Source organism: Chitinophagales bacterium, from assembly GCA_019638515.1.
GTDB lineage: Bacteria > Bacteroidota > Bacteroidia > Chitinophagales > LD1 > UBA7692.
Genome location: JAHBTS010000001.1, coordinates 230,685 through 346,027, shown reverse-complemented (window position 1 = coordinate 346,027; position 115,343 = coordinate 230,685). Strand labels below are relative to the sequence as shown.

At 41.0% G+C, this 115,343-nt stretch carries 91 protein-coding genes (2 of these 91 cut by a window edge); 41 read left to right on the top strand and 50 right to left on the bottom strand.

The features are described from left to right. Both KF872_01530 and KF872_01525 read right to left on the bottom strand, forming a co-directional pair. Nucleotides 1-1,472: the 5' portion of a DHA2 family efflux MFS transporter permease subunit gene (locus tag KF872_01530; protein ID MBX2902207.1), read on the bottom strand. The gene continues 94 nt to the left of window position 1, outside the view; 1,472 of the gene's 1,566 nt are visible here — the first part of the coding sequence; it begins with the start codon at nt 1,470-1,472; its stop codon lies beyond the left edge, outside the window. A gap of 19 nt (nt 1,473-1,491) precedes the next feature. Beyond that, nucleotides 1,492-2,517: an HlyD family secretion protein gene (locus KF872_01525; GenBank protein ID MBX2902206.1), complete on the bottom strand. Its 1,026-nt coding sequence runs from the start codon at nt 2,515-2,517 to the stop codon at nt 1,492-1,494. 85 nt (nt 2,518-2,602) lie between these two features. Between KF872_01525 and KF872_01520 the strand changes: the two genes are divergently transcribed. Continuing rightward, entirely contained in the window at nt 2,603-3,085 is a 483-nt protein-coding gene (locus KF872_01520) for a MarR family transcriptional regulator (protein ID MBX2902205.1), read from the top strand. 80 nt (nt 3,086-3,165) lie between these two features. On the opposite strand, the gene KF872_01515 is transcribed toward KF872_01520, so the two are convergent. From KF872_01515 to KF872_01505, 3 genes are read right to left on the bottom strand one after another with little or no spacing between them, the layout of a single operon-like run. Continuing rightward, complete coding sequence (locus tag KF872_01515; protein ID MBX2902204.1) at nt 3,166-4,902, bottom strand: PspC domain-containing protein; 1,737 nt, start codon at nt 4,900-4,902, stop codon at nt 3,166-3,168. A gap of 30 nt (nt 4,903-4,932) precedes the next feature. Then, nucleotides 4,933-5,259, bottom strand: a complete 327-nt coding sequence (locus KF872_01510) for a PadR family transcriptional regulator (GenBank protein ID MBX2902203.1) — start codon at nt 5,257-5,259, stop codon at nt 4,933-4,935. A gap of 20 nt (nt 5,260-5,279) precedes the next feature. Then, nucleotides 5,280-5,636 carry a hypothetical protein gene (locus KF872_01505; protein MBX2902202.1) on the bottom strand — a complete coding sequence of 119 codons (357 nt, stop codon included), beginning with the start codon at nt 5,634-5,636 and terminating at the stop codon, nt 5,280-5,282. A 192-nt stretch (nt 5,637-5,828) separates the two neighbouring features. Between KF872_01505 and KF872_01500 the strand changes: the two genes are divergently transcribed. The 3 genes from KF872_01500 to gyrB all read left to right on the top strand — a co-directional run bounded on the left by KF872_01500 (nt 5,829) and on the right by gyrB (nt 8,422). Continuing rightward, entirely contained in the window at nt 5,829-5,999 is a 171-nt protein-coding gene (locus KF872_01500) for a hypothetical protein (protein ID MBX2902201.1), read from the top strand. 89 nt (nt 6,000-6,088) lie between these two features. Continuing rightward, nucleotides 6,089-6,280, top strand: coding sequence for a hypothetical protein (locus KF872_01495; protein ID MBX2902200.1), 192 nt, complete (start codon nt 6,089-6,091; stop codon nt 6,278-6,280). Between the two features lie 165 nt (nt 6,281-6,445). After that, nucleotides 6,446-8,422, top strand: coding sequence for a DNA topoisomerase (ATP-hydrolyzing) subunit B (gyrB, locus tag KF872_01490; GenBank protein ID MBX2902199.1), 1,977 nt, complete (start codon nt 6,446-6,448; stop codon nt 8,420-8,422). Nucleotides 8,423-8,444: 22 nt separating this feature from the next. Here the strand turns inward: gyrB and KF872_01485 are convergent, their stop codons facing one another. Next, a complete protein-coding gene (locus KF872_01485; GenBank protein ID MBX2902198.1) occupies nt 8,445-9,056 on the bottom strand; it encodes an inorganic pyrophosphatase in 612 nt (203 codons plus the stop codon). A 131-nt stretch (nt 9,057-9,187) separates the two neighbouring features. On the opposite strand from KF872_01485, the gene KF872_01480 reads away from it, so the two are divergent. Beyond that, nucleotides 9,188-13,300 carry a T9SS type A sorting domain-containing protein gene (locus KF872_01480; protein MBX2902197.1) on the top strand — a complete coding sequence of 1,371 codons (4,113 nt, stop codon included), beginning with the start codon at nt 9,188-9,190 and terminating at the stop codon, nt 13,298-13,300. A 53-nt stretch (nt 13,301-13,353) separates the two neighbouring features. Continuing rightward, entirely contained in the window at nt 13,354-14,433 is a 1,080-nt protein-coding gene (gene aroC / locus KF872_01475) for a chorismate synthase (protein ID MBX2902196.1), read from the top strand. Here aroC and KF872_01470 read toward each other — a convergent pair. Continuing rightward, nucleotides 14,430-15,269, bottom strand: a complete 840-nt coding sequence (locus KF872_01470) for a phytanoyl-CoA dioxygenase family protein (GenBank protein ID MBX2902195.1) — start codon at nt 15,267-15,269, stop codon at nt 14,430-14,432. The two genes, aroC and KF872_01470, sit on opposite strands and share 4 nt — an antisense overlap. Before the next feature lie 97 nt (nt 15,270-15,366). Between KF872_01470 and KF872_01465 the strand changes: the two genes are divergently transcribed. Both KF872_01465 and KF872_01460 read left to right on the top strand, forming a co-directional pair. Beyond that, complete coding sequence (locus KF872_01465) at nt 15,367-16,761, top strand: arginine decarboxylase (protein ID MBX2902194.1); 1,395 nt, start codon at nt 15,367-15,369, stop codon at nt 16,759-16,761. A 23-nt stretch (nt 16,762-16,784) separates the two neighbouring features. Then, entirely contained in the window at nt 16,785-17,459 is a 675-nt protein-coding gene (locus tag KF872_01460) for an NAD(P)H-binding protein (protein MBX2902193.1), read from the top strand. Between the two features lie 5 nt (nt 17,460-17,464). On the opposite strand, the gene KF872_01455 is transcribed toward KF872_01460, so the two are convergent. The 6 genes from KF872_01455 to KF872_01430 form a co-directional block, all read right to left on the bottom strand. Then, nucleotides 17,465-17,818 (bottom strand): hypothetical protein, encoded by a 354-nt coding sequence (locus tag KF872_01455; GenBank protein MBX2902192.1) that lies wholly within the window; start codon nt 17,816-17,818, stop codon nt 17,465-17,467. 230 nt (nt 17,819-18,048) lie between these two features. Then, the gene (locus KF872_01450) at nt 18,049-23,481 is read right to left on the bottom strand and encodes a T9SS type A sorting domain-containing protein (GenBank protein MBX2902191.1); all 5,433 of its coding nucleotides are present in this window, start codon (nt 23,479-23,481) and stop codon (nt 18,049-18,051) included. A gap of 188 nt (nt 23,482-23,669) precedes the next feature. After that, complete coding sequence (locus KF872_01445) at nt 23,670-24,389, bottom strand: response regulator transcription factor (GenBank protein MBX2902190.1); 720 nt, start codon at nt 24,387-24,389, stop codon at nt 23,670-23,672. A gap of 101 nt (nt 24,390-24,490) precedes the next feature. Then, nucleotides 24,491-27,349: a histidine kinase gene (locus tag KF872_01440; protein MBX2902189.1), complete on the bottom strand. Its 2,859-nt coding sequence runs from the start codon at nt 27,347-27,349 to the stop codon at nt 24,491-24,493. 156 nt (nt 27,350-27,505) lie between these two features. After that, complete coding sequence (locus KF872_01435; protein MBX2902188.1) at nt 27,506-30,883, bottom strand: vitamin B12-dependent ribonucleotide reductase; 3,378 nt, start codon at nt 30,881-30,883, stop codon at nt 27,506-27,508. 299 nt (nt 30,884-31,182) lie between these two features. Continuing rightward, complete coding sequence (locus KF872_01430) at nt 31,183-31,806, bottom strand: class I SAM-dependent methyltransferase (GenBank protein MBX2902187.1); 624 nt, start codon at nt 31,804-31,806, stop codon at nt 31,183-31,185. 84 nt (nt 31,807-31,890) lie between these two features. On the opposite strand from KF872_01430, the gene polA reads away from it, so the two are divergent. Further along, complete coding sequence (gene polA / locus KF872_01425) at nt 31,891-34,758, top strand: DNA polymerase I (protein MBX2902186.1); 2,868 nt, start codon at nt 31,891-31,893, stop codon at nt 34,756-34,758. Between the two features lie 91 nt (nt 34,759-34,849). After that, nucleotides 34,850-35,080 carry a hypothetical protein gene (locus tag KF872_01420; GenBank protein ID MBX2902185.1) on the top strand — a complete coding sequence of 77 codons (231 nt, stop codon included), beginning with the start codon at nt 34,850-34,852 and terminating at the stop codon, nt 35,078-35,080. Between the two features lies 1 nt (nt 35,081). On the opposite strand, the gene pheT is transcribed toward KF872_01420, so the two are convergent. Further along, the gene (gene pheT, locus KF872_01415; protein MBX2902184.1) at nt 35,082-37,511 is read right to left on the bottom strand and encodes a phenylalanine--tRNA ligase subunit beta; all 2,430 of its coding nucleotides are present in this window, start codon (nt 37,509-37,511) and stop codon (nt 35,082-35,084) included. 134 nt (nt 37,512-37,645) lie between these two features. Here pheT and KF872_01410 point away from each other — a divergent pair, with 134 nt between their 5' ends. Genes KF872_01410 through KF872_01395 form a run of 4 tightly spaced genes read left to right on the top strand, consistent with a single transcriptional unit; the run spans nt 37,646 to nt 40,537 of the window. Further along, nucleotides 37,646-38,440, top strand: coding sequence for a DUF3822 family protein (locus tag KF872_01410; protein MBX2902183.1), 795 nt, complete (start codon nt 37,646-37,648; stop codon nt 38,438-38,440). A gap of 6 nt (nt 38,441-38,446) precedes the next feature. Further along, the gene (locus tag KF872_01405; GenBank protein MBX2902182.1) at nt 38,447-39,004 is read left to right on the top strand and encodes an RsmD family RNA methyltransferase; all 558 of its coding nucleotides are present in this window, start codon (nt 38,447-38,449) and stop codon (nt 39,002-39,004) included. A 40-nt stretch (nt 39,005-39,044) separates the two neighbouring features. After that, complete coding sequence (locus KF872_01400; protein MBX2902181.1) at nt 39,045-40,127, top strand: ABC transporter permease; 1,083 nt, start codon at nt 39,045-39,047, stop codon at nt 40,125-40,127. Nucleotides 40,128-40,132: 5 nt separating this feature from the next. Continuing rightward, nucleotides 40,133-40,537 (top strand): hypothetical protein, encoded by a 405-nt coding sequence (locus KF872_01395; protein ID MBX2902180.1) that lies wholly within the window; start codon nt 40,133-40,135, stop codon nt 40,535-40,537. A 64-nt stretch (nt 40,538-40,601) separates the two neighbouring features. Here KF872_01395 and KF872_01390 read toward each other — a convergent pair whose 3' ends face one another. Continuing rightward, nucleotides 40,602-41,009: a CBS domain-containing protein gene (locus KF872_01390; protein MBX2902179.1), complete on the bottom strand. Its 408-nt coding sequence runs from the start codon at nt 41,007-41,009 to the stop codon at nt 40,602-40,604. Between the two features lie 127 nt (nt 41,010-41,136). On the opposite strand from KF872_01390, the gene KF872_01385 reads away from it, so the two are divergent. Together KF872_01385 and KF872_01380 are read left to right on the top strand one after the other, a co-directional pair. Beyond that, nucleotides 41,137-42,357 carry a DUF1343 domain-containing protein gene (locus tag KF872_01385; GenBank protein MBX2902178.1) on the top strand — a complete coding sequence of 407 codons (1,221 nt, stop codon included), beginning with the start codon at nt 41,137-41,139 and terminating at the stop codon, nt 42,355-42,357. 29 nt (nt 42,358-42,386) lie between these two features. Further along, nucleotides 42,387-44,129, top strand: coding sequence for a tail fiber domain-containing protein (locus KF872_01380; protein MBX2902177.1), 1,743 nt, complete (start codon nt 42,387-42,389; stop codon nt 44,127-44,129). Between the two features lie 236 nt (nt 44,130-44,365). Here the strand turns inward: KF872_01380 and rplV are convergent, their stop codons facing one another. The 6 genes from rplV to KF872_01350 form a co-directional block, all read right to left on the bottom strand. Continuing rightward, nucleotides 44,366-44,749 carry a 50S ribosomal protein L22 gene (gene rplV / locus KF872_01375; protein ID MBX2902176.1) on the bottom strand — a complete coding sequence of 128 codons (384 nt, stop codon included), beginning with the start codon at nt 44,747-44,749 and terminating at the stop codon, nt 44,366-44,368. 25 nt (nt 44,750-44,774) lie between these two features. After that, a complete protein-coding gene (rpsS, locus tag KF872_01370; protein ID MBX2902175.1) occupies nt 44,775-45,044 on the bottom strand; it encodes a 30S ribosomal protein S19 in 270 nt (89 codons plus the stop codon). Nucleotides 45,045-45,070: 26 nt separating this feature from the next. Beyond that, entirely contained in the window at nt 45,071-45,904 is an 834-nt protein-coding gene (gene rplB / locus KF872_01365) for a 50S ribosomal protein L2 (GenBank protein MBX2902174.1), read from the bottom strand. Nucleotides 45,905-45,975: 71 nt separating this feature from the next. Beyond that, nucleotides 45,976-46,272 (bottom strand): 50S ribosomal protein L23, encoded by a 297-nt coding sequence (gene rplW / locus KF872_01360; GenBank protein MBX2902173.1) that lies wholly within the window; start codon nt 46,270-46,272, stop codon nt 45,976-45,978. A gap of 11 nt (nt 46,273-46,283) precedes the next feature. Next, nucleotides 46,284-46,916 (bottom strand): 50S ribosomal protein L4, encoded by a 633-nt coding sequence (gene rplD / locus KF872_01355; GenBank protein ID MBX2902172.1) that lies wholly within the window; start codon nt 46,914-46,916, stop codon nt 46,284-46,286. 109 nt (nt 46,917-47,025) lie between these two features. Continuing rightward, complete coding sequence (locus tag KF872_01350; GenBank protein MBX2902171.1) at nt 47,026-47,484, bottom strand: hypothetical protein; 459 nt, start codon at nt 47,482-47,484, stop codon at nt 47,026-47,028. 154 nt (nt 47,485-47,638) lie between these two features. On the opposite strand from KF872_01350, the gene hisC reads away from it, so the two are divergent. The 3 genes from hisC to KF872_01335 are packed head-to-tail and all read left to right on the top strand — an operon-like array spanning nt 47,639 to nt 49,842. Beyond that, nucleotides 47,639-48,682: a histidinol-phosphate transaminase gene (gene hisC, locus KF872_01345; GenBank protein MBX2902170.1), complete on the top strand. Its 1,044-nt coding sequence runs from the start codon at nt 47,639-47,641 to the stop codon at nt 48,680-48,682. Next, entirely contained in the window at nt 48,679-49,248 is a 570-nt protein-coding gene (locus KF872_01340; protein MBX2902169.1) for an HAD-IIIA family hydrolase, read from the top strand. Before hisC ends, KF872_01340 begins: the two co-directional genes overlap by 4 nt. A 33-nt stretch (nt 49,249-49,281) precedes the next feature. Next, complete coding sequence (locus KF872_01335) at nt 49,282-49,842, top strand: PhnA domain-containing protein (protein MBX2902168.1); 561 nt, start codon at nt 49,282-49,284, stop codon at nt 49,840-49,842. Here the strand turns inward: KF872_01335 and galE are convergent. From galE to KF872_01310, 5 genes are all read right to left on the bottom strand, one after another. Continuing rightward, entirely contained in the window at nt 49,837-50,856 is a 1,020-nt protein-coding gene (gene galE / locus KF872_01330) for a UDP-glucose 4-epimerase GalE (GenBank protein ID MBX2902167.1), read from the bottom strand. The genes KF872_01335 and galE overlap by 6 nt on opposite strands. Before the next feature lie 6 nt (nt 50,857-50,862). Further along, nucleotides 50,863-52,200 (bottom strand): dihydroorotase, encoded by a 1,338-nt coding sequence (locus KF872_01325; protein MBX2902166.1) that lies wholly within the window; start codon nt 52,198-52,200, stop codon nt 50,863-50,865. Continuing rightward, nucleotides 52,197-52,775 (bottom strand): septum formation protein Maf, encoded by a 579-nt coding sequence (gene maf, locus KF872_01320; protein ID MBX2902165.1) that lies wholly within the window; start codon nt 52,773-52,775, stop codon nt 52,197-52,199. The genes KF872_01325 and maf overlap by 4 nt, the downstream gene beginning before the upstream one ends. A 3-nt stretch (nt 52,776-52,778) precedes the next feature. Continuing rightward, nucleotides 52,779-53,711, bottom strand: a complete 933-nt coding sequence (locus KF872_01315) for a geranylgeranylglycerol-phosphate geranylgeranyltransferase (GenBank protein MBX2902164.1) — start codon at nt 53,709-53,711, stop codon at nt 52,779-52,781. A gap of 115 nt (nt 53,712-53,826) precedes the next feature. Continuing rightward, nucleotides 53,827-54,612 (bottom strand): (Fe-S)-binding protein, encoded by a 786-nt coding sequence (locus KF872_01310; GenBank protein MBX2902163.1) that lies wholly within the window; start codon nt 54,610-54,612, stop codon nt 53,827-53,829. A 326-nt stretch (nt 54,613-54,938) separates the two neighbouring features. Here KF872_01310 and dnaB point away from each other — a divergent pair, with 326 nt between their 5' ends. After that, nucleotides 54,939-56,534 (top strand): replicative DNA helicase, encoded by a 1,596-nt coding sequence (gene dnaB / locus KF872_01305; protein ID MBX2902162.1) that lies wholly within the window; start codon nt 54,939-54,941, stop codon nt 56,532-56,534. 35 nt (nt 56,535-56,569) lie between these two features. Here the strand turns inward: dnaB and KF872_01300 are convergent, their stop codons facing one another. Further along, nucleotides 56,570-57,736: a phosphoribosylformylglycinamidine cyclo-ligase gene (locus tag KF872_01300; GenBank protein MBX2902161.1), complete on the bottom strand. Its 1,167-nt coding sequence runs from the start codon at nt 57,734-57,736 to the stop codon at nt 56,570-56,572. Between the two features lie 252 nt (nt 57,737-57,988). On the opposite strand from KF872_01300, the gene KF872_01295 reads away from it, so the two are divergent. Together KF872_01295 and KF872_01290 are read left to right on the top strand one after the other, a co-directional pair. Next, the gene (locus tag KF872_01295; GenBank protein MBX2902160.1) at nt 57,989-59,971 is read left to right on the top strand and encodes a TonB-dependent receptor; all 1,983 of its coding nucleotides are present in this window, start codon (nt 57,989-57,991) and stop codon (nt 59,969-59,971) included. 39 nt (nt 59,972-60,010) lie between these two features. Next, a complete protein-coding gene (locus tag KF872_01290; protein ID MBX2902159.1) occupies nt 60,011-60,529 on the top strand; it encodes a hypothetical protein in 519 nt (172 codons plus the stop codon). Nucleotides 60,530-60,550: 21 nt separating this feature from the next. On the opposite strand, the gene KF872_01285 is transcribed toward KF872_01290, so the two are convergent. After that, a complete protein-coding gene (locus tag KF872_01285; protein ID MBX2902158.1) occupies nt 60,551-62,236 on the bottom strand; it encodes a M1 family metallopeptidase in 1,686 nt (561 codons plus the stop codon). A 95-nt stretch (nt 62,237-62,331) separates the two neighbouring features. Between KF872_01285 and KF872_01280 the strand changes: the two genes are divergently transcribed. Continuing rightward, nucleotides 62,332-63,558 carry a metallophosphoesterase gene (locus tag KF872_01280; protein MBX2902157.1) on the top strand — a complete coding sequence of 409 codons (1,227 nt, stop codon included), beginning with the start codon at nt 62,332-62,334 and terminating at the stop codon, nt 63,556-63,558. Between the two features lie 36 nt (nt 63,559-63,594). On the opposite strand, the gene KF872_01275 is transcribed toward KF872_01280, so the two are convergent. From KF872_01275 to KF872_01245, 7 genes are all read right to left on the bottom strand, one after another. Then, complete coding sequence (locus KF872_01275) at nt 63,595-67,002, bottom strand: hypothetical protein (protein MBX2902156.1); 3,408 nt, start codon at nt 67,000-67,002, stop codon at nt 63,595-63,597. A 149-nt stretch (nt 67,003-67,151) separates the two neighbouring features. After that, nucleotides 67,152-69,575, bottom strand: a complete 2,424-nt coding sequence (locus KF872_01270) for a TonB-dependent receptor (protein ID MBX2902155.1) — start codon at nt 69,573-69,575, stop codon at nt 67,152-67,154. A gap of 71 nt (nt 69,576-69,646) precedes the next feature. Beyond that, nucleotides 69,647-71,038 carry an HTTM domain-containing protein gene (locus KF872_01265; GenBank protein MBX2902154.1) on the bottom strand — a complete coding sequence of 464 codons (1,392 nt, stop codon included), beginning with the start codon at nt 71,036-71,038 and terminating at the stop codon, nt 69,647-69,649. Then, nucleotides 71,028-72,119, bottom strand: a complete 1,092-nt coding sequence (locus KF872_01260; GenBank protein ID MBX2902153.1) for an imelysin family protein — start codon at nt 72,117-72,119, stop codon at nt 71,028-71,030. Before KF872_01260 ends, KF872_01265 begins: the two co-directional genes overlap by 11 nt. Then, complete coding sequence (locus tag KF872_01255) at nt 72,116-73,549, bottom strand: c-type cytochrome (GenBank protein MBX2902152.1); 1,434 nt, start codon at nt 73,547-73,549, stop codon at nt 72,116-72,118. Before KF872_01255 ends, KF872_01260 begins: the two co-directional genes overlap by 4 nt. Nucleotides 73,550-73,553: 4 nt before the next feature. Beyond that, nucleotides 73,554-74,720 (bottom strand): hypothetical protein, encoded by a 1,167-nt coding sequence (locus KF872_01250; protein MBX2902151.1) that lies wholly within the window; start codon nt 74,718-74,720, stop codon nt 73,554-73,556. 200 nt (nt 74,721-74,920) lie between these two features. Then, nucleotides 74,921-75,133: a hypothetical protein gene (locus tag KF872_01245; GenBank protein MBX2902150.1), complete on the bottom strand. Its 213-nt coding sequence runs from the start codon at nt 75,131-75,133 to the stop codon at nt 74,921-74,923. A gap of 139 nt (nt 75,134-75,272) precedes the next feature. Here KF872_01245 and pth point away from each other — a divergent pair, with 139 nt between their 5' ends. From pth to KF872_01230, 3 genes are all read left to right on the top strand, one after another. Beyond that, a complete protein-coding gene (gene pth, locus KF872_01240; GenBank protein MBX2902149.1) occupies nt 75,273-75,836 on the top strand; it encodes an aminoacyl-tRNA hydrolase in 564 nt (187 codons plus the stop codon). 88 nt (nt 75,837-75,924) lie between these two features. Next, complete coding sequence (fabD, locus tag KF872_01235) at nt 75,925-76,812, top strand: ACP S-malonyltransferase (protein MBX2902148.1); 888 nt, start codon at nt 75,925-75,927, stop codon at nt 76,810-76,812. 33 nt (nt 76,813-76,845) lie between these two features. After that, nucleotides 76,846-77,580, top strand: a complete 735-nt coding sequence (locus tag KF872_01230) for a type III pantothenate kinase (GenBank protein ID MBX2902147.1) — start codon at nt 76,846-76,848, stop codon at nt 77,578-77,580. Here KF872_01230 and KF872_01225 read toward each other — a convergent pair. After that, nucleotides 77,577-79,259 carry a hypothetical protein gene (locus KF872_01225; protein MBX2902146.1) on the bottom strand — a complete coding sequence of 561 codons (1,683 nt, stop codon included), beginning with the start codon at nt 79,257-79,259 and terminating at the stop codon, nt 77,577-77,579. The genes KF872_01230 and KF872_01225 overlap by 4 nt on opposite strands. 191 nt (nt 79,260-79,450) lie before the next feature. On the opposite strand from KF872_01225, the gene KF872_01220 reads away from it, so the two are divergent. The 3 genes from KF872_01220 (at nt 79,451) to nuoF (ending at nt 83,367) form a co-directional block, all read left to right on the top strand. Continuing rightward, nucleotides 79,451-79,636 (top strand): PspC family transcriptional regulator, encoded by a 186-nt coding sequence (locus KF872_01220; protein MBX2902145.1) that lies wholly within the window; start codon nt 79,451-79,453, stop codon nt 79,634-79,636. 57 nt (nt 79,637-79,693) lie between these two features. Beyond that, a complete protein-coding gene (locus KF872_01215; GenBank protein ID MBX2902144.1) occupies nt 79,694-81,910 on the top strand; it encodes a tetratricopeptide repeat protein in 2,217 nt (738 codons plus the stop codon). An 86-nt stretch (nt 81,911-81,996) separates the two neighbouring features. After that, complete coding sequence (nuoF, locus tag KF872_01210) at nt 81,997-83,367, top strand: NADH-quinone oxidoreductase subunit NuoF (GenBank protein MBX2902143.1); 1,371 nt, start codon at nt 81,997-81,999, stop codon at nt 83,365-83,367. An 81-nt stretch (nt 83,368-83,448) separates the two neighbouring features. Here the strand turns inward: nuoF and KF872_01205 are convergent, their stop codons facing one another. Both KF872_01205 and KF872_01200 read right to left on the bottom strand, forming a co-directional pair. Further along, nucleotides 83,449-83,889, bottom strand: coding sequence for a hypothetical protein (locus KF872_01205; protein ID MBX2902142.1), 441 nt, complete (start codon nt 83,887-83,889; stop codon nt 83,449-83,451). 51 nt (nt 83,890-83,940) lie between these two features. Beyond that, a complete protein-coding gene (locus KF872_01200; GenBank protein MBX2902141.1) occupies nt 83,941-84,429 on the bottom strand; it encodes a hypothetical protein in 489 nt (162 codons plus the stop codon). Nucleotides 84,430-84,652: 223 nt separating this feature from the next. On the opposite strand from KF872_01200, the gene KF872_01195 reads away from it, so the two are divergent. After that, entirely contained in the window at nt 84,653-84,886 is a 234-nt protein-coding gene (locus KF872_01195; protein ID MBX2902140.1) for a hypothetical protein, read from the top strand. 57 nt (nt 84,887-84,943) lie between these two features. Continuing rightward, nucleotides 84,944-85,567, top strand: coding sequence for a heme-copper oxidase subunit III (locus tag KF872_01190; GenBank protein ID MBX2902139.1), 624 nt, complete (start codon nt 84,944-84,946; stop codon nt 85,565-85,567). A gap of 4 nt (nt 85,568-85,571) precedes the next feature. Here the strand turns inward: KF872_01190 and KF872_01185 are convergent, their stop codons facing one another. From KF872_01185 to mce, 5 genes are all read right to left on the bottom strand, one after another. After that, complete coding sequence (locus tag KF872_01185) at nt 85,572-87,674, bottom strand: DUF1736 domain-containing protein (GenBank protein ID MBX2902138.1); 2,103 nt, start codon at nt 87,672-87,674, stop codon at nt 85,572-85,574. An 84-nt stretch (nt 87,675-87,758) separates the two neighbouring features. After that, nucleotides 87,759-88,763: a hypothetical protein gene (locus tag KF872_01180; protein ID MBX2902137.1), complete on the bottom strand. Its 1,005-nt coding sequence runs from the start codon at nt 88,761-88,763 to the stop codon at nt 87,759-87,761. 3 nt (nt 88,764-88,766) lie between these two features. Continuing rightward, nucleotides 88,767-90,137: a dipeptidase gene (locus KF872_01175; GenBank protein ID MBX2902136.1), complete on the bottom strand. Its 1,371-nt coding sequence runs from the start codon at nt 90,135-90,137 to the stop codon at nt 88,767-88,769. A gap of 81 nt (nt 90,138-90,218) precedes the next feature. Continuing rightward, the gene (gene mnmA / locus KF872_01170) at nt 90,219-91,328 is read right to left on the bottom strand and encodes a tRNA 2-thiouridine(34) synthase MnmA (protein MBX2902135.1); all 1,110 of its coding nucleotides are present in this window, start codon (nt 91,326-91,328) and stop codon (nt 90,219-90,221) included. Nucleotides 91,329-91,401: 73 nt separating this feature from the next. Continuing rightward, nucleotides 91,402-91,803, bottom strand: coding sequence for a methylmalonyl-CoA epimerase (gene mce / locus KF872_01165; GenBank protein ID MBX2902134.1), 402 nt, complete (start codon nt 91,801-91,803; stop codon nt 91,402-91,404). Nucleotides 91,804-91,871: 68 nt separating this feature from the next. Here mce and KF872_01160 point away from each other — a divergent pair, with 68 nt between their 5' ends. Further along, a complete protein-coding gene (locus KF872_01160; GenBank protein ID MBX2902133.1) occupies nt 91,872-92,198 on the top strand; it encodes an iron-sulfur cluster assembly accessory protein in 327 nt (108 codons plus the stop codon). 74 nt (nt 92,199-92,272) lie between these two features. Next, nucleotides 92,273-93,037 carry a DUF2520 domain-containing protein gene (locus KF872_01155; GenBank protein MBX2902132.1) on the top strand — a complete coding sequence of 255 codons (765 nt, stop codon included), beginning with the start codon at nt 92,273-92,275 and terminating at the stop codon, nt 93,035-93,037. 2 nt (nt 93,038-93,039) lie between these two features. Here KF872_01155 and KF872_01150 read toward each other — a convergent pair whose 3' ends face one another. The 4 genes from KF872_01150 to rho form a co-directional block, all read right to left on the bottom strand. Beyond that, nucleotides 93,040-95,085: a TonB-dependent receptor gene (locus KF872_01150; protein ID MBX2902131.1), complete on the bottom strand. Its 2,046-nt coding sequence runs from the start codon at nt 95,083-95,085 to the stop codon at nt 93,040-93,042. Nucleotides 95,086-95,213: 128 nt separating this feature from the next. Next, entirely contained in the window at nt 95,214-97,541 is a 2,328-nt protein-coding gene (locus tag KF872_01145) for a choice-of-anchor J domain-containing protein (protein MBX2902130.1), read from the bottom strand. Nucleotides 97,542-97,588: 47 nt separating this feature from the next. Then, entirely contained in the window at nt 97,589-98,917 is a 1,329-nt protein-coding gene (locus KF872_01140) for a peptidoglycan DD-metalloendopeptidase family protein (protein ID MBX2902129.1), read from the bottom strand. A gap of 129 nt (nt 98,918-99,046) precedes the next feature. Then, nucleotides 99,047-100,651, bottom strand: a complete 1,605-nt coding sequence (rho, locus tag KF872_01135; protein ID MBX2902128.1) for a transcription termination factor Rho — start codon at nt 100,649-100,651, stop codon at nt 99,047-99,049. A gap of 211 nt (nt 100,652-100,862) precedes the next feature. Here rho and KF872_01130 point away from each other — a divergent pair, with 211 nt between their 5' ends. From KF872_01130 to KF872_01120, 3 genes are all read left to right on the top strand, one after another. After that, the gene (locus tag KF872_01130) at nt 100,863-101,957 is read left to right on the top strand and encodes a M48 family metallopeptidase (protein ID MBX2902127.1); all 1,095 of its coding nucleotides are present in this window, start codon (nt 100,863-100,865) and stop codon (nt 101,955-101,957) included. An 89-nt stretch (nt 101,958-102,046) separates the two neighbouring features. Beyond that, complete coding sequence (locus KF872_01125) at nt 102,047-102,919, top strand: hypothetical protein (protein ID MBX2902126.1); 873 nt, start codon at nt 102,047-102,049, stop codon at nt 102,917-102,919. 81 nt (nt 102,920-103,000) lie between these two features. Next, nucleotides 103,001-104,854 (top strand): alkaline phosphatase D family protein, encoded by a 1,854-nt coding sequence (locus KF872_01120; GenBank protein ID MBX2902125.1) that lies wholly within the window; start codon nt 103,001-103,003, stop codon nt 104,852-104,854. A gap of 5 nt (nt 104,855-104,859) precedes the next feature. On the opposite strand, the gene uvrA is transcribed toward KF872_01120, so the two are convergent. Next, nucleotides 104,860-107,718, bottom strand: a complete 2,859-nt coding sequence (gene uvrA, locus KF872_01115) for an excinuclease ABC subunit UvrA (protein MBX2902124.1) — start codon at nt 107,716-107,718, stop codon at nt 104,860-104,862. 167 nt (nt 107,719-107,885) lie between these two features. Here uvrA and KF872_01110 point away from each other — a divergent pair, with 167 nt between their 5' ends. Beyond that, nucleotides 107,886-108,878, top strand: coding sequence for an aspartate-semialdehyde dehydrogenase (locus tag KF872_01110; GenBank protein ID MBX2902123.1), 993 nt, complete (start codon nt 107,886-107,888; stop codon nt 108,876-108,878). Between the two features lie 6 nt (nt 108,879-108,884). On the opposite strand, the gene lon is transcribed toward KF872_01110, so the two are convergent. Both lon and trmB read right to left on the bottom strand, forming a co-directional pair. Then, the gene (gene lon / locus KF872_01105) at nt 108,885-111,341 is read right to left on the bottom strand and encodes an endopeptidase La (GenBank protein MBX2902122.1); all 2,457 of its coding nucleotides are present in this window, start codon (nt 111,339-111,341) and stop codon (nt 108,885-108,887) included. Nucleotides 111,342-111,457: 116 nt separating this feature from the next. Continuing rightward, on the bottom strand, nt 111,458-112,147 hold the full coding sequence (trmB, locus tag KF872_01100; GenBank protein MBX2902121.1) for a tRNA (guanosine(46)-N7)-methyltransferase TrmB: 690 nt from the start codon (nt 112,145-112,147) through the stop codon (nt 111,458-111,460). 66 nt (nt 112,148-112,213) lie between these two features. On the opposite strand from trmB, the gene KF872_01095 reads away from it, so the two are divergent. The 4 genes from KF872_01095 to KF872_01080 all read left to right on the top strand — a co-directional run. Continuing rightward, nucleotides 112,214-113,761, top strand: coding sequence for a DUF853 family protein (locus tag KF872_01095; protein MBX2902120.1), 1,548 nt, complete (start codon nt 112,214-112,216; stop codon nt 113,759-113,761). Between the two features lie 145 nt (nt 113,762-113,906). Next, a complete protein-coding gene (locus KF872_01090; GenBank protein ID MBX2902119.1) occupies nt 113,907-114,428 on the top strand; it encodes a CvpA family protein in 522 nt (173 codons plus the stop codon). Beyond that, nucleotides 114,429-115,016, top strand: a complete 588-nt coding sequence (locus KF872_01085; protein ID MBX2902118.1) for an aminodeoxychorismate/anthranilate synthase component II — start codon at nt 114,429-114,431, stop codon at nt 115,014-115,016. A 5-nt stretch (nt 115,017-115,021) separates the two neighbouring features. Next, nucleotides 115,022-115,343: the 5' portion of a hypothetical protein gene (locus tag KF872_01080; protein ID MBX2902117.1), read on the top strand. 29 nt of this gene lie beyond the right edge of the window; only the first 322 of its 351 coding nucleotides appear in the window; it begins with the start codon at nt 115,022-115,024; the stop codon falls past the right edge of the window.

The window sequence follows — 115,343 nt, the reverse complement described above, 5'->3', positions numbered from 1 at the left end:
ACGCCTACCAGAAAAAAGGTATCTAAATACGAAAGCAAATACGCCTGTTTAGTAACATTCATTTCTATCATTTTTAGTGCTGCACTTGGAGCATTCAACGCATTAACACCCTGCGAAAGCAAGTTTTTTGTAATGCCATCGGATATGGTATTATACACCGGATTATCGGTTGATATATTGGTAACCAAATCGTTTCGGTGCATGGCAAAGCGGTGCGCAATCCATGTATTGGTAATGGCTATACCTACCGATCCGCCAATTTGCCTAATCATATTTATCATAGAAATACCTGCCGGAAACTCCGATGGTTTTAAATCTACTACTGCCTGATTGGTAAGTGGAACCATCAACATAGACATGCCAACACCACGCAGCATAAGAATTATCATATACGAATAATAAGGCGTATCGGCAGATTGCAAACTCATGATAAAACTAAACAGCACATAAGCCATCATACCAATAAATACAAATAAACTTGGCGAAATGCCTTTGGTCATCATTCTACCCACCACCGGCATTATTACAATAGAAACAAGCGAGCCTGTAATAAGCGAAATACCTGTGAGCGTAGTGGTGTATCCGGCCACTCTTTGCACCATGAGCGGATATGCATAAACAGAGGTAAACAAGCCAAACCCAACAACAAACGTAAAGAAGGTTGTAACTGCAAGGTTTCTATTTTTAAGCACTCTTAAATCTACAATTGGGTGCTCTTGCTTCAATTCCCAAAAAACAAATGCAAGCAAGCCAATTGCCATTGTAAAAAACAAATACAGTATGGTTCTACTTTCGAACCAATCTTCTTCTTGCCCACGCTCCAATACATATTGCAAACTGCCAATACCAATACAGAGCAATACCAACCCAATATAATCTACGCTTATGGCTTTGCGATCTATATTCTTTTCCGACTCACTTTTTTCTAAGAAGAAAATAGAGAGCAATGCAGCTGCAATGCCAATTGGCACATTCACAAAAAATATCCAGCCCCAATGAAAATTATCTACAATTACTCCACCCAAAGTAGGGCCTAAGGTTGGCCCCATTACTATTCCCATTCCAAACAGTGCCGAGGCTATGGGTCGCTGCTCTACCGAAAATGTATCGAACAGTATTCCTTGCGAAACAGAAAGCAATGCGCCACCTCCAATTCCTTGCAGAAAACGAAAAAACACCAACTCCCATAAATTAGTACTGGTGCCGCAAAAAAATGAAGCCACCGTAAAAAGTATAATAGAGCCAACGAAATAGTTTTTTCGCCCAAAGTATTTTTGAAAAAATCCTGTAAGTGGAATTACAATTACATTGGCAATGGCGTAAGCCGTAATTACCCACGAAGCATCTTCTACAGAAGCACCCAAGCTACCACTTACATGGTACAATGCCACGTTTACAATAGTGGTGTCTATCATTTCCATGATAGCTGCCGTAATTACGGTAAGTACAATAATTATTTTCCCAAAACTCATACTGCTCACTAAAGGCTTGCTAATTCACTTTTACTTCAATTTCTGCACTCAATCCGGCTTTAAGGATTTCCTTTAGTGCATCTACATCTACAATGTTTATACGCACCGGCACGCGCTGTGTAACCTTTATGAAGTTACCCGAAGCATTATCGGGCGGCAATAAAGAAAACTTGGCTCCGGTGGCTTCGGAAAGCGATGCAATTTTTCCTGTAATTTTTTTGGAAGGATAGGCATCTAGCTTAATATCTACCTCCTGGCCAATTTGCATCTTTTCTATTTGGGTTTCCTTAAAATTGGCAATTACCCAAAAATCATGACTGTTTACAATGGAAAACAACGGCTGACCCGGCTGTATATATTGCCCGGGCTGCACATTGCATTTGCCTATTTTTCCACTTTCGGGCGCTGTAATAGAAGTGTACGACAAACGCAACTTTGCATTCTCTACTGCAGCTTCTTTCACCTTTAGTAAGGCTTCGGTTTTGCGAATTTGAGCTTCGTACACACGCAATGAAGAATTGGCAAGTTTTGCCTGCTCCACTGCAGTTGAAACCGATTTTTGCTGTATATCAAAGTTTGCCTTTGAATCGTCTATTTGCTTTTGGGTAATACTCTGGTCTTGAAATAATTTTTTGTCGCGCTCGTAATCGCTTGCTGCTTTATTGGCTCTTACTTTTGCTAACTCAATATTGGTATCGGCTACTTTTACATTTTGAAGTGCATTGCCATATCCGGCTTGTGCATTCTCGTAATCGGCCCGCGATTGCAGTAAATCTGCCTCTGCTTGTATTACCGCAATTTCGTATTCCCTTTTGTCTATAACTACCAGCCTTTCTCCCTTAGTTACAGTTGCATAATCATCTATAGCTACCGAATCTACATAGCCCGCAATTCTGGACAATACTGGCGTAACTTTTGTTTCTACTTGTGCATTATCGGTAGTTTCGTAGTGCAGATGGTGCATTACTTTTTGATAGCCCCACATGCCTCCTCCCAATACAATGGCACCCAATACAACGGTTTGAATAATTTTTTTCTTTTCCACTTTGTAAATTTTCGGGAGCAAATGTAAACTTAGTTGACAATAAAGTCAATCAAATTGACTAATAATATTTTTTTAACTTTGCAGCATGAGCAATCAGGATTCCATTCTATGCCATATTGAACCCAAGCCTGAACATTTTGGAAGGCTTGTGGGCATTACCTACCGTTTTATGGCGGAGCAGCTGCTGGAAGTGGTAAAAGAAAAGGGCTTCCCTAACTTTTCTATGCAGTATGTGGCAATTCTTATGAATGTTGGCGCTCAAGGCGTTACCATTAACCAACTGGCTGAAAAAATTCAAATTACCAAACAGGCTGTAAGCAAAATGGCTAAAGACTTAGAGAAGTTTGGCTATGTTGAACTTAAAAAGAACCCAAACGATAATCGCTCCGTGTTAATTACACTTTCTAAGCAAGGTGTTGCTTTAATTGAGTTGCTTAAAAAACAGCAAACTAAATTTATTGGTGAATTGATAAAAACTTGGGGCGAAACCAAAACACATACCTTCTTAGAAGATATGCACTTTATTATGCGTTTGCTCATTCAAAAGAAACAGCAAAAAGCAAAATAAAAGGCACCTTGCATTTGCAAAGTGCCCCGCTTTTGTAAACCTTCCAAAGATGAAGCTGGAAGTAGTTTAGAATAAGGTTGTTACTTTCGTTCGCGTACTTTAATTTCAACCTCCTTACCTTCTTTCCCATCAGTAGTTTGTACGGTAACTTCACCTTTTTCTGTAGTAATTTTTGTTTCCTTGCCCGATGCTTTAATGTGAACAGCTTCCGGGGTATGTGGCGGCAAAGGTGGAGGCGGAGCGAGTACAGCATCACCATCCTCATCTTCGCAATTTAAGCAAACTACTTTACCCGATTTTACAGTCCACAAAGTATTGGCGAAATAAGTATTGTCATACGTATCATCGCCTTTTACGGTAGCCGGAAGGTAATCTATGTTATTGGCAAAATGCACCAATTTTCCCTCAGGTATAGCCAAGTGAATAAATACATTTTGGTTGCGCCACTTGCTTCCCTTTTTCACCTCTGCGTATGTATTTAAATTGAGTATTGTATCTACTTGTGTAAAGTTGTAATTTACGGCACGGGCATTTCCAATGGCTGCGGCTTTGCTTTTTCCCTTTGCCACAATAAGTTTTTCAATATAAAATGAAGTATCTTTTGAAACCATCAACTTTAAATGAGGACGCCCTATTTTATATCCTGTGCGGGTTTCAGGCATTTCGCCATTTACAAAGATTTGGCTGTCGTAAGAATCTTCTGCTTCTTCATCAAATACCACACCGCTGGAGTCTGAAAGCTGAACAAATAAATTCCCCGCAGCGGGCTGCATTAAAGTATATTGCTCTTTTACATTTCCGGTGGCTCTGAAGTTTATTCCAAAATTGATGGCTGTAATTGCCAATAGCAGTAAGCCAATTAAAAAGCCTGTGCTGAATATCCATTTTAATCTTGAACTTCTGCCACCCGTGCCCACCAATACTCTTACTCCGCCATAAAGCATTCCGAGCAATGGCATCAATACTACTAATATAATACCAACAATACCGATAATTGCCATGGTACCGTTTTCGGCATAAACACTTGCTAATTTTTGAACCGATGGCAGCGATGCAAACGACAGTACACCCACAGATGCAGCAATAAAACCAAAGAGCATAAACAGTATCACTATTATCACAAATACCGCCACAATTTTCATGGCAATTTTAAACAAGGCAGCTATTAAAGCCACCAAGCGCTCGCCAACGCTTTCTTGCCTGCTCCAGTTATTTAGCCTACTGGCAGCTTCACTTACTTCTTTTTGAATATTATCTAAGGTAATTGGCTCACCTTTCATTTCTAACTTTTGCGAGGTAGTTTTGGCCTCGGGTATTATTATCCATAAAATAAGATACACCAATGCAGTAGTACCTAAACTGAAGAATATAAACACAATGGCTACCAACCTGAGCCAAATAGAATCTTCTATTCCCAAATAAGCGCTGATACCGGAAATTACGCCTCCCACTTTTTTATCGTCTGAGTTGCGGTACAGCTTGCGTGCAACGCGACCGGCTGTAGCATTGCCCGTAGGAGGTACGGCACTTGTCGACTCGCCTTTAACTTCAGTAGCTCCGGCAATATCTTCCGGCTTGCCCATTGCTGTAATGGCAGCTTCTACTTGCTGCAGGTTTATTACATCTTTTGCCGTATTTTTTCCGGTAGAAAACAGTTCTGCAAGGCGTGCTTCAATATCTTGAATTACCTCTTTAGTGGCATCGCTATTGCCCAAATGCCGACCAATAGATTCAATATATTCATGTAGCATTAAGTAAGCGTCTTCATCTATGGTAAAGGCAATTCCTCCTAAATTGATACTTATTGTTTTTTTCATTTTGTGTCTTTATTAGTAATTATTTAAAAGTTACTTCTCTACTATTTTACTTACAGCATCGTTCATTTCGCGCCAGGCATTTTTTAGTTGCTGTAAAAAGTTTTTACCATCGGCAGTAAGTGTAAAATACTTTCGGGGTGGTCCACCCGTAGATTCAACCCAACGGTAATTTAATAACCCTTCATTTTTTAAGCGGGTAAGCAAAGGGTAAATGGTTCCCTCTACCACCAGCAAATCGGCATTCTTCATTTGCTCCAAAATTTCGGTCGGGTAGTGCTCGCCTTCGTTGAGCACCGCAAGTATGCACAACTCCAGCACTCCCTTCCGCATTTGAGCTTTGCTGTTTTCTATATCCATAATTGCATTGTATTTTAATGTTATTGAACTTTAAAGCGTATCCTTACTTTGTATGTTTTTGCGGCATTATCGGCAAATTCACTTAGTTGAATGGATGAAAGTTGTGCGCTTACTTCTGCCTTGAGTGCTTCGCTGGCATTATCAATAGCTACTACTTCTACCTGTCCGTGCTCATTTAATCTAAATGAAACATCTGCCAACGCAGTATTGCTATGTTCTAACAATAAAAACTTAGGAAAAGTAAGTTTACTACCCAGCAAATTGGCAACTTCATGTTCTACATATTGTGTATTGGTATCTAACTCGGGGGCTACCGCAAAGGCACTACTGCTCGAAATCATTAGTGCCGCCATCATATTCATTGCTATAAATTTCATAATCACTGCTATTTTTTCGTTTACAGTGCAAATATATAATCATCGCAATGTACTATGCAATACAAAGTAGTATTTTTAACAAATATCTTTCCTACACAAAGTTCTTTGTTTAAACTTTCAATCACTCCAAAAAACTTTACTAACAATAATTTTTGTAGGTTTGGCGCAGTATTCACCTATATAAAAGGAAATATGAAGCACAGCTTAACCGAAGGACTCCTGATTCTGGCACTCATTATTCTCTTTTGGGGAATTGGCTTGCGCATGACCTCCGATGCTTACTTAGCATCGGGAAATATGATGATAGTTGCAGGCGCCCTACTTTTTGGCTTTTGCTATTACCGCAGATTTATTCAGAAATAAGACATTTTTGGCCAATTCTTACCTTGGGTTTTCTTCTTAACAAAAGTATTCCTAAAATTGCTCCATTCAATTAACCTAAACAATTAGTTATGAAAAAAGTATTATCAGTTTTGGCAGTAGTTGCCATTCTTGCAGGCGCACAATCTTGTAAAAAATGTGGCCAATGTTCTATAAACGGCAGTAAAACAGGTGTAAAGTACTGCGAAAAAGACAACCAAACCGTTTACGATGCAGCTAAACTTGGATGCGAAGCTGGCGGAGGCAAATGGGTAACAGAATAATTGAGTTAATTATTTTGCAAAGCCGCTCTTTTAGGGCGGCTTTTTTTGTTGGTTCTAGGGCAGTACAACACAACTTTTCAACAACTCTTTTCCCGCTGGCAATCGCACTCCAAAAAGCCGTTTTAAATACTTACTTTCGCCAAGTTATATCAGTGAAAATTAAATATGAGTACAGAATTAGAAACCACCGCAACCACCCCCACTCCAACTAAAGAATACTCTGCCAATAGTATTGAAGTACTGGAAGGCTTAGAAGCCGTGCGTAAACGCCCAGCCATGTATATTGGCGACACGGGTGTAAAAGGACTACACCACTTGGTTTACGAAGTGGTAGATAACTCTATAGACGAAGCCCTGGCCGGACACGCACAAAATATCTTTGTTACCATCCACGAAAACAACTCTATAACCGTAAAAGACGATGGCCGCGGTATTCCCGTAGATATGCACGAAAAAGAAGGGCGCAGTGCATTAGAAGTGGTAATGACCGTACTCCATGCCGGAGGTAAATTCAATAAAGATTCTTACAAAGTTTCGGGAGGTTTGCACGGTGTGGGCGTAAGTTGTGTAAACGCTCTTTCCACACACATGCAAGTAGAAGTACACCGCGGTGGCAAAAAATACATGCAAGAATACGGCATAGGCAAACCGCTTTATTCTGTAAAAGAAATTGGCACCACAGACTATCGCGGCACCATAGTAACCTTTAAACCCGATGAAACTATTTTCTCCGTTACTGTTTACAACTACGATACATTGCAAGCGCGTATTCGCGAACTTGCTTACTTAAACAAAGGCATTAAACTTACACTTACCGATGAGCGCGAAAAAGACGACAATGGAAATGCCCGCTCTAACTTCTTTTACAGCGAAGGCGGCTTGGTAGAGTTTGTAAAATTTTTGGATGGCACACGCGAACCACTTATACCTGAGCCAATTTATGTAGAAGGCGCACGCGATATGGTAGCCGTAGAAGTTTCTATGCAATACAATACTTCTTACAGCGAAAATATTTTCAGCTACGTAAACAATATCAACACCATAGAAGGCGGACAACACGTTGCCGGTTTCCGCAGAGCACTCACCAGAACTTTTAAGTCTTATGGCGATAAAAACAAACTGTTTGAAAAAGTAAAAATTGAAGTAAGCGGAGATGATTTTCGCGAAGGCTTAACGGCTATTATTTCAGTAAAAGTTCCCGAACCTCAGTTTGAAGGCCAAACCAAAACCAAATTAGGCAACAGCGAAGTAAGCGGTGTGGTAGATACCGTTTTTGGTGAAGTTTTAGAACACTTTTTAGAAGAGAATCCAAAGCTGGCAAAAATAATTTTCGACAAAGTAATTTTAGCAGCTACCGCACGCCACGCAGCGCGTAAAGCACGCGAAATGGTGCAACGTAAGGGCGCACTAAGCGGAGGCGGCCTACCCGGCAAGCTGGCCGATTGCAGCAGCAAAGACCCTTCTGCCTGCGAAATATATTTAGTAGAGGGCGACTCTGCGGGTGGTACCGCTAAGCAAGGTCGCGATCGCAATTTCCAAGCTATTTTACCATTAAAAGGTAAAATTTTAAACGTAGAAAAAGCCTTAGAACACAAGATTTACGATAACGATGAAATACGAAACATTTTTACAGCCTTAGGTGTGCGCATTGGCACTGCCGAAGACAGTAAAGCACTCAATACCGAAAAACTTCGCTATCATAAAATTATCATTATGTGTGATGCCGATGTGGACGGCTCGCACATTACAACACTTATTCTTACCTTCTTCTTCCGCTACATGAAAAGTTTAGTAGAGCAAGGCAGAATTTATATTGCCATGCCTCCACTTTACTTAGTAAAAAAGGGGAAAGAGCAAGAATATTGCTGGACAGAACCACAACGCTTAGCAGCCATTGAACGCCTCGCAAAAGGTGGAAATAGAGATACAGTACACACCCAGCGCTACAAAGGTTTGGGAGAAATGAATGCCGAACAACTTTGGGAAACAACCATGAACCCGGAAAGCCGCACACTTAAACTGGTAACCATAGAAAGTGCTGCCGAAGCCGACCGCATATTCAGCATGTTAATGGGTGATGAAGTGCCGCCTCGCAGAGAATTTATTGAGGCACATGCCAAGTATGCAAGAGTAGATGCTTAATACAAGCAAACCATAACTACAATTATGAACCGAAGTGCTTTTCGTAATCCGAAACACTTCGGTTTATTACTTCTATAGCCTCGTGTTTATCGTAGGTATGTGTAATCTCCACCTTTTTTTGAAAACCCGGCATATCCTTATATGTAAGGAAGTAATGTTTCATTCTGTTTATTACCAATTCATTGGCATCGGTCAACGATTTCCATGAACCATAGAGCGGATCGTCTTTCATTACGGCAATAATTTTATCGTCTGCCTCATTGCGGTCTATCATTCTAAAACCGCCAATTGGCACTGCCTTTACCAAAATATTACTGTGTGGAATATTCACAGAACTCAGCACACAAATATCTAAGGGATCGCCATCGCCTTTTATACCGCTTCTATCGGTTTGCTCCATACAAAAGGCAGCAACAGCTTCGGCACAATATGTTTGCGGCACAAAACCATACAATGCCGGAAACACATTCGAAAACTGCTGTGGCCTATCTACTTTTAAAATTCCACTTGCCTTATCTACCTCATACTTTACGGTATCGCTTGGTACAATTTCAATAAAAGCCGTTAGAATTTCGGGAGACTCTTCTCCTCTTTCAACTCCATGCCATGGATGCAACACAAATGAATGTTTCATATTTTTTATTCGTAAACGAACAGCCAAAATACTTATCCTGCCTTCATTTCCTTAACTTTAATAATAAAAAAATTTAACTTGAAGTGTTAAAAACGAAACAAGTTCTGCATATAGTCGTAACAGCGAGTTAGATGGATTTTCCTTCCAGTCCATCACCACCTGTTATGAAAACGTTTAGCAACTTTGGAATGCTATTTGCTGCACTGGTATTTGCAGCAAATTCTTTCGCAGATGTACCAAGCATAAGCTTTACTCCTGCGAACTGCACGGCAACAACACCTATTAGCATAAATGCTACCATTACAGACAGCAATGGCATAAATATTGCCACAGGCTTTAAGCCACGCCTTTACTATAAAAAGAAGAGTGAAAACAACTCGCTAGCCGCCACCAACGACAACCTGAGCAATGGTTGGAAGTATGTAGAGGCCACCAATAGTTCATCGCCATTTCAACTCGATTTTGATTTTGCAAAACTTACTTCGGCACCTACTGCTACCGATAGTATCGAGTATTTCATTATTGCAGAAGATAGTGTGGGCGAAGCCGGATGGAATACCGTTTCTTTTGCCATATCGCCAAGCAGTGTAGTGCTAACCGGAGCTCAATTTCCGGTTTCGGGCGTTACAAACTTTTTTAGAACAATTAAAACTTACAGCGGTAATTTAACTATAGACCCGCTGGGTGTTGCCAACGATACCAACTTCCTTTCGCTCACAAAAAGCAATGGATTGTTTGATGCCATAAACAATGGCGCACTAAAAGCAAATGTTACGGTTTCTATTCACCAATCGCTAGACAACGAAAATGGAGCCGTAGCCCTGAACGAATGGATAGAATACAACGGTTGCACCGTAAAAGACTCTGCCACCTACAGATTACGCATAAAACCATATACCACAGGTATTGAAATAAAAGGAAAAAGTGCCGGAGCTATCATTAAACTTAATGGGGCAGATCGCGTTACCATAGATGGCAGAACTGCTACCACCACATCGGAGCGCTCGTTTACCATTAAAAACGATTCTGCTGCCAACAATTCCGCAGTTATTCACTTAGCTTCAAACGGTACCAACAATGGTTGTCAATTCGATACTATACGCTATTGCAATATAAGCGGAGGTTCACCACAAAACACAACATCACACATCACTTTCGGAGTTTATTCTAATAAAGATTTAACCACTCCTGAAGCTAACCAAGGTTGGGGAAACCATCATAATTCATTTGAAAAAAATTATGTACAGCGTGTACGCTATGGCATTGTGCTTGCAGGTAGCAGCAGCTACTTAAACCAATCTAACTCTATACTTGCCAATACAATTGGACCCGATGTTGAAGGCATAAACGCTATTGGCGCAGCCGGCATTGTGCTTGCAAACCAACAAAACACCATTGTTAGAGCCAATGAAGTAAAATATGTAGGTGGCGACATTTTCAACATCTCCGATACTGCCGACCGTGCAGGAATTTACTTAGGAAGCATTCAAGAAAACTTATGGAATAGCCAAATGCAGAGAAGCGATTCTGCGGTAAAATTTATTGGCGTGCAAGTAGATGGCAACACAGTTCACCATATTACCAACCAAGCAGGACTTTCTGCCATTGGCATTGCATACCTAAACAGCATAGATACTACTGCTACCAACAACCAAATTTCGAACAACATGGTGTATGCAGTACTTGCCAACGGAAACTCTGCACAAGGCGACCATGCAGCAGGAATTGGAGTAATTGGCGGCCACACAGATTTTGTAGTATATAACTCCATACTCATGAATGGCGCTTACGATACCGATAGCTTAGCTGCCATGACCAACAGCCCTGCCGGTATTCGCATCAACTCTACCGACCTTACCAATCCAATGGTTTCTAACCTAACCGTTGTAAACAACATTGTGCAAATAGACACAGCTGCTGCAAAAGCGGGCACCGATATTTTTGCCATTACCACAGCTTCTGCAAGCGATATTTGGTCGGCTATTGGCTGCGATTTTAATAACTACTACACACCGGGCTACAAAGTTGGAGGCGTAGGAAATACAGCTTCATACAGCGCCTATTCCACACTCAGCAGCTGGGAAACGGTATTCTCACCTAATCAAGAACCCAACTCAATTGCAAGCAATCCATTATTCAAATCTGAAACCGATTTACACATTACCGCCAATTCACCTTGTATTGAAACAGGATTGGAGCTAGACGATTTACACCACGATTTCGATGGCGATATAAGACCAATAAAAGCAAACTCTACCATCGGTGCCGACCAATTTGGACAATACTACATTTGGGTTGGAAGAGAAAATAGCCACACCACTTCCGATTTAAACTGGCGCAACTATAAAGCACCGGGCGCTGCCGGCAGCGATAGCATTGATGTAGTTATAGCAACCGAAAACTATTCGTGGACACTCGGTGGCAACTTTACCTTACACAGCTTAGCTTTACTAAACAGCACTTACATTAACTTAGACTACAACAACATATATGCCACCGGAGATGTAAACATGCAAGGCTACAGCCTTATCTACAGCGGTGTGGGCACTTGTACGCAAAACTACAATGTAGAAGAGCAAGGCGCTTTAATACTAAGTGCAGTAGGCCACCAATCTTTTGCCATGGATTCAGGCGAATTGTGTAATCTATGGATTACAGCAGACTCTGTTACGCTCCAAAAAAACATCTCTATAAAAAACGATCTACTGGCAAAACTAACTAGTACCAGAATTTTACAGGGAAACAAAACTATTGACGTAAAAGGCGATATAAAAATTTGGAGCGAATTAGAATACGATAGCTGTACCACTCTCAACTGCGCCCTTATTAACATTAGTGGTCCCGTACAGCAGTTAGTTGATCTTCGCTTACCACTTACAACAATAGGTAAAATTGCTAGCCTTCAAGTAGATAAAAACAATACTGGCGACAACTCCAAAGCGATGCTTGGAGCCAACTTGGTAATAGACAATTTCTTAAACCTAAAAAAAGGAAAACTCATTAGCGAAGGAAGCGATGCCGAAAGTGGATTTAGATTTAAAACCGTTTACATCTATAATCCAGACAGCAATGCCGTAACCAGGGTAAACGGCAACACCAACGATGCATTCTTTCAAGGCATCTTATATAGAAAAATCGGAAATGCAGCTACTTACTTATTCCCTATCGGATTTGAAGATGTGGTTGGCAAACATGCCACTCCAAATGCCATGTATTATACTCCGGTAACATTAGATATTTTAGACAACTCCAGCAGCGGAAACTCTGTGATAGCAACATTTTACGATGCCGACCCCGACACTGCTAATGTGGGCTTAACTGGCAAACCTTATGGCGATCACAGTTCTGCCATAGAAGACGGAACAGGCAATTGGGTAGATGTAAAAGGCGATTACCTATGGCATGTTGAATACAGTGGCGATAGTTTACCATACAACATCCAGTTGGCAGCACCATTTATGAACGCCAGCAACCAAGATGAATTAGAAAGTACACCAAACGAATTGCGCATTATGAAACGCAGCTCATGGAACTCCGGCAACTGGGGATTCCAAGGCTCGCACGATATTGCAAGCACACATTTTGCCACACCCGATTTTGCACAGCAAAATTCTGCTCGCAGAACCAATCTCAAATTCTTTAGCGGATTTGGTGTGGGCGGCAACAGCGGAGCAGGACAACCGCTCCCTGTAAAATTAGTTTCGCTCGCAGCAAAACCAATTGACAATAAGTTTATCGAACTAAGCTGGACAACCGCTGTTGAAATAAACAATGCAGGATTTGAAGTGCAACGCAGTACAGACGGCAGCAACTTCGATGCCATTGGCTGGGTAGATGGTGCCGGCAATTCTACTGCAAGCAACAACTATATCTTCAACGATAAAAATGTACAAGCAGGAATAAGATACTACTACCGCCTATATCAAAAAGACTTTGATGGCAACAACGATATCAGCTCCGTAGTTACAGCACAACTTAAAGAAAGCAGTGCTGTAAAATGGATACAACTTATGCCAAATCCGGCTCTTAGCGTAAGCAGTTTGGTAGCCAATATTTCTACTCAAAGTGTAGCCACCATTTCTATTACCGATATAAAGGGAACTACCGTATGGAAACACAGCACCAATGTTTTTGCAGGTTTAAATACCATACCTTTAGATATTAGTGCCTTGGTAGCAGGTAATTACATAGTATCGCTTGCTACTGAAAACGAAACTACGAGCAAGCAATTGATAGTAAAATAAATCAGGCAATGCGAAGTTCAAAAGTAAGCATAATTTAGCCGAAAATATTTCAGTTGCAATCCAATTCATTTGGCAAACTTTTTTGCATAACCACTTTTGGCGAAAGCCATGGAAACGGCATTGGTGTGGTAATAGACGGCTGCCCTGCCGGCTTACATGTGGATGTAGCATACATTCAGCAAGAGCTTGATAGGCGAAAACCCGGACAGACATCTATTACCACACAGCGTAAAGAAAGCGACAGTATTCACATACTAAGCGGCATTTACGAAGGTATTACACTTGGTACGCCCATAGCATTACTTATTGCCAACAGCGATGCCAAACCGCAAGATTACGATTACTTAAAGCACTCCTTTCGACCATCACATGCCGATTTTACATGGCAACAAAAATTTGGCTACCGCGATCACCGAGGTGGCGGCAGAAGCAGCGCTCGCGAAACTGCTGCACGTGTAGCTGCCGGAGCCATTGCCAAATTGCTATTGCAACATTACGGCATTACCATTGCTGCCTATGTTTCGCAAATTGGCACTATAAAACTCACTCAAGATTACACCCAACTCAACCTTTCCGATATTGAAAAAAACATAGTGCGGTGTCCCGATGAAAATGTTGCTGCACAAATGATAGAAGCCATACAACAAGCGCGAAACCAAGGCGACACATTGGGCGGAATAGTGAGTTGTGTAATACAACACGTGCCTGCAGGAATTGGAGAACCCGTATTCGATAAATTGCAGGCAGAACTTGCCAAAGCTATGTTAAGCATCAATGCCGTAAAAGGCTTTGAATATGGCTCGGGCTTTGCCGCAGCCAGTATGAAAGGCAGCCAACACAACGATGTATTTATACAAACCGACAATGGCATAAAAACTGCCACTAATTTTTCGGGAGGCATACAAGGAGGCATTAGCAACGGTATGGATATTTATTTCAATGTTGCTTTTAAACCTGTGGCCACCATTATGCAAACACAACAAAGTATAGACCAAAATGGCAATACCGTTGAGTTAAAAAATTCGGGCAGGCACGATCCTTGTGTGGTGCCGCGTGCCGTACCTATTGTAGAAGCAATGGCTGCATTGGTATTGGCAGACGCTGTATTAAGAAGCAAAAGCAATCGGCTTTAATTCCAAATACGGCTCCACCACGATTTCTTTTTTGGATAAAACGTTTGCAAATCGGCAGTACTCAGCACCGGATTGGCATTTGCAAAAGTTGCCAATTGCTGTAGCCCTGCAGGCCCATTATTTATTTCCTGCGTAAAGTAAAACTCGGGAGAGCAACTATACACTTCTATACTTCCATTATTGCCAAAGTAATAACGCATTTCGGCATCTTTAGGCACAATGCCATATACCACTGTAAGCCTTGTTTCGCTGCTATTATTTAAACCCGAAGCATGCAGCAAGCGATGGTCGTACACCACAGCATTGCCCGCTTTTACATGTAAAGGAACCAACAACTTCCACACCTCATCAATTACATTTTCGTAGCTCGAAGGAATATTTAAACCCCGCACAGCATCTACAAACACATGACTTTTGGGCAGTATGAGCAGCGTACCATTTTCTTCACTTACATCTACCAGCGGCAACCAAATATTGTACGAATTAAATTTGCTTTCATCTACAATACTCCAATCTTGGTGCGGGCGCAAGCTGCCATTGGCGCCTTTACTTTTCACCATAAAAGTTGCACCCAAAGCAGTACAATTTTTAAAAGTAACATCAATGGCACGGGCACAATGTTGCTTGATGGCTTCGTTCATTTTACTGCGCAAATTAAAGTCGGCAGCGTGCGAAGAAGCATACATACCTTCCGGCAAACTAGGATGGTGCTCCTTAAAAATTTGGCGCAACACTTCCACTTCGCCCTCATTTAAAAAAGGAACAATGGCATAACCTTCGCTAACCAGTGCCTCGTTGTAAGAATGCTCCTTAAATATATTCACCACATTGCTCATTTTATAGAAATTTACTATTGGGTTTTAAAACTAAAAAGATTCAACATGCGGTTGCAAAATTCTTAATTTTACACGCGAAATATTTCAAGCATAAGAAATGAATAAAAACCCACGCTACCGCGAGTTAATTGAACAAACATTCGATTTCCCGCAACGCGAATTTGATATTAAAGACAACACACTCCGTTTCAACGAGTTGCCTTTAATGGAAATTATTGAAAAATATGGCTCTCCTCTACGCCTTACCTACTTACCTAAAATTGGGCAGCAAATTCAAAAAGCACGCAGGCTTTTTAATGCTTCGTTTGCTAACAACGACTATAAGGGAAACTACATTTATTGCTACTGCACCAAAAGCAACCACTTTTCTTTCGTGGTAGAAGAAGCACTTAAAAACAAAGTGCAGTTAGAAACTTCCAGTGCTTTCGATTTTGAAATAATAAAGCGCTTAGAAGAGAAAAAGAAGATAAGCAACGACATTACCATTGTTTGCAACGGCTTTAAAACCCAACGGTATATTGACAATATTACCGATTTCATAAAAGCTGGGTACTCCAATATTATTCCTGTAATGGATAATTTAGATGAATTAGAAAAATACAACCTGCCCGATGAACCCATGAATATCGGCATTCGTATTGCAGCCGAAGAAGAGCCTAAATACGAGTTTTACACCTCGCGTTTAGGAATTGGATACAAAGATATTTTACCTTTCTTTAAAGAAAAAATTCAACACAATCCCAAGTTGAAGCTAAAGATGCTTCACTTTTTTATAGACACCGGTATAAAAGACGTAAACTACTACTGGACCGAATTTCACAAAAGCCTGAAAGTATATTGCGAGCTAAAAAAACTATGCCCCGAACTTACCGCACTCAACTTAGGTGGCGGCATGCCCATTAAGCAATCTTTGGCATTCGATTTCGATTACGAATACATGATAAACGAAATTGTATCGCAAATAAAAAGTGTATGCACACAAGAAGGCGTAGATGAACCCGATATTTACACCGAATTTGGCAGCTATACCGTAGGCGAAAGCGGCTGCGTAATATTTAGCGTGCTAGGTCAAAAACAACAAAACGATCGCGAAACTTGGTATATGCTCGATGGCTCGCTTATGAACAACCTCCCCGATATTTGGGGGCTTTCGCAGCGCTTTATTATGTTGCCAATAAACCTATGGGACAATGAATACAAACGCGTAAACCTTGGCGGTATTACCTGCGATGTAGGCGATTATTACAACAGCGATTCTCATATAAACCAAGTGTATTTACCCAACGTAAAACCGGGAGAAAAACTATTTATAGGCTTCTTCAATACCGGAGCTTACCAAGATACGCTAAGCGGCTATGGCGGTATAAAACACTGCCTGCTTCCTTCGCCTCCGCACATTTTAATAGATGAAAAAAAGAAAGGAAAATTTGAATACCATGTTTTTGCCGAAGAGCAAACAGCCGAAAGCATGATGAAAATTTTAGGCTATTAAAAACCCCGCTGAAATTTACTTGCATGAAAAAAACAGCCTTAATATTTGGCGCAACCGGCTTGGTAGGCAATTTGTGCTTAGAACTGTTAGTAGCCTCACAATTGTATGAGAAAATAATAGTACTGTCGCGCAAGCGCATTACACCACCACTATTTGGAGTAGAAAATATTGTTACAGATTTCAGCAACCTACACGAACTTAAAAGCAGCCTAGTGGCTGATGATATTTTTTGTGCTATGGGAACCACCATTTCCAAAGCAGGCTCACAATCCAATTTCAAAAAAATAGACTTCGATATACCTTTACAAACAGCACAGTTTTGTAAAGAAAATGGAGCCTCCAAATTTATACTCGTATCCAGCATTGGTGCCAATAGCCAGTCTAAAATTTTCTATAGCCGCATAAAAGGGAAACTGGAAGAAGCATTAGAAAAATTAGATTACAACAGCTTAATTATACTTCAACCATCTTTTCTTTTAGGCGAACGCGAAGATTTTAGATTAGGCGAAGCCATCGGAAAGCAAATAGCCAAAACCTTTGCATTTGTATTCACCGGAAAACTAAAACCCTATAAAGGAATTGATGCCAAAAATGTGGCAAAAGCTATGATTGTAATGGCCAATAGCAGCACTCAAAAAGTAGAGCGTTTAACTTACACAGCCATGCGCTATGCCGCTGCCAAATTCGGTAAATGGTAATAAACCTAAAACTGTTTCAAAAACACATAATCGGAAATTAAAGCACCTTGCTCTCCGGTGGTGGTTGCACTCATAAGCAAATATCCTTTCTTCTTAATTTCATTGAGTGTGGCACCTATCTTTTTCAAATTTTCAATTTCGTTTTTTTCGTTAAACGGAAGTAACTCTATGGTTTCAAACTTGCCATCTTCGTAGGTAATAAATATCTTAGAATTGATGTAAATATTCCCCGATGCCACAAACTTGTTGGAATCGTAAACCCGCATCAGCAAATATCCCGTATTCTGTGCTTTCTGAGCAAAACCTTCTACCATCAACAGGCAGAAAAAAACTATAAAACCTATACCAAATTTGCGCATATTAAATGGAGGCTTTGTATTTAAACGGGCTTAGAAACACACAGCCGCATTCGCCTACCACGAAAATAAGAAAGAAGCATAAAGCTGCAAGTAGATACACCATACATACAACAAAACACATTTCGGTAAGCGCATATAAACCTCTAATTATTATACATTGAAAACCTTACACCAATTTCTAACAAAAAATGGTGTAAGGTTTTTAAGTTTCTCCTTTCTGTTAAGATTGGCTACTGCTTCACAAAACGAAGCACTTTTGTTCCTTTCATACTTTTTACTTGAACGAAATAAACGCCACTAGCCAAGTGCTGCACATTAAATGTGTTTTCAAACTCTCGTTGCACCAATCCACCTGATGTGCTGTAAATCGCAACCTCTTCAATCATAAAGTCTGATACAATGCTCACCTCATTCAACCCCGGATTTGGCTGTATAGAAACATGTGCCATGCTTTCCTCGTTTATTCCACTAATGAAAACTTGTACGCAAGCAGATGTATCAGCGCAAGTTCCTTTAGTAATGATAACCGCATAGCTTCCATTTGCACTCGGGGTAAATGATTGGGCATTTGCAGCACCTACACTATTACCCGTTGCACAATCTATCCAATTGTAACTTGCTCCGGCTTGTGTTGCCGTAAGCACATTGTTTGTGTTTGTAACGGTAAGGTCAGGCATCGAATCAACCCATACTATAGTGGTAGCACTTTGCAGTGATGTGCAGCCATTTGTATCAGTAACATTTACAGAAAACGAGCCGGCATGTGTAACAACTATTGATTGTGAAGTATCACCATTAGACCATGCGTATGCTGATGCCGAAGGCACTGAAAGCGTTACTGAATTTCCCTCACAAAAACTCAACGGTCCGCTCGCTGTAATTGTTGGCGCTGCAGGTGCATTAGGTGCCACCAAAGTATGAGAAAGATTGGCAGATGTACAACCATTACTGTCAACAAGTGAAAAAGTATAGTTGCCTGCCGCAAGATTAGAAACAGTGTAAGGCAATACTACAGAAGCCTGACTTCCGCTGCTTTGTCCCGTCCATGATAAATCGCCTGTTGACGAACCCACAATTTCCACTGAGCCATCATTCGCTAAGCATGTTGTTGGATTAGCACTTGAACCGATAGCGATAACAGGCGGATTGAAAACAGTTATCGTAGTAATATTGCTTGACGGTGAAGCACATCCTTGTGCATCTATAATACCTACCGAATAATTTCCTGAATTCATTACAGTAATAGAAGCTGTTGTATCGCCTGTTGACCATAGATATGATGCAGCATTTGAAGCAGTCAAGGTAACTGAACCGCCCGGGCAAAAACTTGTTGGGCCACCCGCAGTAATTGTAGGGGCAGGAGGTGCAGAAGGAGTCGTCAATGTAACATTGAGTGCGCTTGACACACATCCATTTCCATCGGTAAAGTAAATTGAATAATTACCATCGCCTAAATTGAAAACAGTGTCGGGGAAGTTTGAAACCACTTGAGATCCATTTGCCGCACCTGACCACGTCAATGTTCCGTTTCCTGAACCAACTATGGTAACCGATCCATTATCCACCGTACAAGAAGTAGGGTTAGAAACTGTTCCTAAACTAATAGTTGGCAAGGTATTTACCGTTACAGTAACGCTATCACTTGCTACGGATTGACATCCGGCTGCATTCGTAACCCGAACAGTATATGTTCCTGAAGTGGTTGGAGAAATAGAAGCCGTGGTTGCCCCACTCGACCACAAATAAGATGTTCCGGCAGATGATGTAAGCGTAACCGAACCGCCTGCACAGAATGTTGTTGGTCCTCCGGCAGTAACAGTAGGTTTTCCAGGTAATGAATTCACCGTTACTGTTTTACCTGCGCTTGCTACAGATTGGCAACCTGCTGCGTTAGTTACCTGAACAGTGTATGTGCCTGAAGTGGTGGGTGAAATGGATGCTGTGGTTGCTCCGTTCGACCACAAGTAAGTTGTTCCTGTAGAAGATGTAAGTGTAACAGAACCACCCGCGCAGAATGTTGTTGGCCCTCCGGCTGTAATGGTGGGTTGCGCAGGCAAGGAATTTACCGTTACTGTTGTTCCGGCACTTGCTACCGATTGGCAACCTGCTGCGTTAGTTACCTGAACAGTGTATGTTCCTGAAGTGGTTGGTGAAATTGATGCTGTTGTTGCCCCATTCGACCACAAGTAAGTTGTTCCTGCAGAAGATGTAAGCGTAACCGAACCGCCTGCACAGAATGTTGTTGGCCCTCCGGCTGTAATGGTGGGTTGTGCAGGCAAGGAATTTACCGTTACTGTTGTACCGGCACTTGCTACAGATTGACAACCTGCTGCGTTAGTAACCCGAACAGTGTATGTTCCTGAAGTGGTGGGTGAAATGGATGCTGTGGTTGCTCCGTTCGACCACAAGTAAGTAGTTCCTGCAGAAGAGGTAAGCGTAACCGAACCACCCGCGCAGAATGTTGTTGGCCCTCCGGCTGTAATGGTGGGTTGTGCCGGTAATGAATTCACCGTTACTGTTGTACCGGCACTTGCTACCGATTGGCAACCTGCTGCATTAGTTACCTGAACAGTGTATGTGCCTGAAGTGGTGGGTGAAATGGATGCTGTGGTTGCTCCGTTCGACCACAAGTAAGTTGTTCCGGCAGAAGAGGTAAGCGTAACCGAACCGCCTGCACAGAATGTTGTAGGCCCTCCGGCAGTAATGGTGGGTTGTGCAGGTAAGGAATTCACCGTTACCGTTGTACCGGCACTAGGCACTGACTGGCATCCGGATGCATTGGTAACTTGCACTGTATAAGTACCTGAATTGGTTACATTGATTGATGCTGTAGTTGCCCCATTCGACCACAAATAAGAGGTTCCTGCAGAAGAGGTAAGCGTAACCGAACCGCCCGCACAGAACGTTGTTGGCCCTCCTGCGGAGATAGTGGGTTGAGCCGGTGAAGAGCCGATGGTAACCGTTGTTCCTGCACTTGGCACTGATTGGCATCCGGCTGCATTGGTAACCTGAACTGAGTATGTACCCGCTGCTGAAACAGTAATTGAAGAGGTGGTTGCACCGGTTGACCATAAATATGTTGTTCCGGGAGAAGAAGTTAAAGTAACTGAACCTCCTGAACAAATGACGGTAGAGCCACTTGGTGTAATGGTAGGTTGCGCAGGAGCTGCAATGGTAGAAATGGTAACCGTGTTTGCCATTTGTAAATCACAACCTGACATACACACCGCATTGCTTCCGGAAATCCAACAAGCAGGAGCCGTCATATTCACCAAAGAACCGTTCAGGGCGCTACTCGACAAATCGTTAACAACAGTTCCTGTGCCTTCATTAAACTTAAAATATCCAACCAGGTTTGCCTCAGAGCCTGTTAAACATGCGAAGTTGTTAGCTGCAATGGTTGGTGTAGATAACGCTGTATTCCATATAGCTACATGATCTACATCCATTGTTGAATAATTTGGACTAAAGTAGCCAACAAGTAGTCCGGCAGTAGTAGCCAATCCTGCTGCGCCCAATGAGTAAGCACCGGAATTTTCCAATACTCCATCTACCCAAATTTCCCAACCGGTATTTCTCACAACACCTGTTACCTCATGCCATTGATTATCTGCTACAACAGTGGTAGAAACACCCGATGTTTTAGCTGCTCCGGCAGCATCTCTACCTTGAATTGCAGCCTTTCCGGTAGCATCAATATACAGATAGAATCCAAGTGAAGCGGCCACATATTTGCTGACTATAAATTGTGAAGCACCGGTAACAGCAGCCTTCACTTTAGCCGATACAGTTACGGTACTTGTAATTCCTCTATTGTTTGTGCCTAAGTCTATATAGTCATCCACACCATCTAAATCAAGTGCATAATTTGTAGGTTGTGATACAGCATACACATTGTATGTGGTAGTAGAATTTATAGCGCCTGTCGAGAAATTGAGTGCAGCACCTGTTCCGGCAATAGGACCATCAATTACAGCATTGTTTGAGTTATCACGTAAAGAATACACCTTATTCACCTCGCTACCGGATATGGAAACGGTTGCAGATTGACCCACACAGACACTTGATGGGGAAGAACTTACCGTTTGATTGGCGATAGATGACAGAACACTTACGTATATCCGTTTCCGAGGACCCGGTAAACAACTACTGTCTTGAACATAAAAACTAGTGTCGGAAGTTAAAACAGGTGTTGTAAAACTACTGCCACCGCCTAGATAGGTACCTCCGGTTGCCGATGAGTACCAACCAATTGTTCCCGTGCCACTTGCCGATAAAACAGTTGATTCCCCATTGCAAACCACTAAGTTATTTGCTGGAGTTGTATTAGTAGGGGCAGCCGGAATTATACAAGGTATCCACTTAACAACACAATAATCTGTTCCTCCTACTGCAACCAAGTTAGCAACACTTGCTGCCGGATCAACATCTACAGTGCCACTGAAATAACCTGCCAAATGAATATTCGCGGATTGTTCAATCCTTATTCCTTGAATTGCATCGTTGCCGGTTGAACCAATCTTTTGCGCCCATACATATTGACCACTCGCATTTAATTTGCACACCATGCCATCCGTTAAGCCTGATGACGATAAATTTGAAACCCCTGCTCCGGGATCAAAATCAACTGTGCTTCTAAAATATCCGGCTGTATAAACATTGCCATCGGGATCGGTATCAATTGTAACCCCTCGGTCATCCCCTGTTCCCGAAAATCCTACTGCCCAAACGTAGCTTCCATTTGTATCCAGTTTACTTACATAAATATCATTCGAACCACCACTTGTAATAGATACTACACCTGCATCGGGATCAAAATCAGCAGTACCACTAAAAAAACCGGTTGTGTAAACATTGCCTGTAACATCTGTTGCAATGCCATATCCACCATCACCGGATGCTCCTCCTAAATACTTAGTCCAAGTAACCGTTCCGGTTGGCCCAAATTTTTTTACAAACGCATCATTACTACCCGCATTAAATCCTACACCTGTTGTATAAATATTTCCCGAAACATCCATTTCAGAAGCATTCGCAGAAATCCCAAGTGTATGAGCAAAAGTATAAAAAACACCAGGTACATATCGCGCAATGAATCCTTGTGTAAGATTGATAATACCTATATTGGCAACTCCAGCCCCCGGATCAAAATCTACAACACCTGTGATTGTTCCGGTTAAAGCAAAAGCGCCTGCATTAGCACAAACCGACAATCCAACATCATCTCCGGTACTGCCAAAGCGAGTAGAATAACTCCATACAGCAGATGCACTTAGGCGAATTAAGAAAATATCAGTGCCCCCGGCAGATGTTAAAAGTGAAGTGCCGGCATTAGGGTCAGAATCCATATTGCCGGTAAATGAACCTGTAATGTATATGAAATTATTGGGATCAACGGTAACTCCATAGGCAACAGCATCGCCAGCGCCTCCAAATCTTCGAGCAAAAACAAATGCGCCTGCAGAATTTAATTTTTGAATATATGCATCTGTTGACCCTACTGCCGTTAAATTAGATACCCCTGATCCCGGATCGAAATCTACCGTTCCACTAAAGGATCCTACCGTGTAAACACTCCCTGCGCCATCCACAAAGATACTGCGCGCATACTCATTCCCTGTATTTCCTCCTGATTTTCCCCAAGAAAAATCTTGACAATACATATTGTGTAAGCTAAATAATAATGCAAAGGTTAGTAAGGCAATCTTTCTCATCGTCTTTTCAATATTTGTTTACTCAAACGTAGATAGAAAGAGGAAGCACTCTTATTGATACTTCATGAATAGCCAATTTAGTTCATGAATGGACAGGCTTTACCTCTGTGATAAAATTTTGAATAGAGAAATGATGGCTAACTGAGTAGAAATTCTTCAAACTCTACTTTTCTGTATTTGGATAATTTGGTCTCCATATTATTACTCAAATAAATATTTAAGTTGGTTTTCGAGTATTTCGAAATGTGCTTTTTATTCACTATCCACGAACGATGCGACCTAAAAAAATCGACATTGCCTTCTAAGGTTTTTTCAAAGTGAGAAAGATTCTTGCTTACAACAAATTGTTGATCGATACAATGAATAATGCAATATGATTCTTGTGCCTCAATGGCTATGATACTATCAAATTGCACTACATTTTGCTGTGCCTTATCGAAAACGAGCATGCTTTTAATTTCCTTACTTTCCATGGCTGTTTTCAATACACTTAGCTTTTGTTGCTGTCCTTCAAGGTTTTTTCGCTGGCGAACTCGCTCAACTGCCGCTTGCAACCTTTCAATCTTCACCGGTTTCAATAAATAATCAATGGCCGCTACTTCAAATGCTTTCACTGCATATTGGTCGTATGCGGTAACAAAAATCATCTGGAAATGTATGGCATCAAAAAAGTTTACAATCTCATATCCTGCATACTTGGGCATTTCTATATCCAGAAACACAAGGTCGGGTTCATGCTTTTTTATTTCTTCTACGGCCAAAGGAATGTTAGCACATTTGGCAAGCACCTCCACTTCTTCACAGAACAAGAGCAATAAATTTTCAAGCACATCTCTTGCGCTTTCTTCATCATCCACTATTACTGCTCTAATCTTGTGCATATAAGACAAAGAATTGCTTTTTGTCTATAATCAAGTTAGCGAATTTCACGAAACGTATAATTTCCTTTACGAATAGATTAGTATTTCCGTCTATAAGGAATTGTAAGAATTACCCGCGTGCCGGTAACCCTGCCATTTTCAAAAACATCTTCATAAACAAAACCAAAATCGCCTTTGAATACCTGACTTAAAATCTCGAAACGCTTGCGAATTGCCTCCGATGAAAATGATTGATGGTCGCCCCGTTGTCGCTCTCTGATTCTCATCGCTTCTTCTCTTCCTACTCCATTATCCTCTATTATACAAAGCAATCGTTCGTCAACCAACTCCAGATTAATCTTCAATATTTTTTGCCCCTCTTTGTGCAACAAACCATGCACCAACGAGTTTTCGATAAACGGTTGAATGAGCATAGGCGGCAACATAATATCTTCAATATGGTTGGTTGTAATTTCATAGCTCAACTCTTGTTTAAAACGCAATTGTTCGAGCGAAAGGTATAACTCCAGCAAGGATACTTCTTGCTCACAGGTAATGAAATCTTTTTCTGAATAACTCAACGTTCTACGGACTAAATCTGAAAACGTGCTGATATACGAGTAGGAATGTTTAACATCTTTCTTCAACACTAAATCTTGAATAGAGTTCAATGAATTGAAAATAAAATGGGGGTTCATCTGCGATTGTATGGCCGTAAGTTTTGAAGCATAGAGTTCATTTATCTGCGCTGATTTTTTTTGCTGAATGGATAACTGCCTTCGGTAAAACCAATATACGATACCTAAAAATGAACTTATTGTAATCAACAAAAACCACCACGTTAAATAAATAGGAGTAGGAATTACAAATGCATATTTAATGGTAGGGCTAAATTTTCCTCCAGACTCGGCCTTTACCTGAAATTCATACTTGCCTGACGATAAAGCATTAAATGTTACTTCATTTTGATCATACTGTAGTCGTGTCCAGTTAGTGTCGGCACCCGAAAGTTGGTAGTAATAATGAAGCATCTTCCTATTGCGCAAGGTAGGAACTGAAAACACAAATTTTATTCGATGTTGGTTTCTTTTCAAACGCCCCTTTTTATGAAGAAAATCCTCATTGCTTCCTACTAAAATTTTATCGAAACGAATACTCAAGGCGCTTTTATCATGATAACTTTTAGTTACATCAACCATCTGAAAGCCACCTGAATGACTCACCCATAAACGGTCATTGAAAATGGTAAAATCAATAATGCGCTTGGTTGAAAAACCTGAATGCGCATTGATAGCACGAATCAAACGCCCTTTAAAATCGAATTGAAACAATCCAAATGCCGTATTCCCTATTATTGTTTCCTTAAATAGCTGAATCTTTTTCAATGACACAACTTTTCCTTCTACCTTCGGAAGAATAACATCCACATTCCTTTCATTTTGATACACTAAAATTCCATCTTGTTTAGTGAGCATATACACCTTTCCATTTATCTGCTGGATGGCATTTGGATAAATAGTTTTTGAATGATAGTTTATCTTCTCTAGCTGACCATTTTTTCTGTAAACAAATACCCCTTCACTGGTGGATACATATAGCACTTCATGCTCCTTTTCGTATGCCATTTGATGTATCCTTAGTGCAAGTTGATTTATCAATTGCACTGTTGCTTTTCCCGAAGCATCTATTGTTAAGTAATAAACCCCACGATTGGTTCCTAAGTAAAACGTATTTTGATCTACCGGGCAAGCAGCCTTCAGCGAAGCAAGTAAAATCGGGATTGTCTTCCTCTTCTTAAAATCATAGGCTTGAATCATTCCATCATCAAAAAGCAAAAAGTTTTCACTGCACGCCATTGCTTCTATGGGCCTGTTTCCTGAGGAACTTAATGATGTAAACGAGCTATCAAAATGCAATAGCTTTCCACTTGATGTTCCTAGAATTAAACCATTGTAAGGACAAACCATTACACTACTCACAGGGTTGTTTTCAAATGCTGCCAATACATCGGGAACATCTAAAAAAGGAATAAGCAAAACGCCTCTATCAAAGGTTCCCAATAAAACATTGCCTTCCTCATCTTCAAACACATCAGAAATGAAAAAATCTTGATAGAATAGTGGTTCGGACTCTGCACCAAGCTTCCCATTCACCTTAAAAACACCCGGCAAAGTGCCTGCAAACCAAAGGTTATCCTTGGTTTGATACACCCTCAATGATTTACTTCTTGTAAGCATTGCATTTTCAAATGAAATGCCAAGCGAATTGGTTTTCGCATTAAATGGATAAACTATTTTTTCGTTTAAATCAATTGCAAAAATCTGCCCTTCAAACTCAACAAACTTCAATACTGAAGCCTGTTTATTCAGCTTAGCTTTAGTGAAATTCCCATCCTTGTATGATAAAATTTCATTTGAAAACCCTAAGTGAAAAATGACTCGGCCATCTTTTAACTGAAAGGGCGGACCAACATACTTTATACGATTTACATAGGTTTGAACAACTTTACCGGCTTCATTTATGGCAATTACATTGCGCGATGACACGAGTAATTCTTGATCGCTACCGATAGCCAATGAAATATCTGCACCAACTTCTTCTTTTTTCAACTCATAGAAAAGCTTCCATTGCTTATCCTTTATCTGAAAAACTTGATTATTAAGATTGTGGCAAAAAATATATCCCTTTTCATTCTTCACAAAGTTAAACACGGAACTGCTTTTCGCCTCATTGCACTCTACCTTTTCAAACGAAGAAAAATTGTAGTAAAAAAGTCCCTCATTTGTTGCAAACCAATAGTTCTGCTCATTGTCTTGAATGATGTCATAAATTTGAACACCTTTGAATTGATCTTCGCCAAGAATTGAAAATGCAGGCTGCTGCCCAACACACTCCCACGAAAGAAAAAAGACTGCGAAGACAACTATCTGATGACGAAGTGTACCCCAAAAATTCATTTATTAAAATAACATGCTATTACACGACACGATTCCATTCGAAAATACAAATACCATGTTTATTGCCAAATGAGCTACAGAAATGCAGCGCTGCTTTAAACTAAAAAAGCTGCCCTTTTGGAGCAGCTTTTTTAGATAAACAAGATAGCTGTTTTATTAACTGCAACCCATGCTGTTGCCACAGTTTAGGCATTTGTAGCAGGTGCCGCTTCTAATAGTTATATTACCGCAAACGCTGCATGCCGGAGCATCGCCCATTTGTCCTTTGGCTGCTTGGTTAAATGCTTCTAAGCTGCTTGGCTTTACAACTGTTACAGCACGTGCTGCCGTAGCCTTTGGCGCCTCTTTTTCTGCAGGAACGCTCATACTGGCAGATACTGGCTTGCTTACTTTAAACTCCTGAACACTGTGTTCGCGCTCGGCAACCGGTTCATCGCCAATGTCTGTAGTTAAATCTAAAGTACTGCGCTCACGCATGGCTATTTGCTCCGGAGTAACGTGTACTAAATCGGTACGGTTCAAGTACTCAAAGCCAAGCAAGCGGAATATATAATCTACTATGGAAGATGCATTTTTAATATTCGGATGATCTACCATGCCGCTTGGTTCAAAACGGGTGAATGTAAATTTGTTTACAAACTCATCTAAAGGCACTCCGTATTGCAAGCCAATGGAAACAGAAATGGCAAAGCAGTTCATTAGGCTGCGGAACGAAGCTCCTTCTTTGTGCATATCAATGAAAATTTCACCTACGGTTCCATCTTCGTACTCGCCTGTGCGTACAAATACTGTTTGTCCTCCAATTTTTGCTTTCTGCGTAAAACCATTGCGTTTGTGAGGTAAGCGTTTGCGCTCTACAATTCTAGCAAGTGCTGTTTTAAATTGAGTATCGCTGCTTTCTTGCATAAAGATGCGTGCTGCCTCTAAAACTTGCTCAGGAGTAAGTTTACTCATTTCTTGCTCAGGGGCTGCAGTAGAAGATGTTACTTCGGTAGCAGAGGTCGTTTCTTTCTCTTCGTCTTTTTTGTTTGAAAGCGGTTGAGAAAGTTTGCATCCATCGCGGTAAAGTGCGTTGGCTTTTAAGCCTAACTTCCAACTTAGTTCATAGCAACTTTGAATATCTTCAACGGTAGCTTCGTTGGGTAGGTTAATGGTTTTTGAAATGGCTCCGCTAATAAATGGTTGCACGGCTGCCATCATACGGATGTGGCCATGTGCATGAATAAAGCGTTGTCCTATTGTGCCACATTTGTTGGCGCAATCAAACACTGGCAAATGCTCTTCTTTCAAGAATGGAGCGCCTTCTACGGTCATAGTGCCGCATACATATTTGTTGGCTGCTTCAATTTCTGCTTTAGTAAAGCCAATGGTGCGCAGTAAGTTAAATGTGCTGTCGTTGTATTGCTCTTTGCTGATGCCGAGGCGTTGCATAGCATCTTCGCCCAATGTCCATACATTAAATGCAAAAGTAATATCGAAGGCCGAAGGCAAGTTAGCTTCTACTTTTTCAATATCTGCTGCTGTAAATCCTTTTGCTTTTAGGCTTTCGGGATTTACGCCCGGTGCGCCAAAGAGAGTGGCGTGTCCTTTAGCATAGTTTACAATAGCTTCAATTTCATTTTTAGCGTATCCTAAATTTTTAAGTGCGTAAGGCACAGATTCGTTTACTATTTTAAAATAACCTCCTCCTGATAGTTTTTTAAACTTCACCAATGCAAAATCGGGTTCAACTCCAGTTGTGTCGCAATCCATAAGTAAGCCAATGGTTCCGGTTGGAGCAATTACGGTGGCTTGAGCATTGCGGAAACCGTATTGTTCACCTAGTTTCAATGCATCGTCCCACGCATTGGTTGCAGATTGCAGTAAGTAATCTGGGCAAAATTGAGGGTCAATTCCTAAAGGTTTTATTTCTATGCCTTCATAAGTTTCCGGAGAAGCATTGTATGCGGCATAGCGGTGGTTGCGCATTACACGCAGCATATTTTCTTTATTGCGCTCGTAGCCGGCAAAAGTGCCTAAGTTGGCAGCCATTTCTGCCGATGTTTTATAGGCAACTCCGGTCATAATAGCTGTGATGGCTCCGCCAATGGCACGTGCTTTATCGCTATCGTAAGGAATGCCGCTTACCATAAGCACAGAGCCTAGATTGGCAAACCCTAAACCAAGTGTGCGGAATTCGTACGAAAGTTGTGCTACTTCTTTTGATGGGAATTGTGCCATAAGTACCGAAATTTCCAGTACCATAGTCCAAATGCGGCTTTGGTGTTCAAAGCCTTTTACATCAAACTCAAGTGTTTGGTCATTGAAAAATTTACGTAGGTTGAAAGAAGCAAGGTTGCATGCAGTGTTGTCTAAAAACATGTATTCGCTGCATGGATTGCTGGCGCGGATGGGGCCATCTGCCGGGCAGGTGTGCCATTCGTTGATAGTGGTATCGAACTGAACACCCGGATCGGCACAGCGCCATGCTGCCATTGCAATTTTATCCCACAACTCGGTAGATGAAATTTCTTTCATTGGCTTACCGTTGGTGCGTGCTCTCAGCGCCCATTTATCGCCTTTTTCTAAGGCGTGGAAGAAACTGTTTGGCACGCGCACAGAGTTGTTGGAATTTTGACCGCTTACAGTGCGATATGCTTCGCCTTCGTAGTGGTTATCGTAACCTGCTGCAATAAGCGCGGCTACTTTATCTTCTTCCTTCATTTTCCATTCAATGAAGTCGATAATTTCTGGGTGGTCTAAATCTAAGCATACCATCTTAGCAGCACGCCTGGTAGTACCTCCAGATTTAATAGCTCCTGCTGCACTATCGCCAATTTTAAGGAAACTCATTAAGCCGGAAGATGTGCCACCTCCGCTTAATTTTTCTCCTTCGCCACGAATACTGCTGAAGTTGGTTCCTACACCTGAACCGTATTTGAAAATACGTGCTTCGCGCACCCATAAATCCATAATGCCTCCTCCGCTTACTAAATCGTCATCTACAGAAAGAATAAAACAAGCGTGTGGTTGCGGGCGTTCGTATGCAGAGGTAGATTCTTTTAACTCTTCGGTTTGAGGATCTACATAATAGTGTCCTTGAGGCTTGCCAGTAATACCGTAAGAAGTGTGCAGCCCTGTATTGAACCACTGCGGGCTATTGGGCGCTGCCATCTGGCTTACTAAGGAGTACACTATTTCATCATAAAACACATCGGCATCTTTCTTAGAGGCAAAGTATCCGTACTTTTCACCCCAAAAACGCCAACAGTCTGCTAGGCGGTGTGCCGTTTGCTTTATAGAGGTTTCTCCGCCTAATGTGCCATCGGCTTGCGGAACACCTGCTTTGCGGAAATACTTTTGTGCTAAAATATCGGTAGCTACTTGGCTCCAAAATTTTGGCACTTCTACATTGTGCATTTCGAAAACAGCATCTCCCTTAGGATTGCGAATAACGCTACTGCGCAATTCATAGTCAAATAAATCGAAAGGGTTTTTGCCTTCCTTTGTAAAGTAGCGTTCTACTTTCAGTCCTTTGGTAAGTTTCTTTGCCATCGGCTAAATTATTTTGAGGTGTAGTAAATAAATTTGAAAATGCTGTTGAGCAATAACGAAATCAAAAAAGCAAAATCGCTATCGTGGAACGAATGTAAATTTCAAGGGAAAAATTTAGAAGGGTTGTTTTCAACAGGGGGTGTGTGCATCGGATTTTGAAAATTCATAACGCTGATTGGATGTAGCTTTCGTTTGTGGATAATGGTTTGAATGAATAATTTCCCACAGGGTGTGGACGAAAATACTTGCAAGTTGAGTGCGCCAATTATTAGACGTATTAAATCTTAAAATTTGCATACTTACTCCACTTTTTTAAAGCTGCAAAAGGTAAAACTCTGCATGGTGTTAAAAGGCGTTGGGTGATTGGTAGTAACACTTTGCAACTTGCGAAAGTAAGGGTGCCAAAGCTGTTCCATTTGCTCCTCCGAATATTGCTGAATGGGAATACCGCTGCATTTTTGCGGGCCTTGTTCCGAAAAGGTGCCTATAACTAAAAACCCTCCGGGCAAAATGTGCTGGCAAGCAGTTGCCTTGTATGCCGCAATTTCGTGCGGCTGGGTTAAAAAATGAAAAGCTGCACGATCGTGCCAAAGATGGTATTGCTGTTGTGGCTTAAATGCTGCAACATCGGCTGCTATCCAAGTAATTTTTTCGGCTTGAGCGCCTAATCGCATTTTAGCTCTTTCTATTGCTGCTTCAGAAATATCGAGTACCGAAATATTTTGAAATCCTAATCGCAGCAGGTTATCTACCAGAAAGCTATCGCCCCCGCCTACATCAATAATATGGGCAGCGGCAGGAAGTTGTAATTCTTCAATAAAATCTAATGAAGTTTGAGGTGTGGGCTGGTACCAACTTACTTCGTTTAGTTGTTTGGTTTGGTAAATATTTTCCCAATGGAGTTTACGGTTGAAATTTTCCATAAACAAACATGCATATTTCCATACCTTTTGTGTTCATTGTCTTTTTTAAATTTTCAAAAAACTTAAAAGAACTATGTTCGCCACATGGCTGCAACAAATACCGATTGGGCAGATAACAAGTTGTTTTTGTTAGATGCTTACGCATTGATTTACCGTGCATACTTTGCATTTATTGCCAACCCTTTGCGCAACAGCAAGGGAATGAATGTAAGCGCTGTTTCCGGCTTTACACAAACACTTGTGGATTTAATTCAAAAAGAAAAACCCTCTCATTTGGCAGTAGTCTTCGATAGTGCCGATGAAGAAACCACGCGAGCCGTTGAATATGCCTTTTACAAGGCAAACCGCGAGGCTATGCCCGAAGATATTGCACTTTCTATACCATGGATTAAACAAATTATTGCAGCCATGAAAATTCCGGTACTTGAAGTGCCGGGTTACGAAGCCGATGATATTATTGGTACGCTTGCCAAGCAAAAAGCCCGCGAAGGTCATTTGGTGTATATGGTTACGCCCGATAAAGATTATGCACAATTGGTAGAAGAAAACATTAAAATATATAAGCCCGGAAGACAAGGCAGTGATGTAGAAATTTTGGGCGTAAAGGAAATACTCGAAAAATGGGAAGTAGAACGCCCGGAGCAAGTAATAGATATTCTTGGTTTATGGGGCGATAGCGTAGATAATATTCCGGGCATACCGGGTGTGGGCGAAAAAACTGCCAAAAAACTATTGAAGGAATATGGCTCCATGGAGAATATAATTGCCAATGCCGCTAATATAAAAGGCAAGTTGGGCGAGAATATTAAAACCCATGCCGAGCAGGGTAAAATTTCTAAACATTTGGCAACTATAATTTTAGATGTACCCTTGAGTGTAACCGATGCCGATTTGCATTTAGATGAACCGGACAGAGAAGCGTTGGCAGCACTTTTTACCGAACTGGAGTTTAGAACATTAGGCAAAAAAGTTTTGGGCGAAAGTTTTGTAGTGAACAACAACACAACTGCTGCCGAACGAAAAGAACAAGCACTGCCACCATCTGCACAAGGCGATTTATTTGCAGCCGCAGTAGAAGTGCAAGCAGCACCACAGCCCGAAGAGCGCGGAAAAACAATAAAAAATACAGCACATCAATACATAATAGCAACCGATAATGCCGCATTGGCACAAGATGGCATACAAGTAATATCTATTCAGCAGTTGCTAGAGCAGTTAGAGCAAGCCGAAGAGTTTTGTTTCGACACCGAAACATCTTCGCTCGATTATTTTGATTTCAGTATCGTAGGGCTTTCTTTTAGCATAAAACCTACCGAAGCATTTTATGTGCCATGTCCACCCGATTTTGAAGCGGCAAAAGCCTTAATTCAGCGCTTTAAAACATTATTGGAGGATACATCCAAAACCAAAATCGGGCAAAATCTAAAATTTGATATGCACGTGCTGTATCACTATGGCATACAAGTAGCAGCGCCTATCTACGATACCATGTTAGCCCATTATCTTATTGAGCCCGACATGAAACACGGCATGGATTACCTAAGCGAAACTTATTTGGGTTATACGCCCGTTTCTATAGAAGCGCTTATTGGAAAGAAGGGCAAAAACCAAGGCAGTATGGCAGATGTGCCCTTGCCTCAAATAGCCGAATATGCTGCCGAAGATGCCGATATCACATTACAGTTAAAGCAAGTTTTTGCACCAATGGTGCAGCAGCGTGCAGTAGAAAATGTATTGAACCAAATTGAGCACCCGCTCATTCCCGTATTAGCAGCCATGGAGCGCGAAGGCGTAAATATAGACAGCCTATTTTTGAACGATTACAGCAAAGAACTGCAAGCAGATTTGCTGCAACTGCAAACAAAAATTTTTGAATTTGCCGGACGAGAGTTCAATATAGATTCACCTAAGCAACTGGGTGAAGTTTTATATAGCGAAATGAAACTACCGTTTGAAGGAAAAAAGACTTCTACCGGACAACTTTCTACAAACGAAGAGGCGCTGCAAGCATTGGTGAAGCATCACCCAATTGCCGAAGCACTGCTCAATTTCCGTGAAATCGGGAAATTAAAAAGTACTTATGTAGATACTTTGCCCCAATTGGTTCATCCTAAAACTGGCAGGGTGCATACCACTTTTAATCAAACCATTGCTGCCACCGGAAGGCTAAGTTCCGTAGCACCGAATTTGCAGAATATCCCTATCCGCACCGAGCGTGGGCAGCAAGTACGCAAAGCATTTATTGCCCGCAGCGAAGAATATGTGTTGCTCAGTGCCGATTATTCGCAAATAGAATTGCGCTTAGTGGCAGAAATAAGCAAAGATACCGCCATGCTCGAAGCCTTTGACAAAGGTATGGATATACATGCGGCTACCGCAGCTAAAGTATATGGCGTAGAGGTAAGTGCCGTAACTAAAACACAGCGCAGCAACGCCAAAATGGTAAACTTTGGTATTATTTATGCCATTTCTGCCTTTGGCTTAAGCCAACGCTTAGGTATTGCCAGAAAAGAGGCAGCCGAGCTAATAGAAAACTACTTTAAACAGTTTCCGGGAATAAAGCAGTATATGGACGACACCTTGCGCTTTGCCCGCGAACACGGCTATGTGCAAACCATTATGGGCAGAAAACGCTTTTTAAATGACATTAACAGCCGCAACTTTACCGTTCGCGGGTTTGCAGAGCGCGAAGCTATAAATGCTCCCGTGCAAGGTAGTGCTGCCGATCTTATTAAAATTGCCATGATAAACATTCACAACGAGTTTAACAGGCTGAATTTAAAAAGTAAAATGACACTGCAAGTCCACGATGAATTGGTGTTTGATGCACATCGAAGCGAGTTAGATATTATTCAACCTATTATTGAAAAACAGATGGCGCAAGCCATAAAAACAAATGTGCCAATAGTGGTTGAAATTGGCACCGGCTTAAACTGGCTAGAGGCCCATTAGCAATGGTGGTTGAAAATTTAAAAGGGTGAAAGGCATTTTCTAACACACTAAAAAAAATGCTTTTGCGTTCTATATGCAAAACAAAAAAATCATGAAACAGAACTTTACACCCAATCATTTATTATTAGCAGCTTATGGCGAATTGGCTCCGGCTGCCACCAGCGAATTGCAACAACAACTTTTTGCAGATGAATCGCTGGATAATACATTACAAGAGATAATAGACTTGCAAATTGCATTAGACGAAATGAGCTTAAAGCCCAGCCGCACCAGTATAGAAATTATTCTAGAACATAGCCGCGAAGCAGAAGTTGCCATGTAGGCTACTTCCTAATACCGGCTCCCAATTCGCGCTCAAACGATGTTACCAAACGGCTCATCGTTTTTTCAACTTCTTCATCGGTAAGTGTTTTCTCGGAATGCTGAAACACAAAACTTACGGCACAGGATTTTTTTCCTGCTTCTATTTTTTCGCCTTCATAAACATCAAACAGCGAAATTTCGGTAAGTAAGTTTTTTGATTCCTTTTTTGCCAGTGTTTCTATGGCGCTGAAGGTTACATCTTTTTCTACCACCAAAGCTAAATCGCGCTTTACCGATGGGTATTTGGGAAGCGGTTTAAAAGTAATTTTTGCCTGGGCGCTTTCTGTAAGTAATTTATTAAAATCCAAACAAGCAAAAAGCACATTACCTTTTATACCAAAGCGTTGTTTTACGGTGTGGCTTACTTCACCGCCAAAGCATATTTCTTTCCCTGTTTTTTGTATGGCAAAAGCATTTTGCAATGCAGCATTGTTGCCTATTGCGAAAGTAGTATTCTCTATTCCTAATTTTTGCAGTATGCCTTCTAGAGCCTGTTTTAAATGAAAAAAGTCTGCCTTTTCTGTTGGGGTAATCCAATTGGGCGATTGCCAATTTCCGGAAAGCAAGAGCGCTAAGTGTTTGTATTCCTTATAGCCCTTTTCGGTTTTGTGGTAGGTTTTCCCAAATTCAAAAAATGCTATATCAAAAGCCTTTCGGTTTTGGTTGTGCGCCACACTTTCTAACATGCCATAAAGCATGGATGTGCGTAGGCAATCCAGTTCCGATGTTTGGCTGTTGAGCAATTTTACTTGCTGTTGTTGCAATTGAGTGTCTTGCTCAAATGCCGATTGCGAAACCGAGTTGGTGGTAACTTCACTAAATCCCAAACCGGTAAGTAAATGGGCTAGCGTTTGCTCTAATTTGGTTTCATTTTTTTCACTGCTGAAAGAAATGCTCGTATTGAGTTTTGTGGGCAATTCAAAATTATTATAGCCATAAATGCGGAGAATTTCTTCTACAATATCTGCGGGTCGGGTAACATCGGGTTTAAACGTGGGAACAGAAAGCAGCAGCCCGGTTTGAGTGCTGGCAGATACTTCAATTCCTAACTCTTGAAGTATTGTTACAATAGTACTTTGCTCTATATGGAAGCCCGAAAGCTTTCGGATATAATCAAACTGTATGGTTACAGATGTTGGCTCTATTTTAGTAGGATAAACATCGGCAATAGCACCAACCACTTTGCCCCCCGCAAGTTCTAATATAAGCGAAACGGCACGTTGCAACGCAGTAATGGTAATGCTGGGGTCGGTTCCTTTTTCGTAGTGCATAGCAGCATCGGTACGCAAATTATGCCCATAGGAAGTTTTGCGTATGCCTGAAGGTGTAAAGTAGGCGCTTTCTATAAATATATTTTGTGTAGTGGCTGTAACTCCGCTTTTGGCACCTCCAAAAACTCCGGCAATGCACATGGGTTCTTCGGCATTGCAAATCATGAGTTCAAAACCTTTTAAGGTACGCTCTGTGCCATCGAGGGTTACAAATTTTTCTCCTTCGGAAGCATTGCGCACTATTACTTTATTTCCTTTAATGGTATCGGCATCAAAAACGTGTAGCGGCTGCCCATATTCGTGCAGCACAAAGTTGGTAATATCTACCACATTGTTTATGCTGCGGATGCCTATTGCTTTTAGTTTATTTTTTAGCCAATCGGGCGATTCTTTTACGGTAATGCCAGCAATGCTTATACCGCTGTATCGCGGGCAAGCTGTGGTATTTTGAATTTCGATAGCAATCGGATTTGGCTCACCGGAATTTTGCCAAGTATTGGTTGATGGCATTTGTAAGGTAAGCTGTTGTTGATGGCGCACATTGAGTACCGTTTTTAAATCGCGGGCTACGCCAATATGCGAAAAGGCATCGCTGCGGTTGGGTGTTAGCCCTATTTCAAACACATAATCGGTTTCTATATTAAAGTATTCGGCAGCAGGAGTTCCAGGTGCTGCATGTTGCGGCAACACTAAAATTCCTTCGTGCACATCGCGCAAACCCAGTTCTTTTTCGGAACAAATCATGCCCCTCGATTCTACGCCCCGTATTTTGGCTTTTTTTATCTGAAATTTTTCGGTAGCGCCCAGTGGCAAAAGGCTTGCACCTTCTAAGGCCACTACCACTTTTTGTCCGGCAGCTACATTGGGAGCTCCACATACAATTTGCAGCGGCTCTGCCGTGCCAATATTCACGGTGGTTACTTTTAGTTTATCGGCATCGGGGTGTTTTTCGCAGCTCAGCACTTCACCAATTACTACATTTTTCAAACCGCCTTCGATGGTTTCAAAAACGTGTACGTCTTCTACTTCTAAACCAATGGAGGTGAGCAGTGTAGATACTTCTTCAATATTATTTGAAATGGGTAAATAGCTTTTTAACCAGTTGTAAGATACTTTCATACAATAAAATTAGCAGCGCAAATAAAAGGATTAGCAGCATTGTAAGCAGCTAAAACTTTTGTTCTTACCAAATCTTATATTGCCGAAGGTGTAAAATGGTTTTCTTGTTTAACCGAATAGTGTAGGTTTGTAGCGTGATAGCAGTGCTTCCTTCGTATCAAAAAATAGAAACCGGAAAATTGCCCGAAGTGGCAAGCACTGAAGGTTTTATATTAAATGTGGAGGTTGGTGTTCACCAAATTGCTGCAGTGGTGGAGGTAGCGGCTTTTAAGCAGTTTCTTTATTTGCTGGAGTTTAATTTTAGCAAGCCTTTGCAGGTGGCGCAGCTACCCGAGGTTTGCAAACAGTTATTGGCAGACAACGCGGTGTTTGCTTTGGCTTTTAGCGAAGTGAATGTGGCTTTTAATCCCGATATTGATTTACTGCCAAACGGCTTTCAACAACATACCGGCTCTTGTTTTTTACAGCAAGTAAGCGAAGAGGTATTGGCAGCATTTACGGTAGAAAATGTATTGCAAGAAGTTTGGAAAGAAAAATTTCCATTAGCACAAATTACTGCTGTGTATGCCAATTTCTTAAAGCAGGTGCTTTTGTTGCCCAAAGGAGTTTATGTAATGGTAATGCACGAAGCTTTTGCTGTTGCCGTTTTAGAGGCTCCCGGCAAATTGCAATTGTTTAATTGTTTTGAATATAAAACGGCAGAAGATTTCTTGTATTTCTTAATGCTGGTATGCGATTCAACGCAAGTAAACCGAACTGAAACGCCTTTGGTTTTTTCCGGAAAAATTCAAAAAGAGTCGAAGATTTACGATGTGTGCTATCGCTACTTTTCAAACATTGTGTTTTTAAAGCCGGGCAACGGAAAGTTTTTTGCCAAGGCATTTAGCGATGCAGCAAAGTCTATTTATTTTTCATTGTTTTCATTGTAAAGAAGTATGCGCATTATTAGTGGAAAATATAAAGGTTATAGGCTTAACCAACCTCATTTCGACCCAACGCGTCCTACCACCGATTTTGCCAAAGAAGCATTGTTTAATGTTGTAAACAACTACTTCAATTTCGATAATATAAAAATGCTGGATCTCTTTGCCGGAACGGGAGCTATCAGCTATGAATTTTTATCGCGCGGATGCACAGATGTTACCAGCGTGGAATTGCACCGCAAGTGTGTAGATTTTATTAAAAAAACATCGGCACACTTAAATTTTGAAGGACATAAAGTATTGCAAACAGATGTGTTTCTATTTATAGAAACATGCAGTATTGCCTACGATGTAATTTTTGCGGGACCACCGTATCCGCTACCCAACCTTGCCGAAATTCCTGATTTAATATTTAAGCAAAAGATGGTGGAAGGCGAAGGCTGGTTTATATTGGAGCATAACCCTAAACATAATTTCGACAACCATCCGCATTTTTGGAATAAGCGCCAGTATGGCACCACCATATTTTCCATATTTGTAAACGAGCCAATTGGCTACGATGAGCGCTAATGTTTACCTTGTTTTTCTTAAAAAGTAGGATTGCGTAAAAATGAACTTCATTAAAATATTATTGAACCGCTTGAGTACGGGCATTTTAGTAATGGCCGGAGTAATTGTGGTTATCTTTCTGCTGTTTAATGTGTTGCCAATAAATAGCGCCCGCATGACTTTGGGGCAGCGTGCCGATGCAGCTTCTGTAAAGGCAATAGAAAAAGAGTTTAGATTAAATTATTCGTGGCAAAAAAGATTGCTGCTTTATTTCAATGATGTGTCGCCAATATCGCTTCATAATTTAGCAAACGAAGAGTCGCCAACGTATATCAATGAAGAAGACAGTAAGTTTATTTCGCTGTTTACCTTTGGCGAAACTAGTTTGGTACTAAAGGCTCCCTATCTCGGAAAAAGTTTCCAAACCCGCAGAAAAGTGAGCGAAATTTTAGGCGAGAAAATTTTCCCTACTGCAGTATTGGCTTTAAGTGCCATGCTGTTTGCTTCTATTATTGGTATTGTGTTGGGCGTGTTTGCCGCGGTAAAGCAGTATTCGTTTTGGGATAATGCTATTTTGGTGTTATCTACATTTGGCATTTCGCAGCCGGCATATTTTTCGGGTATTATTTTGGCCATGATTTTTGGCTACTATTTGAGCGATTACACGGGCTTGAATGTGCGCGGATCACTTACAGATGTAGATATTATGGGCGATACGGTTTATGTATGGAAAAACCTTTGGCTACCCATGATTGCTTTGGGCATTCGCCCTATTTCTATTATTGCTCAACTTACACGTAGCAGTATGTTGGAAGCTATGCAGCAAGATTTTGTGCGTACTGCCAAAGCAAAAGGATTGTCTAACGGTAAGGTTATTTTTAAACATGCACTGCGTAATGCCATGAATCCGGTGGTAACTTCAATAAGCGGCTGGTTAGCAGCATTGCTTACAGGTGCATTTTTTATTGAAAAGGTTTTTGACTACAAAGGTCTTGGATTGCAAACAATTGAATCGCTGCTGGTGTTTGATTTTCCGGTAGTAATGGGTTCGGTATTGTTTGTGGCGTTTGTATTTGTGGTAATGAATTTGGTTACCGATTTACTCTATGCTGTATTAGATCCTCGTGTTTCCATTAAATCGTAAAAGGTATGCTTAGAACTATTTTGGGGATTTTTATTGGATTAGTGTGTGGCGTGTTGGTAATTGTTGGTTGGGAGAGTTTTACTCATAAATTATACCCGCCTCCTCAGGGAATAAATTTTGCCGATAAAGAAGCTGTGCGTGCTATGATGGCACAAATGCCACTACTGGCATTCGTGCTTATTTTGGTAGGCTATGTATTGGCTGCCTTTGTGGGTGGAGCTGTTGCTACGGTTATAGATAAATCCAAGAAAATTTTGCCTGCTTTAATTGTAGCAGGTTTGCTTATGTTGGCAAATGCTGCCAATTTAATTATGCTGCCACACCCTGTTTGGTTTATAGGGGCAAGCATGATGGTATATCCTTTGTTTGCTGGCTTTGCAGCAGTGCTTATACTACGCGTGAAAAAGTAATGTGCACACACTAAAAAAGGCGCTGAGGTTAATTCAGCGCCTTTTTAGCTATTGATAAAGCAGTTTAGAAGCTAAGAACTTTCACCAAATCTTTATTAGTAACAATACCTACAATTTCACCTTCATCGCAAATAGGCAATGCTTGAAATTTTCCGGCAGCAAGAATTTCGTGCGCTTGTTCTATATCTGCAGTAGATGGCAGGCATACAGGATGGGCAGTCATAATATCGGCAGCAGTGTAGTTTATTTTTAATACACTTTCGTTTAAAACTTTTCCTTCGGTCATTATTTTGTAAAGGAAGTTTACCACATCGTTTACACTAATAATACCCACTAATTCGCTTCCATTGCGGCAAACAGGCAAGTGCTGGATTTTAAATTCTGTAAAAAACTCAACTACTTGTAGTAGGTTGTTTTCGGGTTTTGCCACTATTACATTTTTAGTCATAATGGCTGCTACTGTTGCTTTCATATTTTTTGATTTATACTACAAAGATAAACATAACTTTTCGCTCCTAAAAGATGCATTCCGTCATAATAAAAAATGATTTTTTGGAGGGATTAAACTTTATTCGCTTTGTAAATTCAACCTTCAATCTATGAAGTATCACATAGCCTTACTTTGGACATTTCTATTTGCTTGCACATCGTGCCAAGTATTCTCTCAAAAAGAAAAGAAGAACACAGGTGAAGACAAAACTCAGGAATATAAACCAATAGTTACCGGAGCCGAAAACACAGATGCCTACTTCGATATGCTGAAAGGTAAAAGAATAGCGCTGATGGTAAACCACACTTCGCTTATTGGAGATTTACATTTAGTAGATTCTTTGTTGAAGGCAAATATGAAAATTGAGAAAATATTTGCACCGGAGCATGGTTTCCGCGGCACTGCCGATGCCGGAGAAAAAGTAAAAAGCGGCATTGATGAGGCAACAGGCATTCCCATTATTTCGCTATACGGTTCTAAGGTAAAACCCGATAGTGCCGATTTACAAAATGTTGATGTAGTGGTGTACGATATTCAAGATGTGGGCGTGCGCTGTTTTACTTACATTTCTTCGTTGTATTACCTAATGGAAGCATGTGCCGATGCAGGTATTCCCATAGTAGTGTTAGACCGCCCCAATCCTAATATTCACCGTGTAGATGGACCAATGGTAAAGAAAGCATACCGTTCATTTGTGTCGCTGCTTCCCGTGCCGCTGGTATATGGGCTTACCGTTGGCGAATTGGCTCAAATGATAGTGGGCGAGCGTTGGATAGATAAACCCACCCAGCCTAAACTTACGGTAGTTCCATGCAAAAATTATACGCGCCACACACACTATTCGCTGCCTATAAAACCTTCACCCAATTTGCCCAACGATAGAGCCGTGTATTTATACCCATCTTTGGTATTTTTTGAAGGAACCAATGTAAGCGTAGGAAGAGGTACAGAATTTCCTTTTGAAGTATTTGGTGCACCGGAGTGGAAATCGTTGCAGTTCGAGTTTAAACCCAAGAGTATGCCGGGCGCAAAAAATCCTCCGTTTTTAAACACTACTTGCAAGGGCTACGACCTGCGTAAACCCACTAGCGAATTTGGCAGCGAAAATGAGCAAGTAAATTTTCTTTACTTGTTGAAAGCATACAGCAATGCACCCGACAAACAACAGTTTTTTCTAAAAAATGGTTTTGTAAATAAACTGGCAGGATACAACCTAACGGCACAAATAGAAAGCGAGCTTAGTGTTGAAGAAATTAGAGCATCGTGGGAGCGGGGAACTACAGCTTTTAAACTAAGTCGCAAAAAATATTTTCTTTATCCTGAAAATTAAAAGCTAATTCACGCTAGGTATTCCTATCTATGATAAAAAAGTTACTTGTTGTTGCAATGAGTATTGCCTTACCATGGGCAGTATTTGCCCAAAATAATATTGGAATTGGCACTCCCACACCAGATGCCTCGTCTGTATTAGAATTGAGTTCGAACTCAAAGGGAATCTTGGTGCCGCGTTTAACCGCAGTGCAGCGTATAGCCATTGCTAACCCGGCTAATGCGCTCATGGTTTTTGATACAGATAGTAACTGTTTCTTTTTCTACAAATCAAATGTAGCACAGTGGGTTTCGCTTTGTAATGCCGGAGCGCAAGGAGCAACTGGTGATACAGGATCTCCTGGAGCGCAAGGTATTCAAGGAGCAACTGGCGATACAGGACCTACCGGAGCGCAAGGTATTCAAGGAGCAACTGGTGATACAGGACCTACCGGAGCGCAAGGTATTCAAGGAGCAACTGGCGATACAGGACCTACCGGAGCGCAAGGTATTCAAGGAGCAACTGGTGATACAGGACCTACCGGAGCGCAAGGAGCAACCGGTGCTACCGGGCCGTTGGGAGCAGCCGGAGGCGACCTCTCAGGAAACTATCCCAATCCAACAACCATAGCACTGCAGGGGCGTCCGGTGAGCAATACTGCACCGCTTACAAACGATATATTGCAATGGAATGGCAGCAGTTGGATTCCTTCTGATGGTGCAAATGTATTTTGGCGAATTACAGGAAATGCCGGCACCAATGCCGCCAATAATTTTGTAGGTACTACCGACCCAACAGATTTAGTTTTTAGAACTCAGAATATTGAAAAGATGCGGATTACTGCCGGAGGCTTTGTGGGAATTGGCATTGCAGCTCCTGCTACACCACTTCAGGTTAAAATGGCAGGTGGCGGCATGGCTTCGGTGCAAGATTATGGCACTAACTACGCAGGTATAAGCTTTAACAACACCACAGCCATAGGCACGTACAACATTATGAGCAGCCCAACCGATGCCAATTTATATGTAAACCGCCCAAACGCTAACAGTATTTATTTTAGGATGAATAATAACGACCAAGTGCGCATTACACCAGATGGAAATTTGCGCATTAGCAATATGAGTTACAGTACTGTAAGTCCCGCTTATGCAGACGATGGCCGCATAAAATTGAGTACCACTTTAGGTTTTGTTTCGTTTGGGAACTATAACAACGATCCTTCTGTAAATGCAGCTCCTCCGGCTTCAAGCTGGATAAATGGCGTTGGCTCCTTGGTAATTGGCATCAACCGAACCGCAGGCACCAGCGGTGTAGATTTTTGGAATTCTACTTCACATAACCAAAATGCAGCTACGTCAAATACCGATCGGGGGTTTTATTTCAGGCGATTCAGCAATACAGGCGCAGAGCAATTATTAGGGCGCATTGAAGGCGATGGCAGATTTTATGGCACATCGTTTACCAATGTGAGCGACAGCAGAATGAAGAAAGATTTTTATCACTTGGAAAACACTTTACAAAAAGTAATGCAGGTAAAAACTTATAGCTACACTTTGCGCGACCAAAGTTTCGATACAAAAGGCAATTTAGTGTTTAGCGATGCTGCCAACAGTTCCGATATTGGCTTTTCTGCACAAGAGTTGTTTCAGTTATTTCCTGAAGTAGTACACAAACCTACCAACGAAGCTAAAGAGTTGTGGGGAATAGACTATGCCAAACTTTCAGTTATATTGTTGAAGGCAATGCAAGAGCAGCAGCAGCGCATAAATAAATTGGAGGAGCAACTTCATTAATAGATTAAACTTGGCAACATTGCAAGCAGCAGTAAAAAGCTGGTGCTTACTTGGCATATCATTAAACCCTGTTATTGGGTTGTCTTTATGTATACTTCATGGCATTTGCGAACCAGTATTGCCATTTTAAATTCTCGATGATGCCAATTTCATCTTCACTTAAACGTAGATCTGATAAACATAAAAAAAGCCCGTACCATTAGGTACAGGCTTGATACAAATTTCAATATAAATTATTAGGCTTCAGCTTCCACGGCAACCGGTGCTGCTGCACTTACTTTGCTATCTACCTTGATGGTAACATGGTTGCTGCGTTTGCGGATTCTATAAGCGCGTCCTTGCGGTGCAGGCAAAAAGCGTTTTAGAGAAGTACCTTGGTTTACAAAAATTTCTTTTACAAAAAGCTCGTTATCTTCAGGACGGGCATCATTTTTTTGTTGCCAGTTATTGATAGCGCTTTTTAGTAATTTTTCTAACTTTAAAGAAGCCTCTTGTTTGCTAAAACGCAAAATAGTAAGTGCCTCTTCTACTTTTTTTCCACGAATTAAATCGGCTACCAGTCTCATTTTTCTATCGCTGGTAGGGTTATTTCTTAAATGTGCAATTGCTTCCATTTCAATTTACTTTTATTCGGTTAGTCGAAAATTATTTCTTCTTATTGCCGGCATGTCCTTTAAACTGGCGGGTTGGGCTAAACTCACCCAAACGATGCCCTACCATGTTTTCGGTTACATACACAGGTATAAATTTATTTCCATTGTGAACCGCAAAAGTATGCCCCACCATATCGGGTAAAATCATTGAAGCACGGCTCCAAGTTTTGATTACGCCCTTTTTGCTGGCTTCATTCATTTTAGCTACTTTTTTAAGCAACTTGTAGGCTACATAAGGTCCTTTTTTAATACTGCGTCCCATTTCTTTCTCTTTTTATGGTTTAACTACTACCCTTTTTTAGCGTTTCTTCTTTGAATAATTAATCTGCTTGAAGCCTTTTTAGGAGCACGGGTTTTTAAGCCTTTAGCTTTTAAGCCTGTGCGGCTACGTGGGTGACCGCCCGAAGCGCGACCTTCACCACCACCCATTGGGTGATCTACCGGGTTCATTACTACACCACGGTTGCGAGGTCTGCGACCTAACCAACGGTTACGTCCTGCCTTTCCTAATGTTTGCTGATTGTTATCGCTATTAGAAAGCATACCTACGGTTGCCAAACATGTTCTCAAGATTCTTCTAGTTTCACCTGAAGGCATTTTCAATACTACATAGCGCTCTTCTTTAGCTTGCAACTGGGCAGATGAGCCTGCACTGCGAACCAATACTCCGCCTCTTCCAGGATGTAATTCAACATTGTGAACAATAGTACCCAAAGGCATTTCGCCCAATGGTAAAGTATTGCCAACTTCTGGAGCTACTTTGCTTCCAGAAACAATAGTTTGACCAACTTTTAATCCCTCAGGAGCAAGAATGTATCTTTTTTCACCATCAGGATAATTTACTAATGCAATAAAAGCTGTACGGTTTGGATCGTATTCTATTGTTGCAACTTTTCCAGGTATATCAAATTTGTCGCGTTTAAAATCAATGATACGGTAGCGCTTTTTGTGTCCTCCGCCAATATAGCGAACGGTTAAGTGCCCTGCACTGTTTCTACCACCGGAGCTCTTTTGAGGAGCCAACAAACTTTTTTCCGGTTTATTGGTAGTAATTTCTTTGAAGTTCACCAACTTGGTAAACCTCATACTGGGTGTGGTTGGTTTGTACTTTTTAATGCCCATGGCGTTAAATTTTATCCTTATTTTAATTTTCAGCAGTTAGGTTTCTGCTATAGTTAATAAATAAAGTACGATTAAATATTTCCGTAGAAGTCAATATTTTCACCATCTTTCAAGGTTACAAATGCCTTCTTGTAAGCTGGTTTCATACCTCTTGCTAATCCTTTTTTAGTATAGCGAGATTTTGCTTTTCCAGGAATTACAGCTGTGCTAACACCCGAAACTTGTACATTGTAGTACTGCTCTACTGCTTTTTTAATTTCCAGTTTATTAGCTCCGCGTGCTACTTTAAAAACGTAAGTATTTAGCTTGTCGCCAAGTTTGGTACTTTTTTCGGTAATCAATGGTTTGGTAAGAACTTCAGTTGCCATTTTCAATGAAATTAATTATTAGATAATGAAGCGGTAATAGCTTTTACTGCATTTTCGCTTAGTACTAATTTCTTAGCATTCATGATATCGAAAATGTTTAATGAAGCAGCTTGTACCAAATTTACAGTAGGGATATTTTTAGCGCTTTTATTCAAACCGTTTGAAACTTCGCTGAATACTATTGTACTTTTCACGCCATTCAAGCTAAGGTTTGCCAACACTTTTGCAAACTCTTTAGTTTTTGGTGTTTCGATGTTAAAATCCTCTACTACAATAATGTTGTTATCTTTTGCTTTGTAAGCAAGTGCACTCTTACGAGCCAACTCTTTTACTTTTTTATTCAGCTTAAAATCGTAACTGTGTGGCTTTGGACCAAAAGTACGACCCCCACCGCGTACCACGGGCGACTTCATATCGCCACGTCTTGCACCACCGGTTCCTTTTTGGCGGAATGCCTTTTTGGTAGTGCGGGAAATTTCCCAACGCTCTTTGGTTTTATGTGTTCCTTGGCGCTGTGCTGCCTGAAACTGGCGCACTGCTAACCAAACCACATGGTCATTCGGTTCAATCCCGAAAATATCGGCTGCCAACTCCAGTTCGCGACCGGTTTCTTTTCCTTCCTTATTAAGTACTTTAACCTTCATAATGCTGCAAAATTTAAGCGAATTTTCGCACACGTCCCAAAAAAGGGACGGCAAAAATAGAAAATTGAGGGATGTTTACAAATTTTGATTGAAAAAATAATGCACGACATCAAAAAACAGATGCCAAAGCCGCTTTTACATTGAATCCGAAGGCAAAATACGGCACAAAGAAAAGCAAACCCCAAAGCACACAAGAGGCTGTCATACCCCAAAAAACCTTTCTGCGATCGGAAGTAAACGACAGTGAAAACAAAACACCAACCGGAATTGAAAGTATTACCGGAGTAAGAAATGCTATACCACTTAAGCCAAACGAGCGCTTTACCTTTACCAATAAGCGGGTGCGCTTAGAAAATTTTCTGCCATACTTATGCGGATAGCGCGACACAACCCAACGGCTGATGGCACTGCCCAAATAGGTGAAAACTAAAATACCCGCAATACCGCCTGCCACATTTGCAATGGCACTTTCAATACCCATGCCGGCCGTAATTACAGCCAAAGAGGTAAAACTGAACTTTGCAGTACTAACTAAAAATATAGCGGCTTGAGCCAGTGTGTTTTCCATGGAAGTTTGCGAATGTAGCCTTTGAAATGGTTTTTGTTTGTTAAAAGTTTGATAGCTTACGAAATTTAGCAAAAAATGTTGCTGCTGCACCTGCACAATAGTTCTTCTCAAAAATTCTACTCTGCAATTGCAGTTCTAAGGTTATTCTTGCAGGGTGATTACGCATTTAGTAAGAAAAAGCATCCGGGAGTTGCAACCATATTCCTTTGCACATCAAGCATTACCAAAAGAAGGCACTACACGCTTAGATGACAACGAAAACGCATTTGGTTCACCCTTACTTAGCGAAGAAAAATTCAATCGCTATCCCGAACCATTTCAAACCACACTAAAAAACAGCATTAGCCGCATAAAGGGAGTTCCACCTCAAAACATGTTTATTGGAAACGGCAGTGGCGAAATTATTGATTCATTATTTAGAATCTTTTGCGAGCCTGCAACAGATGCCTGCATAATATGCCCGCCCACCGATAACCGATATGCGTTTATTGCCCAAGTAAACAACACCAACTGCCTCCACATACCACTACTCCCAAATCTGGAACTGGATGTAGAAAGCATACTTGAAAACAACACAGCTGCCAAGTTGCTGCTGCTGAGTTCTCCCAATAATCCTACCGGAAATTCTTTTCACAAAGAAGATATTGAACTTTTACTCGGAAAATTTGAAGGCATAGTGGTGATAGATGAAGCATACATCAACTATTCCCGCCAATCTTCGTGCATTACGCTGTTGCCTCACTTTTCTAATTTAGTAGTAGTGCAAACATTTTCGCATGCGTGGGGACTTGCAGGTTTGCGCCTCAGTATGGCGTTTGCTTCATCCGGCATTATTGAATTATTAGATAAAATTAAACTCCCACACCACATCAATAGCGCATCGCAGCAAATTGCCGTTGAGGCACTACACAACATTGCATGGGTAAACGAACACATACGCCAAACTGTGGCACTACGCGAGCAACTCTGCAACCAACTAAAAGAAATTCCATGCATAGAACACATCTATGCAAGTGATGCCAACTTTGTATTGATACGTGTAAAAGATGCCGACACCACCCATAAATTTTTACTCAAAAAAGGAATTGTTACCAGCAACGAAAACCACCAAACACTTTGCGAAAACTGCCTGCGAATTACCATTGGCACCGAAAAAGAGAACAATCTACTTGTTGAAAATTTAAAAGCGATAAAATGAAAAAAGCACTCTTTATTGACCGAGACGGCACCTTGATACTCGAAACAGACGATTACAAAATTGATTCCTTTGAAAAACTCATCTTTTATCCTGAAATTTTTCGATGGTTGGGAGCAATTGCACGACTAAACGAATACGAACTCGTAATGGTTACCAACCAAGACGGTTTGGGCTTGCCGGATTATTTTCCCGAAGATACTTTTTGGCCTGTACATAACTTTATTGAAAACACCTTTAAAGGCGAAGGCATACAATTTTCCGCCACGCATATTGACAAGAGTTTTCCGCACGAAAACCTTCCAACACGCAAGCCCAATACGGGCATGCTCACCCGGTATTTTTCTGCCGATTACGATTTAAAAAATTCATTTGTAATTGGCGATAGAATTACCGATGTACTCTTGGCCAAAAACCTAGGTTGCAAATGCTTTTGGCTCAACGATGGCAGAGGGCTCGGACTAAGCGAAATTGGAGGCGAAACAACCGAAACCTTACAGCCTCACATTGCACTGGAATCGCGCAATTGGCAAGATATTTTCAACTACTTGAATCAATCAACTAAGTAACTATTCAATATTTTCTAAAACACCATACAGTATATGTCTATTATTACCAATGCACTACAACAACGCTGCGAAGGCTTATGCGAATTATGCAGCTCCGAAGCTGCCGTAACCGCTTATGCCGTAAGTCCCAAAAACAACGACTCTATTGCCAACGAAGTGGCTTTATGCAACACCTGCCAACAAACATTAGCTAAAGAAAAAGACAACACACATTGGCAATGCCTTGCAGGCAGCATTTACAATCCCGAAAATAGTGTGCAAGCATTAACCTATAGAATCTTACACCTTCACCAAGACGAAGAATGGGCAAAAGACATTATGCAATCGGTGGAGTTAGATGAAGCAGTAATACATTGGGCACTTAGCGCATTTGAACAAAAAGAAGTTCACCGCGATGCCAATGGCAACCAACTACAAAGTGGAGATAATGTAGTGCTTACTCAAGTACTGAATGTAAAGGGCACTAGCTTTATGGCACCTAAAGGCACTATTGTAAAAAAGATTCGTTTAGTGCCGGATAACACTGAGCAAATTGAAGGAAAAATAAACGACCAAACGATTGTTATTCTTACAAAATACGTAAGAAAATCATAGTTGTAATTCCTTCGAACGTTGCTCCCAGCGCCAAGCTGTAAGCATCATATCGTCTAAGTTTCTGGCAGGTTCCCAACCTAAGAGTTGCTTAGCTTTATTATTGTTGGCATAGATAGAAACCACATCCCCTTCTCTGCGTGGTGCTTTGGTATAATTCAGTTGCAAGCCCGATACTTTTTCAAAAGATTGAATGGCTTCTAAAACAGTTACGCCATTGCCGGTGCCTAAATTAAACACATCGCACTGCTGCTGTTGCTTTCCGGCAACCAAGTATTGTATTGCCTTAGTGTGTGCATTAGCAATATCCATTACGTGAATATAATCGCGCACACAAGTGCCATCGCGCGTTGGGTAATCGCTGCCAAACACGCTAAACGATGAAAATTTTCCTGCTGCAAATCCTGTAATGCGCGGCACCACTGCCGTTACCACTACCGTTGGCAGCTCGCCTATTTGGGCGCTTTCATGCGCACCTACCGGATTAAAATAGCGCAGCAACACAAATTTTGAACGCCCTGCTTTGGCAACCTGCTCAATTATTTCTTCGCCCATTTGCTTTGTGTGTGCATAAGGGCTTTCGGCCTTTTCAAAAGGCGTGGCTTCGGTTACGGGCAACTGAGTGGTATTGCCATACACCGAACAAGAAGATGAAAACACAAAATGCTTTACATTAAATTCTTCGGTAAGCCTTAATAAATTGGTAAGCGACACTAGATTATTATGATAATACTTTAGCGGCTGCTCTACCGATTCGGGCACGCTTTTAAAAGCTGCAAAATGAATAATCCCATCAAACAGCTCGGCTTCAAAAATTTGCTTTACTGCCTCGTAATGGCACAAGTCCACCAAATAGTTTTTAACTGGTTTTCCTACAACTGCAGCAACCCTGCTTATGGTGCTTTCCAACGAATTGAAACAAGCATCAATGCTTACTACATCAAAACCGTGCTGCACCAAATCTACTATGGTGTGCGAACCAATATATCCGCAGCCTCCGGTAACTAATATCTTCATCCTTTTTTATTTATTGAACAACAATCTTTTCCCTTTTACGGCTTCATTGAAATTGCCGTTATTAAACACGCTATTCCCATTTACAAAAGTTTGCTCTACTGCTCCTCTAAATGTTTTGCCTTCAAACGGACTCCAAGCGCATTTGTAATAAATGTTATCCTTTTTCACCTGCCATTCTTTGTTTACATCTAGCAATACCACATCGGCAAAATAACCTTCGCGCAAGTAGCCGCGTTCTTTCACTTTAAAGCAAGTGGCTACTGCATGGCTTCCTTTTTCTACAATTTGCGGCAGCGAAATTTTCCCTTCGTGATAAAACTGCAACATTACATTTAGTGAATGCTGAACCAATGGCACACCTGCAGGTGCCGCATTGTAGTGTTGATTTTTTTCCTCTGTTGTGTGTGGTGCATGATCTGTGGCAAATACATCTATTCTTCCATCTAACAATGCTTTCAGCAATTCCGGACTGTGCCTCTTATCTTTAATGGCAGGATTGCATTTTATTTTATTTCCTAAACGCTCATAATCATCGGCTGTAAAAAGCAGGTGATGCACACAAACTTCAGCAGTAATTTTCTTTTGTGCCAATGGAATTTCGTTAGAAAAAAGTTCGAGCTCTTCGGCAGTGGTAATATGTAAAATATGTAAGCGCGTGTTGTGCTTTTTTGCCAATGCCACGGCAAAAGAAGAAGAACGAAAACATACTTCTTCGCTCCTAATTACCGGATGAAAAGAAGCATTCAACTTATCGCCATACTCAGCCTCAAAAGCGGCTTTGCGCTCTTTTACCAATGGTTCTAACTCGCAATGAACAGCAATTAAATGTGGTGTAGATGCATATATTTTTTCTAGAATTTGCGCATCATCTACCAGCATATTTCCGGTGCTGCTGCCCATGAAAATTTTCACTCCGCACACATTTTCTAAAGGTGTTTTCATTACCTCTTCGAAGTTGTTATTGCTCACACCCATGTAAAAAGAGTAATTGGCAAGCGCTGTTTGCGATGCTATGTGATACTTTTCCTCCAGCAACGCCTGCGTGAGTGTTGGCGGCTGCACATTGGGCATTTCCATAAACGAGGTTACCCCACCTGCTACGGCAGCCCGTGCTTCGGAGCCAATAGTAGCTTTATGCGTTAAACCCGGCTCTCGAAAATGTACTTGGTCGTCTATTAAACCCGGCATTAAATATTTACCCTCGGCATTTACCTCTGCTGCTTGAAATTTTACATCAAAACCACTGTCTATTCGTTCAAGTCTTTCGCCTTTTATCAATACATCGGCATTAAAAATCTTACCCTCGTTTACTAAAGTTGCGTTGCGAATAATAGTTGCCATCAGGAAATTATTTTATATCCAAAATCTTCTTTCAATACTTTATATACTTTGTTTATTGGCAAGCCCACCACATTAAAATAATCGCCTTCAAAACTGCGTATGCCAACTGCACCAATCCATTCTTGGCAGGCATAGCTGCCGGCTTTATCGAATGGGCTGTATTTTGCCACGTAAAATTCTATTTCCTCTTTAGATAGTTGATTGAAAGTAACTCTTGTAGTTTCAGAAAAACCAACTTGCTTTTCGTTTGAAAAAATAAAAACGCCTGTAACCACCTCGTGTGTGTGTCCGCTCAGCATTTGCAGCATTTCTACTGCTTCTTGCGGAGTATTGGGTTTTTCGAAAATTCGATTACCTAAAAGAACCACCGTATCGGCACCAATTACTATTTCGTTTGTAATATCCGGCTGCAATGCCATGGCCTTTTGCTTTGCTAAATGGAGTGGAATTTCTTGTAGTGGCACGCCTTCCGGGTGGGTTTCTGGTATGTTTTTAGAGCGTACTTCAAACAAAATATTGGCCATAGAAAGCAACTCTTTTCTGCGGGGCGAATTAGAAGCTAAAATGATACTGCGCATGGTTTATTTGTTGAACCAATAGAAAAGAGGGATACTCACCAAACCAAATACCATTGTGAGTTTCAGCATAACACTCTGCACCCTGAAATCGGTTTTGTTATATGCCACAAATAAAGGAATCACGTTTACCAAAATTGGAAATTGTATAAACAATACAGCATACCAAAAATGGTTTTTTAAGCCATTGTTCCAATACACATACATTACAAAAGCTACTGCAGCCATTAGCAGCACTTCGAGCAAGCCTGCCACTACTGCACTTACGCGCACGCCCAACCAAACCGGCAATGTGGTAAAGTTATAGGCCTTATCTGCTTCGACATCTTCTATATCTTTTACAATTTCCCGAGCCAGCGTAACCACAAATGCAAATACCGCATAACCCTGCATTTGCGTTAGAATATAATACTTAGAAGCAGGCAACATAAAACTTCCCGTAAGCTGTGTTTCAAACAAAACGGGCAATACAAATACTATGGCGCAAAGTCCGGCAACAATGGCGTTGCCAATAAGAGCATACTTCTTTAAGGTAGAAGAATACTGCCAAAGCAATAATGCACTCAGCAGAAATACATTCACCAATTTTAAGTTGCCAACTGAATACGCCAGCCAAGCAGCCAAACCAATACCTACAACATTAAGTGTTCCTATAATGTACGGCACTTCATCTAATGAAATTTCTCTTCCAAGCACCTGCTTTTGAGGCTTGAATTTTTTGTCTTGTGCATAATCAAAAAAATCGTTGATGGCATTGCCTGCTGCCATAATGCACATAACGCTTACTGCCAACAAAACAGCCTGCCACCAATGCAAGGTTGGCGTGAGCGCACCCAACGATGGAACTACAATAAAAAAATGAAAAAGTAAAAGCGAAGCTCCTGCAATTAGCAAGTTAAACCAACGTATTAAACGAAAAAAAGCAAGTATTTTCTGCATAGTTATTCAACTGTAGTGGCAATGCCGAACAATAGTGTAATCAAAACAAAACAGCAACTGTTTCTATTGGCTGTGTACGCATTGCAACCCTTCCATTTGCCATAGGTATTTGCCATTACAACAAGCCTTGCCCTGCGGCCAACAGTTCGGCAATATCAAGTACTTTCACCTGAGCCTGTTTGTCTTTAGCTTTTACGCCATCGGTCATCATGGTATTACAAAACGGACATGCGGCAGCCACAATTTCGGCATTAGTATCTAGTGCCTGCTCGGTGCGCTCCATGTTTATACGCTTGGTGCCATGTTCTTCTTCTTTAAACATTTGAGCACCGCCCGCTCCACAGCAAAGACCTTTACTTTTACACGATTTCATTTCTACCAAATCGGCATCCAATGCTTCTAAAACTGCCCGCGGGGCTTCGTAAATATCGTTGGCGCGACCTAAGTAGCAGCTATCGTGATACGTAATTTTTTTGCCTCGAAACTCATTGGCATCGGTAAGTTTTATCTTACCATCGTTGATGAGTTGCTGCAAATAAGTGCTGTGGTGTATTACATTAAAAGTTCCTCCCAACGAAGGATATTCATTCTTTAAGATATTGAAACAGTGAGGACAAGTAGTTACAATATTTTTAACTCCATAACCGTTTAGCACTTCAATATTTTGCAGTGCCAACATTTGAAAAACAAATTCATTACCGGCACGCTTTGCAGGATCTCCGGTGCAACTTTCCTCGGAACCTAAAACTGCAAATTTCACTTTAAGGTGATCTAAAATTTTCACAAAAGCGCGGGTTACTTTTTGTGCTCTTTGGTCGAAAGCGCCTGCACATCCCACCCAAAAAAGCACCTCGGGCATTTCGCCAGCTGCAGCATACTCTGCCATTGTTTTAACTTCCATTCTTGCAATATTGTTTTACGTTCTAATGAAATTCTATTTTACAAAAAATGTTTGATAGCGTGCAAGGTTACAACTTTTTAAAAAAATTACTCACGGCAATCCTTCATTATTTGCGCAAATACGCATCAATTTTATACAAACAACCATTCTTTAACAAGTTTCCACACCCCAAAGCCTTTATACATCAACGTTCCACAACAAACTGCTCCATTGCGTTGTGGATTAGGTGTTAAAACTCCGTGCGCAAATTTCTTAACACATTTATTTCTTAACTTCATTACGGTAATGCACATTCGCAGCCCTTTCTAAAAACTGAACTATATTACATGAGCGAACCACAAGATATATTAAAAGCCACCCGCGATTCATTACGCAGAACAAAATCGCTATCGGGCGATGCTCAAAACGTAATGGACTTCGGCAAACTTCCGCCACAAGCAGTGGATTTGGAAGAAGCCGTTTTAGGTGCTGTAATGATTGAAAAAGATGCCATAAACGAAGTAAGCGACCTACTAAAAGAAGAAAGCTTTTATGTAGATAAACACCAACGTATTTGGCGCGCCATAAGAACTTTAGACCAAAAGCAATCGCCCATAGATTTGCTTACTGTTACAGAGCAATTAAAAAAACAAGGCGATATAGATATGGTTGGCGGAGCATTTTATGTAGCACAACTTACCAATAAAGTAGCCTCTGCTGCCAACGTAAAACACCATGCACACATTATTGCCGAAAAACTTATTCAAAGGCAACTTATTTCTACCTCTACCGAGGTAATAAAAGATGCCTACTCCGACACCTCCGATGTTTTTGAATTGCTGGATAAAGCAGAGAAAAACCTATTTTCTATTGCAGAAAGCAATTTAAAACGCAGCTCCGAAAACATTGCAGATATTTTACTGCACGAACTGAAGGAGCTAGATATACGCATGAATAACAGCCAAGACCATTTGAATGGCGTACCATCGGGCTTTATAGATTTAGATAAAGCTACCGGAGGTTGGCAAAAGAGCGATTTTATTATTGTGGCAGCACGTCCTGCCATGGGAAAAACTGCCTTTACACTGGCACTTGCCCGCAATGCAGCAGTAGATCACAAAAAACCCGTAGCCATTTTTTCTTTAGAGATGAGCAATGTGCAATTAGTACAGCGTTTAATTTCTATGGAAACACATATTGCTGCAGATAAAATACGCAGAGGGAGTTTAGAAGAATACGAATACCAAATTCTTACTTCTAAAATAGATTCGTTGCGCAATGCACCTATTTTTATTGACGACACACCTGCCATTAACGTGTTTGAACTGCGCAGCAAATGCCGTAGGTTAAAACAACAACATGGTGTGGAAATGATAATTATAGATTACCTGCAACTTATGAGCGGCACCAACGAAGGAAAAGGAGGCGGCAACCGCGAGCAGGAAATAAGCCAGATATCGCGCTCGCTAAAAGGCATGGCAAAAGAATTAGACGTACCCGTAATTGCACTATCGCAGCTATCGCGCGCACCGGAAAAACGTGGCGGCCCTCCCAAGCCGGTATTGAGCGACTTGCGCGAGTCGGGAGCCATAGAGCAAGATGCCGATATTGTAATTTTCTTATACCGCCCCGAGTACTACAAAATTCCAAATTTTGACGATGGTACTCCTACCGATGGCATTGCCGAAGTGCTAATATCTAAACACAGAAATGGGCCTGTGGTAGATGTGCGCACACGCTTTATAAGCACCTTTGCAAAATTTGAAAACCTGAACACTTTTAGTGCCATAGATGAATATGGAGCTATTAGTAAAGAGAAACAAAAGCAGAATTTTGTAATTGCTCAATCAAAAATAAACAAGGGCGAAGAAGATGATTTTGAGTTTAAACGCCAGCACAAACCAGGCGATTTCAACAATAATGATGACAACGCGCCATTCTAAAGAACTGGCATCTACAAAACTACGGTAAACTCAGTTTATATATACTCAAAAGTGCCATGCTCGCTTTGCACTACCACTTTAGGTTGTGAGCCGGCTGCTACATAGCCTATTTTTTGTGCGGCAATATTGAATTTTGCTGCGGCATCTATTACCGTTTGCGCATCGCCTTCTTCTACATACACTTCCATTCTGGTTCCGCAGTTGAGTACTTTGTACATTTCCTTCCACTCGGTTTTGCTTTCTTCCTGAATAAGGTTAAAAAGAGGCGGCACGGGCAGTAAATTATCTTTTACAACAGTTAAACCTTGCGGCAAATAATGCAACACTTTGGTTTGTGCACCTCCGGTACAATTAATAAGCGCGGCAATTTTTCCGGGCAGCAATGCTTTTAATTCCTTCACCACCGGAGCAAATGTTCGAGTGGGCGAGAGCAATGCTTCACCAATAGAAAGTGGTGTTCCCGGTAGCGCATCTGTGAGCCTTTTAGTACCGCAATACACAATATCTTTTTGCAAACTCGGCTCAAAGGTTTCGGGAAAATTTTCGGCATAGAACTTACTCAACACATCGTGGCGAGCGCTGGTTAAACCATTACTGCTAATCCCGCTGTTATACTTAGTTTCGTAGCTGGCTTGCCCGTAAGAAGCCAAACCCACCACCACTAAACCCGGTCGGATATTATCGGTTAAAATCAATTCACTTTTAGGTAAGCGCGTAGTCATAGAAGCATCTACGGTAACGGTGCGTACCACATCGCCTAAATCGGCAGTTTCGCCACCCATAAAATGAATGTGGATACCCAAAGCTGCCATGCGCTTACAAAATTCGTTTGAACCTTGAATAATTTGCGCAATATCTTCTCCTGTAATTAAGTGCTTATTTCTATTTACGATAGAGGTAAACAAAAAGCTATCGGTAGCGCCAATGCAAACCAAATCGTCTAAATTCATTACCAATGCATCTTGTGCTATTCCTTGCCAAACAGAGGCATCGCCTGTTTCTTTCCGGTATAAATACGCCAATACCGATTTAGTGCCGCTGCCATCGCTGCTCATAGCATTTACATAGCTATCGTTGCCTCCAAGTATATCGGGAAAAACCTTGCAAAATGCTTTAGGGTACAATCCGTGATACAAGTTTGAAACTGCACTGTGCACTTCTTCTTTTCCTGCACTTACGCCTCGCTGAAGATACTTTTCCATTGGGCTTGCAATTTAGCCGAATGGAACAATTTGTTGCAATTAAATAGCTAAAACTTTACTACCGCTTACTCCAAAACAGTAAAAGAAGCCAATGCAAGCAGTTAATTTTGCTTGGTAAATCTTACAACACTTTTCCAAAAAACTGTAACCCGATTTTAAACATTATGGGACACTTTTGCCATCGTAATTCATACCAACTTCAATTTAGAAAAAATGTGGCAGCCACTTTTAAAATATAAAACACCTGTTGCGATGCGGAACCTAATTCTACCATTTCTATTGCTACTTGCAATTGTGGCAAATGCACAAGAAGACACTGTAAAACAGTATGAACTTAAAGAAGTAGAAATACGCACCAACCAAAGTTCGTTTAGCACCACCACACGTAAGGTTGAAATTATTACCGAAAGAGATTTGCAGAAAGATGCTTGCTGCAACTTAAGTGAAAGTTTTGAAAATACGGCAACCGTAGATGCAAACTATTCCGATGCAGTAAGTGGAGCACGGCACATCCGGCTTTTAGGATTAGATGGAAAATATGTTCAGTTTACCAACGAAAACATTCCCGGCATAAGAGGCCTGCAACAGACTTTAGGCTTAAGTTTTGTACCTGGCCCGTGGATGAGTTCTATTCAAATAAACAAAGGAGCCGGCAGTGTAGTAAACGGTTATGGAAGTATTGCGGGGCAAATAAACTTAGAGTTTAAAAAGCCTCAAAATTCGGAGCGGCTATATGCCAACTTATACATAAACCAAGATGCACGTACCGAAGTAAACCTACTGGGCGCACAGGTTTCTAAAAATGAAAAATGGAGTTTCATGAGTTTTGCGCACGGCTTAGTAAACTTAGTGCCTATGGATTTTAACCGCGATGAGTTTGTAGATAATCCACTCATTAAACAAGGAAATATCATGCAGCGGTTTACTTACCACAGCGGCAAAAAATTCAATTTTATAGGCGCGGTTTCAGCAACTTTCGAAGACCGCCAAAGCGGCCAATTAACCCACAGCAGCAAAGATGAAAATAACCACTTGCTACACGACCAATGGAAATTACGCTTACAAACTCAGCGAGTAGAAGCATTTGCCAAAACAGGATTTATACTAAACGACCTCAGCAGTTTAGGCATTCAATACAAATACTTCTTCCATAGGCAGTATGGCAATATTGGTGCTAAACAATACAATGCATTAGAGCATTTTGGCTACCTGAATTTGATTTACCAATACGAATTTTTAAAACGCAGTTACATTAAAATAGGCGGCTCGCTTTTAGTAGATAATGTAAACGAAACCCTCGATTCCTTTTCTTTGAAAAGATTAGAAATTGTGCCCGGAGCATTTGCCGAGGCCACTTACGACTACGAAAATAAACTAAACATTGTAGCCGGAGTGCGGGCAGATTATCATGTACTATACGGCCCGTTTTTTTCGCCCCGCTTTAACTTAAAGTGGAATATTTTGTACGACCTAAGCTTAAGAGTAAGTGCCGGAAAAGCATACCATGTGCCTACCATTTTTGCCGAAAACTTTGGCTACCTTGCCAATAACAGAGTTATTTCCTTACCAACTAAAATTAAACCTGAAGAAGCATGGAGTTTTGGTGGCTCACTAAGCTACCGCTACTATTTAGATTTTAGAGAAGGCAATATATCGGCAGATTTTTTCCACACAAGATTTACCAACCAACTTATTACCGATTTGGAAAATGTACGCGAGCTCAACTTCTACAACTTAAACGGAAAGAGCTATAGCAATAGCTTTCAGGTAGAAGCCAACTACGAAATACTTCCGCGATTCGATGCAAAAGTTGCTTACCGTTTTGAAGATGTACGTGCCACCTACACCAGTGGCTTTAAATGGGTGCCGCTGCGCCCAAAACACAAAGCTATTGTGTCTTTAGAATACACTTTAAAAAACAAACGCTGGAGATTTAATACCCACCTAACTTGGTATGGATTATCGCGCGTGCCAAGCACCACAGGCAACGAGCCGCAATTTCAAATTCCGGAAAGCAGCAAGCACTACTTTTTATGGAATGCCCAAATTACTTACATACACAAAAAGTTATTCGAAGTTTATGTGGGCGCAGAGAACATGCTTAACCAAACCCAAAAAAATCCTGTAATCGGGTTAGACAGGTATCATGCCACATCGCAATTTGATGCAAGTTTGGTATGGGGGCCAATTCGCGGAGCTATGGCTTTTGCCGGCTTTAGGCTCACCATTAAATAGGCAGTTTATTCTGCTTTCAAAATATTATCATTGCGGTAAATGCAAGGCGAAAAACATTTTATTTGGAAACGCCAATTGGTAGTAGCTATTGGCACATTGGCATTTGTGTTCTTACTATATTTGCTTATTCCCGGTTATAGATGGGCGGTAGAAGAAATAGGTTTTAGAAATTTGCATTTGGTAAATAAAATTGAAGAAAAACGCCAACGCGAAAATCTACCACCATTGAATGTGCATGAAAAACGTGCATTTAAGATGGAAGGTTATTACTACCTACAATTGCTAAACTCTGCCACACCCCAAGATGCCGTTATTCTTTTGCCGCCTCAGCATGTTACTAAAGGCACCCGCCATGAATTTTTAAATTCAAGTGAATGGGTGGCATATTTTGTATATCCGCGTTTATGTATTGGTTACGATGAGCGCCTTAAAAACCCCGACTTGTATGCTCGCGCAACTCATGTTGCCATTGTGAATGGGTGGGGCTATGAGTTTCTAAAATATCCCGTAGAAAAGAAAGATGAGGAAGCGGTGCTTCCTATTCAAAAACAGCCGTAAAACCAACGGCAAAGCGCACCTTTAATTCTTCTGCACATTTATGTAGGTAAGGTTTCCATCTACCAAAAACTTATCGGGCGAAGCCAATTTAAGCAGCATAGTCTGCTCTGCATTGGTACACATTATTTTTTCCGCTTTACTGCCTCCGACATGAACAAAAACAGGCATTTTAAAATTCTCTACATCAGTTACCCAACGGTACTTCAGTTCATAATTTTTTCCTTTTACTTTCTTTAAAGTATATACAAAAGTAGGAATGGCGGCATAGCGAAAATACTGGTTAAACATGGCAGTGAAATCGTAGCCTGTATATTTATTTATATGTGCCAGCAACTCATTGGCATCGGTATTTTTAATTTTAAAAGTGGTATCGCTTATATTTTTTATGAGTTTCCACCACAGTTCATCGTTGCCCAAAACATGCCTAAAAGTATTGAGGACTAAACTGCCTTTGCTGTACATATCGTGATCGCCTTCTTGGTTTACGCCATACGGCCCAATCATTGAAGCGCGATTGCCAATGCTGTTTTGCTTGGCATTGATATAGCGCAATGCAGTTTTATAGTCGTGCATACACTCCACATAAATGGCTTCGGTATAAGTGCAGAAACTTTCGTGTATCCACATATCGGCAATGTCTTTACAACTTACACTGTTGCCCCACCATTCGTGTCCGCTTTCATGAATAATTATGTAATCGAACATTAAGCCAATTTTAGAAAAATCTATACCGTTGTAACCGCCTTTGTATCCATTGCCATAAGCAATGGCACTTTGGTGCTCCATGCCTAAGAATGGTGTTTCTACCAACTTGTAGCCATCCTTCATAAATGGATATTTTCCCAAGTATTTATCGTAGCATTTAAGCATGGGCTTTACTTGCTTAAACTGCGACTTTGCCTTTTCGAGGTTGTACTTCAAAACGTAATAATCCAATGCCAATTTATCGCCATCGCTGTATGTATATTCATCGCTAAAGTGTGTGTAATTGCCTAAGTTCATGGTTACATTGTACGTATTGATAGGATAACTTACATACCACTTCCAACGATGCACTCCGTTATCTTCTTTTTCTACTCCTTCTAACTTTCCGTTGCTTACGGCAGTTAAATTTTGCGGGCAAGTAATTGCTATGCGCATACTATCGGGCTCATCGCCCAAATAATCTTTGCACGGATACCAAAGGCTGGCGCCAATTCCTTGTACTGCCGTGGCAATAAACGGCACACCTTCTTTGTCGTGGCTCCAAACAACGCCTCCATCCCAAGGAGCATGCCGTGCAACCATCGGATAGCCATGAAAATACACATCTATTCTACCGGAATTCCCTTTTACTTGAATCAAGTCTTCTTTGGTATACACATATACGGCATCGCAATCGCGTTTGTAAGGCAGGGTTACTCCGTTGTATTCAATCTTATCAATTATCATATTGCTGAACAGATCTATCTGCATTACATCAAAACTTTGCAATACTTTATAGTGAATCTTGCTTACACCTGAAATGGACTGCTTGCCTGTATCTACCGTTACGCTTAAATCGTAGTAAGTAACATCGTAGCAGGTTCGCTCATCGCGCAAACTGCCGCGCAGAGTATCGCAACGCGTAAAGCCCTTTGCCTTTCTAGAATTATTCTGTGCATAAACAGCAACACAAGTGGACATAAAAAACACCAGCCACAGGAATATTTTGAAGAACAATTTCATTCAATTAGCATTTTTTTAATAGCAATTCGTTTAAATCACAGTTGCTAAATTCATTTTTGCAACAACTGTTTCAGATTTCAAATTAAATATAATCAATGAGATTTTTTGCCGGTGTTGCTATTGTAATACTTATAGAATTTTACGGTTTTATTGCCATTAGAGGATTTTCGTATTCCAACAGTAAGACAAACAAAATAGTTACCGGTATTTACATAGCAGCCACACTCTTGCTTTGGGCAGCTTTAGTTACCAATAGAACTTGGGGACACGATGTGTTTTCAAAAGATGCAAGGACTATTATTTCTACGCTCTTTTTTAGCTTTACGGTTGCCAAGCTAGTGGTAACACTATTTCTGTTTCCTGCAGATATAGTGCGCAGTGCGCGATGGTTACTGCAACGGGCTTTTTTAACCAATAGCAGCACTCCATCTGCTTCGCGCAGTATGTTTTTAAATAAGCTGGCGCTCATGGCTGCCGCAGTGCCATTTGGCTCGCTTATTTATGGTGCAGTAAACAATGCTTACAACTATAGGTTTAGAAAAGTGGCTGTGCTTTCACCCAATTTACCCAAATCCTTTGATGGGTTTACCATTGTGCAACTAAGTGATATTCATGCCGGTTCTTTTGCCAGAACACATCCTATCGAAAACGCTATTCACCAAATAAATGCGCTGCAGGCAGACCTTGTGGTTTTTACCGGAGATTTGGTAAACAACATTGCCGATGAAATGGACGACTACAAAAAAATATTTGCCCGCCTGAATGCCCGGTATGGCGTAATGAGTGTAACTGGCAACCACGATTATGGCGATTACATTCCTTGGAACAGCGAAGAAGAAAAGAAGGCAAACTTTGCCAAATTGATAAGAACACACCGTGAAATGGGTTGGGATATTTTAATGAACGAACACAGAGTTATCGAAAAAAATGGAGAAAAAATTGCAGTACTTGGCATAGAAAATTGGGGTGCTAAAATGCACTTTCCAAAGTATGGAAAACTGGATGTAGCATATAGCAATATGGCAGCAGTTCCGTTTAAAGTATTACTGAGCCACGACCCATCGCATTGGGATGCCCAAGTGCGCCCGAAGTATCCAGACATAGATTTAACCCTGAGCGGGCACACACACGGTTTTCAATTTGGTATTGAAAGCAAGTTTTTGAAATGGAGCCCCGCACAGTGGGCTTACAAGCAGTGGGCAGGATTATATAAAGAAGGTGCACAGTATTTATATGTAAACCGCGGTTTTGGTTTCCTTGGCTACCCGGGCAGAATTGGCATTTTACCCGAAATAACCGTTATTGAATTAAAGCGAGCGTAATGCGGTTTGATTTTTATTCATCCCAAAAAACACTTTCTAAAAATCGTAGCCAAAGGTAAAGTAAAATATTGGGCGCTTAGAAAGCACACCTGTATCGTAGCCCCAAGCTAAATCGAACTTCATAAAATAACCCAAGAGCGAGGTGCGCAAACCAGCGCCAAAACCCATGATTACAGGAGTTTTGTAGCGTTTAATCTTAATGGTAGAAACACTGTTGGTATAGGTTTCGGAAAAGAGCGGATTATTGTCGCTAAATGGCGATATACCTTCCCATGCAGTGCCGGCATCGAAGAAACCCACCAACATAAAGTTGCGAATAAACTCACTGCGAATAGGCGTTCTGCGGAAGGTGGCAAAAAGCGGAAAACGTATTTCTGTATTCAATACTACATAGCTGTTTCCATTTCTGGCATTTTGCAAAAAGCCGCGCAATGGTGTTGCCAAAGTTTGAAAGGCATAGTTATTATTGGTATTGATTGGTGTTGATTTATCGAACTTTTCGGCACGCTCGCTGATAAACCAATTATCTACTGCACCCAAATAGTAAATGAGCTTTCTATTTCCTAAACTGGTAGCTGCACTCAGGCGTGTGGCCCAAATCATTTTTCTATAAATTTTTTGATAGTAACGCGCATCGGCACCAATTACGGCAAACCACGCATTGTTCATAGTAGGTAAATTAAAAGTATAACCATCGCTTACGGTTTTACTCTTAAACGGAAACTCTTTATGAATCTCAAAAAATGCTTTTGCCCTAAAACCATAGCGTATGTTATCCATCACCTGAATGGTGTTATCAAACACATATTCGCCTTTAAAGAAGAGCCAGTTATTTACCTGATTGGGGCGATATAGAGAGGCGCTGTCCACAGCTTTAAAAACAGTTTTATCGCTGCGGAAAGCAAAGCCAAAACCAAGGCGTTGCAACACATCCAACGCATAGCGATAATCGGCTTCTACATAATTTGTTTTAATAGTTATATCGCCCTGCGTAATAGATTGGCGATAGTAAGTGTATTTGTGATCTAACCGTTTTTGCAGATACTCATAAGTAACAAAATATTCACTATTGCCGGAGATCCCCGAAAAGGGCAGGCGCAAGCCACCATACAACTTATGGTTTTCCAACACATCGGTAATACCAAATTTAAGCGCAAAGCTAACGGGTGGCGTGTAAAAATTGGGATTGCTCGGATTAAAAGGTTGGTAGCGTGTAAAAATCAAATTGTTATCTAACTGTGTTACCACATCATCTACCGAAAACTTTACAAAGTACGGACGCACTTTGGTTTGCTTAAATTGAAATCCACTTTCTGCTACTGCATTTGCCGCTGCCGCATTCTGAATTTTACTTACCGAATCCCAATCAAACAACAACACTTTGTAATTAAACTCACTCTGAAAATCGTTTGGCTTCGGTACATATTGCGCATTCTTAACGGTGCTTTGCAATTGCTGCTTTATGGCATTCACAGAGTCTGTGCGATGCCTGCTTTGCACCTCATTTTCTTTAAATGTTTTTCCCCAGTTAGAAACAAACGAAGTGATAGGCAAGGTTGAATCTATAGGCATCTTGTAAAACAGAATTTTATTGTTTTGCCTTACCAATTCTACTGCCAAATTTTTATCGGGAAGAATTTGCTGCTCGCTGATGTTATACAAATAATTGCTTTGCTGCAGCGTAACGCCTTTAAGCCTATACACCGGAATGCGGGTGCTACTCTTTACTTCATATACCGCAGTATCTATAACTTCTAATACATTTTCGGTTTCTTTAATAGTAATAGAATCTTCTTCTTCGGTTTCTTTATTCCATAAAGTATAGTTTACATCCCAATGGCTGAAACCGTTTTCAAAAATACCTGTATAGCGGTTATTTATACCATTGGCATCGCTTAAAAAAGAAAACTCTTCGCTCGAAAATTGTTGGGCAAAAGTTTCGTTAGCAGCAGGTGTATTGGTAATGCGGTGAATAGCCGCCATGTTATCTAATGCAATAAAATACAAATCGAATTGGCGGTCGGTAAAACTTTGGTTCTGGAAGCGCTCTTCTTTCAGCGTTTCTGTATTGCGATTGCTGCTAAAAAGAATTCCGCGCACACTATCTGTTTCGATATATGCAGGATACAAATCGTCAAAATAATCATTGGTAAGTTTAGTAGTGGTGGTCGAAGCAATCTTGTAAAGAAAAATATCGCTCTGCCCGCTTTGTACTGCGCTCATCACCAAATTTTTATCATCTCCTGCAAAAGCAATATGCACCACTTTCTGAAACTTCTCTATTGAATTTACTTCCAGTTTTTTGTGCTCAACATTCCAAATGCCGAGGTATATTTTCTTTTTCTTTTCAAACACAATTGCAGCCAACTTTCCACTTGGAGCCCATGCAATAAGCGGCTGTTTATTATCATTAAATATTGTGTTGGTTCTAAAACCTCCGCGCACTACTGTTTTGTGCTTTCCGCTTTCGGTATCGAGAAGTTTTACTTTATACCTACCCATATCATTTTGGGCATACAGCATTGTTTTTCCATCTTTACTTAAACGAGGTTGAAAGTATTCTATGTCTTTTTTATAGCGATGGTTTACAATAAAATTTCTATCGCGCTTAATGGTTTGGCCACTCTCATTTTTAAAACGCTCTAAATAAAAATTGAACCAATCGGTAAGCGTTTCGTCCACTCCCTGCCCCAACACAAATTGAAAACCATTCTCTACACTTCTATTTACCCGCGTTAAATACAGCAAGTTGCCAACAGCCTGTTTGCCGTATTTTTCTTCAACATAATGCCATACCGAATGGCCCACAAACATGGCTTCGTCTGGCTCCAGTTTATTGAGTTTAGAAAATCGCCCACTCAAGATGCCATCGCGCAAACGGTTTTCTAAACTACTATTCCACGGTTGTGCATAGTATTGAATAAAGCCGCGCTTAAACCAATCGGGCATATTCATGGCAACTGCATTCTGTATAAACTCCAACACAGAGGAGCCTGTAAGTAACTTACTCATGAATATTTCGGCAAGTCGCTGGCGCAGTTGGTAATCTATAAAATCATGTGTGCCATCGAAATAAATATACACCTTGTTGGCAGGAATTTGTGTAGTGCCTCCGGGGTTTTGGCTTGGCTCGTAAATGCCAATATTGGTTTGGTTCAGTTCATTTATAGAATTGTAAACTACAATATCTATTTTACTGCGAAACTTCATATCCATAAGGCGTTCCAACTCTTCGGCAACACTTTCGGATTGCTTAATTACATACTTGGCAACATCTTGCCCACCTTGATAAAAGTAAACAGTGTAGTGATCGGTTTCGTAATAAGAAAACACAAAATCTTTATACTGAATTCTATTTTGCCCGAATGCAACATTGGTAGATTGCGCTTCTGCTTGCACTATACAAAACAACATACACCACCAAGCAAAGCACCAACGCTTCATATTCAAATTACAACCGAAAGGTATAAAAGGTTTACAGGATGAAAACAAGAGACATGATTAACTTCCACCGAAAATAATTTAAAAAGCCGCTTTGCAAAAGACCATCGGCAGGATTTAAAAATGATTGGGAGTAAAGCGAATAGGTTGCATTAAAATGTTTTCCATTTATCCTTTTTTACATCATTGTTTAGCTTAATACCCAATGTAACAAAAAACGTAAGCGGCTCAGCAGGAATAATACCCGGTCCCGGATAACTAGTGGCCCTCCGGGTGAAGTAAATATTATTTGTAAAGTTATTGATGCCCGCAATAATTTGTAAGCAACGATAGGTATAGCGCGCACTCCAATCGAAAGTGTAGTAAGCAGGAATAACACCGTTTACTCCGGTGGCAGAAAAACGCGCATTGGTAGCATCGGTAAATTGCTCTGTTATGTATTGTCCTTGTATGCTTGTAAAAAATTGCTTGTACCTATAATGCACACCAAAACGCACCGTGTGCTGCGGAGCAAATTCAAGTGTATTGCCCACCACGGTTTTAAATACCGATTTTGTATAAACCGAATGGGTAAAACCATACGATACATACACGCCCAAATTTCCCGCCTTGTTATGAATGGCAGTAGCCCTAAAAATATCGGCTTCGGCAAAAACCTCGGCTCCTAAACTGCGCGAACTGCCAACATTAGTAGTAAAGCGATAAATATTATATGCTGAATCTACTTGCTGTATTTGCCCTATGCGGTTATTGTACTGCAACCAAAACATGCCTGCATCCCACTGCAACCATTCGTTTACATCGCCTCTGTAACCAATATCTACATTAAATCCTTTTTCGTCTTTTAAGTTGGGATCTACCAATTGGCTGGTGCGCACCACACGCATATCGGTAAATGTGATACCGCGATAGTTTTGCGACACATTTGCATACAACTCGGTATTGCCCCAAACATTGTACGAAACCCCCAATCCAAGCAATACAAAATTGCGTTGTAGGCTTCGGGTTTCCGGAGTAATAAGCGTATCGGTTTGGCTGAAAAAAGTTTGGTTGTAATAACCGCTTGCCTTGGTACTTATATGTTCAAATCTAATACCCGGGGTTAGCTTTATTTTATCGTTTATATTAAACACATGCTCGGTGAAGAAAGCCACATTCATACCCGGAAACTTGTAATCGGAACCTTCTAAACTATCGGGATGGTTAAAAGTGTAATCTGCCAAGCTGCCATTACTGCCCAAGCCTTGTTGCTTATGTGTTTCACCCATATAAAAGCGCACACCAAGCAACCAACTCCACAAATGTTTTCCTACATAATACTTCCACAAATACCGTGCCTCTGCTCCTAAATTTTTGTATTGATCTTTTATGAAATCGCGCGGGAGAGTAACATCGTCTATACGATTAGCTGTACCTAAAAAACCTAAGGCATTGCGCCCTCCCAAAAAGCCCCACGCACGAAAATTAAACTGGTGATGGATATTGTGCTTATAGTTGAGCGATAGTGCCAAAATATTCCAATTGGTAGAAAACCAATTTCGAGTGCGCAAACTTTGGCGAGGGTTGCTTTTAAACTGAGCATCGGTTAAACCTCCGGACTGCTTACTATCGTACTTTGAAAAAGTATATTCTGCCTTTACACTCAAGCGCTCGCTACATTGGTAACCCAATGCCACATACGCATTATGCACATTAAAATTTCCATTAGCACGCCAACTTTCGCCCTGCTTGTAATTGTAAAAACCATAATAATTAAAACACTTTACCGTACCCGCCACACTATTAAAAGTATTTACCAACTTAAAACGGCCTGCAGTGGTAAATGAAGTCCACTCAAATTTATGATTTGCCGGAGGGCGCTGCATTACATAATTTATCATTCCGCCAAACTGCGGCCCGTATTGCAGCGAAGCCGCACCGCGAATTACTTCTATTCGCTCTACTGCTTCTGCCGGAGGCACATAATAAGCATCGGGATAGCCCAATGCATCGGCACTCATATCGTATCCATTCTGGCGAGCATTAAAATTTGAAGTGCGATTAGGATCTAAGCCACGCGCAGCTATTCCCAGTTGCAAACCTGCAGCATCGCTCTCCCAAATATTCACACCCGGTACTTTGGCAAAAATTTGCCGCGAAACATTTACTGCTTTATTGGCCACCACATCTTTCATTAACACCACTTCATTCTTCTTTCCTTCGTACACAGCTACACCTTCAATAGATTTCATACGAGCAACTCCAAATGTTTCGCTGTGGTTTTCCACTACCACCTCCTCCAATTTTCGCTCAAATACTTTTACAACAATATGCGAAAACACTGTGTCGCGGCTTAGCTTAAACCAAAACTCCCGCTTTTCTATTGCAAAATGTTTTACCTCCAACTCATACCTGCCGGGAGTTATTCCGGTAAACAAAAAATTTCCCAACGAATCGGTGAATGTTTCATTCTTTGTGTACTCTAAACGCACCTTTGCATGGCTTATCGGAGTATTGTTTTCATCTCTTACACTTCCTGCAACGGTAAAAGTTTGAGCCCCAGTATTGGCAACCAATGCAACACAAAAAAACAACATAAGAACACAATACAGAGCATAGTTTCTCTGCCTTATTTTCATTGTAGTATGTTGTATGTAATATGTTTTCTTCACAATGCTTCCGCCAATTTATATGGCACTTTCTTATATGGAAAAATCCAATGCTTTCTTGCAAAACTCTCGTGCAATGATGCAAGATTTACATTGGGATCTATAAACATGCAACTTCCCTTTCCATTGAGCGAAACATAACTTTCTACATACACTTCCGTACTCTCCCAACCTTGCAATTTATACACCTGTGCTAAGTGATGAGCAAATTGCAATATCATATCGGGCTGTGTGCTCATTTGCTTTTCTTGTAATGGGGTTAAATAGTTGGTATTTTTTATTTCCACCATAGAAACCGCACCTGTTTGCGATGCTTTTCCCTTTACATAAAACGTTGCCATTCCTGCCTTTTCCATGAGCATTACCCGCCACGAAAAACGAAAACCCTGCTCATGCCAAAATAAATTTTCTGGATACAAAGTGTATCTAAACGGCAACAACGCTTGCAACAAAAAGAAAAACGAAAAAATTGCTGTACCTAATTTTCCTATTGGTGAAACTGCAAAACCCAACCAACTGCGAAGCGAAAAAGGCGCATCATGCTTATTGCGCACTACTTTATCCGGCACTATAAACACAGTGGCACACGCCATCATAATAAAAGGAAACATGCCTATAGCAGGAAATAAAATAGCCGTGAGTGTGTGAAATATTATCACCACCACATAGGCATAGTACTTCGTTCTATTCCAAAAGAGCAAAAACGGAATGAGCGTATCGAACAACATGCCACACCAACTAAATACATACGCCACCCACACCTCGCTAAGCCATGTACCTATAAACGGCAAATTATTTTTGGCAGGCAACCAAATTTTTAGTGGCAATGCTTCCACCAACCAATCGTGATTTATTTTTGCTATTCCTGCAAAAAAGTACACTATTGCCATTTGCAATTGTAAACTAAGCACTGCCCAACGTGGGAAGTGCTGTACTTCTTTAGTAATTCCAAACTTTACATCCAACGAAAACTTTTTGTGTGCAGGAATAAAACACAGCAAAAGTGCAACGAGGCTAATAAAATAATAATGGTTTAAGTATGTGGCTTTATCTATAAGTTCTACATAAGTAAACAACACAAAAAACAATATGCTTGCCAAGCGATACAAAAAACCTGCTGCTATAAAAATAGCTCCAACAAAGAGAAGCGCATATACTGTGTACATGCCCACTTGCCCTAATGGCTTTATCCACTCAAAACCATAGTAAGTAAAAAAAAACGAAGGATTAACATATAGTTGACCTATCCAACCATTAAGCCAAAAGCGCACTATGGCAAGCGCCATCATTATACCAAATGCAATGCGAAAAAGCACTACTGCATCTATGTGCCGCTCACAGAAAGAAAAAAATGCAGTTGCCCATTTGCCGAGCAATTGTTTAATCGCCATCGTTGTCGCTAAAAGTTATTACCACTCCTAAACTAGAACTTAAATCCACCTTCGTAAGCACCGTTAATTTCTTCAATTCAAGGTGCAATTCTTTTACTGTATTAACATTGTTTTGTGCGGCACTTTCCAGTGAACCATTGATGGCATTGGCTTTTGCCATGCACGCATCTAACTGGTTTAAAATTACAACCGATAGTTTTTCGCCATTGTAAGTTGCATCTACAGCATCGGCATAGTTGTTTATTCCTGTGGCATTGCTTATAGCAAAACATGCGCGCCATGCTGCTATATTGTGTTTAATATTTTCTAATGAACGCGGAGCATAGCGATTTTCTAACTTACTATAATCGGCAGTAGCTCCCGGCTCCACACCGCACGGCTTACCAACTTTGCTCTTACGCACAAACTCTATATGTTCTACCAGTGCATTTACAAATTGATTCAACGCACCACTAATATCCATTTGAGTTTGCGTAGTAAAATAATTGTATGAAGCACCTCCATTCCACTCTGCTTTTACACTATGCGCCACCGTTTTTATATGCGCACACAAAGCCACCAAATACGCTTTCCGCCTAAGCGAGTTTGCAAACGAGTCTTGCACCGCAGACGTATTGCCACTTGTTCCAAAAATTAAATACTCCACAGCCGACAAACCTTTTCGGGTAGTACCGGTTGCTGCAATATAATTTTCATCAATAGTTGAAGTTCCGGCAATTTCAGATTCAATTACTAAATTGTTTGAAGGGAAAGAAGCTATTTGAGCGCCCACAGAATTATCTCTTACATAGCCAATATTGTATGGCTCACATTGTTGCCAAGCATCAACCGTATGCTGCCATTGAGTTACCACTTTTGCTAAATCATTCAATGCATTTGTTTGGGCAAATAATACTGCGGTCGCATACAAACTATCTGCCTGCACCGAAAAATTATTGTAAGCCGGAGCAATGGTATTATCGGCAAGGCTTTTTAATAATGTTCCTCTATCGTAATTTTCGAGTGCGGTGCTTTTCTTCTTGCAAGCCGAAAAAGAAAACAATACACAAAGCGCAAGTAATAGATTGAAATATTTCATCATAGCGATTCTAAAAATTTTAGAAGACTCAAACGTTCTTCGGCACTTAACTTTTTAAAACTGTTTTTGGAAACTTCTCCTTCGCCACCATGCCAAAGTATAGCCTCTGTAAGGTTTCTGGCTCTTCCATCGTGTAAATAATTGGTATGCTTGTTTACTGTTTGAAAAAGCCCAATACCCCACAGCGGAGGTGTACGCCACTCATTCCCATTTGCCAAAAAATCGGGTCGATTATCGGCTAAATCACTACCCATATCGTGCAAAAGCAAATCGGTGTAAGGATAAATTTTTTGGTTGCTTACTGCAGAAATTTCCGGGTGCGAAGCCGTAGTAAACGAAGGAATATGACACTTAGCACAACCTATATCGGTAAATAATTTTTTTCCCTTTAAAACTACTTCATCTTTTGCAGCTCTTCGCCCCGGAACTGCCAATGTAGCTGCATAAAAAGCAGTTCTACTCAATTGGTAATCGCTCAACTCAAAACTATCGGAAGCATTGTTTCCATTGGGAGCTTGGGAGCAATCTGCTTGTGCAGAGGTGCAATGATCGCTCGAAAAAAGCGATGATGTAATACCAATATCGCCATTAAATGCTGCTGCTGTTTGTTGGTACAAACTTGGCTGGTTTGCCTTCCATCCAAAACGACCCAATTGCTGCTGTTTATTTTTAAAATCCCACACATAATTTGCCCTACCCGAAATGCCATCGCCATTGGCATCTGCTTCATCTACATACTTTAAAATGTCTTGCTCTGCAATTGCTTCGAGCAAACCTAATCCAGACATTTGCGGTGCTACGCGTGGCGAAGTAAGCACACCTGCCAGCAAGCCATAATTACCGGTAAGCAAATACGAAGGCTTCTGCAAATTATATGTTGTGCCATCGGCAAATGCGCCACTTATATTCTCATATAAAATAGACACTTCGCCCTCCGGCTGCACTCCCGGAATTGCCAATGTTTGAAACTGGCCGCCATACACCGCATGTGGCATTGGCTCTCCATGTGCGCCAACACCTGCAATACTTAAACGAAGTAAAAAACCTGTTACGCCTTCATTTCCCAATGGCGGTCTGCCTCTTCCATCTAAGAAATGGCAGCCGGAGCAGCTGGTGGCATTATACAAAGGTCCCAAGCCATCTCTTCCTTCGGTAGATGAAGGTGCTATTACCCAATTTTGTCTAAAGAATGAATTACCTACGGAAAATTTAGTTTCATCATCTCCGGTAAGGTTAGCTGCCGAATGGTTAAATGCATTCTGCGAAAAATCGAAAACGGTAGTAGCTCCTCCCGAATTTTCTTCGCCTGCTTCGTAACTCGATATGGAATTTTCCGGCTTACAACCATGCATGGAAAAAACTAAAATGCTTGCCATAAAAAATATGGCAAGCATTAAGTGCTGATGAAAACAAGGACGGAATTTCCGCTTCATAATTTTATTCTATTACGATATCGTAACCTGCATTTTTAGCTGCTGCCGCCAATTTATCGCCTTGCAATTTTAAAGCATCAATTGCAGCTTTCACAGCAGCTCTGCCTGTTGTGTTGCTAGCAACTATTTGTTGGTCGAAAGGTGCGCTTATGGCATAGCATTTTGTTTTGCTATCTTCTAATTTCGCTTTCAGTTCATCGGCAGCGGCTGCATCTTTTAACTTCAAAACATCGTAAATACCACTGCCGGAAATAGTGCTGCCGGCTGTAGTTTGGTAGCTTCCCAAAAATACGTTTTGAATACCTAAGATATTCATGCGCACATCGTTGTGTGTATTATCGCTAAAGCAAGAATGCTCATCTTCTTGCAGTTGAGAATCGTATGCTACTTCTAATCTTTCGCCCGCCAATTCACCCTTGGTTAAAAATCCAATTCCTTGGATAATATTCTTAATAGCCACATCGGAATTTTGACTCTCGAAACTTGCACGGTAGTTTCCGGTAGAAGATGGTGCCCATGCAGCCACCAATGCATCCAAATGTTCCACCAACAAGGCTGCACAAGCTTGTAAGTATGCGCCTCTGCGCTGTGCATTAGGTGCTGTGGTGTAATCTGTAAAAGGCCTGTTGCCCGCGCTGCTTGCACTAAAATCTTGCCCCCACAATAAGAACTCAATTGCATGAAAACCGCAACTTACATTAGTTTCACCTCCTTGCTCGTTCAGGTTTTCAATTACTTGCTTGCTAATTACGGGATGCGCAGCAGTATCGTTAATAATTCCTGCGGTGGCATTACCTTGTACATAATCAATATATGCTTCGTCTAATGGCCATGCATTTAATAAACCTTCAGGACCATTATCGTCATCTATTGGCCCGCTGTAAAATCTATAGGCTTCGGTTTGTCCATAAGGCAAACGTGCATCTAACCAAGCTTGTTTGGCAGCATCTAAGCTAGCCTGTGTTGGTGCTGCCACAAAATCATCTATTTTAGTTTTTAATACTTCGGCCTTTGCCAAAGCATCGTTATAGTTGGCATGCACTATAGTTGCATAGTTGGCTACTACCGCCTTTTTAAGTTCATTATTTTCTCCGGTATTATCCTTCTTACAAGCGCTTATACTTAGCGTAATGGCAAGTATTGCAATAATTTGGCTGGTTGTTTTTTTCATTTGGTATCTGTTTGTTTTAATTGTCATTTTATTGTCAAGTAATATGTGTTTTTTGGGGATTAGCAAGTGGTGTATCGGCTATCTTCTATGTTTGCTTATATGAGCGAAAGCGTAGAGTATTTTATTGGCTGTACTTTCCTATTGGCGGGTATTTTATTCTTACTGCTCTTACTAAAAAAACTTCTTTCCGATAAGAACAACTAATGCTGCAATTCTCCTTCTAAAATTTTTATAGCATTATTTATATCCGCTATTCGCTTCTTGTACTTCGCCACTTCTTCGGGCATATAAATGCTTTTCACATTCAAATACTTAAGCCATTGCTGTAAACAGTCCTTTTGCTTACACAAGGTTGCCAAAGCAAAGTTTTGCTCTGTATCTAACTGCTCTATTGTATAAATTCTGTCGGTCATTATTATTTAGATTAAATCTAATTAAGCGCAAACTTAATGAAGTCGTTGTTTCTACCAAATGATTCGTGTCATATTATTGTAACTTCTTCAAATCGCTTTTGCAGGAAATAAATTTCTTTGCAGCATTACTAAAGAATATATCGTGAGTTTTTTAATTGCAGGCCTAGGAAACATTGGTGATGAATATGCAGGTACCAGGCATAACATTGGTTTTGATGTGCTTGATACAATGGCACAAAAAGCAGGTGCTACCTTTGCGCTCGATCGCCATGCACACTTTGCCACTTACCGCTCGCGCGGAAAAAATATTTATCTAATTAAGCCCACTACCTACATGAATTTAAGTGGCAAGGCCGTGCGCTACTGGCTTACCGAATTAAAAATTCAACCACAAAACTTATTGGTAATACTCGATGATTTAGCCATTTCATTTGGCACTATTCGCTTGCGCGGCAAAGGTAGCGATGGCGGACACAATGGCTTAAAAGACATAGATGCCGCCTTGGGAAATGGCAACTATGCAAGGCTGCGGTTCGGTATTGGCAGCAATTATCCCAAAGGCGCACAAGTGCATTTTGTATTAGGAAAGTGGAATGAAGAAGAAAAGAAACAATTGCCTGAATTACTTCAAAAATCGGCAGATGCCGCACACGCATTTATGTTTGAAGGCATAGAACGTGCCATGACTAAATTTAATAAATAGCAATCCTAAAAAAGCCTCACAGCCATTCCGATTAAATAAATAGAATTGCAAGCACATACTATTTAGGTATTGGGTAAAAACACAGCAAATGAAAACAGCATACATTTTTCCGGGGCAAGGCAGCCAATACTCCGGCATGGGCAAAGATTTGTACGAAAAAAGTACACAGGCAAAAGCCATGTTCCAAAGTGCCAATCAAATTTTAGGATTTGATATTGCATCTATAATGTTTGAAGGCAGCGATGCCGATTTAAAACAAACCAAAGTAACCCAACCCGCAGTATTTTTACATTCAGTAATTAGTGCGCAACTGCTGCCAAATTTTAAACCCGAAATGGTTGCAGGACACTCCTTAGGCGAATTTTCTGCCTTAGTAGCAGCACAAGTTTTAAGTTTTGAAGAGGCATTGCAATTAGTGCTAACCCGCGCACTGGCTATGCAGCAAGCCTGCGAATTACAGCCATCTACCATGGCGGCAGTTTTAGGCTACCAAAGCGAAACCCAAGTAGAAGAAATTTGCGCAAGCATACAAAACGAAACTGTAGTAGCTGCTAACTATAATGCACCCGGGCAATTAGTAATTTCAGGAACCATAAACGGCATAGACCAAGCCGGTGAAATGCTAAAAAATGCAGGAGTAAAAAGAGTGGTGAAACTTCCGGTTGGCGGTGCATTTCACTCACCACTTATGGAACCGGCACGAAAGGAACTACAAACAAAAATTGAGCAATTGCAATTTAAAGAACCATGCTGCCCCGTTTACCAAAACGTGTGTGCTTCGGCAATTAGCAATGCTTCAACCATTCAACAGAATTTAATTCTGCAACTAACAGCTCCGGTAAAATGGACGCAATCCATTTTGCAAATGGCAGCAGACGGTGCCACTACTTTTTACGAAGTAGGTCCCGGCAATGTGCTTACCGGATTGGTAAAAAAAATAAACCCTAACTTAAAGGCTGGAAAACTAGAACTGTAAACACAGCAACAGTTGCAACCTCCAAAAAGCACCATGAATTTGGTAATTGATATTGGCAACACTTCGGTAAAAGCAGCAATTTTTAAACAAGGAAAAATTGTGGTGCGCCTACATTCTTTTGCCGAAATAAAAAAGGCGATAGAAAAAGAAAAAATTACTTGCAGCATTATTTCCAAAACCGGATCCGATAATCCAGTAGAAGCCTTTTTAAGCACACAAAAATTTCGGCAACTTACTTTTAACCACCACCTAAAACTCCCAATTGTAAACCGCTATGCCACACCGGAAACCGTTGGTACCGATAGATTGGCATTGATGTGTGCGGCACATCAACTATTTCCGGCACAGAATATACTATGCATTGATACCGGCACTTGCATTACCTATAATTTTTTAACTGCCACATCAGAATTTATGGGAGGCTCCATTGCGCCCGGCATAGAAATGCGGTTTAAAGCCCTGCACCATTTTACCGCCAATCTTCCGCTAATATCGTTCCAAAAATACATGCAGTCTTTTCCTGAAGGAAAGGCTGTGCCGCTTACCGGAAACTCTACCGAATCTGCTATTATGAGTGGCGTTTTAAATGGTATTGTTACAGAAACAAATGGCATTGTGGCACAATACGCTAAAGCCCATCCGGAGCTAGCAATTGTTGTTACCGGAAACGGATCTAATTTCTTTTCTAAAGCAATAGAAAAAGAAAACCACAACCTGCCCGATTTGCAACTGCAAGGGCTTAATTTCTTGATAGAATTTAATAGTTAAAATTCATATTGCTTGTAGGCAATATTCATTCTGGCGCCAATACCGAAATAAAAAGTTTCTTGGTCGCGCGAGTTTATTTTGCTGTCTTTCTTTCTATAAAGAATTTCTGCATCAATATACACATTGTGCCAAGGCTGGTACGAAATCAGCATATCAAAATAGTTCTGCTTTGCTTTAGCACCCTGCCCTATTTTATTTCCATACACACCACGTACAGTTTCGGCAGTGGTACTGCGCAAAATATCGCCACCAAAATGGGTGAGTGTTTTTGTGGTTGCATCTACACTATCTTCACCATAAGTGCTGTTTATATATTTCACCGTAACATTCAGGTTCTTTAAAATACGGTATCTTCCTATGGCAATAAACTCATAAAAATTTGCACCAAGCGGGTGTGCCAATGGTTGGTTGTAGTGCGTATAATTTGCCGTTACATTGCTGCCGGTATTGTGCGAATACAAATACGGACGTGCCATATTAAACTCTGCCTGTAAATCTAAATTAGGAACTACATCTATATACTTTGCTCCAATTTGCCAGCCAAATTTATTGGCCCACCAACCGCTATTCTTTACTAACTCTTTAAAATTAAACTCATCTAAAATAAATTGGGTGTATAGCTGCAAATGGTTAAATGCATTTGCTTTTATATCAAAACCTATTAGTGCATTATCTGGCGAGCCCAGCGATTGTTCAATAGCTCTGTAGAATATAACAGGATTTAGATAATGAAACTCAAACTGATTTTTTCGGTTAAAAATTACACCTTCAAAAAAGCCAATGTCGAGGAAGTGCGCCACATTAAAGTTTAAATGATGAAATGCTCCGTATTTTTTAGGCAGTTCTTTATCGGCTCCACGATTGTATTGGTTAATAAACTCGGCCCAAATGGTTTGGTAGTTTATACGCCAAACTTTCACATTCATTTTTAGGAAAAAATAGGGCGAACTAAAGTCGCTTAAATAAAACGAACGGTAGCCGTTGCCAATAAAATTTCTATCGTAACCAAATTGCAGCGAAATGTATTTCAACACATTTACATCAATATAGCCGCGTGGTTCAAAGTAATCTATTCCGGTGGTTTTATAGTCTTTCCAATAGCCGTTGCCGGGAATATAACCGCGCTCTTTTATTTTATCTTGTACATACTGTGGCGTGCGCGTTTGGTTTTCGGTAACGTAGAAATAAAAACCTACTCTTTGCTTAATGGTGAAGCGCACCTCTGCACCTCTGGTATTTACAAAAAGTACTTCTTTATTATTCTTTTCACCTGCTATTCTAAATGCCAAAATCGGGTTTATTTTCAAGCTAAAATCTTTCTTCACATTTACGTGTCCTAAACTTGCAGGCTCACGGTAAAATTTCCAAAGTGGTTTTCCGGTGCGGCTTTGCAACGAATCGAGCCATTCGCTGTTATCATCTACTAAATACTGCAATTCAAATTTTTGGCGCTTATTAAACGGCAAGTTCGAAAGCATGAGCGTTTCGGCAACCTCGGCCACCGATTTTCTGCTATACGGCTTTACAGAAGTATGCGCCACTGGCAGTATTCTTCCATAGCGAATATCGAGCCTATCCATAATATGGTAAGCCTCGCTTCCCAACGGAATATAAGTTCCCTGAGCCAACAAACACGCAGTAAACAGCATCAATACAACTGTGCCGATATGTTTAAACATGCGGCTAAAAAAACAATTTCTATTGAGCACAAACTAAAATTATTCACCTTCTATTTTTAAAATGAACAATTCCGTGCTTTAGGCTGTGTGGTAAAAAGTAACTTTCTGAGCTATCATTTAGATTTGTATCTTCATATTTGCTTGTAGAAACCATGCAACTAAACGATTTAAAATTTTTAATTGAAGCCAATATGTTTGGCGTGTGTACCAAAATCGGGGAGCGGTTAGGTATGCCCATTAAAAACATTCGCTTGTTTTTTATCTACGCCAGTTGCCTTACCATTGGTTCACCTATTATTGCATATTTAATTTTGGCCTTTTGGCTAAAAATGCGCGATTATGTTCGCGGCAACCGCAATCCTGTTTGGGATTATTAAAAGCCGCTATTTTCCTTCGCAACCAAATAGCAAAATCTATATTTGGTTTTCGTTTTTGTGAAACACCTCCGCACCATATCTATTTTATTGGCAGCATTATGTGCCATTGCGCTTAGCTTTAAAGGTTTGCGCGAACCCGATTTGTGGTGGCAAATTAAAACGGGTGAATGGATTATAGCACACGGCAAAGTACCTACCGAAGATGTATTTTCATATACTCAAAAAGGGCAACCATGGATAAACATAAAATGGGGATTTGAAGTAGTTGCTGCGCTGGTAAGCAATTTCTTAGGCTCGGAAAATGTGTTTATCCTACAAGGTTTGGTACTCTTGGCACTGCTGTTTTTTTTGTTCCAACTTAGTACCGAAATATCCAAAAAATTGAATGCAGAAACACATGCCACTACTGCATTTTTATTATTACTTCCATTGCTGTTTATCAGTATAGACTACCGCATCAACGGTCGCCCTGAAATGAGCAGTTACCTGCTAAGCATCGTTTTTTTATGGCTCAACTTAAAGTATCGAAACGGAAATAAACCTGTTATTTGGTGGATTATTCCACTGCAATGTATCTGGGCCAACATTCACGAGGCATTTGCCATAGGTGTGGTTATCAATCTCATCTTTTTAGTTGCTGTGTTTGTGGAGCAAAAAATATTGGCATTGTCGCCCTTTCAACCCAAAGCATTTTTACGGCAAGCAGCAGCCGTAATTTTAAGCGTGCTTGCCATTTTCATAAATCCTTATGGCGCTAAAATGTTGCTCCAACCATTTTCAATTTTCAACCAAGTTTTTGAAAATAAATACACCACCGAACTGCTATCCATCTCATCGCACCAATACTGGCAAAAAGAAGCATGGCTTGCCACAGCTTGGTTGGTTGCAGGCATGGCTTTTTTATTGTTCATAGCATTAAAAAAACGCGCTCAATTCCGCACACTTTCAATAGGCTATTGCATGGTAGTAATTGCCTTTGGCTATTTAGCCACTTCTGCTTTTAGGAATATAATATTTCTTGTATTGGTGCTGTTTCCGGTGGCGGTAAGTGCGGGTGCCGTATTGCTTCAATCTTTTAAAAAAGCAGCTAAATTTTTATTGCCCGTAAGTGCCATTGCACTGCTTGTTTTTTATGTATCTGTTATTACCAATACTTACTACCAAGCCATTGGCAGCAGAGATAAATTTGGTTTGGAAATACGCCCCGATTACAACCCTATTGGCGCTGCCGAATTTATTATCCAAAACAAGCTGAGCGGCAAATGTTTCTCAGATTACCTTACTTCTTCCTTCCTGCTTTGGAAAGTAAGTGGATTTGAAACCTTCATAGACCTGCGCGACTTAGATGTGTTTCCGCCCGCTTTCTTCAACACCTTTACCGAAGCCGTTTTAGAGCCGGAAAAATTCAATGCACTCAATCAAAAATATCAGTTTGAATATGTAGTACTGTTTCGCCCGCAATACGCCAATTTACACGCATGGCTGGCTCAAGGCAATGGCTTTAAAGCTGTATTTGCTGATGCCATTGCAGTGGTATATGTAAAAGATAACCAAGCAACACCTGTACGCGATATTTTTCAACCATTGGCAAGCCTGCCCACTTCTAAAACAGCCTCTGCCCTCAATAAATTTTTGAATCCATTTTACAGCAACCAACCTCACTTTAAAAACGAAAATAGTTTTGCAGCCGCCTCTTATTATTTAAACATTCAGCAACCACAATTGGCGCTGCCACATGCCACCCAACTCAGCAAATCCGAAGAGTCGTGGAAGGGATTTGCACTTTTAGGAGAAATTTATTACCAAAAAAGTTTTGCCGCTACCAAAGACAGTGCCGATGCTTTTACACAAGCAGCCCAGCAATACTTTGCCGCTGCACTACAGCAAAAAAGCACCTATGTACCTGCACTAATGGGCATGGGAACTATACTATACAAACAAGGGTTTTACAACCAAGCAAAAACAGCATTTGAGCAAGCCACCCAAACAGAAAGCAACCATGTAAACGCATGGGTAAGTTTGGCAGAGTGCTATAAAGCTACATTGCAATTGCCCGAATCTTTAGATGGCGCCATCAATTGCTTTGAAAAAGCCAACAAGCTAAACCCCAACAATCCCAATATCGTATTGAATTTGGGCGTACTATATTTCAGAAACAACAATTGCGAAAAAAGCATTCAATTGCTGCAAAAAGTAAAAAACTATCCGCTCCTTACCGAAGAAGAAAAAACTGTAATAGAAAGCTGTTTAAAGCAATGTGGAACAACGATATAAGAATACCTTTGAACAACTGTTGCTAAATTCTATTTTAGCGGGGCGTTTTGCAAGTTTGAAATTGAAGTAATAAGCATAACTATACAATGGGAAGAAAAATTTTGTTAGAGCACATAGATGTTCCCGGAATATCAACTTACGAAGTATATCGTAGCAAAGGCGGCTATACCGGAGTAGAAAAAGCATTGAAACTTACGCCCAACGACATTGTGGAGGAAGTAAAAAAATCCGGCTTACGCGGAAGAGGCGGAGCAGGCTTCCCTACCGGTTTAAAATGGAGTTTTATAGATAAAAAGAGTGGTCGCCCACGCCACTTAATTTGCAATGCCGATGAATCGGAACCGGGTACATTTAAAGATCGCTTTTTAATGGAAAAAATCCCCCACCTGCTAGTAGAAGGGATGATTATTTCCAGTTTTGCATTAGAAGCAAATCTTTCGTACATCTATATCCGCGGTGAGTATATGTGGATTTACCGCATACTCGAAAAAGCAATCAACGAAGCTTATGCCAACGGCTGGCTCGGAAAAAACATCCAAGGCAGCGGCTACAATCTAGATTTATATGTTACCTGCGGAGCCGGAGCATATATTTGCGGAGAAGAAACCGCACTCATAGAATCGCTAGAAGGCAAACGCGGTAATCCGCGCATTAAACCTCCATTTCCGGCAGTAGTTGGTTTATATGGAAACCCCACCGTGGTAAATAATGTTGAAAGTATTGCCACCGTGCCATGGATTATCAACAACACAGGCGAAGAATATGCCAAAATAGGCGTAGGAAAATCTACCGGAACTAAACTAATTTCTGCCTCCGGCAACATTAAAAATCCGGGCGTATATGAGATTGAACTAGGCTTACCCGTAGATGAGTTTGTAATGAGCGATGAATGGCTGGGAGGCATGCAAACCAACCGCCCTATGAAAGCCTGCGTACCGGGAGGAAGTTCTGTACCTATTTTGCCAGCCGAATTGCTATTTAAAACCGCTAAAGGCGAAAATAGAATTATGACCTACGAGAGCATGAGCGATGGTGGCTTTGCTACCGGCTCCATGATTGGCTCCGGAGGATTTATTGTATATGACGACCGCGCTTGTATTGTGCGCAATACTTGGAATTTTTCGCGCTTTTATCACCACGAAAGTTGTGGACAATGTTCGCCTTGCCGCGAAGGAACCGGATGGTTAGATAAAGTAACATGGCGTATAGAACACGGATACGGCAGCATGGAAGACATAGACCTGCTTTGGGATATACAACGTGGCATAGAAGGAAATACCATTTGCCCACTGGGCGATGCTGCCGCATGGCCTGTAGCTGCGGCCATCCGCCATTTCCGCCACGAATTTGAATACCATGTGCGTTTCCCCGAAAAAATAAAAGACCGTAAGCACTTCGAGCATGAGCCTTGGGAAAAAGTAAAATACCTCATGGCAAAAGAAGCCGTAACTGTATAAAATTACTTTGGTAGATACATAAAATAAAGAAGCCGTTTTCAAATTTGAAAACGGCTTCTTTATTTACAAGATACTAATATCTTAATCTATCAATATAGCATCGGGATTTACGCTGTATGCTTTTCCTTCGGCTTGTGTTGCCTTAGCGATTTCTATATGCTTTTGCAAAGCAGCATATTTTTCATTACCCAAAATAGTTTTAAAGGCTGCATTCCTCTTTTCTACCGATGCTGCCAATGCTACACTTCGGCTATTAGATGAAGCCATGCGCGCTTCTGCTGTAGATGCCGATGCCGCTGTCTTTTCTTTAAAAAACTCAAGTGCAGGCTGGTATAACTTGGCAGATGTAGCTTCATCTAATTGCAAAATGCGGGTAATGCGCATTTGCATTTTTTGGGCAGCAACATCAACCGTAGATTTTTGTGCTGTGCTTGAACCTCCCATGGCAGGAGTAGCCTCTTGGGCAAAAACTGAAAAACTAAACACAATAGATACTAATAACAATAAGTATTTACAATTCATTTCGTAATTATTTTAGTGTAAAGTAAACCGTTTTTTGCCGTAAATCAAGAGTTACACCACTTTATTTGCACAGCAACTTGCAGCCACAGCATCGGGCTTTGCCTTAAAGGTAAAGCCCATAGAAAGAATATATCCCATAGCTTCGTTTAAAGCAATATTACTATTGAATTTTGGGTTGGTGTTTATATCGGCATGTACCTCAAGTTCAGTTTTGTACTTATCGAATAGCGGGCACAGCTTGTAAGCAATATCAATAGAGCGCGACACTTCTATTAGCAAGCGTTCTTTTAAACTCATTCTTTGTGTACTCCTTTCGTTCTGAATAAACATGTAGCCGCCTCTGCCTTTGCGCAGCACCACAATTACAGTGGCAAATTCCGTTTCGGCTCCGTGAACTTGGCTATCGGTACCAATACATACTTTAATGGGATTTCCCAATTCGCCCTCTCTTACAAGTGCGTCTTCAATGGCATCCCAAATTGGCTTTTCGATACGTTGCCCGTCTAATTTTCTCCATTGTTTTTCGGCTAAACTTTTCATACTGCTTTTTTCTTTTAAAGATATAAAGCATAGCAGCGGAGGTAGCTACTTTTTCAACACAGATGCAAAACAGCTTAAATATGTTGTATGTGAACACTTTAAGAAGCAATATACACAACAGTTATGCACATTTATTTTCATTTCATTCCTGTACTAGAAGGCACTTTAATTTTTAGCAAATATTTATTGTGGGCAACTGTTGGGTGTTTACTATTTTAGCAACATGAAAAATTGGTTAGCAGCAAGTTTGTTTTTAATAGCGGTAACATTTACCGCTGTTGATGCAAGTGCACAATGTGCCATGTGTAAAGCAAGTGCCGAAACGTCTTTGGAAGGCGGCTCTACTGCTGCGGCAGGCATTAACAAGGGCGTATTGTACTTGTTTCTTACACCATATATTATTGCCGGAACCATTGGCTTTTTTTGGTGGAAAGCCAAAAAGAAGGCAGATGCTTAAACAAGTATGGTAGCCATTTGCAAGCTATCGGTTTAAGTTGCAAGCACACAATTTATTATGATTGCTTCATCTCAAAAAAACAAAACTCAACAGCGTGTATTCAGGTATCATCCGATAGCGGTTAGTACTTATTTGCTTTTGGCGAGCATTACTGTTGTGTTTTTAACGCTTTCGGTATTTTACTTTTTAACTACTTACGGTACTAGCTTTAATCGTTTTCAACTACCATTATTGTTTCACGCAAACTCTGTAATTATCTTAGTTAGCAGCTATAGTATGCACCAAACTAGAATTGCCAATTTGCGCGATGATGCACATGGTTTTGCAAACGGCATGATGGTTACAACTATGTTGGGTATTGCCTTTACCATTTTTCAACTAATGGCTTGGAGTGAATTGCAAAACAGCGGTATTAAGTTGCAAAACAATGTGGCAGGAGCCTACTTGTATGTAATTTCGGCATTACACTTGCTGCATCTAATTGTGGGCGTGGCCATACTGGCATACTTTTGGTTAAAGGCTAAAGAGCGCGAAAACAATCCTGTGGCTGAACTGCTTTTTGATACCGATCCCTATGCCAAACTCAAGGTAAAATACATGGCACTTTACTGGCATTTTGTAGATGCCTTATGGATTTACCTCTACCTCTTTTTTGTGTTGAATATTCTATTGGCAAAATAAAAACCTATGGTAGTTCCATAGCTTTCTTCATGTACAAGTCTGCTTGTGCTGCATCGCCTTTATTGCGATACGAAATACTCATATTCAAGTATGCAGGCTTGTAATTTGGTTTTATTTGAAGTAGCTTATTCATGGTTTCTATTACTGCATCAAACTTTCCCAGTAAACCATACGCCACTCCAAGATCTTCTAAATAAGTAGTTTCAGAAGGGTTTAGCTGTGCTGCTTTTTGCAAATATGGAATAGCCTCTTCCAGGCGATTCAAATACCTGCCGTAAATTCTGCCCAACTGGTGTGCCACCATTGCATTTTCGGGCTGCTTTTGGTAGGCATAATTGGTGTAAAACAGCGCAGTATCTGCCTGGCCATTTAAAGCATAGCTATCGCTTAACCTTAGCAGCATTTCTATATTACTTGGCTGCATATTTACTGCCGTACGCAAATACGGAATGGCAGCCGCATACTTCTGCTCTGCAAATAATAAATTGCCTGCATTTTGGTTGGCAAGAAATTCTCCACCCTTTTTAAGCGCAATAATTTTATTGTAAAATGGCAATGCAGCATCTACTGTTTTGTAATACTTATACTGAGCATTGCCCATCAATAAAAGTGTATTGAAGTTATCCGGATAAATATTGAGTGCCCTGGTAAGATATACCATTGCCTCTTCAATCATTTTTTTGCGCTGGAGCGAATCCGGTTCTTTATCGCTGGCTGCCAGCAAATCGCCACCGGCACTAGTATTTACCTTAGAACTATTGGGCGAATTTTTGGCATCGGTGGTAAACAAGGTAAGGTTGTCTTTCCACACATAATTTCTGCTAAAAGTTTTTGCACTAAACAACAGCACCACCACCGCAGCTAACCCAACCACCACCATTGCAGGCATTTTTTTTGTTTGAAAGAAATAATAAAAACCGGCAGCCAACAACAAGCAATATCCCAACGAAGGCATAAACAAAAACCTTTCGTTCATAATAATACCTACCGAAAACAAGATATTTGACACTACAGAAAACGTAATAAAGTAATACAGAATAGCATAAGACACTACCGTTTTGCGCCTCAATTGGTTAATGGCAATTCCAATAAGTGCCAAGGTTACAATAGAAGCCGTAATAAATTTTGCATCGCCAAACTCTATCAACGGAATTTGGTTGAAATAGTAATCGTGACTCAGCGGATGCGGAAAAACCAATTTGTAATAATACAGTAAGAAGCTATACACCGGAGTAGCATAGCGCTGCGCAAAAGTGGCGCCCACAAACGGATTGTTTAATATTTCTGACGACTCCTCTGCCAAACCCGATGCCGCAAACTGGCTGCGCAATGCCAAATACAAAACCGTAGGAATAAACACTGCTGCTACTGCTGCAAAATATTGCTTAGGAGTTGCCTTGGTAAAAAAGTAAAACGTAAGCGGCACTACTGCAAGAAATGTAACTGAGTTTTCTTTTGAAAGCAATGAAAGAAACATTGCTGCTACTGCCACCACCAGCCACTTGGCACCCTTGCTTACATACAGCACCGATGCTGTAAGTGCCGCTATTGCAAAAAGCATACTCATAATTTCATCGCGTCCTTTGATATTGGCTACTGCCTCTGTGTGAATAGGATGTGCAGCATACAGCATACTCGCCAGGAATGGAATTGACACATAAAATGGCGTTGTGCTGCTAAGCGGAAGCAACTGCATCAACAAGTAATAAATTAGCAAGCAAGTAACAGCAAACAACACCACATTTACCGCATGGCTAAGCATAGGGTTTAAACCAAACAAACCATACTCCACTGCAAAAGTTGCTACGCTGAGCGGCCTATACCTGCCGCCTGCTACTAGGCTCTTCTTCTCCTTAAAAAAACCTTCAAAAACATCGTGGGTAAAAATATCCTGTATGCCGCCAAAACCTTTCTGCACATAAATATTTTCGGTAAGAACAATAGCATCGTCTGAAGCATATTGATTCCAAAGTGTATTGCCATAAATTAAACAAGCAAAAAGAAATACAATAATATATGGAAGCCCTGTGGCATTGTGTTCCAAACTACTTTCCGGCACACTTGTAGCCACCATCGAATCTGCTGCTTTCTTCTTTCCTTTCTTCATGTATAAATCTACTTTCTAAGGCAAAGATTAGTGAATTTTAGTTTGAAGCAACTTTTGTAGCAGAAACTTAATTCACACACATTGTTACTCAACTCTGCCATCGGTAACAGCTATCCATTTGTTGCCCACTGGCAACAAATCTACGTGGTGCATACCTGCTTTATTCCATCCCCTGCCGGAGCCTGCCACTATTGGTTTATCCATAATTGGTTGCTCTTTATAAGTACTGTCGGTAAGTTCCAAAATTTCTACGGCAAACACCTGTAAGCCATACTCCGGCTCATCGTCTTGCGCCATTCTATACAACTTGCCATCGTATTGAAATATTCTACCGCCAGGGCGGGCAATATGGCGGTTAAATTTCACCACCGGATTTAATGGATGTGGCCGCCAGCCTTGATGTAAACTATCAGAAAAATAGATATTCAATATGTCGTCATCTACACTCGATAAAAACAACCACCAACGGTTTTGATGCCTTACAATAGCCGGATCAACAAATTTATAGCCCGATAGCAATATGGTATCTAATTCCCATTTATCGGGAAAGTTAGTTGCTCTATATAGCCTAAGCGAATAATCGCGGTTACTTTCGGGAATCATATAGTAAACGCCTTGCCATTCAAACACATAAGGAAACGATAGGTGAAATGGCTCGTCTATCACCACTTTTTTATACTGCCAATGGTAGCCGTCTTGGCTCTCAGCATAAGCAATATCGCCCGCATTGGTGCTGCGGTTCAATGCTTCAAAAAATAAAAAGAATTGGTGGTTGCTTTGAATAAAAAACGGATCGGCTGCAAACACTGCATCTATATCAGATACATCTTTAGCGCTTATTACCGGATTTTTAGCACTACTTGCCGGCTGTAAATTAAAGGGTGAATTACCTTCATAAATTCCGATAGACCAAGGTCCGGTTTTAGTAGAATCTACTTCGTTGCCATAGAGTATTCTTTTAACCCAACTATGCGGAAACACTTGATGGCGAATAAATACAGCACCATATATAAAACCAACTGACAAGCCGGCTATTAACCACCAAAGCTTTGGAGTATTCCATTTTTCAGCAACAGTTGGCAGCTTCATTTTTTACTTACTCATTTCTGCAAAGTACTTTAAGAAATATGGAATGGTTTCTATACCCTTAAAATAGTTCCAAACTCCATAATGTTCATTAGGAGAATGAATAGAATCGCTATCTAACCCAAAGCCCAGCAATACCGATTTAGTTCCCAACACGCTTTCAAACATGGTAACAATAGGAATACTTCCGCCAGTGCGCAGCGGAATTGGCGCTTTGCCGTAAGTAGTTTCAATAGCCTTTGCCGCAGCCATGTAGGCTATGGAATTGGTGGGTGTAACGGCTGCTTCGCCACCGTGCATAGGTGTTACTTTTACTTGCACGCATTCCGGTGCCGCGTTTAGAAAATACTCGGTAAAGAGTTTGGTAATTTTTTCGTGCGATTGATTGGGCACCAAACGCATAGATATTTTTGCATAGGCTTTAGAAGGCAATACCGTTTTGGCACCCTGCCCTGTATAACCGCCCCAAATACCGTTTACATCTAAAGTAGGGCGTATAGAAACTCTTTCTAAAGTAGTGAAACCTTCTTCGCCCAATTCCTGCTTAACACCAAGATCGTTGTTATACTCTAACTGGCTGAATGGTGCTTTTGCCATTTCTGCTCTCTCTACTTCGCTTACGGCTTCCACATCATCGTAAAAACCAGGTATGGTTACCCTTCTTTTCTCATCGTGCAGCTTGCTAATCATATCGCACAATATGTTGATTGGATTGGCAACAGCACCGCCATATACTCCGCTATGTAAATCGCGATTAGGACCCGTAACTTCTACCTCTAAATAACTAAGACCACGCAAACCGGTGGTAATACTTGGCACTTCATTAGAAATCATAGAGGTGTCTGAAATCAATACCACATCGCTCTTCAACAAGTCCTTATGTGCAGTAACAAATCCTTCTAAATGTTCGCTTCCAATTTCTTCTTCGCCTTCAATCATAAACTTGATGTTGCATGGCAGCGCATTTTGCTTCATCAGTATTTCAAAAGCTTTTACATGCATATACATTTGCCCTTTGTCATCGGCACTGCCACGGGCATAAATCTTCCCATCTTTTATCACAGGTTCAAATGGAGGTGCATCCCATAATTCGTATGGGTCGGCAGGTTGCACATCGTAGTGCCCATACACAAGCACTGTTGGTTTAGAAGCATCTATTATTTTTTCGCCATACACTACCGGAAAACCGGGTGTAGAAAACAACTGTACTTTATCGGCTCCGGCATCGGTAAGTTTTTGAGCCACAAATGCAGCCGTTTTATGTACATCGGCAGCAAACTTAGCATCGGCACTTACTGAAGGTATGCGCAACAGTTCAAATAATTCATGTAGAAAGCGGGTTTCGTTGGCTTTAATTTCGCTCAAAATTTCACTCATGTTTTTACCTTTTCGATTGCGAATATAGCAGTAGAAAAATGGTAAAAAGGGGAACTTCAGCAGATTTGTTGAAAGTATGGTTTAACTTGCCTGCACAGAAGGGTTTGCCATAATTATTCCACCTCCTATTACATCGTTATTTTCATAAAACACGGCACTCTGCCCCGGAGCTATGGCGCTTACTTTACCCATAAATTCTACTGCCACTAAATCGCCATGCTGTTCAATAAGGCTGCTTTCTCCTTCATGTTTATAGCGCACCTTGGTAATGGCAGGAATTTTACCCGGCAACTGTGTGTATTTTTGTAGGTTTAGTTTTCCTACCGTCATACGCGTTCTTTCTAAATCTACTTCTTCGCCCAATACAACGGTATTGGTTTCCGGAATAATAGCTGTAACAAACATGGGCTTTCCAAATGCTACACCCAAACCTTTGCGCTGCCCAATGGTATAGAAAGGATAACCTTCGTGCTTACCTATTACACGTCCTTCTTTATCCACAAAACTGCCTCCTTTAACTCTTGCTTCTAAGGTTGGGTCTTTACGTTTTAAGAAACCGCGATAATCGTTATCGGGTACAAAACATATTTCGTAGCTCTCGCTTTTATTGGCAAGTTCTGTATATCCCATATCGCGAGCCATTTGGCGAATGTGCGGTTTATGAAAGCCGCCTATTGGAAAAATGGTACGGCTAAGGCACTGCTGGCTTACGCCCCACAAAACATAGCTCTGATCTTTATTGGCATCTAATCCTTTAGATATTACATAGCGCTCATTTTCTGCGCGCACTTGTGCATAGTGTCCGGTAGCTATAAACTCACAGTCCATGGCATCGGCACGTTTCAGCAATGCTTCCCACTTAATATGCGTATTGCATAGCACACAAGGATTGGGTGTGCGACCCGCCAAATATTCTTCTACAAAATTATCTACTACAAAATTGCCAAACTCGCCCCTTATGTCTAAAATGTAATGATTAAAACCAAGCTCTACCGCCACTTGCCGAGCATCGTTAATAGAATCTAAACTACAGCAGCCTGTTTCTTTTTTACTACCGCCACTATTGGCATAATCCCACGTTTTCATGGTAATTCCCACTACTTCATAACCTTGTTCGTGCAGCATTACGGCACTTACGGTGGAGTCTATTCCTCCGCTCATGGCAACCAACACTTTTCCTCTTTTACTCATGTTGCAAATGTAAGGAATGAAACTTTGCAAAGCCGCAGGTTCTGATTTTTTGGCAGCACTTTGGGCGGTATCACTATTCTATTTCCTGGCATAATTCAATTAAAACTCCGTGTGTATTTTTAGGGTGAAAGAAAAACACCCACTTGTTGTCGGCACCGCGTTTCGGCTCTTTGCTAATGGGTTCAAAACCCTCTGCCTTTAAGCGCTCAACCTCAGCGGCAATATCGGTTACAGCAAATGCAATATGGTGAATGCCTTCGCCCTTTTTCTCCAAAAATTTGTGAATGGCACTTTCCGGTGCCGTTGCCTGCAAGAGTTCAATTTTGGTTTCTCCAACTTGAAAAAATGAAGTTTCAACGGCTTCAGAAACTACACTTTCTGTTTTGTAGTGCGGCTTCCCCAATAGTTTGGCATACGTATTATTGGCCTGCGAAAGATTCTTTACGGCTATGCCAATGTGTTCAATTTTATTCATTTAACTTCTTAGAATTTCGTTTGAAAATTAAGTTGGCTTACTTTCGCCAACACAAAGATTGAAAAACTATGTTGTACGTTTCTGATGCCGCCAGCGAAAAAATAAAATCTATTATACAAAGCGAACAAAAACCGGAAGGTAGTTTTGTGCGCATAACTGTGCAAGGCGGAGGATGCTCCGGTTTAAGCTACAATATGCAGTTAGATAATCAACTACAACCGGAAGATCAGATTTTTGAAGATAAAGGCATTAAACTAGTTACAGACTTGCGCAGTTTTTTATATGTGTGCAACACTACTTTAGAGTTCACCGATGGTTTAAACGGAAAAGGATTTCACTTTAGCAACCCGAATGCTTCGCGTACTTGTGCATGTGGCGAAAGTTTTTCAGTATAATTTGCATTGGCATTTTATTGCATTAGCAAGTGCAATAATTGTAAATATGCTCTATAAACATTACACAATTGCTTATGAATATATCCATTATTGGAAGTGGCAATGTGGCTTGGCATTTGGCAAAAGCGCTTAAAGCAAGCGGCAATCGAATACTACAAATTACGGGGCGTAATGAATTGGCAGTATGCCAATTGGCATCGGAAGTAGAAGCAACACCCAATTTTGCACTTAGGCAAGTAAATACCGAAAGCGATGTTATCCTCCTCTGCGTAAAAGATGATGCCATTGAAGCCATTGCTGGTTTACTGCCTTTTACCAATAGTATTGTTGCGCACTCTTCCGGCTTTCGCTCCAAAGAGGTTTTAGCAACATGCAGTTCGCAACCGGGTATTTTTTATCCCTTGCAAACTATGAAAAAAGATGTGCCGCTTTCGTTTGCAACTGTTCCCTTTTTAATAGAAGGAAATACCGAAGCCACTACCGAAAAATTGACACTATTGGCAAGGCAAATCTCAAGCAGTGTGCACTGCGTAAGCGAGCTGCAACGGCAGTATATTCACGTAGCAGCAGTATTTGCCAATAACTTTACCAATCACATGTTTGAGCTGGCAGAAAACATTCTTTCATCGCAACACATTTCTTTAGATATACTGCGTCCGCTCATTGCTCAATCGGCAGAAAATATACAGCACAATAGTCCTTCAAAACTACAAACCGGACCTGCCGTACGCAAAGATTTTTTCACCATTGAGGAACACCTGAAATTGCTTTCTGCCGAAGCAGAAATGACTAAGATTTATTCTATTGTTACCGAGAGTATTTTTAAAAATCACCAATAAGGTTATTCCCAAATCCATTTGAATCCAAAGAACCCACGCACACCTTGCAAAGACGTATAGTTGTAAGACGTATCAAACGTGTAGCCATTGGGATTGTCTTCATTTATATGCTTATCGAAAGGATCAAAGGGGCGGAGAAGCGGATCTTTAGGCTTGAAATTCAATAAGTTTTTTACACCTGCATACACTTCTATTCCATACTTAAATTTTCGCGAAAACTGAATATTCATCAAGCAAAACCAAGGAGATTTTGCAGGGCGAAAATCGTTGGGAACCACCGGCAGTGGCATGGGACTGTTTAGCTTTCCACTCCAATCTATTTGAACTTTAATTTTAGGAATACAATAGCCAACCGAGAATGTTCCACTAAATGGAGCTGCCAGTATTTGTGGCACTTTTTGCCATGTTTGCGTACCACTCTTCTCCATTTTATATACATCGAGCACCGTAGCTCCCAACGATAATTTAAAGCTATTATCGAAAAACAAATCGCCACTTACAGAGAAACCTCGGCTAATAGCATAGCCTTGTATATTATCGAAAATAATTTTTCCGGGAGTGGTGTAATCCGGTACAATTTTATTGCTGAAATAAGTATAGAAACCGTTTACATCTAACTTCAAGAAACCTGCCTTAAACTGAATGGTAGAAGCATAATTTAAGTTGCCATTCCAACTCTGCTCGGGTTTTAACTTGTGTTTTACCACTACTTCTCGTGCACCTGTAAGTGCTGCATGCTCTTCGGTAAACAAATTAACTACGCGATAGCCATTGCCGCCACTCAACCGAATTACATGGCTTTTGCTAATGGGAATTTTTACACTCATGCGTGGCGAAAAAATACTGCCGTGCTGCTGGTGATAATCGAAACGCAAGCCGGTGAGCAATGTAAAGTAACGATGAAAATTTCCTTCGTGCTGCACAAAAATTCCTGAGAGCAAAGTATGCGATGGATAGTTCTTAACCGCGCCATCTTGCTGCAAAGTTTGTGTGCCAACCGTGTTATCGTCATAGTATGTAAACCGCAGCGGAATACCTGCCAGCAAATAGTGTCTGCCAATAGTTTTAAACCATCTTAGTTGCGCAAAGGCCAAGTGTTGTTGTGCATCGAAACGCACCGTTCCATAAAAAGATTTTTGCAGGTGATAGTTATAGGAAAAATCTATTTTAAACTGCTCTGCTTTTATATTAAAACCATAACTGCCAAACGCCTCTGCTCGTTGTGTTTGAATGGTTTCACCATAAATAGAATCGCTGCCGCTCCAGCGTTTTTCCCATTGCATTTCTCCTCCCCAGCGATTTTCAAAATGGTAACGCAAAGCAAAGTTGAGCATATCGTTTCTTTTACCCTGAATTTGCCATTTATTGAACACACTCACACGCTTCTGCAATGCTATATCCGTAAAATTATCGTGGTTTAAATCCGTTCTAAATGAATAATCGAAATAGCTTGCCGAAAGAAGTGTTGATGCACGCTTCATGGTAAATTTAGATGCCACATCGGCACTAAACTCACCATAAGTAGAGCCATTTACTTCTGCTGAAAACTTTGGAGCACTCGGTGCATGTTTGGTTATTATATTTATTAAACCTGCCACCGCCTCCGAGCCGTACAATGTTGATGCGGGACCTTTCACAACCTCTACTCTTTCTATCAGCGAATTAGGAATACCACTTAGCCCATACACCGTTGAAAGCGCACTCACAATGGGCATGCCATCTACAAGTACCATTGTGTAAGGACCCTCCATACCGTTTATATGAATATCGCCCGTATTGCAAACATTGCAATTGATCTGCGGCTGCACACCGTTAATTAAATTCAACGATTCAAACAAGGTAGGCGCAACACTTTTCCTAAAGAATGTTTGCGTAAAAGTTTCAACCGGTATTGGCGATGCCAACCTGCTGGTTTCACGCAAGGTGCCGCTTACCACTACTTCTTTTAGCTCTCCCTGCAATACAGAATCCCTTGCTGGTGCCTGCTGTGCAACTATACTCTTAGCTATGCAAAATACTAAGACAAAACAGAGTTTAAACGATTTCAAAACTAAATTTTAGACAAATCTAAATTTAATTTTTGAATAACTACAATCGTCTGACTATTCTAATCAACAAAAACACGCTCTACCCGCCAAACAGGCAAACACACCAGCTCCTTCCCAAAAAAACTTGCTTAGTGAATAATACTTACCTTCCTCCGCAACAGCGAAGTAGCATTGCGCAACTCCAGCACATACACACCGGAGGCAAGGCCGCTCACATTAAAAATGGCACGTTGCTCCAAAGTACTTTGCAACACTGCATTTCCCGCATTATCATATAGTACAACATCCCAAATAATACCGCCATCGGTTTCTACCGATAATATACCATCGGCAGGAATAGGAAACACCTGAAACTGCTGTAGCGCTGCCTCATTTATGGCAACGCCAAAACCAATGGTATCGCACTTTTCAATTACGCAGTCTCTTCCATCGGTTACGGTTACGCAATACCGTCCTGCACCAATACCGCTGAGTTGCGGCTGCACCAAGCTATCATTCCAAACATATTCGTATGGCGGTTGCCCATTGGTGGCGTTTACTGTTATTACACCATCTTGCGCCAATGCCGAACTTGGATTCACCTTCGCTACCACATCAACCTGCATGAGTGTTGGCGGCTCCAAAACTGGAGCTAATGCCGAAGAAACACAACTTCCATCGGTTACGGTTACAGAATAAGTTCCTTGCTTTAATCCGGTTGCCGTCTTAGAAGTTTGTGTAGGTGCAGTATTCCATGTGTAGGTGTAATTGCCATTTCCACCAAAAGAATTAGCAGTAGCAGTACCATTACTTTCCCCCTTACAACCAACATCTTTTACACTCATTACAATATGAATAGGCACCACCTTAATGGTATCGGTTTGCGTAAAAGTGCATACAAAATTATCGGTAACAGTAAGCGTATAAACTCCGGGCACCAAACTACCAATACCAACACTGTGGCTACCTGTACTCCACTCATATAAATACGGAGCAGGGTTCTCGCTAGTGTAATTAGAAGTAAGCGAACCAGTGTTGGTACAAGTTGGCACTACAGCCATTCCAAAGTTTGGCAACACAGCACAAGCGCTTTGCACATTCAGGCGCATTGCCAACACTTTAGTATAAGCTTGGGTGGCCAGCAGCGAATCATATTCATTGCCCGAAGCCCACCGCCCAAAGGGATTGCCGCCAAAACGAAACCAATTTACTTGCGAAGTTTGCAGCGCATCGCAAGCACCTACATTCAAATTTTTACCGCCCTCTTCCACTATTGCCAAAAAGTACTTACCAACTTGCATTTTAATTTTTGAAATAAAATCGAGCGTAAGCAGTTTACCATTCAGCGAGTCGCTTAGCGTAGTAGTATAACTAAAGGTAGAATCTACCAAACCCTGTGGTGAGTTTCCAAATACATACAACTTAAATTTTACCTGAGCGCCTACCGATGGCTTATTCAAATACACCGTTGCCGAGCTTACCTTTGCAGGGTGTGCAATGCCAAACCACTGCCCAAACTCTCCGGCAGCCGCACCAATTGAAACGCTGCTGCTTACTGCGCCATTATCGCGAGCATAAATGGTGTCGGTTACCCAAAGAAAATGCCGTGCCGTATCGTTGGCAGGGTTGCCATCCGGTGGTGCAATTTTTGTAAAATAGCTCAGTTCAAACAATCCGGTATCTATAGGCGTAAATGCAGAAAAGTTAAAGGTAGAAACCAATCCACTGCCTAAAATAGCCACCTCGTTGCTATCTAATTTTTTCAATACTCCATTCTGGTGAACGGCACAGAAAACTTTCACATTACTCAGTGCATTTGCCCCATCGTTTATTACCACTGCCAAAGGTAAAAATGCCGTGCGCTGCGCACGGGGAATAACCGTATAGCGCGAAGGCAAATCCGAAGAAAGAATACCAGCATCAAATGGAGGTTTCAGCGCCACCTGAATATCGTCTATCCAAAGCAAATTTCTATTGTATGAATTATTTCTAAAAGCAATGTACACCGTTTGTCCTGTATATGCTTGTAAATCGGCAGTGCGTGTAACTATAGAAGTTTGCTCGGCAGTAGTACTAAAGAGTACCGTAGTAAAATCGCCTACGCTATTCCCTGAAGTAGAAATACGCACTTCGTAGCCATCGCGAAAATCGGGATCTATGGCAAATGCTTTCCAACTTAAAGTAGATTTTGCTGTAAGTGGAATTGCCGGAGTAATAAGCCAATCATCGGCCTGAGCAGGCACCGTGTACCACGAAGTACTAACGGCAGCCGTATCTTGCAGTACCGAGTGCCACTCGCGGGCAACCCACGCATTGTTTACAAAAGATACCTGCGAAGCGGGCGTTTTATTATCGCCATTTACCAATGTAAAAGTTGCCGGAATTCCTTGTTGAAAGTTTTCAAAAAAAATTACTTGAGTTTGTGCGCAATGAAAAGCCAACAAGAGCGAAAAGCAAAAAAGTAAACTTTGCTTCATGCGAAGGTTATTGTGTGAAAAAAGATTCGGAGTCACCAAAAAACTGCCTACCTGCTCTTACGCCAATTTTGCGAAGAAGATACAGCAGCGCTTAATGTAGATTCCGGTTGAGGTTCAATTGCAATAGCAGCAAGGGTTTGCTTCAATGGTTCAATATTCTTTAAATACTCCGACTTATACTTTGCAGGCAAAGGCTCGCTTATAGCCACTTTCTGCTTAAATGGATCTACTTGCTTTCCATCGCGCCAAAAACGGTAGCAAACGTGTGGACCGGTTGCCAAGCCTGTGCTTCCCACATACCCGATTACTTCTCCCTGGCGTACCCGCACACCGCGGTGCATACCTTTGGCAATTTTACTCATGTGTAAGTATTGGGTTTTAAATTCTCCGTTGTGGCGAACTTTCACATAGTTTCCATTGTGGCGTTTAAACTGTGCTTCTTCTATTACACCATCGGCTGTTGCCATAATTGGAGTGCCATAAGGTGCTGCATAGTCTGTACCCAAATGCGCCTTTACTACTCTGGTAACAGGGTGTAATCTGGAACCCGAAAACCTAGAACTAATTCTAAAAAATTTAAGAGGCGATTTCAAAAATTGGCGCTTCATGCTTTCGCCCTTTTCATCATAAAATTCTCCTTCGTGCGAGCCTTCTTTTTCAAAATAAAATGCTTGATATTCTTTGCCGCCATTGCTAAACAAACAAGCATATACTTTTCCTACACCCACACTCTCGCCTTCCACAAAATCTTCATCGTAAATTATTTTAAAATAGTCGTTGGACTGTATGCGATAGAAATCTATTACGCAAGAAAAAATTTCGGCCATGCGCACTGCCAAAGATGATGGAATATTGTTGGCATCTAAAGTTTCATACAGCGAACTTTTAATAGTGCCACCAACTTCGCGCCTTTTCCTTTCTACATTGTGTTTTCCACGATAGATATATGTAGAATCATCGAAATTGAACACTACATAGTTTACCTTGTCTTCTTCGTAAATAATTTTTTTAGGAACCATGCCGCTATCGGAGTGCTGCATTACTACAGTGTAGTTGTTGCCGGCTTTCATTTTGCGCGGATTAAATATTTCGCGCGATTCGGCTATTACAAACGATGCTACTGAGGTAGCGATATTGTGTTTTGTAAAAATATCGGTAAGCAGTTCGTTGGGTTGCACCGAAAATGTAAGCAACTTACATCCGGTAAGGTTCATACCGTAGCGAATAATGGTTTCCTGCACACTTTCTGCATGGCGCTGCTGTGTTTGCTGTGCCAACTGCTCACTACTTAATTTTTTATACAGGTAAAAAGAAGAAAATGCCAATGCTGCTACTGCAAGCACTGCCAACCCTAACCACAACCATGTCTTTTTCATTAGTAACGAAGATATAAAACTACAAAAAAGGTGCTGCTGTTTTGTTGCCTGAGTTATCTTCAAAAACCAATTGGAATGAACACATAATTAGGCAGTTTCTACTAAGTGCTCACAATGCTTCACTATTGCTTAGCCATTCATACCAATCAAAAACTCTTCGTTGCTCTTAGTGCCTTTCATTTGCTGCAACAAAAAGTTCATAGATTCTTCGGCATTCATATCGCCTAAGTGCTTACGTAATACCCACATGCGTTGCATTACATCGCGCTCCAATAGTAAATCATCTCTTCTGGTGCTGGAAGCAACCACATCTATTGCCGGATAAATACGCTTGTTGGCAAGTCTTCTATCTAATTGGAGTTCCATGTTTCCTGTTCCTTTAAACTCCTCAAAAATCACTTCATCCATTCTGGAGCCGGTATCTATTAGAGCGGTAGCAATAATGGTGAGCGAGCCACCTTTTTCAATTTTTCTGGCAGCGCCAAAAAATTGCTTTGGTTTTTGCAATGCATTGGCTTCTACACCACCACTCAATACTTTGCCCGATGCGGGAGCTACTGTATTGTATGCTCTTGCCAAACGCGTAATAGAGTCTAACACAATTACTACATCATGACCACACTCTACCAAGCGTTTTGATTTTTGCAATACCATGTTGGCTATTTTCACATGTTTATCTGCCGGCTCATCAAAAGTAGAAGCAATAACTTCGGCTCGCACGCTGCGCTCCATATCTGTTACCTCTTCGGGGCGTTCATCTATAAGCAATACAATTAAATATGCTTCGGGATGGTTTGAGGCAATGCCATTTGCAATTTCTTTTAAAATGGTGGTTTTACCTGTTTTGGGTTGAGCTACAATCATACCACGCTGTCCTTTTCCTATAGGGGAAAAGAGGTCTATCATGCGCAGTGTCATATTATTACTGTTGCGATCCGACAGCCTGAAACGCTGTTGTGGGAAGAGAGGTGTTAAGAAATCGAACTGTACGCGATCGCGCACTTCCTCCGGTAAGCGTCCGTTGAGTGTATCTACCTTCAATAATGCAAAATACTTTTCGCCTTCTTTTGGAGGGCGTACGGTTCCGCGCACGGTATCGCCTGTTCTTAATCCAAACAATTTTATTTGCGAGGGCGATACATAAATATCATCGGGCGAACTTAAATACTGGTAATCGCTGCTGCGTAAAAAACCATAGCCATCAGGCATCATTTCCAATACGCCTTCACCTTCAATTATAGCATCGGCTTCTACACTAAAAATAGGGCGAAACTCTTGCTTTGGCTTTTGGAATCTTTCCTGTCTAAACTGACGATTTTCGGAATTTTGTTGTTGCTGTGGTGCTGGCGCTTCTGCTCCTCCGCCTTTTTCGGCACTATCTTCTCCGGCTGCAGTAGCTTCTTGTGTATTCTTTACTTCGGCAGCTACTTCTACTACTGTTTCACTTTCGGTTGGCACTACTGCCGGTGCTAACTCCGGCTGCGCTTCTTCACTTACAGGCAAAGCAGTTTCTACCGAAGGTTTCTCTTCCTTCTTAACTGTTTTGCGCACACGTGGTCGCTTAGGTTTTTCTTCTGCCGCTCCAACTTCGGCAGTTGTTCCACTTTGTGTTTCCATTATTTTTTGAACTAAACTTTCTTTTTCAAGAGAAGAAAAATTTTCGATGTTTAGTTTAGCTGCCACTTCCTGTAATTCGGGCAGAATCATTTCATTCAATTGCTGAACGCTGTACATTAACTATAAATTAAGTTTAGAAAATTGCATTAAATCAATCTGAAAAATTAGTTTCTCAACCAGTGAGATTTTTACTTTAAACGTTATGCTGAATTATGGGTTGAGCAACCCTTTGAATACATAATTACATTGCAATGATAAGCGTTTTTTGAAAAAACCAAATTCTACACCATTTTTTTCTATTGGTTTGCACTGTAAAGCATTCTGCATTATGAACTTTCCCGCAAAGTATTACGATGGAAAAACCAGCAAGGCGCATCCTGCGCAAGTACAGCTACAGCCAAACACACTGCGCATTTCAATTCAAATAAATGCAAGCACAACTATTATAGAATGGGATATTGCAGGTATTCATCCTTCGGATTTTGGCAATGGTACTAAAGTAGTATTGAAGTATGGAAAATTTCCACACCAATATATTGAAGTTGAGCATCCCAATTTTGTACAATCCCTCTACGAAACTTACCCCCGAAAGAAATTTGAAAGTAATGTTTACAGTAAAATATTCAGTTGGGGACTGGGAGGGCTCTTACTAATTGGTATTGCATTTGTTTTGATGGGATGCGGCATTTACTTTTGGGCATTGCCATGGGCTGCCGAGCGCGCTGCCGTTATGGTTCCCATAAGTTATGAAAAACAGTTTGGCGAAGAATTGAAGAAAAACTTCATTGCCAACACACCTACCGATACTGCTAAAAGCAAACTGCTGAATCAGTTTTTCAAAGCAATGGATATTCAATCGGAAATACCCGTAAATATTACTGTTGTACAAAGCAGCACCATGAATGCTTTTGCCCTGCCCGGTGGCGAAATGGTGATATATAGCGCCATTTTAGACAGTATGAAAAACTATGAAACATTGGCCGCTTTGTTGGGGCACGAGTATTCGCACATAAAATTCCGACACTCTACCCGATCGCTCTTTAAAAGCATGGCAGGCTATATTTTTGTTTCTGTTTTATTTAATGATGTGAGTGGTATTGCAGCGCTACTTTTAGAAAATGCACAAGCCATTCGCAACTTAAATTTTTCGCGCGCATTCGAAAAAGAAGCCGATATAAATGCACTTGAAATTTTGCGGCAGCAGCACATCAATCCACAAGGCATTATAGATTTATTTTCGCAACTGCAACACGCCTCTAGCGGTACAGAAAAATACATTCCCGAGTTTATGAGCACGCATCCGCTCACGCAGGAGCGCCTTCGCTACATGAAAGAAGAAATTGCCCAAGGTATATTTACCACAAAACCACAACCGGAATTAGAAGCTATCTTCAACCAAATTAAACAAACAGACAGTTGGTAACACAGCTTACCCAACTTGCCAAGCACAACACTTCACAATAAATTTTTAGGTAGTTGCGTTAAAGGTTCATCACCAAAACACAATCGGTTATGCAACACTACACCATCATTGCTTTTACTGTATTACTTTCGTTACACACCCATGCAGCACATTTAGTAAATGCACTTGCCAACCAAAGCATATCGGCAGCCATATCCGGCTCAAACAGTAAAGAAATTCCACAAGAAATGCGTGCTGGCGGTTTTGATCCCAAGCTGCAAATGGAGCTGGTAAACCATACCAACCAACCACTGCAACTCGAGATGGAAGAAGGCTTCATGATGGAGCCTGCAGAACCTGGGTATCAAGCGTTATTGATGACACAACCGCTGCTCATTACTTTACAACCTAAAGGCAAAAGCAAGCAGTTTATTTACGCCATGTGCGCACAACTCTCTATGAGTTCGCCTAATGCAAAAATACAATACAAAATAGGTAAAAAAGCGCCTGATGCTTTACTTAAAATGGCACAGTATATTGCTAAAAACAAGTATCAAAATTCGGCTGCGCAACGCGCTGTTTGGAGTCTTTCAGACAACAGCCCCATTCTCTCCATTTCATCGGAAAAAGAAAATGTAACCGCTAACCTCCAGCAATTTGTTGCCAATCTAAAAGGAGTAAACCTCGAACAACTCAAAAGAGAAAACCAAGATAAAAGCATGGCACAGGTAATGTACGCCTTCAACAGCAGCAAATCCGATAGAAATATTATTTTTAAGAACGATACCGCAAGCATGGTTTCGGCAGGTTACTATAGCGAACAAGGCGAATTGCTAAAGCCCATTATTGAAACCACTCAATTTATAGACGGCCATCACAGCATTCGCTACAATCCATTTCCACTTTCGCTTACCAACAAACGATACAGCGTGCGCATGATAAAAGATGGAGAGGTGTTTAGAGAATACTATTTTATGCAATAGCCAACCTATTTTGCTTGTAACACTTACATTTTTTGTGTGGAAACTTTTAAAAGATTTACTTTGGTTTCTAAACAAAATAGGATGAAAAATATTTGGCTTATAGCGCTTACCATTATTTCCCTACAACTTTTTTCACAACACAATACTCCTTCGCGCTCTGTTTTAAATCCGGCTTATGCGCCTTTTTATCATGGAGTAGCAAGTGGCGATCCACTTACCGATCGTGTGATTCTTTGGACGCGCATTACCACCTCCGCTTCTACCGACACCGTACAATGGCAGATTGCCACCGATGCGGATTTTAATAATATAGTAAACAATGGCACCGTAACAACCGATGCCACCAAAGATTTTACCGTAAAGGTAGATGCCACAGGCCTACAAGCAAACACTTGGTATTACTATCGCTTTGCCGCAAACGGTGTGTATTCTGTAGTTGGAAGAACGCGCACAGCACCTGTAAATGGCGTTAATAATTTACGCTTTGCTGTAGTAAGCTGTGCCAGATTTCCGAATGGATATTTCCATGTGTACAGAGATATTGTAAATAGAAACGAAGTAGATGCCGTATTACATTTAGGTGATTACATTTATGAATCAGGCAAATTATCTGCAGTACCCAACGACACCTCGCGCAACCACATGCCCGATAACGAACCACTTACTTTAGCAGATTACAGAATTAGACATTCGCAGTATAAACTCGACCCCGATTTGCGCGACTGCCACCGCCAATTTCCATTCATTGCCGTATGGGACGATCACGAAACTGCCAACGACAGTTGGAGAGGCGGAGCCGCTGCACACGATACCACCACCGAAGGGAACTGGTACAATAGAAAAGATGCAGGCATGCAGGCATACAACGAATGGATGCCTATTCGCTCAACCATCCCCAACAATGATTCTGTAATTTACAGAAATATGAAATTCGGTAACCTTGCAGATGTAGTAATGATAGATACCCGCCTTGAAGGTAGAGACAAACAAATACCCGGTCTATTTGTATCGCCTACCGATTCCAGCCTAAACGACACTACAAGAAGGCTTATGAGTACCGCACAAATGAATTGGCTGAATAATGAAGTGAAAAATTCAACCGCTACATGGAAAATTATTGGCAACCAAGTAATGGTAGCACCACTTACCGTAAATTCCAATATTGTGAATCCCGACCAGTGGGACGGATATCCATACGAACGCAAAAAAGTACTAGACAATATTCTGAATAACAACATTCAAAATGTGGTATTCATTACCGGAGATATTCACTGCTCATGGGCAAACGATGTACCTTACGATACTGCATATAATCCGCAAACAGGCGCAGGCTCTGCTGCAGTAGAGTTTGTAACTACCAGTATTACTAGTGGTAGTGAACTGCCTGGATTTATCACCTCTGCTTTAATACAATCTTCTAACCCACACATGAAGTACATTGAACTCACCAAACGAGGCTATGTATTGCTTGACGTAACCGAGCAGCGTGTTCAAGGCGATTGGAGACATGTTTCAGATATTAAGTTACAACCTTTTACCACCACTACTAGCGCATCGTGGCAGGTAAACAAAGGAGAACGTTTTTTGCGCTTAGCAATGTCGCCTATTGGAGCTAAAATAGGCATGCCTGCATTAGTTCCCGATATTACTTCGGGCATTACCACCACCAAACCAAATTTGGTTTCGTTGCATTGCTTCCCTAATCCTTTTACCAGAGAAATTTTTATTCAATACTATTTATTTGATGAAGGGCTTACCACCGCAGTTGTATTTGATAAAAGAGGACGAAAAGTATTTGAACAAACGCTACCGGGCAACACCGTTGGCTTACACGAAGCAGCCTTACAATTAGAAAAACTATCTAAGGGTACTTATACGCTGCAAATTGCCACGCCAAAAGGAATTGGATTAAAAGAAGTAATGAAAATAGACTAGTGCATTTATTTGCGCTGTAGCTTCTCTTTCAAGTATTTGGCAGTTAGGCTGGTGCTTACATTTAATAAACCTTCGGGTTCCCCTTGGTAAAGCACATAGCCTCCTTCATCGCCACCTACCGGACCTAAATCTATGAGCCAATCGGCACATTTTATTACGTCCATATTGTGTTCAATTACAATAATGCTGTGCCCTACCACCAGCAACTGATTAAAGGCGCTCATTAACTTGTTGATGTCGTGAAAATGCAAGCCTGTGGTTGGCTCATCGAAAATAAAAAGCAATGGATGTGCACCTGCTCCTTTCTGTAAAAATGATGCCAGTTTTACGCGCTGCGCCTCGCCACCACTTAAAGTGGAAGAAGATTGACCAAGTTTTACATAGCCCAAACCCACATCCTGTAATGGCTTCAATTTTTGATACACATCGCGTTGGTCGCTAAAAAACTCCATTGCTTCATCTACACTTAGCTCCAGTACATCAAAAATGTTTTTCTCTTTATACTGAACCTCCAATACATCCTCTTTAAACTTTCTACCACTACAGGCTTCGCATTTTAAGTGCACATCGGCAAGAAACTGCATTTCCACTACTACTTCACCATCGCCCTTGCATACCTCGCAGCGCCCTCCTTCCACATTAAATGAAAACGTAGAAGGCTGATAACCGCGCATTTTAGAAAGCTGGCGGGTGGCAAAAAGTTCACGAATAGTATCGTAAGCCTTAACGTATGTAACCGGGTTGCTACGCGAGCTTCTTCCCAATGGATTTTGGTCTATCATTTCAATGCCCGTAATGCGTTTTATATCACCGGATAGTTCACGAAATACACCCGGCTTTTCGCCTCCTCCATCAAAACGCTGCAATAATGCCGGATACAAAATTTTCTTTACCAGTGTAGTTTTTCCACTGCCGCTCACGCCTGTAACAACAGTAAGTGCATTCAACGGAAAACGAGCCTCTACATTCTTTAAGTTATGCTGCGATGCGCCTTTTACATCTATAAAATTTACCGGCTTTTTACGGACACCGGGAACCGGAATTTCTAATTGACCATTTAGATACTTTGCAGTAAGCGAATCTGCATACTTCATAAGGTTTTCGGGGGTATCGTTATACACCAATTTACCGCCAAACACTCCGGCCTCGGGCCCCATATCCACAATGTGGTCGCTTTGGCGCATAATATCTTCATCGTGCTCTACCACTACTACGGTATTTCCTAAATCGCGCAATTCTTTAAGTACGCGAATTAAATTTTCGGTATCGTGCTGGTGCAGTCCAATACTTGGTTCATCTAAAATATACAGCGAAGAAGTAAGGTTGCTGCCAATGCTGCGCGTTAAGTTAATACGCTGAGTTTCCCCACCGCTCAAGGTATTTGAAAGCCTATTGAGCGTAAGATAACCCAGACCCACTTCCATCATAGTGGCTACGCGATTGCGAATTTCGGTAAGTATGCGCTCTGCTATTTTTTGCTCCTGCGGAGTAAGTATTAAATTGTTTACCACCAAGTGCAGTTGCTTTATGGGCATCAACAACATATCGGCAATACTGTATTGCATTTTACCTTTTTGCTTGCCTTCGGCTGATGCTTGGCTTGCTCTTACTCTCACATACAGCGCATCTTTTCTAATACGCGAGCCTTTGCAATCGGGGCAGGTTGTTCTGCCACGATAGCGCGACAACATTACACGGTATTGTATTTTGTAGCTCTTTTCTTCCAAATGTTGAAAGAAGTAAGTTAAGCCGTGGAAATACTCATTGCCGGTCCACAGCAGTTTTTTTTCGGCATCGCTTAAATCGCAATAAGCGCGGTGAATAGGAAAATCGAAAAGAATACCTTTTTTAATAAGTGGCTCTGCCCATTCACTCATTTTTTCGCCTTTCCACGGAGCTATTGCGCCTTCATACACACTCAATGTTTTATCGGGGAAAACCAAATCTTCATCTAAACCCATTACAGTGCCAAATCCCTCGCAGGTTTTGCACGCGCCATAAGGATTATTAAAATTAAACAGATTGGGCGAAGGCAATTCAAACACTATGCCATCGGCCTCAAACTTATCGCTAAACAAGCGCTTTTTATTGCTGCCATATTCTACTACACATTCGCCACCGCCTTCATTAAAAGCTGTTTGCACAGAATCTGCCACACGTGCTGCCAACTCTTCATCCTCTAAGTTTATTACCAATCTATCTACTACAACTTCTACAAACTTTTCCTTGCTTTTTACAATACTTTCATTCTCCAAAGCATCTTCTATCCGCACAATATTTTCGCCCCACTTTATACGACTAAAGCCCTTTTGCAGCAATAGCTTCAGCTCCTCTTCCAGTTTCTTTTTCGCCTTGGCAATAAAAAGAATATATACCTTCTCGCTTTGTGGAAGGCTAAAAATAAAGTTCACCACATCGTTTACTTCGTGCTTGCTTACTTCTTCACCACTGGAAGGCGAATAGGTAACGCCAACTCGAGCAAACAACAATCGGAGGTAATCGTAGATTTCGGTAAGCGAACCAACGCTGGAGCGGGTGGTACGAGTGCTTACTTTTTGCTCTATTGCAATGGCAGGGCATAAGCCTTTTATATAATCTACATCGGGCTTATCCATACGGCTTAAAAACTGGCGCGCATAAGCTGAAAGCGATTCTACATACCTGCGTTGCCCTTCGGCATAAAGTGTATCGATAGTAAGTGATGATTTGCCGCTGCCGCTAACACCTGTTACTACAATAAGTTGATGTTTGGGCAACTCCACATCTACATTCTTAAGATTGTGTACTCGTGCTCCTTTAATAAAAATATGCTGAGGCTCCGTTATGTGTTGTTGCTGAACGTTGGGAGTTGAATTTGCCGACATGGATGAATAAGTATTAAACTACAAACATAGTTCATTGGCAGACAAACTGTGTTTCCAATTTTTCAAAAAAAGCCATTGGTGCAATAATGTTTACACATAAAAGGCGTTCAAAAATTTTTATTCGGTGGCGATAGCATTACATTAGCCCCTCATTTTTTAAAAACGCAATGAAAGTAGCCGTAGTAGGTGCAACCGGATTGGTAGGCACCAAAATTCTGCAAGTATTGGCAGAAAGAAATTTTCCGGTAACTGAAGTTATTCCTGTGGCTTCAGAAAAATCGGTAGGGAAAACTGTTTTGTTTAAAGGAAAAGAAGTAACCGTAAAGAGCTACAAAGATGCTATTGCTGCCAAGCCGGATGTAGCTATTTTTTCGGCAGGTGGCAGCACCTCCAAGCAAATAGCTCCGGAATTTGCTGCTGCAGGAATTACCGTAATAGACAATTCTTCGGCATGGCGTATGGAGCCTAACATTCCTTTGGTGGTACCGGAAGTAAACGCACATGTACTTTCTGCAAAAGACAAAATTATTGCCAACCCCAATTGCTCTACCATACAAATGGTAATGGTTTTAAAACCATTGCACGATAAGTATAAAATAAAAAGAGTAGTAGTTTCTACATACCAAAGTGTTACCGGCACCGGAAAAAAAGCAGTAGACCAACTTCTGGCTGAGCGCGAAAAGAAAGAAGGCGTGGAAAAAGCTTACGCTTACCAAATTGACCTTAACTTATTGCCCCACATAGATGTTTTTTTAGAAAACGGCTACACTAAAGAAGAAATGAAAATGGTGAACGAAACCCAAAAAATTATGGGCGACAACTCCATTAAAGTTACTGCTACCACGGTGCGCGTGCCTGTAATGGGCGGGCACAGCGAGAGCGTAAATATTGAATTTGAAAAAGATTTTAACTTGGCAGAAGTACGTGAAGTGCTTACACACGCTCCCGGTGTGGTGGTGTACGATGACGTAAAGAATCTTTTGTATCCCATGCCCATTTTGGCACACGATAAAGACGAAACTTTTGTGGGCAGAATTAGGCGCGATGAAACACAAGCCAATACATTAAACTGCTGGATTGTATCCGACAATTTGCGCAAAGGTGCTGCCACCAATGCCATACAAATTGCCGAATACTTAATGGAAAAAAACTTACTGTAACTACAGCTAAAATTTTTCGCTTTTGGCGGGAATAAAGTTTTCTAAGCGTATTGCATTTTTAACTTTTGTTTTTTGCAAGGCTGCTTCCAATACTTCATCCATATTATTTACATAGGTAAATCGTACTCCTTTAATAAAATCGCTGTTTATTTCTTCTACGTTCTTACGGTTCTTTTCACCTATTACTATTTCTTTAATTCCCGCACGCTTAGCTGCCAGAATTTTTTCTTTAATACCACCTACCGGCATTACTTTTCCGCGCAACGTAATTTCGCCCGTCATGGCAAGGTAAGGTTTTACCCTGCGTTGCGTAAATAGCGATGCCAAGGCTGTAAGCAAAGTAATACCGGCACTTGGGCCATCTTTTGGTACAGCCCCTTCGGGTACGTGAATATGAATATTTACATGCTTAAATACTTCCGGGTTAATACCTAATTTTTCGGCATTGGCTTTTAAGAAAGTTACGGCTATGGTTGCGCTTTCTTTCATTACATCGCCCAAGTTGCCTGTAATGGTAAGGTTACCGCTGCCTTTGCTCAAGGTTGTTTCTATAAACAAAATATCGCCTCCTACAGAAGTATAAGCCAAACCAACAGACACACCGGGCTGGTGCTCTTCGGCATAAATACTTTTATCGAATTTTTCGGGGCCTAAAATCTTAGGTAAATCATCTGTCTTTACGGTTGGTTGATATTTAATTCCTTCGGCAACTTTTCTTGCTGTATGGCGCATTACTGCTGCCAAAACGCGGTCGAGTTCGCGCACACCGCTTTCTTTGGTGTATTGCTCTATCAGGCTTTCGAGTACTGCATCCGAAAGGCTTACTTGCTTTTTCTTTAAGCCGTGGTTTTCTATCTGCTTTTGTACTAAATGCTTCTTGGCAATTTGTATTTTTTCTTCGATAGAATACCCTTCTAAAGGAATAATTTCCATGCGGTCGCGCAGTGCCGATTGAATGGTAGAAAGCGAATTGGCAGTAGCAATAAAAAGTACTTTGCTCAAGTCGTATTCTAACTCTAGATAATTATCGTAGAAAGCATTGTTTTGTTCTGGATCCAACACTTCTAATAAAGCGCTGGAAGGATCGCCACGAAAATCGTTTCCTATTTTATCAATCTCATCTAAAATCATTACCGGATTGCTACTTTTTGCCTTCTTGAGCGATTGAATAATTCTACCCGGCATGGCTCCGATATAGGTTTTCCGGTGTCCACGAATTTCGGCCTCATCGTGTAAGCCGCCTAGTGCCACGCGCACATATTTTCTACCTAAAGCCTTGGCTATACTTTGCCCTAAAGATGTTTTTCCAACTCCGGGAGGGCCCACCAAGCATAAAATTGGGCTTTTCATATCGCCTTTCAATTTAAGCACCGCAAGGTATTCGAGTATGCGCTCTTTTACCTTGTCTATTCCATAATGGTCGGCATCCAATACCTGCTTCGACTTCTTTATATTAAATTGATCTTGCGTGTAAACTCCCCACGGCAAATCGAGTACAGTATCAATATAATTCATTACTACGCTAAACTCTGCTGCAGCAGGATTCATGCGCTGTAGTTTATCTAACTCTTTTTCTACCGTTTCGCGTACTTGCTTGGGTGGGTTCAGGTGTTCTAACTTTTCGCGCAAGCGCTGAATATCTTTATCGGGCGAACTCATGCCCAGTTCTTCCTGAATGGTTTTTAGCTGTTGGTTCAAGAAATAATCGCGCTGCTGCTTATCGAATTCATTGCGTACTTTGTTTTGAATTTCGTTTTTCATTTCAAGCATCTGCAGTTCGTCTTGCAAATACTTGAGCACGCGCTTGATGCGTTCACGCATGTCGGCTATTTCAAGCAGTTCTTGTTTCTTCTTTATTTCAATATTTAAGTTTGAAGAAATAAAGTGTACCAGCGTTATGGGACTGTTTATGTTCTTCAATAAAATAGAAGCATCTGAAGGAATTTGTGGATTTAGCTTTATGATATTGTTGGCCAAATCTTTAATGGTTTCAAGCGAAACATCGAACTCCTTATCGTTTATTGGCATGCTATCTTCGAGCAATTCAATTTTTGCTTTAATAAACGGATCGGAACTTATTAAGGAAGTAGCTACAAAACGGTTGCGCCCTTGAATGATGGCAGTACTGGAACCATCGGGCATTTTTATCATGCGTAAAATATGCGCTACTGTGCCTATTTTAAACAAATCGTTGTATTCGGGCTCTTCGATACTTGGGTCAGATTGACCGACAACCCCAATCAATTTATTGGTTTTATATGCCTCTTTGACAGCCAAGATACTTTTATCTCTGCCTACGGTAATAGGAATGGCAACGCCCGGAAACAGCACGGTGTTTCGCAAGGGCAGAATAGGCATTTCCAAAGGAATATCGCGGGTTTTGGCCGAATCTTCATCTTCTGGAATAATGGGGAGAAAATCGCCTTCTTCATCTCCGTTTGGCGGTAATATTTCAAAAGTCATCATGTCAGTTTCTTTTATTAAAAAAACAGGAAATAAACATTGGCAATTGCTGTGCCAAAGTTATGGCGCATCGGGTTGCTACCGTAGTTCTAACTACCTACAACTTTTAGAAGACTCTAATAACCAAACCTTAAAAAGTTGATCTTTCTGCCTGCTGCCAAATGCTGGCGCTCGTAGAATGTTTTAATTTCTAATGTATCGAAATCGAGTGCTGCGGCATAAATATCTTCTTTGTAATAATGAATGCTTGCACCAAACAACTCGATGCTTTCTTTGCTGTACCGAAAGAAATCCAAATCATCTGTTTTCAGGTTTACCACTCCATTTTCTTGCAAGAGAGGTTTATACTTCTCTAAGAAGGTTTTATAGGTAAGCCTATGCTTTTCGTGCCCATCTTTGGGAAAGGGATCAGGAAAAGTAATCCATATTTCGCTCAGCTCTTTTGGTGCAAAGAAGTGTTGTATATTTTCAATTTTAAAGCGTGCAAAACGAACGTTGCTTATATTTTCTTCTAAGCAAATTTTAGCACCTGTGTGGATACGCGGCCCTTTAATATCTACACCAATAAAATTTTTATCGGGATACTTTTTTGCCAATGCAATCGTGTAATCGCCTTTACCACACGCCAACTCTACTACTATTTCATTATCGTTTCCGAATATTTCTTTACTCCATTTGCCCTTGCAATCTACCACTTCGTTAGCAGCATTATACAATATGGGCTGCTTGAATTCAAAACATTGCAATACGTTAGAAAAAGTGCCTATTTCAGCAATCTTTTTCTTCTTATCCTTTCTTCCGCTCATAGCCCGCAAATGTATGAAGGCTTCTAAGTTTTAGAAACATGAAAGGGGTTTTTTTATTATTGCCTCATGGCAACTAAAGAAGCATTTAGCCAGCACATCCAAGGCGGCTACGAATTTAAAGGAGAATATATTGTATTAGGCACTGCTATTTTTGAGGGTAGTCCGCTACCGCAAACATTGGTAAAAGCGCCCCTAAAAACCTTTAATAGGCACGGCCTCATTGCCGGAGCCACAGGCACAGGAAAAACAAAAACACTACAAGTTATTGCCGAGCAGTTGAGCGGAGCAGGCGTTCCTTGTTTGCTAATGGATATTAAAGGCGATTTAAGCGGCATTGCTACTGCGGGAGTTTCCAATGCAAAAATTGAAGAACGGCATGCACACATTGGCATCGAATGGAAAGCTGCCGGAAGCCCTGTTGAATTCCTAACGCTCAGCACCGAAAACGGAGCAAGGCTACGTGCCACCGTAAGTGAATTTGGCCCTGTACTGTTTTCAAAAATTTTAGACTTAAACGACACCCAACAAGGCGTAGTTGCCCTTATTTTTAAGTATTGCGATGACAACGCTCTACCATTGCTCGACCTTAAAGACTTTAAGAAGGTAATGCACTATCTTACCAACGATGGAAAACAACAAGCCGAAGAGCAATACGGAAAAATTTCAACAGCAACTACTTCTACCATACTCCGCAAAATAATTGAGTTGGAACAGCAAGGTGCCGAAAAGTTTTTTGGCGAACTTTCTTTTGATGTAGAAGACTTGGTAAGAGTAGATGAAAATGGGAAAGGAATACTTTCTATCATCCGCCTAACCGATATTCAAGATAAACCAAAGTTGTTTTCAACTTTTATGTTGAGTTTGTTGGCAGAGGTGTACCGCGAATTTCCGGAAGAAGGCGATAGCGGCAGACCTAAATTTGTAATTTTTATAGACGAAGCCCATTTAATCTTTAACGAAGCCAGCAAGGCGCTTTTAGACCAGATTGAAACTATCGTAAAACTTATTCGCAGTAAAGGTGTTGGCGTGTTTTTCTGCACACAAAACCCAATGGATATTCCCGATAGCGTACTCGCACAATTGGGTATGAAAGTACAACACTCACTTAGAGCCTTTACCGCAAAAGACAGGGTGCAAATAAAAAAAACAGCAGAAAACTATCCGCTAAGCGAGTTTTACAAAACCGAAGAGCTACTTACTTCGCTCGGTATGGGCGAAGCGCTCATAAGTGTGCTAAACGAAAAAGGCTCGCCCACTCCTTTAGCCGCCACACTATTGCAGGCACCACGCTCGCGTATGGATGTATTAACTACTGAAGAAATTTCGGGCATTGTGTCTAAATCGCACATTGCACGCAAATACAACCAAGAAATAGATCGCGAAAGTGCATTTGAAATCCTAAATAAAAAGTTGCAGAACATTGCAGAACAGCAACCGTCTGCTGCCAATAATGCACCTGCTGCCGGAAAAACCGTAGAACCACAAAGCACTATCAGCAAAACCGGTGAAGTAATTTCCGACATTGTGAATAGTTCTGCCGGCAGAACTATTTTGCGCGAAGTAACCAGAGGTTTACTAGGCATGTTTTTAGGTAAATCTTCTAGAAGAAGATAAACACTCTAACCGTAGAAATAAAAATACTACACCTCACTTTCACCATGTGTGCAAGTGCTGCATGTATTTGCCATACACACCTTAGCTTTGATGTATAGCAATAAAATTTTGCAGCAATGCGTTTTGCTCTATCCAAAACTGTTATATGATTATAGACATCTTCTTTTTAGTTTTTCTTTGCGTTGGATTTTGGTGGGGTTACACCAAAGGCATTATATATTCCGTATTCTCTTTGTTTGCTTACTTCTTGGGCATTATCGGTGCTTTAAAATTCTCTTACATGGCCGCCACTTTTGTAAAAGAAAAACTCCATCCCGATCCCAAATTCACGGCCGTTATTTCATTCATTTTAGTATTTGTAATTGTGGTTATACTGGTGCGTGTAGTTGCTTGGGCGCTTGAAAATATTCTACAATCGTTTTCGCTTAACTTTGTAAATCAAATTGTTGGCGGAGCTATTCATGCAGCAGTAGGCATTTATGTTTTTTGTGTGCTTATATGGTTCATCAATAAATGGGGTGTGCTATCCGAAACGCAGAAAAAAACATCGCACGTATATAGCTATGTGCACGATACCGCACCAACTGTAATTGAATATTCAGGAAAAATAATTCCAATGTTTAAAGATGCTTTTCACAACTTTGAAACGTTGCTCGAAAAAAAATAAGTGGTACTGCTTTTAGATAATTACGACTCGTTTACCTACATGCTGCGCGATTACATTTTGCAATGCGGCAAAACTTGTATGGTAATTCGCAACAACGAAAAAACAATTAGCCAAATACAGCAACTTAACTTTAGCAGCATTGTTATTTCTCCGGGACCCAAAACACCTGCACAGGCTGGAATTACCATGCAGTTAATTCAAAATTTCCACCTCCAAAAGCCCATACTTGGCGTGTGTTTAGGGCATCAAGCATTGGGTACTTTTTTTGGAATGCAGCTGCAAAAAGCCACATTACCCATGCACGGCAAAACCTCTAAAATAAAAGTAGATACTAACCATTTCCTATTTGCCAACATCCCGGAAACACAAACTGTAATGCGTTACCATTCCCTTATTTTACAAGAACAAAACGCAAATGATATCCATGTAATTGCACGCACTTCTTCGGGAGAAATTATGGCTATTGCACACAAAAGTTTACCACTGGCAGGTGTACAATTTCACCCGGAATCGGTACTCACCAAACATGGAATAACGATGATACAAAATTGGTTTTCCGGCATACAAACTTACCACATCACTCCTTAGGCACCATGCGTAAACCATTGTTTATAGTACTCTCTTGGTTTCCATACTCCGGCATGGCAGTATTCCCGTTTATTGTTATTAAACACCCCGATTTAAAACTAAACGAAACCTTGGTACGCCACGAGCGCATACACTTTGCACAGCAAAAAGAATTGCTTTTTATAGGATTCTTTTTACTCTACCTGCTCCACTATGGTTGGAATATTTTGCGGTATCGTAACCATGCGCAAGCCTACCGCGAAATTGTGTTTGAACGCGAAGCCTACCAAAACGACAACCAACCCAACTACCTGCAAAAAAGGAAATGGTTGGCATGGCTGCAATACC

Bases quoted from the DNA above. Each gene is read 5' to 3' on its own strand.
- KF872_01290 (MBX2902159.1), top strand. From the start codon at position 60,011: ATGCAAGGCGAAAAACATTTTATTTGGAAACGCCAATTGGTAGTAGCT.
- KF872_01520 (MBX2902205.1), top strand. From the start codon at position 2,603: ATGAGCAATCAGGATTCCATTCTATGCCATATTGAACCCAAGCCTGAA.
- KF872_01485 (MBX2902198.1), bottom strand. From the start codon at position 9,056: ATGAAACATTCATTTGTGTTGCATCCATGGCATGGAGTTGAAAGAGGA.
- KF872_01500 (MBX2902201.1), top strand. From the start codon at position 5,829: ATGAAGCACAGCTTAACCGAAGGACTCCTGATTCTGGCACTCATTATT.
- lon (MBX2902122.1), bottom strand. From the start codon at position 111,341: ATGACTTTTGAAATATTACCGCCAAACGGAGATGAAGAAGGCGATTTT.
- KF872_01275 (MBX2902156.1), bottom strand. From the start codon at position 67,002: ATGAAGCGTTGGTGCTTTGCTTGGTGGTGTATGTTGTTTTGTATAGTG.
- KF872_01460 (MBX2902193.1), top strand. From the start codon at position 16,785: ATGAAAAAAACAGCCTTAATATTTGGCGCAACCGGCTTGGTAGGCAAT.
- KF872_01495 (MBX2902200.1), top strand. From the start codon at position 6,089: ATGAAAAAAGTATTATCAGTTTTGGCAGTAGTTGCCATTCTTGCAGGC.
- KF872_01090 (MBX2902119.1), top strand. From the start codon at position 113,907: ATGATTATAGACATCTTCTTTTTAGTTTTTCTTTGCGTTGGATTTTGG.
- KF872_01340 (MBX2902169.1), top strand. From the start codon at position 48,679: ATGAAAAAAGCACTCTTTATTGACCGAGACGGCACCTTGATACTCGAA.
- KF872_01120 (MBX2902125.1), top strand. From the start codon at position 103,001: ATGAAAAATATTTGGCTTATAGCGCTTACCATTATTTCCCTACAACTT.
- KF872_01095 (MBX2902120.1), top strand. From the start codon at position 112,214: ATGGCAACTAAAGAAGCATTTAGCCAGCACATCCAAGGCGGCTACGAA.
- KF872_01350 (MBX2902171.1), bottom strand. From the start codon at position 47,484: ATGGAAAACACACTGGCTCAAGCCGCTATATTTTTAGTTAGTACTGCA.
- KF872_01480 (MBX2902197.1), top strand. From the start codon at position 9,188: ATGGATTTTCCTTCCAGTCCATCACCACCTGTTATGAAAACGTTTAGC.
- rplB (MBX2902174.1), bottom strand. From the start codon at position 45,904: ATGGGCATTAAAAAGTACAAACCAACCACACCCAGTATGAGGTTTACC.
- KF872_01180 (MBX2902137.1), bottom strand. From the start codon at position 88,763: ATGAAGCTGCCAACTGTTGCTGAAAAATGGAATACTCCAAAGCTTTGG.
- KF872_01185 (MBX2902138.1), bottom strand. From the start codon at position 87,674: ATGAAGAAAGGAAAGAAGAAAGCAGCAGATTCGATGGTGGCTACAAGT.
- KF872_01515 (MBX2902204.1), bottom strand. From the start codon at position 4,902: ATGAAAAAAACAATAAGTATCAATTTAGGAGGAATTGCCTTTACCATA.
- KF872_01145 (MBX2902130.1), bottom strand. From the start codon at position 97,541: ATGAAGCAAAGTTTACTTTTTTGCTTTTCGCTCTTGTTGGCTTTTCAT.
- KF872_01125 (MBX2902126.1), top strand. From the start codon at position 102,047: ATGCAACACTACACCATCATTGCTTTTACTGTATTACTTTCGTTACAC.
- KF872_01160 (MBX2902133.1), top strand. From the start codon at position 91,872: ATGTTGTACGTTTCTGATGCCGCCAGCGAAAAAATAAAATCTATTATA.
- fabD (MBX2902148.1), top strand. From the start codon at position 75,925: ATGAAAACAGCATACATTTTTCCGGGGCAAGGCAGCCAATACTCCGGC.
- KF872_01450 (MBX2902191.1), bottom strand. From the start codon at position 23,481: ATGTATTGTCAAGATTTTTCTTGGGGAAAATCAGGAGGAAATACAGGG.
- KF872_01195 (MBX2902140.1), top strand. From the start codon at position 84,653: ATGAAAAATTGGTTAGCAGCAAGTTTGTTTTTAATAGCGGTAACATTT.
- rpsS (MBX2902175.1), bottom strand. From the start codon at position 45,044: ATGGGACGCAGTATTAAAAAAGGACCTTATGTAGCCTACAAGTTGCTT.
- maf (MBX2902165.1), bottom strand. From the start codon at position 52,775: ATGCGCAGTATCATTTTAGCTTCTAATTCGCCCCGCAGAAAAGAGTTG.
- KF872_01190 (MBX2902139.1), top strand. From the start codon at position 84,944: ATGATTGCTTCATCTCAAAAAAACAAAACTCAACAGCGTGTATTCAGG.
- KF872_01380 (MBX2902177.1), top strand. From the start codon at position 42,387: ATGATAAAAAAGTTACTTGTTGTTGCAATGAGTATTGCCTTACCATGG.
- rplW (MBX2902173.1), bottom strand. From the start codon at position 46,272: ATGGCAACTGAAGTTCTTACCAAACCATTGATTACCGAAAAAAGTACC.
- KF872_01205 (MBX2902142.1), bottom strand. From the start codon at position 83,889: ATGAATTGTAAATACTTATTGTTATTAGTATCTATTGTGTTTAGTTTT.
- uvrA (MBX2902124.1), bottom strand. From the start codon at position 107,718: ATGTCGGCAAATTCAACTCCCAACGTTCAGCAACAACACATAACGGAG.
- dnaB (MBX2902162.1), top strand. From the start codon at position 54,939: ATGAGCGAACCACAAGATATATTAAAAGCCACCCGCGATTCATTACGC.
- KF872_01130 (MBX2902127.1), top strand. From the start codon at position 100,863: ATGAACTTTCCCGCAAAGTATTACGATGGAAAAACCAGCAAGGCGCAT.
- KF872_01395 (MBX2902180.1), top strand. From the start codon at position 40,133: ATGCTTAGAACTATTTTGGGGATTTTTATTGGATTAGTGTGTGGCGTG.
- KF872_01110 (MBX2902123.1), top strand. From the start codon at position 107,886: ATGAAAGTAGCCGTAGTAGGTGCAACCGGATTGGTAGGCACCAAAATT.
- mnmA (MBX2902135.1), bottom strand. From the start codon at position 91,328: ATGAGTAAAAGAGGAAAAGTGTTGGTTGCCATGAGCGGAGGAATAGAC.
- KF872_01335 (MBX2902168.1), top strand. From the start codon at position 49,282: ATGTCTATTATTACCAATGCACTACAACAACGCTGCGAAGGCTTATGC.
- KF872_01430 (MBX2902187.1), bottom strand. From the start codon at position 31,806: ATGGAAAATTTCAACCGTAAACTCCATTGGGAAAATATTTACCAAACC.
- KF872_01225 (MBX2902146.1), bottom strand. From the start codon at position 79,259: ATGTTTAAACATATCGGCACAGTTGTATTGATGCTGTTTACTGCGTGT.
- nuoF (MBX2902143.1), top strand. From the start codon at position 81,997: ATGGGAAGAAAAATTTTGTTAGAGCACATAGATGTTCCCGGAATATCA.
- KF872_01255 (MBX2902152.1), bottom strand. From the start codon at position 73,549: ATGAAGCGGAAATTCCGTCCTTGTTTTCATCAGCACTTAATGCTTGCC.
- KF872_01270 (MBX2902155.1), bottom strand. From the start codon at position 69,575: ATGTTGTTTTTTTGTGTTGCATTGGTTGCCAATACTGGGGCTCAAACT.
- KF872_01265 (MBX2902154.1), bottom strand. From the start codon at position 71,038: ATGGCGATTAAACAATTGCTCGGCAAATGGGCAACTGCATTTTTTTCT.
- KF872_01230 (MBX2902147.1), top strand. From the start codon at position 76,846: ATGAATTTGGTAATTGATATTGGCAACACTTCGGTAAAAGCAGCAATT.
- KF872_01245 (MBX2902150.1), bottom strand. From the start codon at position 75,133: ATGACCGACAGAATTTATACAATAGAGCAGTTAGATACAGAGCAAAAC.
- KF872_01385 (MBX2902178.1), top strand. From the start codon at position 41,137: ATGAAGTATCACATAGCCTTACTTTGGACATTTCTATTTGCTTGCACA.
- KF872_01300 (MBX2902161.1), bottom strand. From the start codon at position 57,736: ATGGAAAAGTATCTTCAGCGAGGCGTAAGTGCAGGAAAAGAAGAAGTG.
- KF872_01250 (MBX2902151.1), bottom strand. From the start codon at position 74,720: ATGAAAAAAACAACCAGCCAAATTATTGCAATACTTGCCATTACGCTA.
- KF872_01465 (MBX2902194.1), top strand. From the start codon at position 15,367: ATGAATAAAAACCCACGCTACCGCGAGTTAATTGAACAAACATTCGAT.
- polA (MBX2902186.1), top strand. From the start codon at position 31,891: ATGGCTGCAACAAATACCGATTGGGCAGATAACAAGTTGTTTTTGTTA.
- pheT (MBX2902184.1), bottom strand. From the start codon at position 37,511: ATGAAAGTATCTTACAACTGGTTAAAAAGCTATTTACCCATTTCAAAT.
- KF872_01155 (MBX2902132.1), top strand. From the start codon at position 92,273: ATGAATATATCCATTATTGGAAGTGGCAATGTGGCTTGGCATTTGGCA.
- KF872_01390 (MBX2902179.1), bottom strand. From the start codon at position 41,009: ATGAAAGCAACAGTAGCAGCCATTATGACTAAAAATGTAATAGTGGCA.
- KF872_01140 (MBX2902129.1), bottom strand. From the start codon at position 98,917: ATGAAAAAGACATGGTTGTGGTTAGGGTTGGCAGTGCTTGCAGTAGCA.
- KF872_01260 (MBX2902153.1), bottom strand. From the start codon at position 72,119: ATGATGAAATATTTCAATCTATTACTTGCGCTTTGTGTATTGTTTTCT.
- KF872_01455 (MBX2902192.1), bottom strand. From the start codon at position 17,818: ATGCGCAAATTTGGTATAGGTTTTATAGTTTTTTTCTGCCTGTTGATG.
- KF872_01440 (MBX2902189.1), bottom strand. From the start codon at position 27,349: ATGAATTTTTGGGGTACACTTCGTCATCAGATAGTTGTCTTCGCAGTC.
- KF872_01405 (MBX2902182.1), top strand. From the start codon at position 38,447: ATGCGCATTATTAGTGGAAAATATAAAGGTTATAGGCTTAACCAACCT.
- galE (MBX2902167.1), bottom strand. From the start codon at position 50,856: ATGAAGATATTAGTTACCGGAGGCTGCGGATATATTGGTTCGCACACC.
- KF872_01505 (MBX2902202.1), bottom strand. From the start codon at position 5,636: ATGAAATTTATAGCAATGAATATGATGGCGGCACTAATGATTTCGAGC.
- KF872_01420 (MBX2902185.1), top strand. From the start codon at position 34,850: ATGAAACAGAACTTTACACCCAATCATTTATTATTAGCAGCTTATGGC.
- gyrB (MBX2902199.1), top strand. From the start codon at position 6,446: ATGAGTACAGAATTAGAAACCACCGCAACCACCCCCACTCCAACTAAA.
- rplD (MBX2902172.1), bottom strand. From the start codon at position 46,916: ATGAAGGTTAAAGTACTTAATAAGGAAGGAAAAGAAACCGGTCGCGAA.
- mce (MBX2902134.1), bottom strand. From the start codon at position 91,803: ATGAATAAAATTGAACACATTGGCATAGCCGTAAAGAATCTTTCGCAG.
- KF872_01400 (MBX2902181.1), top strand. From the start codon at position 39,045: ATGAACTTCATTAAAATATTATTGAACCGCTTGAGTACGGGCATTTTA.
- KF872_01435 (MBX2902188.1), bottom strand. From the start codon at position 30,883: ATGGCAAAGAAACTTACCAAAGGACTGAAAGTAGAACGCTACTTTACA.
- KF872_01285 (MBX2902158.1), bottom strand. From the start codon at position 62,236: ATGAAATTGTTCTTCAAAATATTCCTGTGGCTGGTGTTTTTTATGTCC.
- KF872_01220 (MBX2902145.1), top strand. From the start codon at position 79,451: ATGTTTGGCGTGTGTACCAAAATCGGGGAGCGGTTAGGTATGCCCATT.
- KF872_01200 (MBX2902141.1), bottom strand. From the start codon at position 84,429: ATGAAAAGTTTAGCCGAAAAACAATGGAGAAAATTAGACGGGCAACGT.
- KF872_01295 (MBX2902160.1), top strand. From the start codon at position 57,989: ATGCGGAACCTAATTCTACCATTTCTATTGCTACTTGCAATTGTGGCA.
- KF872_01470 (MBX2902195.1), bottom strand. From the start codon at position 15,269: ATGAGCAATGTGGTGAATATATTTAAGGAGCATTCTTACAACGAGGCA.
- KF872_01315 (MBX2902164.1), bottom strand. From the start codon at position 53,711: ATGCAGAAAATACTTGCTTTTTTTCGTTTAATACGTTGGTTTAACTTG.
- rho (MBX2902128.1), bottom strand. From the start codon at position 100,651: ATGTACAGCGTTCAGCAATTGAATGAAATGATTCTGCCCGAATTACAG.
- KF872_01175 (MBX2902136.1), bottom strand. From the start codon at position 90,137: ATGAGTGAAATTTTGAGCGAAATTAAAGCCAACGAAACCCGCTTTCTA.
- KF872_01280 (MBX2902157.1), top strand. From the start codon at position 62,332: ATGAGATTTTTTGCCGGTGTTGCTATTGTAATACTTATAGAATTTTAC.
- KF872_01310 (MBX2902163.1), bottom strand. From the start codon at position 54,612: ATGGAAGTTAAAACAATGGCAGAGTATGCTGCAGCTGGCGAAATGCCC.
- KF872_01510 (MBX2902203.1), bottom strand. From the start codon at position 5,259: ATGGATATAGAAAACAGCAAAGCTCAAATGCGGAAGGGAGTGCTGGAG.
- trmB (MBX2902121.1), bottom strand. From the start codon at position 112,147: ATGAGCGGAAGAAAGGATAAGAAGAAAAAGATTGCTGAAATAGGCACT.